This window comes from Pantoea sp. RCC30.1 (assembly GCF_058148845.1).
Genome location: NZ_JBXUHX010000001.1, coordinates 287,168 through 402,510 on the forward strand (window position 1 = coordinate 287,168; position 115,343 = coordinate 402,510).

The window sequence follows — 115,343 nt, forward strand, 5'->3', positions numbered from 1 at the left end:
GGTTATCGACAACGAAAGCGGAAACATAAGAAAGATTTTTAAGTACGCCTAACGGATGCGTTTTGCTGAATAGTACAGCAATAAAAAAAGCCCCTGCACAGCAGGGGCTTTTTATGTTTACCGCAGCGTTTCCGCTTAGCGAGTCAAATCGTTGAAGAACTTTTTGACGCCATCGAGAAAGCTTTTTGAATGCGGACTGTTCTTCTCGCTCATAGCGGACCCTGGCCTGCCGTCAGTCCGCTTTGTGCCAGAAGCAGACATTTACTCTCTCATCTAAACAGGCCGAAGGTTCCCGGCAGCGCTCAATATGTAACACCGGCTGGTGTCAACATGATGCTGATACGGCAGGTCTGACTGCCTTATTTACTGCGTTTTGTTCACCAAAACAGCTTATCCTGGATCACGCAGCCCATTAAAAATGCAGACTTTGGTTGCTTCAGTCTCCGTTGTAGGTAGACTGGTCTACATACTTACTGCATAAAGAGGCTGATCATGACATTTTTATCTGCAGGTTCTGAAACCGCCTACGAAAAACTGCTCAGTGCTGCGCGCGTGCTTTTTTACAACCACGGCATTAACGGCACGGGGATTGACGCCATTGTCAAAAGAGCAGGCGTTGCAAAAAAAAGCCTGTACAACAACTTTGCATCCAAAGACGAACTTGTGGCGACCTACCTCAGGGTACGCCATGAAGAATGGCTTTCTTTGTATAAAAGCCGGCTGAAATTGGCCATGACGCCCAGAGAGCGGGTGATGGCCGTTTTCTCTGCCTATGAAGACCATGCTGAATATGCATATGAGAACGGTTTTCGCGGCTGCGGCCTGCTGAACGCGGCGGCAGAACTTCCCTCCGGGGCGCCGGGCCGTCAGGCCGTTCGTGAACACAAAGAAGAAGTGGAAGCGATCTTGGCTGCGCATCTGACTGAGCTGATGAACGGAAAGTCTGAAAGCGCGCGCAGTATGGCTAGACATTTTGCCTTTCTGCTGGAAGGCAGCATTTCGCGGGCCGGACTGGAGGGTAACAGTGACTGCGTGACTCAGGCAGGCTGCATTGCCGAGCAAATGATGGAGGCGTACTGATGCTTTCTTCGGGACAACGCCTTGGCGGCATGGCGGCTGTGCTTATCGCTGCCGTTCTCTGGGGAACGACCGGCACAGCAGCGACTTACGCCCCTGGGCTGAGCCCGCTGGCCGTAGGGGCGGTTGCGATGGGGATAGGTGGCCTGCTGCAGGGGCTTATCGCTGCGGCAACCATAATCCGCCAGCGCGCTCTGATAATCTGCAACTGGCATTTCCTGCTGACCGGCGCAGTGGCGGTGGCGGTTTACCCTCTCGCTTTTTATGCTTCCATGCACAATGCCGGTGTTACGGTCGGCACGGTTATTTCCATCGGCTCTGCGCCGATCCTGTCCGCCCTGATTGAATGCCGCCTTGACGGTCTTCGCCTGACCAGGCAGTGGATGTGCGGAGCGGGCGTTGGTGTTGCGGGCATGGTGCTGCTCTGCCTGGCAGAAAGCAGCGGAAGCAGTACCTCAAATGATCACGCCATGACGGGGATCTTTCTGGGCCTGCTGGCCGGCTTCACTTATGCCTTTTACTCGTGGTCAGCGCGGCGGTTAATGCAGGCCGGCGTCGTCTCCCGCGCCGCGATGGGCGTCACCTTTGGCGCAGGCGGTCTTCTGCTTATGCCTGTGCTGCTGATGACGGGAGCGCCGCTCCTGACGGCATGGAACAACGCCGCCGTCGGTATTTATATGGCGCTGGTTCCGATGTTTCTGGGTTATGTCTGCTATGGCTACGGACTTGCGCGCATTCCGGCAAGTATGGCAACAACGATCACTCTGCTGGAGCCGGTTATAGCCGCGATGCTGGCGGTTGTGCTCGTCGGTGAAAGGCTGCCGCCTTCCGGATGGGCAGGCGTCGGTCTGATAGTTGCGTGTCTGGGGATAATCACCGTTCCGGCCGGAAAGTTACGTTTCAGTTTGTTCCGCAAACGAAAAGAAAATTTTGATATCGCAGAAAGGAAAGAATCATGAAAGATAAAGCGTCATTTGACTCATTTTCGGCTCTCGATATGCGTGCCGGTACCATCATCAGAGTTGAGGAGAGTAAAACCTCAAAGCCCACCTGGCGGATGACGATTGACCTGGGACCCGAACTGGGAACCCGGGTGTCATGCGGAGCGTATACTAACTACGAAGCCGGGGAACTGCAGGGAACGCAGGTAATCTGCATCGTTAATCTGGGCACCATGAAGATGGGACCGGAAAAGTCAGAGGTGCTGGTACTGGGCGTGTCTGATCGTTCAGGCGGGACGATCCCGCTGACCACAGAAAAGCGCGTCGGTAACGGTGAGTGCGTTTTCTGAAACCCGGCAGCTGTATCTCGCCGTGAGCTGCAAGGATATGCCACCGTTGTCCGTCAAGCTCAACGCGAGATAAAACCAGGCAGAGGCAAGAAAAGGATTCTGGTAGCTTTCAGCGAATCTGTCCGCATTTCGCTCATTGCGGACCTTGCAGCGCGTATGCCCGCTCTGTGCCAGAAGTGGACGTCTAGGCAGCAATCCAGTCGTTCCCATGGTTACGTGATGGAACAGATGACGAATAGTGTTTTTTTGGCTCTGCTGCGTCACCCACGGCTCCGTGGCTTTGAAGCCGCAGGCGCTGCAGGCCTTTGACTTGCAGCTCTGGCAGAAGAAGCGGGAGTGAGTGCAGTCAGGTGATGAACAGCAGTAGCGCTTTACCCCCATCGCCGTGGTGCCGCAGGCGAGTATGCGCTCAACGCAGAGGCGGGTCCATGGCGTGACGCGGTCACCGAATTTTTCGAGGAAACTATTCCAGCCGTCATCAACGGTGAAGAGCAACTTCGTGGGGCGTGGAATATATATGCCCCAGAGTATAAAACGAGGCTCAGGGCATGAAAACCATCGGTGACGCTCGCCCTGTAAGGGCGCTACGTTCAGCGTGTCGGATAGGATTATGTTTATGGAAAAAGGGCGCGTGGTCTGCGATGACTCTCCGCAGGCTGCTGCGCAGCGGCGAGAACCCGCGTATTACCGTATTCCTGAAAGACGTAAATCTGGTGCCCGTCTCGGCCTAAAAAAACGGGCTGCGGTAACATTTCCCTGCCGCAGCCCGGGTGGATTAAATCTCTATTACCTTCACGCCGGAACTGCGCGCCATTCGTACGCACTCTGCCGTGTCTTCTCCCCCAGGAAAAGCCAGCAGCACATCGGGGCGGCTGTCCTCCAGCATAAACAGATTGCGGCGGGTTTCCGCGTATTTACCGTGCAGCGCCCAGTTGGCCGGGTAGCGAATGACGTGCACGTCGGTACCGCGTGCCCAGGTTTCAATGGCGCCGCCGAGCGACTGATGCCCCCCATGGATCAGCACATTCATTGTCTGCGTGCTGGCATATAAATCCAGCACGCGGGTGAGGGTGTGGTTGTCGGCATAAAACCGACCTGCGCAGATTAAAACTCTCACTTTTCTGTACATTAAAGTTGCTTTCCTTGAAAAGATGCTTCGTCCACCTTGCGGCGGTTATTGTTTTTAAGCGTCCGGCGGCGTTTCGATAAAGCGCAGCGACTTATCGCCCAGGCGGTCAATCACCGGGTAGGCTACAGCCGCGATGTGGTGATGCACGCGGCGATAGTCCCGCAGCACTCGCTGGAAAATGTCGCCGGATTCCGCCCAGGCATTTTTGTCCTCTCGCAGTTTTTTGAAGTGCTCGCGGCTGGCGGAAGCCTCGAGTTGACGAATGGTTTCCTTGCGCTGCACCAACTGATGGGCAGCGGATAAATCTTCACGCATAAACGCGACGATGCCGAGGCGCAGGCTGGTGAGGATCTGTGCGTGCAGCAGACGGATATTGTGTAACTCAAAGTCGCTGAACAGTTCGGCCCGGCGAGCGCGGCGCGTAGCCAACTGGGTCAGGTTGCTGGAAAGAATGTCCCCCGCGTGCTCGAAGTTGATGATGAACATCAGGATCTCCTGGGCGCGATCGGCATCCGCGTCATTCAGCCCGTCATGGCTGATATCGGCCAAGTAAGCACGCACCGCCGCGCTGAGCAGATCCACTGACTGATCGAGCTGACGAATCTCATCGGCGGCCTGCTTTTCCTGGGTGACAAACAGCACCAGCAGGCGGTCCAGCATGATGGTCAGCATGTCGGCGGCGCGTAGCGATTCGCGGACTGAGTTAGACAGGCCGATGTAAGCCACTTCGAGGCCGGCATCGTCCAGATACATCGGCATCCCAGGATCGCCCACGCGCTCTTCTTCCGGAAACAGACGCTCGAGGAAACGAGCCATCGGTGCGGTCAGGCCGATAAACAGCAGCGCGAGCACGGCGCTAAACGCCGTGTGGAACCACACCACCAGCTGCGGTGTGCACAGCCCGGACTTCTGTGCAAGATCCTTCAGCAGCGGGAGCATTAACAGCGCGAGCGCACAGCCGACCAGGCGAACAATCAGGTTGCCCACCGGCAGACGGCGAGCCACGGCTGAGCCAGCATTTAGCACCGGCGGCAGCGCCCCGCCGATATTGGTCCCCATCACCAGGATCAATACTGTTTCCGGCCCCATCGTGCCGGTGACGGCAAGGGAAGCGATCAGCAAAATAATCGCCACGCTGGAGTGGCACAGCAGCGTCAGGATCGCGGCCACCAACAGGGCGATTAAGATATCTCCCTGCAGCCCCTGCATCACGGCGTGAAACACCGGCGTGACTTCGATTTCCGCCAGCGTGCCGCTCAGTAAATGCAGGGCAAGCAGCATCAGGCCGAGGCCAATCAGGGCGCAGCCCACGCTCTCAAAGTTGGAATGGTCGCGCAGCTTGAAGACCACAAACCCGGCCAGCAGCAGCAGCGGGATAGCCATTTCCATATTGAAGCTCATCAGCTGTACCACCAGCGTGGAGCCGATGTTAGCGCCGAGCATCACCGCCAGGGCAGGGGCAAGGCTCAGCGTCCCGGCGGCGGTAAACGACGTCGCCATCATGCTCACTGCGGTGCTGCTTTGCAGAACGCCGGTAATGCCAATACCGGCGAGCAGAGCCGTCCAGCGGCTGGTAAGGTGGCGTCCCATCCAGTTGCGCAGCGGCGTGCCGAAGCCGCGCTGTAGCGCAGTTGAAATCATATGGCTGCCCCAGAGCAGCAAAGCGATGGCACCAGCCAGGTTAATTAACAGAGTTGTTCCGGACATAATCAATTCCCCCTCTTCAGGGCGGGTGGTGTAACAAAACGCAGTAACCTGATCGAAAAACGATGTATGGCGCTGGCGAGGTTCAGTAACGCTTTCGCGTGTCGATAGTTGATTTCCCCTCCTGCGAACCAGGCCAGGGCGGTGACGCGAAGGGCGCGAGTTATTTTCATTAAAAATAAGACAACCAGTGCGATGGTCTTATTTTTAATCAGGAAAATCATGGAATGTTGCTTTTCCATAATGTTGTCCAGCTTGTGTTACTTGCCTGAAAGGTGCCGCCGAAGCGGCACCTTATTGCAGTTTTTAACGCAGCGTTAGTGCCACTGCTTGAAACGGCGCATGTAGAACGTTTTCATGCCCTGAGCCACGCAGCAGTAGGCGAGCAGGGTCGCTACCAGCCACGGGAAGTACTGCCATGGCAGCGCCTGCAGCCCAACCAACGGCCCGAGTGGAGAGAACGGTACGTAAATCCCAATCGCCATAATCAGCCCGGTCATCACCACCACCGGCCAGGCGGCGGTGCTCTGAATGAACGGAATTTTCTGGGTACGCAGCATCTGTACCACCAGCGTCTGTGACAACAGGCCTTCGACGAACCAGCCGGACTGGAACAAGGTCTGCATGTGCTCGCTGTTGGCGCTGAACACAAACCACATCAGCGCGAAGGTGGTCATGTCAAAAATGGACGACGTTGGGCCAATCCAGACCATGAATCGGCCGATGTTTTTGGCATCCCACTTGCGCGGTTTGCTCAGGAACTCTTTGTCCGTTTTGTCCCACGGCAGCGCGAGCTGGGAGATGTCGTACATCAGGTTTTGCAGCAGCAGTTGAATCGGAAGCATCGGCAGGAACGGGATGAATGCGCTGGCGACCAGCACCGAGAACACGTTGCCGAAGTTGGAGCTGGCGGTCATGTTCAGGTACTTCATGATGTTGCCAAAGGTCTCGCGGCCTTTGATCACGCCTTCTTCCAGCACCATGAGGCTCTTTTCCAGCAGGATGATATCGGCGGACTCCTTGGCGATATCGGTGCCGCTGTCGACCGAGATCCCGACGTCGGCATCGCGCAGGGCAGGGGCATCGTTAATCCCGTCGCCCAGGAAGCCTACGGTATGGCCGTTGGCCTGCAGCGCCTTCAGCACGCGAGATTTCTGCAGCGGCGTCAGCTTGGCAAACACGGTGCGTTCTTCCACCAGCTGCTGGAGGGAGGCGTCGTTCAGTTGCTCAATCTGCGGGCCGAGTAACGGCTCGCCTGGCTCCAGCCCGACCTGGCGGCAGATGCGGGTGGTAACGATGGGGTTATCGCCGGTCAGCACTTTCACCGCTACGCCAATGTCCATCAGAGCAGCAATCGCCGGGCCTGCGCTCTCCTTCGGCGGATCGAGGAATGTGAGGAAACCGCGGATAATCAGATCGTGCTCATCGTCGGTACCGTACTGTTTTTTCGCCTCGGCTTTAGGAATATCGCGAGTTGCCACCACCAGTACACGGAAGCCATCTTTGTTGTAGTCATTGGTCATTGCCAGCATGGCATCACGACGCTGATTATCCAGCGCGACAACCTTGCCGTTCTCTTCCATGTGGGTGGCAATGCTCAGCATCTCTTCTACGGCGCCTTTGCACACCAGTAGGTGATCGCTCTGGCTGTTCTTCACCACAATCGACAGGCGGCGGCGGACGAAATCAAACGGTATCTCATCGACTTTGCTGTAGCCCTGCGGTTTGACGAAGTTCGGCTCATTGTCGGAGAAGTAAATGACCGCCTGATCCATCAGGTTTTTGATGCCGCTTTGGTGGTAGCTGTTAAGCCAAGCCAGCCCCAGCACGGACTCGTTTTTCTGGCCGTTGGTGCCCACGTGATGTTCGAGGATGATCTTATCCTGCGTCAGCGTCCCGGTTTTGTCGGTGCACAGCACGTCCATTGCGCCCAAGTTCTGGATAGCGTTCAGGCGCTTCACAACCACTTTGCGCTTCGCCATAGCCACCGCGCCTTTGGCGAGGTTGGCGCTGACGATCATCGGCAGCATTTCCGGCGTCAGGCCCACCGCGACCGCCAGGGCAAACAGCAGGGCATCCCACCATTCGCCTTTCAGCAGGCCGTTAATCAGGAACACTACCGGCACCATCACCAGCATAAAGCGGATCAGCAGCCAGCTGACGCTGTTCACGCCGCGGTCGAAGGCCGTTTGCGCGCGGCTCCCGACAATTGCTTTAGCCAGCGAGCCAAAGTAGGTCCGTGGCCCGGTTGCGACCACCACAGCCTGCGCGGTGCCGCTAACCACGTTGGTACCCATAAAGCAGATGTTAGGGATATCTAGCAGGTTTTCGCTGTCGATTGCCTTATCGTGCGCGGACTTTTGCGCCACGTCGCCCAGGGTGTCGTATTTCTCAATCGGCAGCGCTTCACCGGTCAGCACGGCCTGGCTGATGAACAGGTCCCGGGACTCAATCAGGCGCACGTCTGCCGGGATCATGTCCCCCGCATAGAGCTGCACGATATCGCCCACGACCAGTTCGCGCATCGGGATTTCACGTGGAGTTCCTTTTTGCCCCGCATGTTCACGACGCACGACCGTGGCAGTGGTACGAACCATTGCTTTTAGCGCCTCGGCTGACTTCGCCGAGCGGTGTTCCTGCCAGAAACGGACCAGGCCGCTGAGCGCCACCATGGTGCCGATGATAATCACCGTCGTCAGGTCGCCGTCTTCGCCGTGGCTGGTGGGCAGCCAGTAATCAGTAAAGAAGCTGATCCCTGCGAGGATACCGAGCACGTAGATAAAGGGGTTGTTAAATGCCATCAGCAGCTGAATTAGCGCGTGAGGCGGCTTGTCATGGGCAACTTCGTTCAGGCCATCCCGCTCCAGCCGGGCGCTGGCGTTGGCTTCCTGCAGCCCTTCCCGGGTGGTGTTCAGGTTGACCAGGGTTTCTGCGATGCCGTTTTTGGCTTCCTGGGCGGCACGCATAGACAGCGTGCTTTTTTTATTACGGTTCTTGGTTTGTACAGTCATGGTGGTGCTCCTGTCGCCGGACGGCAGCAGGCTTTTTAAGGTAAGCGCCAGATTAAGGGCGGCCGAAAATAGCCCGATGCCGCATGAGCGATCGGTTTTAAATTAATTTCGCACAGGGTTTCTCGCTATTTATTTATTAAAAATAAACAGGTGAGAAATTTATAGTGTATTTTCTCGGGACGTGTTTATTCCTCCTGATAAATATGCCAGAAGGCATCAGCGAATAAACAGGTACCAACAGTGAAGTAACTCAGCGTGGCGCATGAAAGCGGGCTGCGGCATAGCGGCAGACACGCCCGACGGCGTAACGGCTGAATCAGGCTACGAAGGGTCGACTTTGTGGGTCTTCGCCATCAGAGAAGTTGCAACGACGCTCCAGCTGGCCGGTGACAGGACTGACACGCCAGTTGGTGATGCGTTGATTCAACTCAATGATTTTAGAACATAAAATTGAGTTTGACTGTTTTTTGCGTACGGACAATACCCGATCATGGGGCGGCCGGACACGCAGCGTTGATGTCACTGTTTTAACACCAGGAAAAAGGGTAGATTTGAAGTTCATAACACACCTCGGGACCGTGAAAACCCTGGTCGAGGTGGGACAACACGAGAGCATCAAGCTCCGGCGAGACACACCAAAACGAAGAAGTGATCACAATCGATTTCATGTTTACTTTCCCGAACCGCCATTAAGGCCATGTTCGGGCAGCTACTAAATTCAGTATCCATTAGTCTCTTATGTCAGGTTAGGAAAGGCCGCAACTTCGGCCTGTGAAATCTACCCATGGCTAATACTATTGTCAACCCGCCAGTGTAAATTAAATGTGTTCGTTTATATTTCAGTGAGGGAATATTGAGGGAAGGTGCGAATTCAGATAATAAGTGCAACGCGGCTTTGTTGAATAAATCGAACTTTTGGCCCTAGTTAGGATCAGATCACCATACTCCTGATCCTGTACCGGTATCACGTGGCAAAACAGGCTGATCCCATATTTACAGTACCAGCGTACCGCCCACAGGATGACATCGCGGGTAAAATGCCGGCCTTTGAAAAGGTTCATGACAGGTCCCTCTGACGAATTCATCACCAGAGCCTATCAGCTGCCGGATCTTTGCAACAGTGCCCTTAAAAGGTTGTCCCTTAAATCCGAAGGGTAAAATGGGCCGCTTTGTGCCAAAAGCGGAACTCAATGAAATTCGTAGAAGGTCAACTACCGCGTTGTTTCTCTAATCGAATAAAAGCGCCATCTAATGTAGCCGTCTTAGTCCAGCCGAGTTCCATATAAAATTTGGCCGCACGGCTGTTTTTATCTGTTTCCAGCCAGGCAACATCGTGATGTTTGAATAACTCCTGTTCGGCAATCTTTGTAAGTCTGCGACCGATGCCTCTGCCTTCGTAGGAAGGAAGGACAAAAAGCCCAAAGAGAGAGCCTCTCTCCGTTGAGATCATTGAAAAACCGACAACGTCATCATTATCATTTGTAGCAACCCATGCACAATGACCCTCTTTGATCATATTGCTCACAGTACTTTCGGTGATGCCCATTACCCGCATCTCTTCTCGACTCAGATGATTCTCAGTCACAGAAGTTCTGACAATAAAAATATTCTCAACATCAGATAATTGAGCTGGTCTTATTTTGATATCCATTAATCTTAAACCTTGTATGACAAAGATAAATTTTGAAGGTAAGGCAATCATATCCTCTTAACTGCCCCAAAACTTTAAGCGAAATCGCTGCTACGCAGCATGTCCGCTTTTCGCTCAAAACGGACGTCTCAGCAGCGCTAAACTTCAATGCCCGCATGCATTCTGTCAGCCTTAAAAGGAAGCCAAATGTGGCTAATTTATACCGATAACAGCGTACTCTGCGGGCATCCGCTATCTTCCTCGCATTGACCCCGTTTAAGTTTCGTGTAGAGTAAAAAGGCCTTTTGCCGGGGGAAGTTCTGATTCTTATCTGCCCGGCAGGCAATCGTGACCAGTACTGAAACCCTTTACAGCTGGTCTTCCTGGTTCCTTAAGGTGCATAAGCCCCCCGTAAAGGAGTTATAAAAAACCATCATGCGTATTACGCCACCATAAGTCGTCCCCCTCTCTGTCGCACTGAGTAACTTCAGTCGCGCACTCAAAAGCATCCCGTCTGCGGATGCGCTTTTTTGTACATAAATTTTGCCCTCACGGGCTGACTGTATTCAAAAACTGAGAAACTACTATGTTGCTGTCCTCGACGCGTAAGGACTGGCTGGGTAACGTCCGTGGTGACGTCCTCGCCGGTATTGTGGTCGCGCTCGCGCTTATTCCGGAAGCGATCGCCTTTTCTATCATCGCTGGCGTAGATCCGCAGGTTGGTCTCTACTCCGCGTTCTGTATCCCTATCGTCATGGCCTTCTTTGGTGGCCGACCGGCGATGATTTCCTCCTCCACCGGTGCGATGGCACTGCTGATGGTCACGCTTGTGAAAGACCACGGGCTGCAGTATCTGCTCGCCGCCTCCGTGCTTACCGGTCTGTTCCAGCTCGCGGCTGGTTATCTGAAGCTCGGCAGCCTGATGCGCTACGTGTCCCGTTCGGTGGTGACCGGCTTCGTGAATGCGCTGGCGATACTCATATTTATGGCGCAGTTGCCGGAACTCACCAACGTCACCTGGCACGTATATGCGCTCACGGCTGCCGGTCTTGGAATCATTTATCTCTTCCCGTATCTGAATAAAACCATTCCCTCTCCACTGGTCTGCATCATTGTGCTGACCGCGATTTCCATGTGGCTGCACCTCGACGTGCGCACCGTAGGCGACATGGGCAAGCTGCCGGACAGCCTGCCGGTATTCCTCATTCCGGACATCCCGCTTAACCTCGACACGCTGCTGATTATTCTGCCGTATTCCGCCGGGCTTGCCGTGGTGGGGCTGCTGGAGTCGATGATGACAGCAACGATCGTGGACGACATGACCGACACGCCGAGCGATAAAAACCGTGAATGCAAGGCGCAGGGTATTGCCAATATCTGTACCTCGTTTATCGGCGGTATGGCGGGCTGCGCCATGATTGGCCAGTCGGTGATCAACGTGAAGTCCGGCGGACGCGGGCGTCTTTCCACGCTCACGGCGGGTGTGGTGCTGCTGTTAATGGTGGTATTCCTGCGCCAGTGGGTATCACAGATACCGATGGCGGCCCTGGTTGCGGTGATGATTATGGTCTCAATAGGCACCTTCTCCTGGCGCTCCATCAGCAACCTGCGCTCCCATCCGCTCTCAACCAGTGTGGTAATGCTCGCAACCGTGGTGGTGGTGGTGGCCACGCATAATCTGGCATTTGGCGTGCTGACCGGCGTGCTGATTGCCGCGCTGAACTTCGCCACCAAGATCGCCCGCTTCATGGCTGTCTCCTCTGAGCTGAAGGGCGATACCCGTACCTACACAGTGACCGGTCAGGTTTTCTTTGCCTCGTCTGACCGGTTTACCAGCCATTTCGACTTCCGCGAGGCGCTGGAGCGCGTAGTGATCGACGTGACGCACGCCCACTTCTGGGATATTACGTCGGTCAGCGCGCTGGACCGTATCGTGATCAAGTTCCGCCGTGAAGGTACGGAGGTGGAAATCAGGGGCATGAACGACGCGACCCGCACTATCGTTGACCGCTTTGGCGTTCATGACAAACCCGAAGAAGTTGAAAAGCTGATGCGCGGCCATTAATTCACAGGAGAATTCAACATGAATAATACCGTTATTGCCTGCGTGGACGGCTCGCCGTCAACCCGCGCGGTTTGTGAGTATGCGGCCTGGGCGGCAGGTAAGCTGGACTTGCCGCTTGCTATGATGCATGTGCTGGAAAAAAATTCCCCTCCTGCCGTGTCCGACCTGACCGGCACCATCGGCATCGACAGCCGGGAGCAGCTGAATGAAGAGCTTGTCCGCATTGAGGGCGAGGGTGCGCTCAGCGGTTGAGGTCGGGACTGTAATAGCCAGCGGGGCATCGCCGGTGATTATGGGCGTGCTCATTGACCACCAGGTGACGCTGCGGCTGCAGGCGATGCTCTGTCTGATCTACATTGTAAGTGCCAGCCTGCTCGCAACCCGGATCAAAACAGATGAACCGCATACACTCCTCTAGTCTGGGCCGGCTCGTCTAAGGATTCTGAAACCAGTGAGTTCAGTAAAATTCATTTCTGAACATAGCCATGGATGATCCAGACACCCAGGACTTTTTGTAATATCCGGGTGTCCGCTTATCGCTCATAGCTGACCTTAAAGCACCAATAATTTCTGTAGATTTTCCATTCCACATAAACGGTGATATGTCAGCGCGCATGATGGCCATACTGGGCGAGATGGCCGCGGGACAGGAAGTCTACTCCATCGATGAGTCATTCCTGGACGTTACCGGGATTGGCAGACTTATCCCGCTTGAGACATTTGGCCAGCAGATGCGTGAGCGCATCCGGAGAGAAACCGGACTGATAATCGGCGTGGGTTTCGGACCGACCAAAACGCTGGCCAAACTGGCTAATCACGCGGCCAAGAAATGGGCGCAGACCCGGGGCGTCGTAGATCTGTCTGACGAAAGCCGGCAACGAAAACTTCTGCATCTGACTGACGTCAGTGATATCTGGGGTATTGGTCAGCGCATCAGTAAGCGGCTGAACCAGCTGGGGATCACCACGGCCCTGCAGCTCGCGGACAGCAATATCAGCATGATACGCAAGAACTTCGACGTCATTGTCGAGCGCACCGCGCGGGAACTTAACGGCGAGTCCTGCCTGGCACTGGAAGACGCACCGCCGCCTAAGCAGCAGATAGTGAACTCACGTTCTTTTGGCCAGCGCGTTACTCAACTGGAAGACATGCAGCAGGCAGTCGTACTGTATGCCACGCGTGCGGCGGAAAAACTCAGGGAGCAGAATTCACGCTGCCGCCATATAAGCGTCTCGATTGCCACCGGTCGTCACGGAGATGAACCGCAGTATTCAAATACGTCCTCACGCATATGCGATTATCCGACGAACGACACGCGGGACATTATCGAATCAGCACTTCGTGGGCTTAGCACTATCTGGAAGGAGGGTTACAGGTATGCGAAAGCCGGCGTCATGCTGGGTGATTTTTACCAGTCAGGCGTGGCGCAGTTTGACATGTTCAGTGAGCAGCAACCCCGTGCAAATGCAGACGCACTAATGGCCGCGCTGGACGCTATCAATCGATCCGGCAGAGGAAGGGTATTCTTTGCGGGACAGGGTGAGCATGACAGTGCATGGCAGATGAAGCGCGAAATGCTGTCGCCGCGCTACACAACCAGATTAAAAGACATACCAAAAATAAAGTAACCACGTTTTCGCAGTCTCTGCTTCGTGCACCCGACCGCGCAGGTGGTCTATAATTCCTGCCGCAATTAACTCAATAAAATGAAGATATGATGAAAACAGGACTGATTTCACTGGGTTTACTGGCAACCCTGCTTACCGGTTGCGATGCTGGCGCGCAGAGCCTTGAGTGGTATAAGGCGCACGATAAGGAACGTAACGCAAAAGTTGAAGAGTGCAAAAAAGCGTCCGACCCACGCAGCACCGAGGACTGCCGGAATGCGATAGATGCTTCTGTTCGCGCTGACGGCAATATTACAGAGAGTAAACCTAAAGAGTGGACTCCTGATGGTCCCAAGAGTTAGCTGAGAATGAGCCCGCCGTCAGGCGGTTTTTTATGCTCTTTCCCGCACAATTAGCATTGCACTAATAAATGGCAACATTTAACTTTAGCATCAGTTGGTCCTACTATATTTGCACATAAAGAACAGAGTTCTCATGTCATATAGCTGCTACTTTCTTCTCAATCGTCGGGAAATGGCGAACCTCAACTGCCCCGGTATTGGTACTTTTCCAGCCTTCTCAGGTCAAAAAGAAGGCCGGAACAATCCAGAAAAAACTAACGTACCTGATATAGGGCCGATTGTTCGTGGCCGCTATTTTATCGTTGAGCGGCCTACGGGAGGACGGTTGGGGCCGTTCAAAGAACGTTTGCTGAAAGATATCTACGGAACGGATCGCTCAACGTGGTTTGGGCTCTTTCGTGACGATGGGAAAATTGATGACTACACGTTTGTTCAGGGAGTTAAGCGTGGTAATTTCCGTCTGCACCCCATTGGGCCATTAGGGCTGAGTGAAGGCTGCATTACTCTTCAACACCCAATTCAGTTCAATTACATGCGTGACATGTTCCTGAAATCCGGCCCGACGTTGAACATTCCTGGTAGCCAGCTCAAAGCCTATGGAACGATAAAGGTATACTAACGATGCGCATTATTTTACTGGGTTTAGTGTTTGTTCTTTGTGCGATAGCATTCTCAAAGGCTATTGCTGTCATAGTGCCGGTTACATTCTTCTATGCCATCGCCGGTATTTTCAATATCAGTGGCGATGAAGCAACTATCGAATTTGTACTTACAGCCAATATCATTCTTTCTGTCATTATGTCTTTTGTACTGGTATGGGTGCTGAAAGGTTTGTTCAGAAAACGTTGAGCATGGCTGTATGAGTATCATTGATTAGAAAATTGACTCTGCTACCAGGATATTCAAGGAGTAGAGTGACGTCTTTGTTACCAAACACTCTCATTTACCTTCAAAGTGCTCCAGAGAAAGGGAGATTACGTTAAGAATTAATCGCTTAGAAGCGTCAGAGAAACACCTGGCACAAAAAACGAAGGTAGTGAGTGAAGAAAAGCGAAGAAGGGCAGTCAGAGTGGCGTGCGAAATCGCTTTTCAAATCTGTCCGGTAGACCTGCCTGTCGTGGACGAATCACTCAGGCAACTGCTATCAGGATATCAGTTATCGATCGAGCAGGTTTCAAAACTGGAATGGCTGGTCGCACAGCTAGATGAAGAATATTTTAACCTGCAGGATATTCAGAACGAAGATATGGAATTAAATTCCCAGGCTTTGCATTTTTTAGCCAGGCACGCGCAGTATCAGCTCTTGCTTGCGCCGGGAGAGAGGATTCAATTGAGTCAGCAACCGAAGCAATTATTGAAGCAGCCTCAGCCATTGAGGATGGATTGATTTTGAATGCAGTTTTTTCGGTTCTGTCAGAGATTTAATCGACAGCTATATCATGGTCCTGCAAGGTCCGCTCTTCGCTCACAGCGAACCTTGCAGCACGTATGTCCGCTTTGTGCCAGATATAGTCATTCGAACCCTGAGGGTTACACTTTTAAGTGATTCAGGGTATGCGCTTACTGGTTACGAATATTGTGCCAGAATCATGTGATCTGATGATTGCCGCTTTGCTTTCGAGCCAGTAAGTGCTCCACGTTCGCTAACGAATACTCAGGGCATGCAGATAAACTGCTGACTATATTTCTCTCGAAGGGCGTGGAATGCATACCAATCCCCGGTTAAAAGGAGTTGGTGATGACTGCTATAGATCTGTTTGCTGCTCATGTTGGTCTGGATTGGGCGGATAAAAAGCACGATGTCTGCGTTCAGTTTAAAAACGGTGAGCGCACATTCCATGTGATTAACCATACGCCGGAAGCGCTTGATAGCTGGCTCAATGAGTTGCACCAGAAGGTCAAAGGCAGGATCGCTATCGCCCTTGAACTGAAGAAAGGCCCGGTAGTATATGCTCTCCAGAAGTACCCCTTTATTACTGTCTTTCCCATACACGCGTTATCACTGGCCCGCTATCGGCAGACCTTCTGGCCAAGTGGTGCGAAGGATGATCCTCAGGATGCCGAGTTGGCGTTAGATCTGATGCTACGCTATCCCCAAAAGATTAAAGCCATCGAACCCGACAATGCTGATATCCGTTTACTTCTACAACTAGTCGAGCAGCGTAGGCTGCTGGTAGAAGACAAACGCCGCTTTGTTAATCGGCTCATTAACACGCTTAAGCAGTATTATCCTCAACCCCTGGAATGGTTCTCGCATCGGGACAGTTCATTGTTCTGTGAGCTCATAATCCGCTGGCCAAGCCTGCAACAGCTCAAACGTGCCCGGAGTGATACCGTCCGTCATTTTATGAACGCAAGAGGTGGTCCCGCTGTTGCGTATACAGAACAGCGGGTTACAAGCATTGCCAACGCGATTCCCCTGACCACTGATAAAAGTGTCATTGAGGCGAACGCGCTAATGGCAACAGCTCTTGCATCACAAATCAAACTTGTAGGTGAACTTATCAGAACCTACGACGAACGAATCGAATCGTTATTCGATACGCTTCCGGATGCAGAGCTGTTCAAATCACTACCGGGCATGGGGCCGTGTATGGGCCCACGTATGCTTGCCGCACTGGGTGATAACCGCGACCGCTTCAACAGCGCTGAGGAAATTCAAAACTACGCAGGTATTGCTCCGGTGACTGAACGGAGTGGCCAGAAATCCTGGGTTCACTGGCGATGGCAGTGTGCCAAGTTCGTCAGGCAAACCTTTGTCGAATGGGCTGCCAAGACGGTTAACTCATCATACTGGGCCAAGCTGTATTATCAGGGGATGCGAGAAAAAGGAAAATCTCATCAATCAGCGATCCGGGCTCTGGCATTCAAATGGATAAGGATTATTTACAGCTGCTGGAAGACCAGAACCCGTTATGACGAAGCGAAATATTTGCTGGCACTGGAAGCGCGAAAATCGCCCTTACTAATGCCGTAGAAAGCTTGTCGAATGTCTCAGGGCGTGAAGCGGACATTGAATCATCTTGATAAGTTAATAGGAGGACCTTAAACATCACGTTTGCTAAAGCTTTCACCCACGCTGCCGTTACTTTTAGCTATAGCCATCAGCAGTAATCACGGAATGACTTATGTTTAGGCCGGAGAGAACCCAACTATGAACGTCAATACATCTACCAGTGCTTATAGCTATGTACAGAATACATCTGGAAATGTTGTTAAACCTTCCAGCGCCCAACCTGTCATAGACAGCAGCGCTATGGCAGCGCAGTCAGCCTCTTCAAGCCAGTCTACGATCAGTGGGCAGGGACTGATGATGTCCCGTCTTTTTGGTAATGTAAGCTCGCTACCTGAGACCCAGATACAGCTTACCGCCAGTACACAAGACATGGATGCCTCTAATTTCCTGACAAAAAGCGATCTTAGTGCACTGTCAAATTTGTATGCACGGGCACAGGGTCAGGGAACCGACCTTCAATATGTTGATGATATTGCTCGCGATTTAGGGAGTTACAGAAAATTTGGCAGTGTTGAAGCAAACTTCAATGATGGCAATGTTTACGATAACAGCGGTCGCGTTCAAACAGTGTCCTTTACGGACAAAGATGCAGCAACGGCATCCCGTATTCTGAATAGCGGTAATCTTTCCAGCTCTGGCCTCGATCACGCTTTTCTGAAATTCGAACTCGACCCCGGTTATTCCTTCAGCCACGCTGCGAGTTTTGACTATCTGGAGTCCATTGTGAATGGCACTGGTAGCAACGTGACCTCTCCAGACCATAAGCAGACGTCTCAGTTCGCAACATACGTCAGCCAGGGGCAAAATAATTACGCGATAACGACTGCCTCTGAAGCCACACTTAAAATTGATGAACCGGATTCCATCAGCAAAGACGGCGTATTTACAGTCACTGAGACCGGCAAAAAGCATGGGTTCAGATTAGAAGGTAATGACGTAGTACAGGATAAGGACTTCAGCGTGGCTGACATGCAGTCCGGGAACGGGATCACTGCCACGACGTTACTGGATTACTTTGTGAGTCAAAATAAATCAGAAGAAAACAATTCAGATAAACCAGCCACGTTGTTCGATTATCTGTTCACATCTAAGTCAGCTAAAAAACAGTAATAATAAAACCTGATGCATCTTTTTGAGCAACAGTGAATTGCTAGGTTTAATCCAGACGCTTCTCTGCCATTACTACTCCAGGCACAACGTCCGCTCCTCGCTCATAGCGGACGTTCATCGCCTGCAACCACTACGCGTCTTTGATACACCCTCTTTGGTTGACATCAAACACAACCGCTCACCCTTTCCCCGCCGTGCGCGTGACATTCAGTCCGCTCCGGTGGTGCGTGCGGCTTCCGGTGTTGCCCACGCCTGCTCCGCTTTACGCCCGGCTGCTGTGGCGGTACGGTGCAGGTGAGGCCGTGCAACCATTAACTGAGGAGTAGATTATGCCGGGCTGGTGTGCAAACAGGCTGCGTGTTACCGGCCAGGCGGAAGGGGCTGAGGCCAGGTTCCTGTCAGAGGAGTCGACAGAGGCCGGGCGGGAGCTGGACCATTGGATGGTGCCGAATAAACTGCCAGCGCTCAGGCTGGTACGATGCGGTGCTTTTTGAGGAGGGGCGGGATTTGCAGGGGCTGGTAGAAAACGACTGAAATGACGCTACCGGCTTTAGCCGTTCAGGGCCTGTAGCACGGTGTCTCAGCATTGCTCTGCTGTCTGCTTAGTGGGTATGAGGTCGCCGGAGTAATCAACCTCCGGCAGACCGTGTTAACGGCATACGAATAATTACCTTGATGCCTTAGCTCCGCTCATCCCGGGAGAACCATCATGTCCTCCCTGATTCCCGCCGCTGCCACCCTGACCACCGACACCGCCAGGACCCGCATCGCCTCCGTTTCCGCCATTACCTGAACCGTCACCATTACCTCCGTTTCCGCCATTTCCTCCGTTTTCACCCCCATTACCGCCGTCGCCGCCATCTCCGTTACTGCCAGAACCAGCATTTCCACCGTCTCCCCCGTTTCCGTCACCGCCACCATCACCACCGTCGCCACCATCGCCGTCTGCCCATGCCGCAGTGCTGAATATTCCGGCTGCGAGAGAGGACGTTACAGTGAATACGACAATGAAAGGTCTCAGTAATGCTGAGGTCAGAATAATGAGGTATACAACTTTCATGAGAAGGTTTTTCATATCACCCCCCTGCGTTATGAATTATATGCCGCCGCCATCACCACCATCACCACCATCACCACCATCACCACCATCACCACCGGGTGAATTATTCCCGCTTCCTCCATTGCCACCATTCCCTCCATCTGCACCGTTTGTGCCTCCATCTCCGCCATCTCCGCCATTTGAGTTGGAGCCTGTGCCAGCATTACCGCCGTTACCGCCATTCCCTCCGTTTTCACCGGCACCACCGTCTCCGCCGTTTCCGCCATCAGAAATCAGTGACAAAGAATCAGGTGAAGGGGCCGGGTATGCCGCAGAGGCATAACCATAATGTGTAAAAACCACCATTAGCAGAGCGGAGCACCTTAAAAAAGTACGGCATCGTTTACAGATGTTGTGACTGATCATTGTTACCTCCATCACCGCCTGCACCTCCGGGGGCATTATCTGTTGACCCACCATCACCACCGTTTCCACCATTGGAGCTACCCTGTGTATTTTGATGATGTTTGTGGTGTTTGTGATGTGGTGCAGTCCCGGCGTTTGCACCGTTTGCACCGTTTCCACCATTTCCACCATTGCCACCTGAAGCAGAACCGTTACCGCCGTTACCTCCGTTCAGACAGTCAGTGCCAGCCATGCCGTCTTTACCATTTTCTCCGTCAGGCGAAGTGGCATTGCCATCCTGTCCGTTCTGACTTTCACAGGCAGACAACTGGATAGTGTTCTGCGGGAGTGTCTGACTGAATACCGGCAGGGAAAAAAGCAGCCCTGCAGATAGCGGAAAAAAAATCAGAGTGTTGTGCAGTTTTGACATAAAAGTTTCATCCTTTAATTAATGGCCGCCTTTATGAGGCGACCATATTTAGTTAGATTCTGCAGCCTGATTACGCACCGCCGCCGTCACCACCACCGTCACCACCATCACCGCCGCCATCACCGTCACCGGAACCATTGCCGTTAGCTGAGCCGTTGCCCGTGCCGTTACCATTACCGCTGTCGTTCCCGTTACCGCTGCCGCTGTTATTACCGCCATCGCCACCTGGACCACCGGGAGAATTGGCACCCGTACCACCGTTCCCGCCATTACCACCGTTAGCATCTGCGATAAGTAAGAAGGTATGTGCGGAGTGATCAGTCAACGGTTCGTTATGTAACGGTGCGGCGACAGAGAGTCGCGCCGCAGAGAGGACAAAAACACCTAAAGCAAAAGTTAATTTTTTATGTCTCATAATCCATCCTTAAAGGTAATAAATACATGAGATAATTGTTGGCTCATCCCGTAGCTAATGAGCTATTTAATTAAAGTTAAGTTAACTGACAAATAAAAACAAATGAGTGTAATAAAACGTTTTTCCTTGTTTTTAAATGTTTTTGATGGATTTTTAAGGAAGAAGAGGGAGATGTAAATTAATGGATAAGTGATTGATAGTTATTGCTGTCTGTAGTCAATAATTATCCTGCTAACAATTTACTATTTTTATATAAATATACATATTACATTTTTATTAAAGGCAATGTGCTTAGCAAAAAAAAGAAGGCGACAATCCTAAATGCAGAAAAAGAAAAACCAAATATTATTTTAGATAATAAATCTGAACTTTAAGTGTCATAGTGATGGAGCAACTGTTTAACCCCGTCTGATAGATTTTTCTGAACCTGTGAAATCCTGAAATTTCAGGAAGCGCTGCAATAACTAATGCAGGCACTACCTTAACAGGTAAAAAGATCTGCTGTATGCCGTGCGAGCCGGAAAATAATGGTGCTGTGAGAGCGTTCAGCGTGCAAGCGGTCTGGAGTATCTGCGGCAGTTTTTCAGACAACCGACTCCCGGACATGGCCCTCTTCGGCTCCCCGGCGTTGCCGGGTCGTTAGTCCTGCTGCGCTAACTGGCTTTGCCGGTAAGTTCCGCCGAACCCCTCCGGGTTTTGGACAGAGAGCCTGATGGCTGAGGTCAATGGCTGCAACCGGCTGTTGCCGGTGCGTTGACTACCCCTGTGTTTGTCATCGTTACACCGCAAGTCATTACTTTATCGACTACCTGGAGGCGTAACTCGCTGTTTTCGATCAGGGAGACAAGAATGTTTTGGCTTCATGGATTGTTAAGGGTCGATGCTGATTACGTGGAAGTAGAATTGTTCTACCTGCACATCAGAGTAGCCGGGAAAACCGAATCTTCACTCCTTCCGGAAACGATCATGCATTTATGCTGGAAAGCCCTATACCACAACAGCTCAACGCATGTGCAGCCATTAAATTCAGACGCGATAATGTCAGAGGATGCTGCTCATCCAGTCAGCAAAAGCACGCACGGCGGGAGAGAGAAAACGCTGATGTGGATAGAGCATCGTCACCGGCATCGAGGGTGGCTGCCAGTCCGCCAGAACCTCGACCAGTTTGCCTTGCTGCAGATTCTCCGAAATCACATTCTCAGCAAGCTGCGCCAGCCCAAAACCCTCAAGACACAGTTTGATATAGAGCCCCGTTTCGTTAACGGCTGCATTGCCTTCTACCGGAACGGACAGTGCCTGCGTGTCTCGTGTAAAACGCAGTTCATTGATCCGTCTTCCCGAAGCGGAAAAATAATGGATCGCCCGATGCTGTGACAACGCTTCCGGCGTCTCAGGAACGCCGTACTTCCTGAGATAGTCCGGCGAGGCGCAGGTCACCCAGCGAAACCGGCCAAGCGGACGGGCAACCAGCGTGGAGTCGGTTAATTCCCCGGTTCTGATAACGCAATCTACCCCTTCCTGAACCAGATCGACCTGCCGGTCGCTGACACCAATCATCAGGTAAATATCCGGATAAAGCCGGTAAAAGTCTTTCAGGTTGGGCATGACGATGAAATGGGCGATCCCACCAGGCATATCAACCCGCAGCCTTCCCTGGGGGCGTCTGACGGAATCAGTCAGGCTGGATTCACTATGTTCAATCAGCGACAGAATCTCCCGGCATTGCGCCAGATACTGCAGGCCTTCAGGCGTGAGGCTGACCCGTCTTGTCGTGCGGTTCAGAAGACGCACCTGCAGGTATCTCTCCAGGTTTTTTATCGTGCTGGTAACGGTGGAAGAGGGCAGTGACAGTGTTTCTGCCGCGCGTACAAAACTCCCGGCTTCAGCAACCCGCGTGAAAACCTGCATAGCCTGAATCCGATCCATCGTCCTGCTCCTGGGTAAAAGTAAGTCAGATTATTCGCGAATTATGAATTATGAAAACGCTTTAAGCATCTTTTTCAGGCTAATGGCGTGGCGTAACGTTTCCCCATTGATCAGGAAAGAGGCAAGTTAATGACCGATTACATCAGAAATATTGTTAACAATCAGAATGTCACTTCACAGGCTACGTTGATTCGTGGCGCGACGATACTGAGCATGGACGAGAACGTCGGTAACATTGAACACGGTGATATTCTTATCAACGGTTCCACTATTATCGCCGTGGGCCAGAACCTCAATGTGTCGGGTGCGCATGTCATTGATGCCACCAACATGATTGCCATGCCGGGAATGGTCGATTCTCATCGTCACGCATGGGAAGGACAGCTGCGTCACATTAATCCAAATGCCACCTGCCTGGATGACTACAGCAATGCCACACACTTCTCGTTCGCTAAATATTACCGGCCTGCCGATATCTATGTCGGCAACCTGCTGACGGCGCTGGGCGCTATTGACGCGGGTATCACCACGATGATTGATAATTCGCACAACAGCCGAACCGCAGCACATTCCGATGCCGCCGTCGAGGCCCTGCTTGATACCGGCATTCGCGCCGTTCATGCTTCCGGCGCACCGGTAGCCGGCGAATGGGATAAAGCGCACTGGCCGGGAAACTGGCAGCGTCTGCAGGATAAGTATTTCACCAACAACCCTGAAAGCCTGGTCACTCTCGCCGTCATGGCGCAGCTGGATACGGAATTGTGGGCCGAGGCCCGCAGACTGGGACTGTCGATTGTCACTGAGTTTTTTGGAGCTGAGATGGGGTCTGAACTTGCGTCACTGCATCAGCAGGGGCTGCTGGGTCCGGACAATATCTTCAATCACTGCACGGCATTGCCTGACAAAGGCTGGGAAATTCTGCGGGAGGCCGGTGTCCGGGTGAACGTCTGCCCGCGTTCAGATTCGCACTATGGCATTGAAAGTGGAATGTTCGCCATTGAGGCCGCGCAGCGTCATGGTATCAATCCTGGCCTGAGCGTTGATAACGAGACGTCATACAGCACCGACATGTTTATGGAGATGCGCGTGGCCTTTTACCTGCAGCGGGTGATGGGCATGCATCAGCAGCAGTGCTGCGATTCTGAACATGCGCTGAAAACGCTTCCGGCGGCGCAGCTCCTTAAAGCCGCGACTCTGGATGGCGCAGCCTGTGCAGGGCTGCAGGACAAAGTGGGCAGCCTGACGCCAGGCAAGCAGGCTGACCTGGTGCTGATTAACGCCAGTGATCTCAATCTTTACCCGTCCGGGAATGCCTTTGGCACGGTAGTGCATGCCGCCGAGCGCAGCAACATCGACACCGTCATGATCGGCGGACGCATCGTTAAACAGAACGGCAAGGTGCTGGGGGTAGACGGCGCGCAACTGCGTGCGGCGATTGATGAGTCGCGTGAGCACCTGTTTGCCGCCGCTGGCTTCCAGCCTGACATATTTGCTGACGCCTTCCTGCCGCTGGTGCAGGCAGACTGACCGGGATGAAAAGCATGATCTATTACGTAATCGCTTTTGCCGCAGGTCTGGGGATCACCCTACAGACGACCCTGAACAGCTAGCTGGCAAGGGGACTGGGCGGCGACCCGGTCACCGCAGCGCTGTTTTCCTTCACGGCGGGCGCGTTCAGTCTGGGGATGTACGCGCTGCTGCGGGGTGGGCTGATGACATCGTTAGCGGCGATCCCGTCGCAACCCCTCTGGAGTCTGACGGGCGGACTGATAGGCGCATGTGCCCTGTTCAGTTATGTCGTGCTCGCGCCAAAAATTGGATTTTCAGCTCTGCTCGGGCTGGCAATTGTCGGGCAATTACTTTCGTCGCAGATGATTGACCATTTTGGCTTGCTGGGCGCTGTGCGGCGTCCGGTTTCGTTACTCAGGCTGGGGGGAATGGTTGTCATGCTGATCGGACTTGCCGTGATGCTTTTCGGCGATCGGCTCTCTGCACGTTTTCTGCAGTAACTGCGTTATCCACTTTTCCCCTCGTGCAGTACGATCTTTTTTATCCGGAGGATTAACATGTTTTCAATTGCAGCTGATGTCAGGAATACGCTGGGAGAGTGCCCGCTGTGGTGTGAAAGAACCCGCAGGCTCTACTGGACTGACATCGAAGCCAGCGAGCTGCTTGCCCTGCAAGAAGGCAATGATGCTGTGATGCGATGGTCGCTGCCTGAACGCCCTGGCTCCTTTGCCCTGACTGAACAAAGTCACATCCTGCTGATGGGACTCGCGTCCAGGCTGGCGTTCTATGATCTCAACACCGGGCTATTTACCCCAGTGGCCGCTTCACCGGGAGATACCGGTACCCGCATAGGCGATGGACGGTGTGACCGTGCCGGTAATTTTGTCTTCGGGACGATGGATGACAGTTATCCCGTTAAAGTCATCGGGAAGTTTCACCGGCTTAACGCGGCGACGATGACTGTTGAGTCGCTCAAACTGCCCGTTGTCGCTATCCCCAACAGCATCTGTTTCAGCCCCGATGGTAGAACGCTCTATTACTGTGACTCGATGCAGGGTCGGATAATGTGCTGTGATTATCCCTCGCTACAGAACCAGCGCGTGTTCGCGAAAACCGAAGGCAACGGCGCGCCTGACGGCTCCTGCGTGGATGCGATGGGCTATCTATGGAACGCTGAATGGGGAGGGAATCGTGTTGTCCGTTACTGTCCGGATGGGTCCACAGACACGATTCTGTCATCCCCTGGTTTCCAGAGCACCTGTCCGACACTGGCCGGAGAAGGTTTTACCCGTCTCTATTGCACCACGGCTTCAGTGGGGCTTTCTGCGCCATCCATTTATGATGGTGCCTTGCTGAAAGCTAAGTCCGCAGTAAATGCGGGTATGCCTGAGAGCCGGTTTGAGGGACAGGTGTTTTAATGGCTCTGAAATCCCTTGCAGGCAGGTGGCTGCCAGGGAAGGGCGCTGCAGGATACCTTTTCTCTACCAGCCAGCCTTTACGTAATCCCCAATGAAAAGTTCGTACCGATATTAAAACTCACCACTTGAGGCTTGCACTCAAAACATCCCCGTTCCCTCATCGTCGCCTCAGAAAAAAGTCGCTCAACTCAACTCCGTTAACAACATGCTCGTCACACAAACCAAAACTGATGAACACTTTTCTGTGACAAATAACACAACCTGATTACATCTTCCGGCGGGGATGAATTTTAATCGTGATAATGGTTTTACTGAGTACATTATTGTTTTACAGAGTGCAACAAGACGCTTTGCGTATTACCCGTGAAGCGATGACAAAATTGTGAGGATCATCATGTCTGAAAAACAGCACATCACGACTTTCTCTGCCGATATTGAGCAGCAGACCGTTAAGAAGGTGGTCTGGCGCATTTTGCCCTTCCTGATTATTTGTTATCTGATTGCCATTATCGATCGCGGCAACATTGGTATGGCTTCGTTGCAGATGAACGAAGATCTGGGCTTATCGAAAGCGGTATTTGGTTTTGCGAGCAGTTTGTTCTTCGTTGGTTACTTCCTGTTCGAAGTCCCCAGCAACCTCGCCATGCAGAAAATTGGCGCAAAAATCTGGATCTCTCGCATCATGGTGTCGTGGGGCATTATCTCTGTCTGTACTGCTTTTGTTGAAAGTGCCAACACCCTCTATGTTCTGCGCTTTTTACTGGGTGCGGCGGAAGCTGGATTCTTCCCTGGTGTCATTCTTTATCTGACTTACTGGATCCCCGGTAAGTATCGTGCCCGTGTGATCGCGACCTTTATGGTGGCTATCCCGGCAGCAAACTTTGTTGGATCGCCGATTTCAGGTCTGATTTTGTCACTGGATGGCTGGTACGGCATGCGCGGCTGGCACTGGTTATTCATCCTGGAAGGTATTCCAGCGGTGATTCTGGGGATTGCAGCCTTCTTTTTACTGAGCAATCGCCCCTCAAATGCCAGTTGGTTGAATGAGGAACAAAAAGCGTGGCTGAACAGGACTCTTGAAGCTGAAAATGCGAAGAAGAAAGCGATTGGGCATATCTCTCTCTGGCAGTTACTGCGTCACAAACATATCTGGGTGATGGCGCTGATCTATGCGGGTGCGTCTGCGGCTGGTTCAACATTGAGCGTCTGGTCTCCGCAACTGCTTAAGTCGTTCGGTCTGGATAATCTGACAACTGGCCTGGTGAATGCGATTCCTTATGGTCTGGCATCGATTCTGATGATTGTCTGGGGAAAAAGTTCTGATCGCAGCGGCGAGCGTCGCTGGCACACCGCCTTAACGCTGTTCCTGATTGCTGGTGGACTGCTTTCTGCTTTTATCACCAACAGTCTGACCGGCAGCGTTGTGATCCTGTCGCTGGTATTAATCGGTGCCTACTCAATGAAAGGGCCTTTCTGGGCGCTGGCATCGGGATGGATGTCATCCACCACGGCGGCTGCAGGTCTGGCGGCTATCGGTGCGATGGCGAATCTGATTGGCGGGGGATTGATGGTCAACATTTACGGTATCATTAACCAGGCAACAGGTAGTCATACGCTGGCCATGGTGCCACTGGCTATTCTCTGTGGTATCGGGGGCATCGCCGTACTGGTCATGGGGCGCAAAAAAGAGTTATCCATAGAAGTTGAAAACAGCGCTTCGCCAGTCAGTAAATAATGCAAACCCCGCCTGCAGGCGCTGAGCTAAGTGTCTGCAGGTGAGACTTTGCAGCTTTCTTCCTGCCATCAGCATCGTTTTAATCCGGCTGGAGTAAAGATGCTGTCAGGTTACTTATCAGGCTAATGGCTCACATCTTATGATCCTGGCAAATTCTGCATCTACGCCCGGTTGCTCTGTCCCATAAGCAGTGAGAGGCCAGGAGCCGGCATTTGAGAAAAAGCGAGACGTTCAGAGATGAAGAGTCGTTCACGCTCGGCGCGTTGTGTTGTGATCTACCTTCAGGACTGAATGTATTGAATAATAACTATATATTTCATTCAGTAAATGATGAATCGCTTTTGGCTGGTCGTTGCCGCATAGCACCTGGCGGATATCCATTGATGCGTTTGAAAGCTCTGCTGAATGCTGCCTGTGAAGCATAGCCAAGTCGTAAAGCGACGGTGTCGATCGAGATTTTATCATGAATGATCCAGTGACCAGCGAGGCGCATTCGCACTTCCCTTGCATAGCGCAGGGGAGGTACTCCAATGATTGATGTAAAGCGTTCAGCAAAAACAGAACGTGACACATGCGACTGGGCAGCAAGCTCAGCAACAGACCACTCCCGACTCGTATCGCGATGAATGGCAAGAATCGCACGGGCAAGCCGTGGATCACGTAGCGCAGCGATAAGGCCAGCGGCATTCTCGCTGCCGTTTTCTATCCATCCACGCACGATCATGGCAGCAGCAACTTCTGCCAGGCGTGCCAGAATGCCTGCGAAGCCAGCGCGTCCGGAACAGATTTCAGATTTCATCGCGCCCAGAATGGGCACCAGCCCAGGATAGATCTGTTCATTTGCCTCAACCACTATGGCTTGCGGCATCAGTTTGGCCAGGCCCTGCATTCCACCGAGATCGAACGCCATACAGCCATAAAAGAGAACTGTGCTGGGTGTCGGATGCGAACTGGGGCAGGTATTAATGCCGCTGACGGCCTCGCCTAAAGGTGCAGAGCCCAGCGTGTCAATATGTTGAAAGGCACAGCCAACATCCGATATAAGCTGATGCTCCTCACCCTGGGGCATAAATACCATGCTGCCGGCTTTCAGTTCGTGAATTGCACCGTCGTTTGTGCGTAGCAGTGCAGTACCTACCGCAATGTAATGAAAATAGGCATGTCCCGGTCTGTTACTAAAGCCGATGCCAAATTCAGAGCCAGTCTGTAAACGACGATATTGCACGCCACGCAGGCGCATCTCCAGCAGCAGTTCACTGACGAGTTCGGATGACAGGACAAAATGTTTATTCATATACATGTCCGGAGTTTCGGGTAAAAAATCAGGATGTGGCATCATAGATCGTCCAGCTTCTCAGCTCTAGACTTGGAACTGAAATTTTTTCAGAAAGAGTATGTTATGAGAAATGAAGCAACAGAAGCTGTATCCGCTAGTCTGAATCGTTCAGAACCCAAAGAATCCGCATGGATGGCTGTTATTTCACTGACTATGGGTGTGTTTGGATTGCTGACTGCAGAGTATCTTCCTGCCAGCCTGTTGACACCCATGGCCGCCGATCTTGGTGTGACAGAAGCGCTTGCTGGTCAGGCTGTGACGGTAACGGCTGTGGTAGCCCTGTTTGCTGGTCTGATAGTTCCCCGTCTGACGCGTAATTATGATCGCCGAAGTGTCTTGCTTGGTTTTACTGTGCTTATGATTGCCTCCAACCTGCTTGTCGCACTTTCATCGAGTCTGGCAATTTTGTTAGTGATGCGGATTCTGCTGGGCATCGCGCTGGGAGGCTTCTGGAGTATGGCTGCAGCCGTAGCTATGCGGCTGGTCCCTGCAAAAAGTGTCCCGCGTGCTCTCTCTATTATTTTTAGCGGTATCGCCGTAGGCACCGTCATTTCTATTCCGCTGGGGAGTTACTTAGGAGGGCTTTATGGCTGGCGCAGTGCATTTATCGCTGCAACCGTTGTAGGCGTGCTGACACTAATTTTTCAGCTGTTTACGCTTCCTGGCATGGCTCCACGCAGAATGATGGTAACGGCGTCTGTCATTGATGTCCTTCGCCGCCCAGGCATTGCGATTGGAATGACAGGATGTGTTATTGCGCATACGGGTCAATATGCATTATTTACATACATTCGTCCGGCTCTTGAAAACATTGCTCATCTGGATTCAGACCATTTATCTTTAATACTGCTTGGATTCGGCATGGCTAATTTTATCGGCACGCTGCTGGCCGGGTGGCTGATGGAAAGAAGCCTGCGTCTTACCCTGATAGTGATGCCGGCACTTGTTGGTTTAGCGGCACTGAGTATGATTTTATTGCCACTGCAAGACAAAGGATTGATGTTGTTCGTGGCATTGTGGGAGATGGCTTTTGGTGGCGTACCCGTGGCGTGGTCAAACTGGGTAGCGCGTTCCGTTCCCGATCAGGCTGAAACGGCGGGGGGAATGGTAGTCGCAGCAGTACAGTCTTCAATTGCTGCTGGCGCTGCGTTAGGAGGCGTACTCTTTAGTTTCAGCGGTGTAACAGGTGTTTTCATCACCGCTGGGTGCATAATGTTTCTTGCCACGCTCGTTATTGGACTAAAAGTGAAGGTCGCGATGACCTGATCATTTCGAATATGAGCCCGTTTTAAATAAGGGCCAGCTGAATCCGATGGCTGGCCTGCACACTCAATGCGCTGACAGCCGACCTTAATCTCTTCATTGCCGGGATGCCTGTCATCAATCGTCACGATGTTGTGGCTGGCCTTTCTATTATCCAAAAGTCATTCTTTACAATTCATTCATTAAGCATTTTTTGATAAGAAAAGATGCTTTTGTCGGTTCACTCAGACCAGCAATGACTCGAAACCGTAAATTCTTATTTGGATGTTACCGATGATAATAGTGTTCTGTCTGGATCCTGATCCCTTTGAGTAATCTCGTGAGCCATCCGCATCTCCATCTTTATAAAGGAGAAATATTCGAAATATTGCTGTATGATGCAAAGCATTTAACCCGCTAGCTGGGTAAAATACGATTCACAACAGCGGATGAAGCGGATTATACTTGTTTACCCACTCAACTCTAAGGTAGCAACTCACGTGCAGGATACATACTACAACGACAAAAGGATAAATTCGTTGCTCCAGGATGAATTGAATGCGTTCTTTAAGGACTACAAAGGTATCATCTATGCATATGCTATTATGAATAAAAAAGACCCCTCACAGATGCAGATTATTAATAATAATCCAGAGTGGTTTGATGTTTATCTTGAAAGAAAATACCAGTTTATTGACCCCGTTATTATTCGTGGTCTGCGCTGCGTTGAAGACTATTCCTGGGAGAATAAAGTCATCTTGTCTGAAGGTTACAACCTGACGCGGATTTTCAATGAAAGTGTTCAGTATAACATTTACCAGGGACGGACATTTCCTCTGCATGACTATCTGAATAATCTGGTTTTGTTATCTGTTATCGGTCTGAAAGACTCTGATAACGATATTGAAAGTTATCGTCAAAAATTTATCAGCTTTCTTACTAAGTTGCATCAGAAGACGCTCAATCTATATAGTCAGCACCATCAAAAAAAGAATGTTTTTTTGTCACCACGTGAGCGACAAATTCTTAAGTGGGTCAGCGCCGGGAAAACATATGCCGAAGTTTCTATTATTTTGTCTATTGCGGAGCGCACCGTTAAATTCCACATGGGCAATGTAATGAAAAAGCTCGGTGTTAATAACGCCAGACATGCGGTAAAACTTGGCGCAGAACTCCAGTTGCTGGACAACTGAGCCAAATGCTTTGTTTAAAGATCGCGTAAATGCGGTAGCATCTCACGAAGCCAGTCGCTGGCTTTGTCCTTGACAATAATGTCTTCAACGATGCTTTCACTGGCAGGCATGAAAATATAGTAGATAACTTCTCCCTTTTCAGAAAGCCCTTTCTGGATAACTTCTATTTTCCAGTTCGCATGGCGAAATATAGCATACATACCGCGACTGACCACTGCATACATTCCCCGATATTTTCGCTTCATGCAAAACATAATCATTGCGAGAAATAAAACTTTACTGGCGGGCAAACCCTGCAGATTTGCAGAGTCACGTTTTTCTTTATCCAGAAAAAGGCGGCTGATTTCACAACAGGGAATGTCTGTGGGGAGGTTATTGATACCTGAAAAGTAATGATGGAAAATTTCGCTCATCATCGTCGGATCCGTTGAATCGATAAATCGTGCACCACATAGCAACTGCCCATCGTACATGCCCAGCAGGTAAGTTGTGTTTTTGTTGTCAAATCTATCCTTTTCCATGCCGTCAATGCATTCGACTTTCCAGTCAAGGCGTTCCTGAAAAGTTTTCCTTCTGAGACGATATAATTCGGTCGCTAATTCAACCGATAACTCATCATAATCATGCAAAAAAAAGTCAATAACAGAATTCATTCACTCAACCTTAATAATCACACGTCGGAACTATTACCCCTGCCCTTTAGGACAGCTTTTATTATTACGTTTAGTCCCTATAATAAGAAAAGTTCCTGACGATCAAGCACTCAAGATGCATAGGGGTCAGGAGGTCTAAGAAAGATGCAGCACCAGGGAAATCCACGCGAGATTATGTAGTATTTGAAGTCTCGGGTATAGAGTCCAAGAAGCATTCAAGCAATAACAATATTAAAATGCGGAAAAAATCAATTAAGTATCATTTGTTCATTGCCCCTTGTAGTGTAAAGGGGCAAAATTTCCTGTTCAGTTAGTTCACGTCAAATTGTAATATTCCGCACAAAGCGAGCCACATCATCGTTCATTTCATAGCTAAACACTAACCGCCTGCGTCAATGACAGGTGTGTTTGGGGTGACAGCAATACCCACGAATTTACCCGGTTTGGTTATCGTGATACCAAAGCCCGTGGGATGGAATCAGCCCTTCGCTATCTGCTCAGCCTGACACCTTTAAAGTTGGTAATCCCTTATCAGGGTAGCTTTTTTGCTTCTCACTTCTTTATAGACTGCCCCGGTGATCGGGAAACTGTAGCAGGAATATCGGATTAAGGGCAGAACGAAGACGATATAAAAGAGTAGGGCAGCCGTACCTATCCTGTAGCGAGGCTGCCTTACTGCGCAACCCCGAGTCAAAACGGCTTAAGACGATGTTAAAACCCAGAGTCACAAGCTCGTCTATACCGCTCTTTCACTTTTCAGCGGTTCCGCCAGCACGTTCAGAATGTTACTGACCGCTGCTGTGCCCATCTTCACATAAGAGCTATCGCTGACGCCGCCGATGTGTGGCGACAGAATCACCTTCTCAACACTCTGCCAGGTATGCGGAGCCGTCAGTGGTTCAGCAGGGAAGCTGTCCAGTGCTGCCCAGGCGACGGTGCCATTATTCAGCGCCGCTAACAGCGCATCCTCATCAATAAGACCCCCGCGTGCGGTGTTCACCAGAATGGCGCCTTTTTTAAACATTGCCAGTTTCTCTGTGTTAATCATCTGACGCGTTTGTTCAGTCAGCGGGCAGTGCAGCGAAATGACATCAGCCTGTTGCAGTAAGTCGTCAAGAGAAGAAGATTCACACTCATCAGGAAAAGTTCTGGCAAAGGGATCATAGGCGAGCACCTTCATGCCAAAAGCCCGTCCAATGCGGGCCACACGACCGCCAATTGCGCCCAGTCCTACCAGACCCAGCGTTCTGCCTTCCAGCTCCACCGACTTATGGGTGGATTTGTCCCAGTGTCCCTGACGCATACGCTGATCCAGCGTTATTACCGATTTAGCGCAGGCCAGAATCAGCGCCCAGGTATGCTCAGCCACGGCCGCTGCGTTGGCACCTGGCGCAGACTGCACACTGATATGACGTTCAGCCGCTGCCTTTTGATCAATAACGTCGATGCCGCTGCCGTGTTTGGAAATGACGCGCAGGGCAGGCGCGGCATCCATGATGCGGGCGTTAACTTTTCCATAACGGACGATAATCGCCACCGGATTATGCTGCTGGCAGAGCTGGAACAGGACGTTTTCATCGGGCTGTTTGCCAGCATAAACAACGTTGAACTCATGCAGCAGGCTTAACGCCTGCGGCGCCAGATCACCAGCCGTGACCAGAATGACGGAACGTGAGGGTGTCATTACAGCGTCTCCCCATCGGCCAGCATGCCAGCGGTATGCAAAGCTTTCTCTAACCACGGCGCGCGTAGATCTCCATCACGAATGGCGGCAATGCGGCCGATCTCGAAATCCAGTTTTTTCTGCGCCATTTCAATAAGCGAAGGAACCTCTTCACGCGGCAGAACCACCACGCCATCAATATCACCAATAACGAGGTCGCCTGGCTGAATGGCTGCACCCGCGACAGAAACAGGGAAATTAACGCGTCCCGCAACAGACTTGGTCGGGCCGCAGGGATTCAGACCTGCAGAAAAAACCGGGAAGCCGTTAGCGCTGAGTGAATCCGCGTCACGGACCGCGCCATCAATAATAATTCCGGCGATGCCGGAGGCGGCGGCCTGGGTGGCCATGATCTCACCGATCAGCGCACAGCTGATATCGCCTTTGCCATCGACCACAATCACATCGCCAGGTTTAGCAATCGCCAGCGCAACGTGGATAGCCAGGTTATCACCCGGTCGGACTTCAACGGTGATAGCAGGGCCGGCGACTTTCATCGTGGAGGAGACAGGTTTAACGCGACCGTGCAGCGTTCCACGACGCCCGGCAACATCAGCAAGTATTGCTGCCTGAAACTGAGCAGCCTGTTTTACGAGCTCTGGCGCGATACGGATAATGTCGCGATTGATGAAGGTATTCTCTGCATTTGGCATAGATCATTCCTCTTAAGTTTTACCAGGTACAATCATGTTGTACAATATAAAACAACTGTATCTATGTTAATTCAGATCGCACCAGTGTTAAGCGTTCATTTGTGATGTAAATACGATGTGAATCACAAATTGCGCGGTAAACTGCCTGCCGTCGCACACAGGAGGACGTACTGATGGGGAATGAAGGCGTAATTGCCGTAGAAAAAGCGCTGGCGCTGCTGGATTGTTTCAAACCTGGCGAGGAGTCGCTGACGCTTACTGCCCTGGCGCAGCTTTCGGGCTACCATAAAACGACGGTTTATCGCCTGATGAACTCACTTGAGCGCATGAACTATGTGATTCGCCGCGACAATGGCGTTTACACGCTGGGCCCCAGACTGCTTTATCTGGGCAAGCTCTATGAACAATCCTTTCATCTGGCCAGTATTGTTCAGCCTGAGCTTCATGCACTGGCGACCGCAACAGGCGAAAGCGCCTCATGGTATGTGATTGAAAACGAGCAACGGCTCTGTCTTTTCAGAGCCGAGCCTTCGGAAGGACTGCGTGAAACGCGCCTGCCGGGCACGTTTTTGCCGCTGGATAATTCTGCTATCGGACAGGTGCTTCGCTACTGGGGTCTGAGTGAACCTCTGTTTGACACTGCACCTGAGCTTCCGCTGTTCACGTCAGGTATGCGCGATCCGCATATCGCAGCCTTCTCAGTACCGGTGTTTGGCGAAAATGATAAACTGATCGCGGCGCTGGCACTGACCGGGCCGGCATCACGCCTGACGCAGTCAGCGCGTGACGGTGGGTTGGGCAAACTGATGAAAGAGGTGGCCAGCAGGCTCTCTGTAAAATCAGGCGCACACAAAGTAATGTGCGATAATTTCTATAAAATTTAGCGGTCAGCTTAACCCGCCTGCTGCAGGGCTTTTAACACAAGGATTTATTGGCCAGAGTTAAAAGCCTCGCTCTCTTCATGAAAAAACGCCCACTTTGCTGCCTCAACATGAATTTCCTTCATGTTCGTTGAAATTTAATCACTTTTTTTCAACTCATTGTTGAGGCATAAAGTAAGAATTGTTAATAACTTTGAGTCATATGAATACTTGTTAAGGGACAGCATCTCTGGATAACCCCTTAAAGAAACCATTCATATCAGCGACCAGGATACCCGATAGCGATGAACAACTTAGCCTTTACCCTTAAGCGCATTCGTTTCGACGAAAACTATAACCCTTCGAAAAATACGCGGGCGACGACTAACTTCGCTAATTTAGCGCGCGGCGAAAAGCGTCAGGAAAATCTGCATAATGCCCTGGCGATGATCGACAGCCGTTTTAATGCGCTGGCACACTGGGACAATCCAAAAAGCGATCGCTATTCTGTCGAACTTGAGATTATTTCTGCTGAGCTGAATCTTCGTCCCGAAAGTAATGACGAATTGTTCCCTGCGATTGAAATCTTAAAAACCCATATCGTGGATCATAAAACTGGTCAGCGCATTGAAGGGATTGTCGGCAACAACTTCTCATCCTACGTGCGTGATTATGATTTCAGCGTCGTGCTGACTGAGCACAATAAAGGCCAGACAGAATTCAGCCTGCCGGATGATTTTGGTCAGCTGCACGGCAACATTTTCAAAAGCTTTGTGAACTCAGCGGCCTATAAAGAGAGCTTCAGTAAATCTCCGGTTATCTGCCTGAGCGTATCGAGTAAAAATACCTACGTGCGCACCGGTAATCAGCATCCGGTACTGGGCATCGAATATCAGCAGGATGCGCCTTCCCTGACTGACTTTTACTTCGGTAAAATGGGCCTGAAAGTGCGTTTCTTTATGCCGCAGGGCAGCGTTGCGCCTCTGGCTTTCTATTTCCACGGTGATCTGCTCAGTGATTACACCAACCTTGAGCTGATCAGCACCATCAGTACGATGGAAACTTTCCAGAAGATCTATCGCCCTGAAATTTATAACGCGAATTCTGCAGCCGGACTGTGCTATCAGCCCACGCTGCAGCATCAGGATTATTCGTTAACCCGCATTGTTTACGATCGCGAAGAGCGCAGCCGACTTGCCGTCGAGCAGGGCAAGTTTACTGAGGCGCATTTCATAAAGCCTAATCAGACACTTCTCGCGCAATGGTCTGCTGAATTCGTTCTTTGATTAATTAAAAATAGAAGGTCACCTGCTATGAAAACCTTATTACCGACATCCACTGCTGGCAGCCTGCCTAAACCTTCCTGGATTGCGCAGCCAGAAGTGCTCTGGTCACCCTGGAAATTGCAGGATGACGAGTTAATTGATGGCAAAAGAGATGCGCTGCGTCTGTGTCTGGACGATCAGGTTCGGGCCGGTATTGATATCGTCAGTGATGGGGAGCAGACCCGTCAGCACTTCGTGACGACTTTTATTGAACATCTCAGCGGCGTGGATTTTGAAAAGCGCGAAGTGGTTCGCATCCGTAATCGTTACGACGCAAGCGTCCCGACCGTGGTGGGTGAAGTCTCACGTCAGAAGCCCGTGTTTGTTGAAGATGCGAAAATCCTGCGTAAGCTGACCGATCGTCCTATTAAGTGGGCGCTGCCGGGTCCGATGACCATGATCGATACCCTTTATGACAATCATTACAAAAGTCGCGAAAAGCTGGCCTGGGAATTCGCCAAAATCCTGAATCAGGAAGCCAAAGAGTTAGAAGCGGCCGGTGTGGATATCATTCAGTTTGATGAGCCAGCATTTAACGTCTTTTTCGATGAAGTCAATGACTGGGGTATCGCTGCGTTAGAGCGTGCTATTGAAGGTCTGAAGTGCGAAACCGCCGTACACATCTGCTATGGCTACGGCATTAAAGCGAATACCGACTGGAAGAAGACGCTGGGCACTGAGTGGCGTCAGTACGAAGAGGTGTTCCCGAAACTGCAGCGTTCGGCTATCGATATCGTTTCACTGGAGTGTCAGAACTCGCGCGTTCCGATGGACTTGATCGAGCTGATTCGCGGTAAAAAAGTCATGGTCGGTGCCATCGATGTGGCAACCCATGAGATTGAGACGCCTGAAGCAGTGGCTGAGACGCTGCGCAAAGCGCTGCAGTTTGTGGATGCTGAAAATCTCTATCCTTCAACCAACTGCGGGATGATCCCTCTGCCGCGTCAGGTTGCGAATGGCAAACTTCACGCGTTAAGTGCTGGCGCAGAGATTGTCCGCAGAGAGATTCTGGGGAAATAATCTTTTCCTGTTGCTGAGATTTATAACAATGCCGCTAACCGCATCGCATGGATACACCGTCGTCAGAAGGCGGTTTTTACTGTGATAGTGGCAGCGGACGTTAATTCAGCGTGCCTGTAAGGGCAAAAAGCACCTGATGGTGGCGACCATCCTTTGGAAGCTGAACGGCAGCGTGTGAATAAATTGTAAATTCATACGCCAGCCGATATAACAGATGGATAACCACTCATCACCGAGGCAATAATGGCGCTTTCGCACGAGTTAATCCTGATCTTCACCACCTATCTTGTCGCCACGGCCAGTCCCGGGCCGAGCAATATGGCTATTATGGGCACCGCGATGAAAAAGGGCCGAGGTGCCGCACTGGCGCTGGCTGCGGGTGTCGTGAGTGGGTCGATGATCTGGGCGCTGCTGGCCGCCTGCGGTGTGCTGACCGTGCTGGCAACCTTCGCACAGTTGCTGATCGCCTTAAAAATTGGCGGTGGCTTATATCTGCTCTGGCTGGCGTTTAAAGCGGGCAAATCTGCCTTACGCCGGACGGAAGACAGTGACTTTAACGCCAGCGATGAGCGGGTCGCTTATGGCAGGCTTTTCCGTCAGGGTATCCTGATGCATATCGGCAATCCCAAAGCGATTCTCACCTGGGTAGCCATTATGTCGTTTGCGCTCAAGCCGGAGGGAATGGCTTCAACGCTACCGATCATTATCTGCGGCTGTGCGGCCATTTGCGTCTTTGTGTTCGGCGGATATGCTCTGCTGTTTTCAACCGCTGTCATGGGCGCCTTTTACCGTCGTATTCGTCGCGGACTCGATGCACTTTTAGCCTGCTGCTTTGCGCTGGCAGGTCTGAAACTGGTATTCAGCCGTAGCTGATTACGGTCAGGGATGACTGATAATTACCCGCGGCTAAGTCAGAACCGTAAAATACCAGTCCATCCCGTACCCCAACCCACAAGGCGATAAAATGAAAGGCGGATGTCTGTGTGAAGCCGTGACTTTTGAAATCTCAGTCACCCCCGCCTTTTATTACCGCTGCCACTGTTCACTATGCAGAAAGCAGAGCGGAACCGGCTATAACCTGGCGACGGTGGTGAATGAGGCGGACTTTAGCTGGCTATCAGGTGCAAGCCGAATCGCTTCGTGGCGTAAACCCTCAGGTTATCGCAACGATTTTTGTTCCAGCTGTGGCTCTACCGTGCCTAACCTGTTGCGTGGCAAGCCCTATATCTGGATCCCGGTGGGTTTACTCACTGACTCTGCCGAAATGCAATGCATTGGGGATTACTGTACCGATGACGCCATGCCCTGGGATACAACCCGTTCAGATATAAATCATGCCGGGCCAGTCGGGTCGCTGAATACGCTTTTGACGAGCTTGATGCTCGTTGATTAATCGCACTGGTACTGGTCAGTAATTTTTAATGATAAGCCCCAGTATTCCGAACAGGTTTGAAAATCACGCGAAGAATGAAGCAAAAGTTTTGGAAGTCTGACCTGATCGTAAAGCTTCTTATGACGCTTTCGATTTTTCGGAGCAGTAAGGAGAATATATTTGAGCATATCCAGGGTCATATGCTCTCTGCTCATGTCCAGGCCTCCAACTCGTGGTGTGGATGAATAACATCTGCGAATATACCGAAACAGCGCCACTGGTACTTTTACATCCAGAAGAATAAATCCTGTGGCGCGAGCGAGACGTTCTTCAATACATTTTGTGTAATTCCCATCCATAACCCACTTTTCCTGACTTACCGCTTCAGCGTGCAAACGAATAAAATCAGCCGGTGTTCTGGGAATCCATTTACTTCCCGGAATATGGTGAAGTTGATCCAGATGAACGGCAGGTAAGGCTGTTTTGCGACAAATAGCATCAGCCAGGGTAGATTTCCCGCTGTTCGACGGCCCCATAATACAAATGCGTGGCCCAAGCGCGTCTAAAGAAAGTATATTAATCACAACTTTTCCTTTGAATTTTCCCTGTCTGGTTATGCTGTCCTGCTGGAGGTTCAACTTAAGGATTCTGAACGCATGATGAAGTAAAGTCCTGTCGTAATCGCTCCGATATTTAAACCTCAAATAAGTCGCCTCACTCACGGATTGAATATATTCCTGTAAAGATTAGTTACATCTTGCCGATTAATTACTCAACCAGACAAACCGTAGAGGGCATTATGGGGTTAATCAGTGGCATTACCACAGACGTGGCAAGAGGATATTCAACCACGCTCATCACACCAAATACAGTATCGGACAGCATTAAAGAGAGCCTTACCGCAAAAGAATTACCGGCCAGTGTGGTGGTAATTTCCCCGGAGGCAAGAGCACGGCTGTTACAAGCCCGCGATGAGCCCATTTCTGCAGAGCAGCAGGAAAAAAATCTGAAAGCACTGGCAGAGTCAAAGTCATCCGGTCAGGGGCCGTCCGTTAATCTCGGATATGCCTTATTCAATGATCTCAACACCAGCTCGGACGCCAGCTCATTTAGTCCACTGCTGAGTATGACGGCTGACAATACGCAGAGTGCGATGGATGACTTTGCTGCTGCCTTACATCAGGTGCTGGCTGAAGGGCAGGTGGGGCGTGGTCGGTACGATAACAGCGATACCGCAGAAGCCATGGCGCTTACCCTGACTCAGTCTAAGCTCCATAAACTGATTGAAAAATATGTCTCCGTAGATAACCAGAAACAGGCAACTGGCATCGCTGATCAGATGATAAACGTCAAAGTGGCTATTCGTAACAGTACGATGTTGTCGGGCGCTCAGGATACGCTGACATTAGCTATGCGTTATGGCACTCACGACATGCAGGATAGTGCTCGTGATTATCTCAAAAAGTTTGAAAGCGGCACCGCACGGCCTCAGGTTGAGCTGAGCGATATGATGAAAGCCATGAACCCGGGCGGTGATATGAACGCTGTATTCAGTGCCTTTGCGGCAATAATCCGTGCAACGCCGAATCCCGGCAATGCTGCACAACCGTCTATTGATGGTGCGTTGAAGCAGTTGGATATCTATCGCCAGCAGTGGCAGGCGTTCACTGAAAAATACGCTTCTTAATGTCCTGATGACCCTGCAGCTGGCCTGAGTTCGACGTCTGCAGGATCCACTCCTGAGAAACGGTCCCGGAACAAAAGCACAGATTACACATTTACAAATTTAAATGTGTAAATATAATGGCGCCTCTTAAACATCAGAGGACTTTTTGTTATGCCGTCACTTTTTACCCCCCTGAACCTGGGCGATCTCAAGCTTCGTAACCGCATTGTCCTGCCGCCGCTGACGCGCTGCCGCAGTGAACAGCCGGGCAACATTCCCGGCGATATGATGGTTGAGTATTACCGCCAGCGTGCCAGCGCGGGGCTGATGGTCACCGAAGGCACCCAGATTGAGCCTCGCGGGCAGGGCTATGCCTGGACGCCAGGGATCCACAGCGACGCGCAAATCGCTGGCTGGAAAAAGGTCACAGAGGCGGTACATCAGGAAGGTGCCACCCTTTTCTGCCAGCTCTGGCATGTAGGCCGTGTGTCACACAATGAACTTCAGCCGGGCAAGCAGGCACCGGTTGCGCCTTCTGCCATTGCGGCCGACAACGTACGGGTATTCATTGAAACCGGACCAGGCGAGGGGATGTTGACTGCACCCAGCGAGCCACGGGCGCTGACCACAGAGGAAGTTAAAGAGATCGTGGCGCTCTACCGACATGCAGCGGAAAATGCCAAAGCAGCCGGTTTCGATGGCGTTGAACTGCATTCCGCCAATGGTTATCTGATTAATCAGTTCATTTCTGAGCACACTAACTTCCGTATGGATGAATATGGTGGCTCAGTGGAGAATCGTCTGCGCTTCCTGCGTGAAGTCGTTGAGGCGGTCAGCTCGGTCTTTGGCAGCCATCGTGTGGGCGTCAGATTTGCGCCTCTGTTTTCGAGCACTGACGAAGAGCGAGTTTATCTCGGCCTGGTCGAAAGCGATCCACAGGCGACCTACATCCGCGCAGCAGAACTGCTGAATGAGCTGGAAGTCGGCTATCTCTCCATTGCCGAAGCGGACTGGGATAATAGCCCGGACATGCCAGAGAGTTTCCGCGTCGCATTGAGGGAAACATTCCGATCTCCGATCATCTATTCAGGCCGATACACGGCTGAAAAAGCGCAGCATATGCTGGAAAAAGGCTGGGGCGATCTGTTTGGTTTTGGCCGTTCGTTCATCGCCAATCCCGACCTGCCTGCGCGCATTAAATCTGGCTATCCGCTGAATGAGGTCGATAACGCCTCCCTGTATGGCGGCACTGAGAAAGGCTATACTGACTATCCTGTTTTTCTATCCTGATACTCTGTGAGGCGGCATGTCCCCCGAAAATGCCCTGAAGTTACTGTCCAATCCGACCCGAGTGGCAGTGCTGAAGTGGCTTAAAAATCCTGAAGAAGCGTTTGCGGGCTATACCCAGCTCTATCCCTTCGATCAGTATGGCGTCTGTGCCAGCCTCATACAGGATAAGGCGGGTTTATCACAGCCCGCCACGTCGTTATGCCTGAAAGCACTTCACAGTGCCGGGCTGGTCGAAGCCAGCAAAGTGGGAAAATGGACCTATTATCGCCGCGCCGAACCACGTATTCGTGAAATCACCGACGTGGTGACGCAATCGCTGCAGGCGCTTTAAAAGTGACAACGTTCAGGGTAATGTAGATGCCAGTTGCCTCCTTCCGGGGGCGACTCCTCACGAATTCATCAATTCAGGATTAGAAATGTTTATGTCAGTTCTGACTTTCACAACCGTCACCACCACCGCGCTCAGCGGCGACGTGGGCGACTCTGTGACTGGCACCTGACACAACAGATTCTCACTCCCCGCCGAACCGGACGGGGACCTGTTCTCCGTTCTTAAAAAACTGAATGGAGCCAGGTCATGATGACATCTGAAAGCGCACTTTTAATCATCGATATGCAGCAGGGCCTTTTTCATGGTCCAGCGGCACCTTTTGCCGCAGGCAGCATTCTGTCGAATATCAATCTGCTCATAACCAAAGCACGGCAGTCTCAAGTACCCGTCTTTTTTGCGCGGCACATCGGACCTGATAATTCCCCTTTTAATGAGCAAAGCCCGTTGACCCGCCTGATCCCGGAATTACAGGTCAGCCCGCAATCAGATGTCGTTGTCACAAAAAAATATCCCAGCTGTTTCAGGGATACCGGCCTGCAATTCCAGCTCAAGCAAAGAGGCATCAAACAACTGGTGATTGCCGGAATGAAAACGGAGTTCTGTGTTGATACTACCTGTCGGGCCTCACCGGAGCTGGGTTTTAACGTCGTGCTGATTTCCGATGCGCATACCACCGTCGATAATCCGCACCTCTCTGCGAAAAGTATTATTGACCATCATAATCAGACACTGGCGGGACCCTTTGTGGCACTGGCAACCGCCGCTGACTGGTGGTTCGGTTCTGCCCGTTAATCCCAACACTCTGGTTTTGCATCCTGCACGCGGCTTGACGAAGCTGCCCGCTTAACTTACAACTAAACCCGTCAGGGGAGTCTCGCCAGAGAGACTGAGAGGCTAATAGCGCATCGCGCGGCTTAGCGACCCTTAGAACCTGACCCAGTTGATACTGGCGTAGGAAGACGGGTATCGCATCAGATACTTGCCGCAGGGGCGCATTTGCGACGTCTCTGCCTTTTCCCTCCGTATCACGGGTCTTCGTTAACTTATAACGAGGCCAAAGTGAAATATCTCATCCTGAATCTCTCTCTTCCTCGCCGGTGGACACCATGAGCCGCTGGTCGGTGCTTGGCAGCGGCGTGGCCGGGCTGTGCGTCGCCACGCTGCTTGTGGAGCGGGGAGAAAGCGTCGAAATCATTACGCAGCCTGATTGTCGTGCCGCCTCGCACTGGGCGGGCGGCATGCTCGCGCCCTGGTGCGAAGCTGAAAGCGCGCCGCCACAGGTGATCGAATGGGGCCAGCACGCTGCGGGCTGGTGGGCGCAACGCGTCAATGGCGTGGAGCAGCAGGGCACGCTGGTGGTTGCGCCACCGCGTGACAGCCGCGAACTGACACGCTTCGCCAGCATGACTCAGCAGCATCAGTGGGTCGCGCCCGGAGAGATCGAACCGGCGCTGGAAAATCGCTTTGCGCGTGGGCTGTTTTTTGCGGCGGAAGCACATCTCGATCCCCGCCGCGCGATGCAGCAACTGCGCGACAAATTGCAACAGGCTGGCGTGCCCTTACACAGCGGTAAACCCACCGGCACCCTCATTGACTGCCGTGGCATTCACGCCGCGGATCAGCAGCCCGCACTGCGCGCTGTGCGGGGTGAAATGCTGATCCTGAAGACCCCCGATGTTCAACTCTCCCGTCCTGTCCGGCTGCTGCACCCACGCTTTCCCTGCTATCTGGTGCCGCGTGCAGACGGGCACTTCATGCTGGGTGCCACGATGGTCGAAAGCCACGACAGCAGCCCGATCAGTGCCAGAGCGATGATGGAGCTGCTCAGTGCCGCTTATAGTCTGCATCCGGCGCTGGCCGAAGCGCGGATCGTGGAGAGCGGCACCGGTCTGCGTCCCGCTTATCGACAGAACCTGCCTGAAGTCCGCTATGAAAAGGGTCGTTTCTCGCTCAACGGGCTTTACCGTCACGGCTTTTTGCTGGCTCCGATTATGGCTGAAAAACTCATGCTGCAACTTACTCAGGAGATAACTCATGCGAGTTCAACTTAATGGACACACGATTGAAACCGATGCAGACACGCTGGCAGAGCTAATGGCGGAGCAGCAGATTGACCCGCGCACCGTCGCGACCGCACTGAACGGAGAATTTGTGCCACGCAGCCGCTATGCCAGCCAGCCGCTTGAGGCGGGCAGCCAGCTGGAAATCCTGTCACCTATGCAGGGAGGTTAACCATGTTCTATCAATTCACGCCGCAATCACGCTTTCTGCTCGGTACCGCCGGATATCCCTCACCGGACATCCTGCATCAGTCGATCGACGCATCAGGTGCGGAGATCATTACCGTCAGCCTGCGCCGGGAAGGCAGTGAAGGCGGTGCTTTCCGCTCGCTGCTGCAACAGCTCAACAAACGCATTCTGCCCAATACCGCAGGCTGCCACACGGTGAAAGAGGCGGTGACGACGGCGCAGATGGCGCGTGAACTGTTCGACACGCCCTGGATCAAGCTGGAAGTCATCGGCCATGCCGACACGCTGCAACCCGATCCCTTTGCGCTGGTTGAAGCCGCGCGGATCCTCTGTGCTGATGGCTTCCAGGTCTTTCCTTACACCACCGAAGATCTGATTGTCGGTGAGAAACTGCTGGAAGCGGGTTGTAAAGTGCTGATGCCATGGGGCGCGCCGATTGGTTCCGGTCAGGGGCTGCGCAATATCGAAGGGCTACGTGCCATGCGTGCGTGGTTTAAAGATGTGCCACTGATTATTGATGCGGGCATTGGCGCACCCGGTCAGGCGGCTCAGGCGATGGAGATGGGTTTCGACGGCGTGCTGCTTAACACGGCGGTGGCAAAAGCGCGCGATCCGGTGCGGATGGCCGGTGCCTTTGCTGCTGCGATCCACGGCGGGCATGAGGCGTTTCAGGCGGGATTGATGGAGCAGCGCGACATGGCCTTTGCCTCCACGCCCATTTTTGGTCTGGCACAGTTCAGTTAAGGAGCGGCGATGGAGCGTTATCAGCGACAGACTATGTTGCCGGAGATTGGCGAAGCGGGGCAAGAGCGGCTGAGCGGGGCACATGTGCTGGTGGTGGGGGCGGGCGGGCTTAGCGCGTCGCTGCTACCGTTGCTGGCGGGCGCGGGCGTCGGGTTTATTCGTCTTTACGATGGCGATCGGGTTGAGTTGCACAACCTTCACCGGCAGACACTGTTTGGCATCGACGAGGTCGGTCAGCCCAAAGCAATCTGTGCTCAGCGCGCGCTGGCGCAGCGAAATCCTGACTGCCACGTTGAGGTACATCCATACTCGCTCAGCGCCAGTCAACTGCCGCTGGCGCTGGAGGGGATCGACCTGGTAGTGGATGCGGCGGATAACTTCGCCATTACTTATCAGCTCTCCGACGCGTGCTATCCGCGCGGTCTGCCACTGATCTGTGCCTCGGTGCTGGGACGCAAAGGCTATGTCGGCGGATTCTGTGGCGGCGCACCCGGCTATCGCGCGCTGTTCCCGCAGTTGCCCACGGCCTCGGGTAACTGCAACACGGCTGGCGTAATGGGACCCGCGGTGGCGACGCTGGGTGCCATGCAGGCGCAGATGGCGCTGAGTGTTTTGTTAAAACTGACGCCGTCGCCGCTCGGCTGCATGATCCACTGTGACTTTGTTGACTGGCACATCAGGCAGTTCCGCTTTGATAACGCACCTGAACCGGAAGCGCCGGGCACGCCGTTTATCGATCGGTCTATGCTGACGGAAGACGATTGCATAGTGGAGTTGCGCAGCGTGGAGGAGGCACCGTTTAGTGTGGACGGACGGGTGTTACGGATTCTGCCGCAGCAGATAGCGGCCTGGCAGCCGCCACTGGATCAGCGCGTGGTGCTGGTGTGCGCCAGTGGGATGCGCGCGGCTCAGGCGGCTGAGAACCTCGCCGCCCGTGGCGTTACGCGGCTGGCGCTGATGGCAGCCAACACGCTGTAAGGTGCCGGTTTAAATCACCTCGACCAGCTGGAAGGTCTCGAAGATCAGCTCCATTTCGCTGTGGAAATAGCCTGCACGCTCAAAGTAGCGCTGATGTTCCTGCCGCCAGTGGTCGAGGCTGAGATCGCCTTCACCCTCCAGCATCGCCATCTCTGGCGTCACGCGATCAAAGCGCGTCAGGAACAGCCCGGTGGTGCGGATCACGCAGACGGGCCGCTTTTCTCCGTTCAGAACAATGCTGTAACCGCCTGGCTGAGGCAATGCTTCCTGCTCCTGCCAGCTGCGTAACGAACCGCAGGAGGCCACCTTCTTTCCGGCAATAATTAGCGTCGCGAGTTCGCTGGCTAATTCCGGGGAATCACCAAATGCATCTGTAAATGCACCCGGATATTTGTCCTGTATCTGTTCAAGCGTCATCGGCATCCGCAATTCCTCAATGAATCAGGCGCCAGACTGGCGTAAAAACAGGCCAGCGACGCCGTTAAGATGATGTAGCAGCGGTGTAAATGCTGCTGATAGCGGTACAGCTTACCCGGCCTGCTCATGGGAAAACAGGCTTAATTATCAGGATATTGAGATTGCGTCTTTGCTGGATCGCAAAGGAGAGAGACAGTCTGACGCGGCCCGTTGCAGCCGCGCACAAAAACTAACCAATCAGAACGTTTGTCCAGTGCTCAATGTCGTCACCGCTGCTGAGCTCAGGCTGCACCAGGCCATTAACCATAAAGGTCGGTGAAACGTGAATACCGTTCTGGCGGGCATATTTGCAGTGCCATTTAATGGCGGTCTGCACATCAGGCTGATCAAATGCGGCGCTGGCATCCACGCCACTGTACTCTTTCAGGCGGGCCAGAATCTGATTCGGCGTGGCCTCGCGGTTAGGGCCGGTACAGTGATCGGTAAATTCAAACTCTTCACGATGATCGGCCACCGCCTGCATCACCTTCCTCGCCGCCTCTTTACTTTCGCAGGCGGCGGCAAGAATGTAGCGCACAATCAGCCCGGAATAGAGGTGCCATGGCTGAGATTGTAGCCGGATCTTCACGGTGATCTTATCTTCACTCGCGTGCGCCAGTAATGCGTCTAATTTATTGAATGTACGCACCGAAAAAGGACAGGTGGGCTCCAGAAAGACTTCGAAGATCGCCGGGCCGTGGCCCCAGACCAGTGCATTAGCATGCTGACTCATCAATTACTCCTTAATGATAAACGGAACGGGAAGGGTATTTACCCTGGCAAATCCTCTCTGCTTCAGCCAGTTAAGAATCAGCCGTAATTGTTACAAAAATCAGCAATCAGCCGCTGACCTGTGCGTAACAGGCGACAGGCAGGGTTATTAGTCGTTAGAATTATCAGCTTTGGCATTCTCAACAGCTGGCCCTGCATCGCCGCTAATGAGCAGCTATAGTTATCAGCAGAGTTTGCTCTCTCTAATTACGAAGCCATTTCTGCTACTTGCCTGCTGCCTGTCTGCCCTGAGCCGATTAGCGTTAAAAGAGGTTTATTTTGCATACCGATCTCACCTGGAAAACTCTCCATCGCGTTATCAACCAGACGATCTCTGACATGCTGGATGAGCAGCAGACTATTGATGTGTTGTCACTGCGCCTCCGGCTGCAAGAACTGGCTGAACAGGAGGAGGATGAGGTCATGGTGCTCTGTTACTGGCAGGCGAGCAAAATTCTGATGCGACTCCCCACCACCGTGACAGCCAGTCAGTTGATGATCGCCGCACGCCACGCTTTTCGTACGCCGATGGATCACGATCTGCTTTAAGTCGCACCAGCTGGCCTGACTGTCATCACCCCCGAATAATCTCACTAGCTGGCTATTTCATCATCATGAATGATCATTGCTGGCTATTGTTGAGCGTCACTTCTGCACTATTTCACATTCACACACGCCAGAAAATATATTCCCATTCTGGAGCCTATAAATATTTAAGGTAAAAATAAAGCACCGCAAAGGTGAATATATTATTTTATAAATGAAGCGAGCCGTCTGGTTAATCCTTTTCTTAAATTTCTGAAACTTGATCCAGAACACGAAAAGTGTTCGAGCTATTATTTTGGACCGTAACGAAACGAGTTGTTTATCTTTTATATAGCTGTGCAGCGCTACTATGGCGCCAACATAATAAACCTCGGGTTGTTGTGTTGGCGCATTTTTTAAAATGCATATCTATCCATCAGGTGGCTAACTCCAGCCACTTTGTATGTATTGAAAAGAGACAGGTTTGATGAATATCAGAAAACGTATTCTGCCAGTGGCACTGGCTGGCCTTATGATTTCCGGATCGGTATTAGCAACACCTGCGAATGGTCCATCACCGATTAATCCTAATCCGGGAGCAGCAGCCGGTACACAGGGTGCCGGTGGTGCAGTGAAATTTACCGGCGAAATTACCGATGTTTCCTGTGACGTTTCTACCGCAAGTAAAAACCAGAGCGTTGATTTAGGTAAGTGGGCGAAATCGTATTTCGAAAGCCGCAACGAAACTACGGAAACACCATTCACTATCTCAGTGAAAGATTGTCCTTCATCAGTTAAAACCGTTGCTGTGCTGTTTGATGGCGATAAAGATAGCGGTGACAACTCCCTGCTGAAAGTCACAAGTGGTGGTGCAACCGGCGTGGGAATTAAACTTTATGAAGCTGACCGCAGCACACCGATTTCGATTGGATCCGTTTCCAAAGCGGTCAACCTGGTAGCGGCTGACGAGGGCGGTTCTGCGGACTTAAATTTCTTTGCCGATTATAAAAGCGATGGTGCGCCAATTGATGTCGGTGCTGCTAACTCAGTCTCTAACTTTGTAATGATTTATAACTGATTAATAGCAGGGGCAACCCTGCTTCCCCTCTGAAATATCAATGGCATAAATATTTATGTTTAAGGTAATAAGACTTATTTCGTTCTTTTCCGCGTGCATACTGAGCATGGCTGCCCATGCGGGTGTTGTAATGGGAGGAACATGTATTATTTTTGTGGAAGGCAAAAAGGAGGCAACGCTTTCAGTCATCAACCAAGACAAAAATACGCCCTATCTGGTTGAATCCTGGATAGAGAACTCGGATCAAAATAATCATTCCCGGGTACCCTTTATTGTTACGCCACCGCTATTCCGGCTTGATGCGGAAAAAGAGAATTTGTTAAGGATTAATTATCTGGGGATGCCCCTGCCGAAAGATCGTGAATCGGTATTCTGGCTGAATGTGAAATCTATTTCACCGACGCCGCGCGAGAAAAGTAATCAGCTTCAGATCAATATTAAATCGAAGTTCAAGCTTTTCTATCGCCCAAAAGGATTGCCGGGTAATCCGGCCGATGCCTGGCAGCAACTCTCATTCCGCCATAAAGACAATCAGCTGATTGCGCATAACCCCACGCCTTACTTTGTCTCATTTTATTCGCTCAGTGTTAATCATCACGAGATAAAGGATCCTGGCATGATTGGCCCTGGTGAAGATCGTCACTGGCGCGTCGCTGATTCCGGCGCAGTGAGCTGGTCTGCAATTAACGACTATGGCGGCATTACCGAACAACGTACGCGCTAATGGGTGTTTGTAATTTATTTTGTTTTGAATCCGGGGACACCATCAGTGAAAGTCAATCAGCACGCTCAGTTGGGGAAGAGAAGGCAGACAAAACCACTTTATGCCTCTCTCTGGCTGGCAGGGATTGCGGGTTTTATGCTGATTTTGTTCTGCCCGCTGCGTGGTGCCCGCGCGGATGACTACTTTGACCCGGCGGCGCTGGAATTTTCATCCGATCAGCATAATGCCACCGATCTCCACTATTTTGCTCGTCAGGGAGGACAGCAACCCGGCACTTATCATGTCACGCTGTTGCTCAACAACAGAGTTATTGATAGCCGCGATGTCAGCTTCGTGCAGGGCAGAGCCGGGCTGGTTCCGCAACTGACGGTGGCGGAGCTGGCGGCGATGGGCGTGAACGTTAACGGTTTTTCCGCGTTCACTCATCTGAAGAAAGATGAGGCCATCGAAGAATTAGGCGATTTTATTCCTGCTGCATCAACTCACTTTGATTTCGCGCACCAGCAGCTAAACCTTTCGATTCCGCAGATCGCGCTGATGGTTAAAGATCGCGATTATGTCGATCCAGCGCGCTGGGATGAGGGTGTATCGGCTGCCTTTGTGAACTATACCCTTACCGGAACCAGTAGCCGGAATGAGAATCACCGCTGGAACTCGACGCTGCTCAGCCTGCGCAGTGGTGGCAACCTTGGCGCATGGCGGTTGCGTAATACCGCCACCTGGCGCTACGATCTTGTCAGCCACTGGCAATCACAGACTACTTATCTGGAGCGGGATCTCAAGGCGCTTAAAAGCCAGTTTCGGGTAGGGGATACTTATACCTCCGGCGACGTGTTTGACAGCGTGCAGTTTCGCGGTATGCAGATCATGTCTGATGACACGATGCTCCCCGAGAGTCAGCGTGGGTTTGCTCCGGTGATCCATGGTATTGCCCACAGCAATGCACGGATAACGGTGAGCCAGCATGGCTATATGATTTATGAAACCGTGGTCGCACCGGGTGCATTCGAGATCAAAGATCTTTATCCCACTGCGCAGAGCGGTGACCTTGACATCACTATTCATGAAAGCGATGGCTCGGTGCGCACTTTCACCCAGCCTTACTCTGCGGTGCCCTATATGCTTCGTCAGGGCCATCTGAAATACAGCGTCAGTGGCGGTCGTTATCACTATTCAGGCAGTAATAACCTGCGTTCGCCTGAGTTTGTGCAAACCACGCTCTTTTACGGATTGCCGCATGACTTTACCGCCTTTGGTGGCGTGCAACTCGCGCAGAACTATCACGCTGTGGCGGCGGGCCTGGGTAAAAGCCTGGGCGATTTTGGCTCGCTGGGGACCGATGTAACCGTAGCTAAAACCCGCTTGCCGCAGGGCCAGAGCAGCAGTGGTCAGTCAGTGCGCGCGCAGTATCAGAAAAATTTCGCCTCAACCAATACCACCTTCAGCATGGCAAGCTATCGCTACTCCTCCAGCGGCTTCTATGCTTTCAGCGAAGCGAATGCAATGACCAGCCCGGCAAGCTACGTCGCTAACAAGCGCAGTCGCTCGGAGATATCGATCTCTCAGGGTATCGTTGACTATGGCAGCCTCAGCGCCTCTGCCTATGTGCAGCGCTACTGGCGTTTAAATAGCGAAGATCGCACCCTGCATCTGGGCTTTTATAGCAATTACAAAGCCATTTCCTGGGGCGTCGCCTGGTTTTACACCGACTCGACCAGCGCCCGTAAAGCTGATCGCGCGGTCTCTTTTAATGTCTCCATTCCCTTCAGCGCGCTGCTGCCAGATAGCTCTGTTAGCTACAGCATGAATTCCAGCAATGATGGGGATGTCTCGCAGCAGGTCAGCCTCTCTGGCAGCGCGCTGCAGGACAATAACCTGCACTACAACCTGCAACAGGGCCACGACAGCCAGGGACAGAACGTGAACAGCAACGGCTCGCTGGACTATCGCGGCAGTCGCGGCAGCGTCAATGCCGGGGTCAGCCACGATCGGCACAGCACTCAGTTTAACTATGGTCTGTCGGGCGGCATCGTCGCGCATGCACACGGCATTACGCTGAGCCAGCCGCTGGGCGACACCTTCGCGATCGTGCGAGTGCCGGAGACGGCCGATGTGGGCATTCAGAGCAGCAACAATGTGGTCACCGATAGTCGCGGCTATGCGATTGTGCCCTCACTCTCGCCTTACCATGAAAATACCATCGAACTGGAAACTGACACGCTGCCCGACAACGTTGATGTTGAACTGGACGGACAAACGGCCATTCCGACACGCGGAGCGATTGTAATGGCCGACTATGCCACCCACGTGGGCAATCGGGTGCTGTTCACGCTTACCTGGCAGGATGACTTCCCCCCTTTCGGTGCGACGGGACAAATAGCGCTCGCCGAAGAGGAAAAAAACAGCAGCACCAGCGGTATCGTCGCTGAAAAAGGCGAACTCTATCTGAGCGGTGTACCCGCTCAGGGCGTCATCGAGGTGAAGTGGCAGGAAGATGGTGTGCAGAAAAGCTGCCGCGCGCCGTTCCGCCTGCCTGCCGCCAGCGGCACTAATCCGGTCAGACTGGTCTCTGCGGTTTGCCAGTAATCCAGAGGAATTTAAGATGAAATCAGTTCAGTGTTTATTGAAATGGGTCATGCTGACTATCCCGACCCTCTGCTGTTTACCAGCAATCGGGCAGGAGTCCTGTCAGGGCGTCAGCCAGGTGGTGGTACAGGTGCATAATGTAAACTATGTTCCGGGCGCAGCCGATGGCACCCCCATCTCGGCGCAGATGCCTCTGCAAAGCAGTAATGCTTTTACCTGTAATAAAAACAGCGGTGAGCAGGGCTATAACTACAAAGATATGGGGTTTGAGATTAACGCCGAAGAGTCCGGGTTACAGACTAATATTGCTGGCGGGCACAATACGCCGATATACCGTGTTCCAGGGGTAGAAAGCATCGGATTTGCTATTGGTTTCAAGGAGCCGTCTTATTGCGGCGGTGGCTTCTCTGATACCACCGGCAGGGGCAAAACCAGCGCGATCTGTAACTCCCAGATCAACCCACAGTTAAATTCCGCCCACGACATCACCCTTCAGTCCTATGTGGTGTTCTATAAAATCCCAGGCCAGCAATCGCCGCTTAATCCTGGCAATCAACCGGCCAATGTCGGTGAGGTGAATATTGGCAATGCCAGTTTAAAGGTGGGGGATAGTGCAGCCAGTAGTCAGCCGATCAATGATAAGCCGCAGATCTTCCTCTCCAGCTTTACCGTGCAATATGGCAGCTGTTCCGTTGTCACCTCTCAATCCATGATTAATGTGGAGATGGGAAAAGTGAGTAAGGCAGAGTTCAGCGGTATCGGTAGTCGGGCGGGAAGTGAAAAAGGTTTTCAGATTCAGGTGATGTGTGAACACAGCGCAGCGGTTAAAGTGGGCTTCTTTGGTATGGCCACTCAGGGCGATAAAGATGCCATCAGCCTGACGCCACAGAGCAACTCTGCTTCAGGCGTAGGCATCGCCCTCACTTATGGGCCAGGTCTGCAGGTCCCTGAAGGCCAGCGGGTCCCTCTGAATGTGCCGACCGATCAATTGCCGGTGCTGACTGCCGTCTCCTCACCTGATGAGGCAGCGTCGATGGCGTTTAACGCGCAATATATTCAGACAGAAGGACAGGTGATGGCGGGGAAAGCGGACAGCACCGTCACCTTTAATCTGGTCTATAACTAAGTCACCTGTGCATCACCGGGGTAAGCCTGGTGATGCACGCTCATGCTGATAAAAACACGCTTAGCCTCATCTCCTGCAGCAATCGTTAAAACCCGGCAACCCCAACCCACGGTTTCCCCCAATCTCTGTTAAAATTATTCCTCTGCGCCACTTTGCAGGATGCATGTTCGGGAGAAACTATGTTGTGGATTTGGAATGCCCTGATTGTTCTGGTCACCGTTATCGGTATGGAGATAACGGCTGCACTGGCGCACAAATATATTATGCATGGCTGGGGTTGGGGCTGGCATCTGTCACATCATGAACCGCATAAAGGCTGGTTTGAGGTTAACGACCTCTACGCCGTCGTCTTCGCCTGTCTGTCGATTTTACTTATCTATCTGGGCAGCACGGGTGTCTGGCCTTTGCAGTGGATCGGCGCAGGGATGACGCTCTACGGCCTGCTTTATTTTATTGTCCATGACGGTCTGGTCCATCAGCGCTGGCCATTCCGCTATGTTCCGCGCCGGGGCTATCTGCGCCGACTCTATATGGCGCACCGCATGCATCATGCGGTACGGGGCAAAGAGGATTGTGTGTCGTTTGGTTTCCTTTATGCGCCGCCACTGTCAAAATTGCAGGCGACGCTGCGGGAACGTCACGGTGTTAAACGGGGCGCTGCCAGAGGTAAGCAGGGCGTGGAGCGTGACGCGCCATCCGGGAAGTAACCGCCTGACCTGATGCTGCCACCAGCATTGCCAGTTTCTCTGGCGTGCTGGTGGACTGGCGTTTATCCCACGCCTGTGAACCCGCCTGAACCACCTTCATACCAATTTTACGATAGACCTGTTTTGCGGTCGCAATCGCCCACGCTGAGCGCAGCGGTAAACCCGGCAGGCCAGCCGATGCCGAATGGTAATAAGGCTCTGCCGTCTCTACCAGTCGACGGGCTACGCGGCTGAGCGCCTGCCGATTTTGCGGGTCGGCCAGCGTCTCTCGCGTCAGCCCCTCTTCAGTCAGCCACTCTGCGGGCAGATAACAGCGTCCCGCTTCCGCATCTTCAACGATATCTCGCGCAATGTTGGTCAACTGAAATGCCAGGCCGAGATCGCAGGCGCGATCCAGCGTGGCGTTGTCGCGCACGCCCATAATCTGCGCCATCATCAGGCCCACCACGCCCGCGACGTGATAGCAGTAGCGCAGCGTATCGTCCAGCGTCTGATAGCGTGTCTCCTTCACATCCATCGCAAATCCCGCCAGATGATCAAAAGCGTAAGCGGGCAAAATGTCGTGCGCCATCGCCACCTCCTGAAAGGCCGCAAAGGCAGGCTCATGCATCTGCGAACCGGCATAGGCCTGACGCGTTTTCATCTCCAGCTGCGCCAGGCGCTGTTCGGCGGATTGTAGCGATGGCGTATCGTTGCTGAATCCCAGCACCTGATCGTCGATCACATCATCACAATGACGGCACCAGGAGTAGAGCATAAGCACACTGCGTCGGGTTTTGGCATCAAACAGCTTCGATGCCGTGGCGAAGCTTTTCGAACCCACTTCCATGGTTTCTACGGCATGATCGAGCAGTGACGGACTATTCAAGCCAGATCCTCCAGCATCAATCCTGCGGTGGCTTTGGCCGACCCAATCACGCCGGGAATACCCGCGCCCGGATGGGTGCCAGCACCGACCAGGTAGAGATTATTGATATTCTTATCGCGGTTATGTGGCCGGAACCAGGCGCTTTGCGTCAGGATCGGCTCCACCGAGAATGCCGAACCCTGCCAGGCGTTCAGCTCATCGCGGAAATCAAACGGCGTGAAGATGCGGTGCGTCACCAGCTGGCTGCGCAGGCCCGGCATATAGTGCTGTTCCAGATAGTCAAAGATGCGATCGCGCAGACGCGGACCTTCAACGGCCCAGTCGATATCGGCGGTGCCGAGATGCGGGACGGGTGCCAGCACGTAATAACTGCCGCAGCCACTCGGTGCCAGTGATGGATCGGTCACGCAGGGCGCATGCAGATAAAGCGAGAAGTCCTCTGCCAGGGCGTCTTTATTAAAGATCTCATCAATTAACTCGCGGTAGCGCGGGCCAAAGCAAACTGTGTGGTGCGCCAGCTGATCGTGATGATGATTCAGGCCAAAATAGATCACGAATAGCGAATTGCTCATGCGCTTGTTCTGCAAGGATTTTCCCTGTGCCATAGAGGCCGGATGCTGGCTCAGTAGCTCGCGGTAGGTGTGAACCACATCCGCGTTAGAGGCGACCGCGCGCGTCGGGAATACCCGACCATCTTCCAGATGCACGGCGGTGATTTTATTTTTCTGCGTCTCCAGACGGGCAACGCTGGCATTCAGCTCCACTTCGCCGCCCAGATCCTCGAACAGTTTCACCATGCCCTGGACCAGTGCGCCTGTGCCGCCACGCGGGAACCAGACGCCCCATTCGCGTTCCAGCGCATGAATCAGGGTGTAGATTGATGAGGTAGCAAACGGATTTCCGCCCACCAGCAGCGAGTGGAAAGAGAAGGCCTGACGCAGATGCTCATCTTCAATGTAGCTCGCTACTTTGCTGTAGACGCTGCGCCACGCCTGCAGTTTTGCAAGCTGCGGTGCGGCACGCAGCATGTCGCGGAACGACAAAAACGGCACGGTGCCGAGCTTCAGATAACCTTCCGCAAACACCGCGCGGGAATAATCCAGGAAGCGACGATAGCCTTCAACGTCACGCGGATTAAACGCGGCAATCTGCGCTTCCAGCGCGGGCTGATCGTTGTCATAACTGAACACCTTGCCGGACTCCCAGCAGAGGCGATAAAACGGCTTAACCGGCATCAGCTCGACATAGTCAGAAAGCTTTTTGCCCGCCAGGGTGAACAGCTCTTCAATGGCGCTGGGATCGGTGATGACCGTCGGACCGGCATCAAAGGTGTAGCCCTGATCCTCATAAACATATGCCCGGCCGCCAGGTTTATCACGTCGTTCCAGCAGACGGGTTGGAATACCTGACGCCTGAAGGCGAATTGCCAGAGCCAGACCACCAAAGCCTGCGCCAATTACCGTAGTTCTATTCATTGCATCGCCTGTTGACGGTGAGGGGTCATAATAGCCTGTAACGCCGCCAGTACGGGAACCGGTGGCTTGCCGCTCAGGATACGCAGCCGATCAGGCAAAGTGAGTTTTCCCGCATAAAAACGGGCGATCAGACCTTCGGGAAGGCCGTAAAAACGTTGCATAACCTGCCAGCGCTGGTCAGCCGGACCGGCCAGAAACAGCATCCGGTTCAGCATGCGAAAGAAGCGCTGCTGCTGCCAGGCCTGTGAGGCAAATTGCTCAATAGTGGCGTGCAGGGTTTCAGAGGTAAATGTCTGCATCTGCGCCAGCCGGTCAGCCAGTGCGACCGCCAGGGGCAGTGAGTAACCGGTGGTGGGATGGAATAGCCCGGCACGCAGACCGCTGCAGGGTAAATCGCGTTTCTGCCAGAAGGCGGCAACGTCGCCGGTCAGCGTAATCGGTAACGCCCCTTGCTCTTCGCGCAGCAGCCGGTTGAGTTGCCAGCCCTGCTGCGCGGCATAGTCACGGATGTTCTGACGGGCGCGATCGCCTTCCAGCGTGGCGTTATCAATATAGTGGGTATCTTCAATCAGCAGCGTATCCGCTGAAAAGGGCAGGCTGTAGACAAAACGATAGCCTGCCTGCTGATCCACCGTGGCATCCATGATGATCGGTGCGGTGAGACCGTGTGGCGCACTGAGCTGCCACTCCTGCCCGACAAAAGACTGAAAGCCCATGCGCAGCGCGGCATCAGGCTGGTAGCCACGACCATCGATCACCGCATCCGTTTCCAGTACGCGACCATCCTCCAGCGTGACGAGGCGTGAGGCGATGCTCGCCACTCTGGCATTGAGCAGCAGATCTGGCGCAAATCGGTCGCGGATGACCTGCGCGAAGCGTTCTGCTGTCACGCAGAAATAGCCACTGTTCAGGCTGCGACGCCGTTGCGGAAAACGCACCTCGTAACCGGGCCAGTGATGAACCACCAGCGGGGAGATCCAGTGATGCTGCGTTTCAGTAAGGTCTTCCGCATGAAATGACCAGGTGTGATGCGCACCTGGCTCACTTTCGGCATCAATCAGCAGAATGCGCAGGGAAGGTCGCTGCTGGCGCAGCCGCAGGGCAATCAACCCGTTCGCCAGCCCCGCGCCCACCAGAATCAGATCATACCGTTGCATAATTTCTCCTGGTGATGACCGGATTACGGGTCAGCATCGCCTGTTCGACGATGTCCGCCGCCAGGGTTGTTCCGCCCGCCTGACGAAGGGCGGTGCGCAGCGTTTTCATCTGCTGAGCGTAGCGCTCATCAGCCAACAAGGTCTGGAGCTGGCGGGCCATCGAGTGACTGGTGGTAAAGCGTGATGCGCGACGTCCGATACCGTGCCAGACCACTCTGGCCGCGACACCCGGCTGATCAAAGGCCAGCGGGATCGCCAGCAGCGGCGTCAGATGGTTAATCGCATCCAGCACCGTATTCATGCCGCCGTGGGTAATCGCCAGATCGGCCTGCGCCAGCGCAGCGGCCTGGTCGGCAAAATCGACCACCTGAACATGGCTGGCCTGTGCCAGTTTCTCCGCCTGAAACGGTGTCAGGCGGCCGCAATGCGCCAGCAATAACTGCGCGTCGATCGCCTGACAGGCACGGACGATGGTTTTAAACAGGCCGTAGCGATGACCCTGCAGCGTACCGAGAGAGGCAAAAATACGCGGTCTGGCGCCATGCGGGAAATAGCATGGCTGCGACGCAGCCGATGACGATTCCGCAGCGCGCAGCGGGCCAACCGAGTGGAAATGATTGGGAAGTGCCTGGCGGGGGAAATCCAGTTCCGGGATCAGTTGGCTGATCTGTGCCAGCGGTGAAAAGCAGTAATGCAACTTTTCCCGTGGTGCTAATCCCATTGCATGGGCGTTGCGGGCGATCACCCGATCGTGACGACGCATCAGCCAGTCATAGATTTTTTCACTGGTGCGATAACGATCGCGCGCCTGGTCGCTGTTGCCATACTCAAACGGCATTACGGCCAACGGGAAATCCGCCTCACGGTTCAGCGGCAGCGCGCAGGCTACCGATACAAAAGGCAGGTTCAGCGACTCGGCCGCCAGTGCACCGGCAGGCTCCATCTGATCGACAATCACACCATCGATCGCCAGGGTGTTGAGCACCACCGGCAATTCGCGACAGAGCATATCGGTGCTGCGGGCCATCTCATTAATCAGTTTCAGCATTGACGGGCCCAGAGGATGCGCCGCCAGCTGCAGGGTATGCGCCAGACTACCGGCCGGATGGGAGGCTAAGCCCAGCGGGAAAAAGCCAATCCGCTTGTCGGTGAGTAGCGCGCTGACGTCCGTCTGCTGGATAAAAGTAATCTGGTGTCCGCGTGCGATTAAGGCCTGGCTAAGATGCGCAAGCGCCTGCACATGGCTGTAGAAGGGCGGTGCAATGACCGCGAAGTGGCTCATGCAGCATCCTTAACTGACGGCAGCGAGTTTTTTCTCAAACCAGGCCTGAACAAAATGATGAGTGGCATAACCGTCCTGGCAGGCCGAGAGCAGATGCTCACTGGCGCAGCGCAGGTGGTCGCGCAGTCGCGTTTCAACCGCCTGTGGACCGAGCAGATTTACCAGCGTCGATTTCCCATCATCCTGATGGGCATCTTTACCGGTATCGGCCATGCCGTCGGTGAGATCGTCCAGCAACTGGAAAGCCTGACCGAGATTCAGCGAAAACCGATGCAGCTGTTCGCGGGCTTCTTTCGGGGCTTCGGCCACAATAGAGGCCATCTGCATCGAGGCGCAGAACAGGGTGCTGGTTTTATAATGATTGGTCATCAGAATGGCGTCGGCGCTGCGTGGCTTGTCGCCTTCTGAGATATCTTTGAACTGCCCCTGGACCAGTCCCTGCATCCCGACCGCGTGGGATAACTCCGCGACCGCGTCTGCTCTGGCGGCGGCTGTTAAGCCCTCTGCCATTGCGACCAGGCCAAATGCTTTACTGAGCAGGGCTACTGCGGCCAGAATCGCCACATGTTCGCCATACTGGCAGTGAATGGTTGGACGTCCGCGGCGCAGCTGCGCATCATCCATGCAGGGCATGTCATCCAGAATCAGAGAGGCGGCGTGCACCATCTCAACCGCACAGGCGAGATCAAGCAGCCCTGCGGGTGTGGCGTTGCAGCCGAGATCGCGCGCGGCCAGCAGCAGCAGCAGCGGGCGAATACGCTTTCCCGGTGCCAGCGCACCGTCGCGCATTGCAGCGCCCACTAAGTCACGTTCACTTTCAACCGGTAAAAGCTGATCAAGCCGTTGCTCAATATCGTTCAACAGGCTGACTGCATCGCTGGGGTTGAAATTGACGTGTTGTTCTGCACAGACCGTCATCATGGCTGTCCTTATCTACAGAGGAAGTCACAGCAGGTCGAAATTCTTCGATGCCATCTTCAATAATCGTCCCCGACTGCCACAGCATAGTTGGCAGGTTTTCAAAGAACGGCGGGTAATTCCATTACAATTAAGCATAGTCCACAGTGTTAAAAATGTCGGCAAATTCAGCAGCATTCCGCGTTTTGCAGCCGGCCATTCTGCCTGAATCAGCCCAGTAATGCGCGCAGCTCTTTCATCACGCTGGCGACATCCTCATCAGATAGTGCGCCATCTTTAGCGAAGCGCACAATCCCTTCCTGATCAATGACCACGACGGACGCGCTTTCCGGCTGAAGATGCCAGCTGTGAGCCGTGACGCCGCTGCTGTCGATAATGAATTGCTGCCAGGGTGCCGCTTTTTTACTGGAGGCGATGCTGCGCACCACAAAAATGGCACTACCAGGCAGGGCATCGTCAGTATTGACGATGGTGGTGGTCTGGAATCGGTCGCGTGGCAGGCTGGCCTGCTGAATGGCTTTGATTAGGGGTTCGCTCTGATCTTTCGCAGAAAGACGGCCCGCCACATGAATCACCAGACGCACTTTTCCGGTCAGTGTCTGACTGTCCCAGCGCTGATAATTGATGTCGCCCTGATTCAGCATCATTTCGCCTTTATCAGCAACATAGACGGGTGGGACAGGCTGGCCTGTGGTCAGGGTGTGAGCAGTGGCAAAGCCGGAAAACAGCAGGGCAATCATCAATCCATAATGGCGCACAGGTTCCTCACTTCTTTTCTCAGTTTGCGTCAGGCGAGGCGAGCTCTCTCATCAGCAGGCAGAAGATTAGTACCACATTTATGTTTCAGATCAATAAAAGCATTTAAGAACTGGACTGAAAATACGGGTGAGGATTTGTTTACCGGAGGTGCTAAATGAGTACATCACTGATGACGTTACCTGAATTTGCCCGTTATATCGGGATAGCCACGCCAACGCTGGCGCGCGCCTTTTGCTGCCGGGGATCGCTGGCGGGTGTGCCGCTGCCACAGGCGCTGGATAATGCACCGCTGACGCAACGCCACTGGCTGCGCGACGATGTCTGTCAGTTTGATCATGCCTATAAACGGGTCCAGGCGATGCAGCAACGTAAAATACTCTAAGCGCGAAACACGCTAAACAAAGGAATAGCGCGGGAGTTTTCCCGCGCTTTCTTATGCAAAATTATCGGACTTCACCAGGAAGCAGACCAGATTGGCATCCCGATCGCCCACGATCTCAATGCTTGAATCCAGCCCACTGACGGCATCACCGCGACCCAACCGGTGATCGCCGATGCGAATAATCCCTTCAAGCACGGTAAGGTAAGCGACAAAACCCGGTATCGACGGCACGTCGAGCGTATGGTTGCGCTCCAGCAGCGTGTCGTAGATATAAACTTCCTGGCGCAGTTCCAGCGGGGCGTCAGACTCTTCCGGCCCGGCCAGTTCGGTCCAGCCATTTGTCATGATGCCCTGATCGCGCTCCAGCACCTGGGTCATTGCTTCACCGCCGGGCTGTGAGGGCCGGATAACGGCCTGCAACAGCTCCGCTTCATACAACGGCACCGACTCTTCGTACTGAACGCCATCACCTGCATTCACCACCATCACCCGCTTTGCGGAGAGCTGGGTACGCTCGCCGTTGCTATCCTGATGTTGCATCGAACCGCGCCAAAGATAAGTGAATACTTCTTCATCCTGATGCTCCTGCATCGGAATCCGGGCATCCAGTTTCAGCGACATCAGGTCAACACTGACCAGGGGGCTCAAGGTCTCACCAGGTCGCTGACGACGGACGGTAAAAGGACCGTACTCAAACAGTTGTTCAGGATTCGCTCGCACAATGTTCATGATTAGCTCTTAAAGAAAGTGTCTGATAACAACGATCATAGACTTCAGGCAGAGAATGAAAAGCCGGGATATTTGCCCGGCTTCGTCAGTTATTTTGATTAATGCACAATTTGCCGTGCTGGCAGCTTATTTACCCTGTTCGTCACTCTCACCCAGAAAGAAATACCAGAGTGGAATCGACAATAGTCCGGTGAAGACCGTGGAGTAGAGCAGGATCATCATCGCCTGGGTGATATACATGGTCAGCGACCAGTGACTGAAGGGGATCTGATACTGATCGATCACGCCGCCAATCATCGCATTGGCCATCACTGTAATGACAATCAGCGCCAGCACCGTCACGCTGCGCAGAAAATAGCGCATCTCTTTACGCTTACCGGCAAAGCGCGACTGAACGATAGCCAGCGGCGACTGTTTATCCGGCGCAATTTCTACCCGGACGACCGACGCACGCTGCGCGCTACGCCAGCGCTGAATATCCAACAGTATCAGTACCAGCAGGCTGACACCCATCACGGGCAGGGCATAGCCCAGCGCCAGCATCACGATCAGGCTGGTGCCCTGCGCATAGCGCGGCAGTGCCAGCCAGGCGGATAACAGCGTCTGCGATGGGCTGAGTTGAGGAACAGCCGGGCGGCGTATCCACCACATTCGGTAGCCCAGCACAATCATCGTGCAGAGACCAAAGCCGAACAGTGCCAGAATCAGCTGGTTAGGCAGGCCAAACAGCACGCCCATATGAGCATCCACGCCCCAGCGGGTCAGTTTCGCCACCATTGGGAAGCTGGCGAACTCAACACGATCGACCACGCTGAAATTAACCGGATTGATGGAAACTGCATCGACCTGGCTCGGCCAGCTGCGATCAATCTCTGAAACCGTCCATGCCTGTTCAGCGTTCTTAGGCTGGCGCAACTCCAGTTTCGTGGCGTGAAGTCCGGCCTGACGTGCAGCCGCCAGTGCCTGATCCCAGCTGGCATTCGGCTGGTTCAGGATCACCGGCGCCGCGGTTTTCGCTGGCATGGTCATCCCGGACATCGTCATCCCTTCCATCGCACCACGATGGTCAGCATGTGGGTCGGCGGCTTCGGCAGGCGCATTACCGTTCAATGCAGTATTGACCTGCGGCGTTGTCCAGCCGAAGTCGCTGCGCATTTTATCAATGTTGTTGCCCGCCCACTGTGACCAGGTCAGCCCGGTGACTGAGAAGAAGACAAGGCCGACGGCCAGTAGCAGACCCAGCGTAACGTGCCAGTGACGCATTGCCGCAAAGCCGCTGCGTACTTTCTTACGGGTGCGTGGCGGGCGGGTGCCGGCCCATAAAACTATCCCACCCAGCGCGGCGACCCACAGCCACGAAGCCGCCAGTTCGCTGTAGTTACGGCCAAAATCGCCCAGCAGCAAGCCGCGATGCAGCTTATCCAGCCACATGCGCAGCGGCAACACGCCGCTGGTGCCATACACCGTCATATCGCCTTTCACCTGCAGGGTGTAGGGATCGATAAACAGCGATCGCGACTCAGATGGACCCAACTGAGGCTCAGCAAATTGCACACGGGTCGTATCCTGCGGGCCCGGTGCGGGACGCACGGCGTAAATGCGTGCGGTTTCACCGGCCCGGGCACGAGCAGCGGCAATCTGGGCTGACAGCGGTTGTGCCACACCTTGCGCGTCAGTGGTCAGGGCATCGTGGTAAATCGCCTGTTCCAGCTGTGGCGTCAGAACATAAAGCGTACCGGTGAGGGCGGCGACGAAAATAAACGGCGCAATGAACAGGCCAATATAAAAATGCAGGCGGCGAAAAAGATTAAAAACGGTGCCGCCTGGTGCAGGGGACATTTCCCGATTAGAGGACATAGCATTCCACACTTTTGAAAAGACAAAGGCGATTTGGTGACGTTGTCACGTAATCGAATCAGTAAGCAGTGAGTGTGACGCAAAACAGGGTGGTGCCCGCGGTCGGTGAAGGCGCAATAATCGTCGCCATTGAGGCGAATGAATGGCAGAAGGCGGCAGGGCGCGGCTGATAAGGCTCATCCACCAGATAAACGGGATAAAAACCCAGAGCATCAGCGGCACATGCACCAGTAAATCGCAGTAGCCACAGGCAAAGCCCGAACCCATCATCATCCCGTGATCTGCCATCGACATCTCGCTGTGATGATCCATCATCGGCATCTCTGCGCTCATAGCCGAGGCATCCTGCAGTGTGGCGCGATGTTCAGCCAGATTCTTTGAGATCATGGGAGCAACAAACAACAGCAGCACGGCCAGTATCGCAATACCGGCAGTGAGTCGTTGTCTGATGGAGGATCTCTGCATTATTTCAACGGGCGCAAGGGGTCAGAATTCAGGGCGGCAGTGTAACGCGAAGGGAATAAAAGGGTTAAATAAAGTGGCATCTGTTCCGAAAAAATTCGCACTCTTTGAACATATTCACTTTAATTTCAGCATCATTTAACTTAGATGTTACCCACAGAACACATACAAATAACATTAATGATTCGGCTGCGTTTAAACCGAACCCATAAAGGACTGAGAATGAAAATTGTAATGCTGGATGGCAACACGCTGCCTCTATCCCTGCCGACCGGGCAGCAGAATGCTGACTGGGAGATTCGGCCCCAGACGTCGGTCAGTGACATCGTGTCAGCGCTTGCTGGGGCGACTGTCGCTATCACCAATAAGGTGCCGCTGCGAGCTGATACCCTGGAGCAGCTACCCGAACTGCGCTTTATCTGTGTTGCGGCGACCGGTTATGACTGTATTGACCTGGACGTCTGTCGGGAACGTGGCATCGTGGTCAGTAATGTTCCTGGCTACTCAACCCAGAGCGTTTCAGAGGCAGTAATCGCAGCGATTTTTGCCCTGTGCCGTCAGATGATGGCTTATGCCAGCAATACCCGCATCGACTGGCCGCAGGCTCAGCACTTCTGTCTGCATCGTCAGCCGATAGCGGACATTGGCGGCGCCACACTCGGTATCGCGGGCAGAGGTGATATCGGTCTGGCGGTCGGCAGGCTAGCCCAGGCCCTGGGTATGCAGGTGCAGTACGCCGAGCGTAAAGGCAGTGACAGAGTGCGTGAGGGTTATGTCAGCTTTGAGCAGATGCTGGCGACCAGCGATATTATTTCGCTGCATTGCCCATTGAGTGAAAGCACTCGTCAGATGATCGATCGTCAGGCGCTGGAGGAAATGAAACCGCATGCGCTGCTGATTAATACCGCTCGCGGCGGACTGGTTAACGAGGCCGATCTCGCCGACGCGTTAAAACAGGGTGTTATCGGGGGCGCGGCGCTGGATGTGCTGAGCAGCGAACCGCCCGCAATCGATAATCCGCTGCTGGCAAATCTGCCAAATCTGCTCCTGACACCGCACATTGCCTGGGCAAGTCGCAGCGGCGTGGATAATCTGGTAACGGGTGTGATGGCTAATATCTCGGCCTTCATTCAGGGCGAACCGGTTAATGTGGTGAGCTAAGCCTGGCGGAATAGTTTTAATGCCCGGCATGAGTTGATATTCAGAGCAACCTCGTAGAATTCAGGTAACGCGTTTTACAGGGTTTATTAATCAGGTTATTAGTTTCGTTATCTCCATCAGTGTTTTAAACGTTCGTGCGCTACAGGAATTAGCGCCTTTTACTGGCTGAATCAGCCGTTGTAAGCGCTTCAGGAACAGAAAGGATTCTGGCCAGTGAAAAAGAAGAACAGCACGCCCACGCCTCATGATGCGACATTCCGGCAATTTCTGACTCAGCCGGATATTGCCCGCGATTTCATGGTACTGCACCTGCCGCCAGAGTTGCGCGAACGCTGTGATCTCAGCACGCTGAAGCTGGAGTCGGGGTCGTTTGTGGAGGATGACCTTCGGCAGTACTTCAGCGACGTGCTTTACAGTCTTAAAACAACCGCTGGCGATGGATATATCCATGTACTTATTGAGCATCAGTCAGCACCTGACAAACATATGGCATTTCGGCTGATGCGTTATGCAGTGGCTGCTATGCAGCGCCATCTTGAAGCAGGGCATAAGAGATTGCCGCTGGTGATACCCATCCTGTTTTACACAGGCAGACGCACTCCCTATCCCTATTCGACCCGGTGGCTGGATGAATTCGACGCTCCGGTGCTGGCGGACAGGCTTTACAGTCACAGTTTTCCGCTGGTCGATGTCACGGTGATTCCTGACGATGAGATCATTCAACACCGCAGCATGGCGGCTCTGACCCTGCTGCAAAAGCACATCCGGCAGCGGGATATTGCAGAGCTGATGGACAGGCGGGTATCCATTTTGATGGCAGGCGATCACTCTTCATCACAGGTGATTTCGCTGGTACACTACATGGTTCAGGCAGGCGAAGCATCTGACGCCAAAGCCTTTGTACTGTAGCTGGCACGGCGTGTGCCCCAACACGAGAAGGCGCTTATGACTATTGCACAACAGCTTGAGCAGATAGGGCTTGAGAAAGGCATCGAACAGGGACGAAAAGAAGGTGTTCGTGGGGCGAGCCTGAGAATTGCCCGCACCATGCTGAAGAGTGGGATGGATCGCCATACCGTTATGCAGATGACCGGTCTGAATGAAGACGATCTGGCGCAGATTTCGCACTAAGAAATTTTTTGAGTGCTGATTATCGCTTAGGGCTCAAATCGCCAGCGCACTGCACTGAAAATATAACATCAGCTTCCGGAACCCTGGGAACCCCATCGCCTTTCATTAAGGCGTGCCTGTTATGTGCGCGCTCAAAATCAAAATATTGATCGACCCAGCTTGTCGGTCAGCAATTCCAGCACAGCGGTTCCGGCCAGCGAATTACCTGCACTATCCAGGCCGGGTGACCAGACGGCAATGCTCATTTCGCCAGGAATAATGGCAATAATCCCGCCACCCACACCTGACTTAGCCGGCATTCCGACACGCCATGCAAACTCGCCTGCGCCATCGTACATCCCGCTGGTAATCATCAGCGCGTTAATCTGCCGCGCCTGACGCGGTGTGATCATCTGGCTGCCATCCAGCGTTTTACCCTGATTTGCCAGATAGATAAACGTGCGGGCCAGCTCAATGCAATTCATCGACAGCGAGCAATAGTGGAAATAGGTCTGCATGACGCTGGTGACATCGTTATCGAAATTACCAAACGACTTCATCAGCCAGGCGATGGCGGCATTGCGGGCAGAGTGTTCAAACTCCGAGCGGGCAACGTGGCGATCATAATTGATATCGGGCTGCTGGCTCAGCTGGCGCACAATTTCCAGCATTCGCTGACGTGGGGCGGTCAGTCGGGTTTCAAGCAGATCGCAGATCACCAGCGCACCGGCATTAATAAACGGATTGCGCGGCTTGCCCTGTTCCAGCTCCAGCTGCACCAGCGAATTAAAGGGTTGGCCTGACGGCTCTTTACCGACCCGCTGCCAGATTTCGCTGTCCTCATAGCGGGTCAGCGCGACAGTCAGTGACAGCGCTTTGGAGATCGACTGAATCGAAAAGCGCGTCTCAGCATCACCTGCCTGAAAAAGCGTGCCGTCACGCAGGCAAACCGCAATCGCCAGGTTGTCGGCCGCCACATCCGCCAGCGCAGGAATATAGTCAGCCACCTTTCCCTGATGAACCAGCGGACGCACCTGGTCCAGGATCGCCTGCAGCAGAGCATTATTCAGTTCAGACACGCACCTTCTCCCGTCGATTCTCGCTGTCCGCATCCGCGGCCGGCGAATCATTAATTGTTAGCGGCTGGGCCGCAAGTTCAGCTGATAGATTTTGGCTGCGCTGCCAGCGGAGCCAGCAGCATCTGCAACAGGCTCAGCAGTACCAGCACGCCGAAGGGCAGTGTCCAGTTACCGCTCTGCTCATGAAGCATGCCAAAGAACAGCGGCCCGAGTGCCGCCAGCGCATAACCCACACACTGCGCCATGCCCGACAGTTGTGAGGCCTGGCGATGATTGGTGGCTCGCAGATTAAACAGCGAGAGGCAAAGCACCAGCGATGCGCCCGCGCCCAGTCCAGCCAGTGTCAGCCAGAGGGCGGCCCACTGCGGATTAAGCAGCAAACCCAGCATGCCGAGGAAAATACCCGATGAGGCAATAAATGCGGTGAACCGGGCATCTTTGACCCGTTTCAGCGCCATCATACAGCCCAGGTTAGCGACGATAGCTATCGCCTGATACCAGAATAGCAGCCAGCCCGCACTGGCCTGACTGAAGCCATTATCCTGAGCAAACACAGTAAACCAATCGATCAGGGTATAAAACGCCAGCGACTGCAGCGCCATAAACAGCGCAATCTGCCAGCCGCCCGTCGAGCGCCACGGATGACGATGGGCAACAGGCGCGTCGTCGGGCGCTAATGTTGACTGCCGCTGACGTAACAGCGGCAGCCAGGCAAGCAGCGCAACCAGCCCCGGCAGCGCCCAGACCACCAGCGAGAGTCGCCAGCCCGCCGTGGATAAATGGCTCAGCGGCACGGCAATGCCGGAAGCCAGACTGGCGGTAATCGACATGGTGGCGGCATACAGGCCAATATATTTGGCGGTGTGGGCGGTGAAATCGCGTTTAATCAGTGGCGGGAGCAGCACGTTGGCGGCGGCAATGCCTGCACTGAGCAGCAGTGTTCCGCCCCATAATGCCGCTTCAGCCGGCTGCCAGCGCAACAGCGAACCGGCCGTGATCAGGCACAGCGCGCCCCATAAACTGTGCTCCAGGCCGATGCGATTTCCCAGCCAGGCGGCGGGCGGAGCGAGCAGGGCAAACAGCATCAGGGGAATAAAATTAAACAGTCCCGCTTCACCGGCGCTGAGACCAAAGGTCTCGCGGATATCCTGCAGTACCGGACCCGCGACGGTAATTGGCGCACGAAGATTAGCCGCAGTGAGCAGCAGGACGAACAAAAAAAACGTGGCGCTGGAAAATGCAGCGAGAGGTTTAACTGGATCTTGTACAGGCATCATGGCAGGGATCATCACAGGCAGCATTGCTGCGGGGGCGTTGCTTGACGTTAACGCTTACGCATCAGAATTGATGTCTGGGCGCTACTTTACTGACCGGTTAGCGGAGTGTAAAGCCTTGTAATGCTATGAGATAGCGCAAATGCGATCTCGCAGCACTGTTGGCCGATTTACCGATCAGTGGAATTCAGGTTCAGGGAAGTGACCGCAGTCATTCTGGCTGGGATTGGTGCCGGGCTGGCAGGTCTGCTGACGGGTTTCGGCCGCCGGGACCGGTTTCTCAGCGTGCCATGGGGCACTGCAGGCACTGAGGAGAGAAACCAGAATCATCACACTGACAACGCGCATAGCCGCTCCTTATTAACCGTCATGAACAGGGCCACGTCGGTGATCAGCGGTTTGCAGGTCAGGGACGTCTTACCTGAGTGTGGTATCTAAGGGAATATTGTCAACTAAAACAGCGCAAACATCAGGGCGACAGGAAAACTCATCGGCCAGGTGGCACCCACCAGAAAGGCGCTCAGCAGTTTGATGCTCAGCTTATCTTTGGCGATGAAGAACGTGATCAGCGTAGCGACCAGTGCAACAACGGCATAGAAAATAAGCATACCCTGGTACAGTGTCATCGATATCTCCGCAGCGTCATTAAGGTTTTCGCTGCGCATGATGCGGATTTTTGTGATCCAGATCAAGAGGGGCGGCGTTTAGGATCTAAAGAAATCATGGTTTAAGCCCGTAATTCCGTCTCTGAACTGCACTATAACAGCAGGCGATTTCAGGCTGAAACGGGGTCGAAATAACGCAGAAAACCCCTGTGCGGCCGCCACAAACGCCCAGAGATCATGCCTGGCGAATGCTCCCGGATTAACCGTTCCCATGATGTGAAAAAAGCCCGCCAGCGTGGACGGGTACGTTATCGGCAGTGCATAACTAAAGGGTATGCGCTTTAACTCTGGTGGTATAACGCCATCACTTCCTCCAGGTCCGGATTACGTGGGTTGCCGCCGGTACAGACATCATCCAGTGCCGCCTGTGCCAGAGAAGGGATATCTACCTCTTTCAAGCCCACTTCACGCAGCGAGCGGGGAATACCTACATCGCGACAGAGCTGACGAACCGCGGCGACCGCCGCTTCCCGCGCCTGATCCAGTGACAATGACTCGACCTGTTTCACACCCATTGCGCGGGCAATGTCGCGATATTTATCGCCAGTGCACGAGGCATTCCACGCCATCACCTGCGGCAGCAAAATGGCATTTGCTACGCCGTGCGGAACATTGTAAAAGGCGCCCAGCGGGTGTGCCATGCCATGCACCAGACCAAGACCGACATTGGAGAAACCCATACCGGCCACATATTGTCCCAGCGCCATCTGCTCAACCGCCTCAACATTTCCTGCCACCGATTCGCGCAGTGACTGGCTGATAATCTCAATGGCTTTGAGGTGCAGCATATCGGTCAGAGCCCAGGCACCGCGTGTGATGTAGCCTTCAATGGCATGGGTTAAGGCATCAATACCCGTCGCAGCCTTCAGCGAAGCTGGCATGCTCGCCATCATCTCCGCATCAATAATTGCCACTTTCGGGATGTCATGAGGATCGACACAGACAAACTTACGGCGATTCTCTTCATCGGTAATGACGTAATTTATCGTCACTTCTGCGGCTGTGCCTGCGGTTGTCGGGATGGCGATGATCGGCACGCACGGATGGCGGGTGGGGCTGACGCCTTCCAGACTGCGGACATCTTCAAACTCAGGGTTATTAATAATAATGCCGATAGCCTTGCTGGTATCCTGTGGTGAACCGCCACCGATGGCGATCAGGTAGTCGGCTCCTGACTCTCTGAACACCGCAACACCCTGCTGCACAACCCGAATGGTAGGATTCGGCACCACCTCATCATACACCGCCCAGTCAAGCTGATGTTGCGCCAGCAGATCGGTCACCCGCTTCAGCGCACCCGCCGCGACCAGCGCTTTGTCAGTAACGATCAGTGCTTTTCGCATCCCGCGACGTTGCACCTCTTCCGGCAGATGGCGCAAAGCACCCGCACCAAACCAGGCGGTTTCATTGAGAATCATACGTTGGGTCATTAAAACATCCTCTGTTAACAAATGAATTTTTACCATCCGTGATCCCCGGTTCATGTTCTGCGCAGAACCTCTCACTTTCAGGTAAAGACATTTGATAAAAATCAATCAATTAGCAAAAATCACTGCGCCTGTACCAGCTTGTTTTCGTGCGGTATGTCTGAAATCAGACTACAGACCTGTTGATGGGTTTCTCACTGTCGTCAGTGGTATGTAACACTGCTTCATCAGCAAACACGTATGCCTATGAGGAAAAAAGACATGACCCGATTCGTAATGAATAAAAAGGATGATCTCGTCGACAGCGCGTTAGATGGCATGATTTACGCCAGCCCGTGGCGCAACCTGGTGCGGCTGCAGGTCGATCCGCGCATTCGCATCGTGATGCGCAAGGACTGGAACAAACAGCAGGTCGCGCTGATCTCCGGTGGCGGTTCAGGTCATGAACCGGCGCATGTTGGTTTTATCGGCAAAGGGATGCTGACGGCAGCCGTCTGTGGCGATGTGTTTGCCTCTCCCAGCGTGGACGCGGTTTATAACGCCATCATCAACATCACCGGTGAGGCGGGATGTCTGCTGATTGTCAAAAACTACACCGGCGATCGACTCAACTTTGGGCTGGCGGCTGAAAAAGCACGCAAAGCAGGATTCAGCGTCAATATGGTAATTGTCGGTGATGATGTTGCGTTGCCCGATAATCCTCAGCCACGCGGCGTAGCGGGCACGTTGCTGGTGCATAAAGTGGCGGGCTTCGTCGCAGAGAGGGGTGATGGCCTGGCAGCGGTGACCGAGGCAGCAGAGGCAGCCAGTCGTGCTATCGCTACCATGGGCGTTGCGCTCTCAAGCTGCCATCTGCCGGATGAACAGACCGGCCAGCGGGTGCCAGGTGGCAGCGTTGAAATGGGGCTGGGGATTCACGGCGAACCGGGTGTTGATGTAATGCAGACGCAAAACAGTCAGCAGATTGTGAAGCATCTGCTGGAGAAAGTGATGCCGCGCAACGACCAGCCACGCGCGCTGTTAGTCAATAATCTTGGCGGCATGTCCGCGCTGGAGATGAGTCTGGTCACGCGGGATCTGATTGAGTCGCCGCTCAGCCGGGGCAGTGATTATCTGATTGGCCCGGCTCCGCTGATGACCGCGCTGGACATGAAAGGCTTTTCCGTCACCTCCATGACACTGACACCGCTGTTCGAAGAGGCGATCTGCGCGCCGGTTGAGGTCACCGGCTGGGTTCAGGCGGTTAAGATCGCGCCACTGCAGCCGGTTAACGCGACAAAAGAGGCAACAGCGCATCCGGCTCAACCCTCAGATAACCCGACAGTAGCTGCGTTTGTTAACAGCATCTGTGAAACCCTGATCGCCAGCGAAAGCGAACTGAACAAACTGGATGCGCAGGTCGGTGATGGCGATACCGGTTCGACCTTTGCTGCTGGAGCACGCCAGATTCAGCGCGAATGTGCAGATAATCAGCTGCCGTTAAATGCCTTGCCCGATCTGCTCGCGGTGACGGGTGAGCGACTGGCGACGGTGATGGGCGGCTCCAGCGGCGTGCTGATGGCGATCTTTTTCACCGCTGCTGCGCAGCAGCTGGCCGAAGGGGATGCGCTGCCCGCGGCCCTGCAGCAGGGTCTGGAGAAGATGAAGCAATATGGCGGGGCACAACCAGGGGATCGCACGCTGATTGATGCGCTGCAACCGGCTATCGAGGCACTGGTGGCGGGTAAACCGCTGGCAGAGGCGGCTGATGCGGCACAGCAGGGCAGTGATGCAACCGCCAGTATGGGGAAAGCAAAAGCGGGCCGCTCATCTTATCTTAACAGTACTAACCTCAACGGCGTGTCTGATCCGGGTGCCGTCGCTGTCGCCAGAGTCTTTGCGGCATTAAAAAAACTTTAGTGCTGTCACGACGCTAAACGCGCCTGGAGAAAGGCCAGTAACTGGCGGTTTACTTCGCTGCGCTGACGGTGCTGCGGGTAAACCGCATTCAGGGAGAGCGGGGGCGGCAGATAGTTGTCCAGCACGGTCACCAGCTCACCGCGTTGCAGGGCTGTCTCAACAATAAAGGCGGGTAACAATACCAGTCCTAAGCCTGCCAGTGCGGCATCACGCAGGACCTCGCCATTGTTACTCACCATCGGGCCCTGCACCGCCAGCCACTTCGGTTTACCATTGACCTGCAATTCCCAGCCATTCTGACCTTCCCGTCCGTAGCGCAGACAGGCATGTTGCAGCAGGGCTTCTGGCTGCTGCGGGGTACCCGCACGTTCCAGATAGCGGGGGCTGCAGCAGATAACCCGCTTCAGCTCGCCGAGCGGACGGGCAATCAGCGTGGAATCAGCCAGGGTACCGATGCGAATCGCCATATCAACGCCTTCGCCAATCACATCGGCATAGCGGTCAGCCAGCTCAATATGAAACTGCAATGACGGCTGATGACTCAGAAATTCAGCGATCAGGGGAGAGAGGTGGCTCATGCCAAAGGACATCGGCAGATTGATCCGGAAGGTACCGCGCAGCGTCTGCTGCTGCTCTGACACCGCCAGTTCTGCTTCCTGAATCTCATCCAGAATGCGCTGAGCATGTTGCGCGAACAGTAAACCTGCATCCGTTACAGACAGTTTACGGGTATTACGGATCAGGAGTCGTACTCCTAATGACGCCTCCAGCGCGGCCATGCGGCGACTGACATACTGTTTCGATAACATCAGATGCTCAGCCGCTGCAGTAAAGTTGCCAGCATGCATCACGGCGACGTAAATCCGGAGATCTTCAATCTGCATAGTGTCCACTTATCGGTGACAGTGACGATGATAAAGGCGAAACTTCAGCCAGAGGAGTTAACTTATATCGGGTAATACGTCACAGGGCAACGCGTCAGGACTATCAGCCAGCGCGACGGAGATCATAGATTTGCCGTTTCCTTACCCCTGAACGGGCGGTCAGTCGGGTCAATCTCATTAAAGCCGTTATAGTAAACAGGCAGTGACGCAATCCATCCGGAACATAATCTCTTGATTAATCTGAAAAGGAGTGGCTGGTGAAAAAATTACTCTGTGCGACGGTGCTGGCCGTTTTGCCAATGACTACGCTGGCGGCGTCGGTGTTTACGCTGCAATCACAAGACTTCAGCGATAATGCGCTACTGGATAAAAAGTTTGCCGGTGCCAATAAAAGTAATCCTTCCTGTACCGGTGAGAATATCTCTCCCGAACTTAACTGGTCTGCGATTCCGGCAGGCACCCGCAGTCTGGCCCTGCTGATGACCGATCCGGTCGGGGCCAAAGGACTCGGCGTTACCCACATGGTGGCCTATAACATTCCCGCCAGCCGCTCGTCATTTGCGCAGGGAGCCCTGACAAATGGCAAGGACTACACCGGCGGAAAAAATACCCCAGGAACACTGCACTATTATGGCCCTTGTCCGCCGGCAGGCAGCGGTCTGCATCACTATAACTTTGTGCTGATCGCCACCGATTTGCCGGTGGGTCAGTTGAAAGCGGGGTTAACCCAGGCAGAGCTGGTTGCACAGTTGAAAGGCCATGCGCTGGGCGCGGCCAGCACAGTCGGCCGCTTTAGCAATGAATGACCTGCACGTTTGCAGAGACAGTGCTGAATAGCCTGCCTCTGCACGCAGCGGGTCAGTCGCCACTGAACATTTCGCGGATGCGCGACGCAATGTGATGGGTGTGCGTCTCCAGCGCGAAGTGGCCGCTATCCAGCATCTCAACCACCGCCTGTGGGTTATCACGCTGCCATGCCACGGCGCCCGGTGGAATAAAGAAAGGATCGTGCTTGCCCCAAATCACCAGCGTTAGCACCTGCTGCTGGCGAAAGAACGCCTGAAATTCCGGATATCGTTTCAGATTGCTGGCGTAATTGAGAAACAGTGCCTGCTGGATATCTTTGTTGCCGGGGCGCTCCATCAGCAGCGTATCCAGCGTATAGGTTTCAGGGGCGATCTGCTGCGGATCGCTCACTCCATGCAGATACTGCCACTTTACCCCTTCCGGCGTCAGGATGGCGTCTCGGATCACCTGACCATTTGCTTCGCTGGGATCGTCCCAGTAGGCGCGGACCGGCGCCCAGGCCTCTCCTAATCCCTCCAGATAGGCGTTACCGTTTTGTGATATTAGTCCGCTGACACGATCGGGATAAGCCAGCGCCAGTCGCAGACCGGCAGGTGCGCCATAGTCGAAAACATACATCGCATATCGCTCCAGCCCCAGTGCATCGACAAAGGCGGTCAGCGTCTGACCAAGCGCATCGAAGGTCCAGGAATAGTTGCGCTCATCAGTCACTTCAGTGAAGCCAAAGCCCGGCATATCGGGTGCGATGAGATGAAATTTATCGGCCAGAAGCGGGATCAGATCGCGGAACTGGTGTGAAGAGGTGGGAAAGCCATGCAACAGCAGCAGTACCGGCAGAGAAGGATCGCCTGCTTCGCGATAGAAAATATTGACGCCATCGGCCTGCTGGTAACGGTACGAAATAGATAGATTACGCATGCTGAACTCCTGTAACTGGTTAAATGATGTTTATGGGGTTACTGAGGGTCATTATGCAGCCAGAATGTAACCTGTCAAAGCAATTTATAACGGTTACAATAAGTGCTGTGTAACTACTCAAATCGTCCTCTGTCGGTTACAGTGGCATAGAAGATTTAACAAGGGAGGCAAGAACATGGCGGAAACGCAATCACACACCGCCCAGGGACCGTGGTTTCTGGCCGATCATCCGGCGCTGGATTTCATTAATACTTTTGCCATCGTGGAAGGCCAGCCGCACGACTTCTGGCAAACCGATCAGGATGTTGAAGCCTGGCTACATCAGGCAGGACTGGAACCAGACGCCCCGGCTCCGCAGTATGAACCGGGTGCGCTGTTGGAGGCGGCGCGTCAGTTACGTCAGATCATTCGTGACAATGTGCAGCAGCACAAAGCGGGAGAGGACGTTGATATTCAGACGTTGAACGCCTGGCTCGGTGAAGCGGCCAGCCATCTGCAAGTAACCGGGGAGCCAGGTGCCTTACAGATCAGGCGGGTCTATGCGGGGCACAGCGTGATGCAGCGGCTGGGACAGGTTGCGGAACAGGCTGCGATGTTGCTGGCGCAGGAGGACTTCAGCAGAGTCCGTGGCTGTGAACATCCCGCCTGTACACTGTGGTTTTACGATCGCACCAAAGCGCATCGTCGTCGCTGGTGCAGCATGGCGCTGTGTGGCAATCGGGCGAAAGTCGCGCGTTTCAGGGCAGTTAAATCAGGTGGGTAAACAGACCGTACGGCAGATAAAAAAACACCCTGCATAGCAGGGTGTCAGGGGACTTATTTCGCGGCTGTCGTGGCAGGCTTGTGCCGGTTACGCAGCTTGTCGATGAGGCGATGCGCTTCCGCTTTGGTCGCTACCGCAGGGGATGAACCGGTCAGCGGTTGACGGGCCGTTTCACGTACCGTCAGGATAGTCAGCAGGCCAATCACGCCCGCGCCCATCATGTAGTAAGCCGGCATCATATTGTTTTTAGTGGTATCCACCAGCCACGCGGTAATCAGCGGTGTCGTACCACCAAACAGCGAAACCGACAGGTTGAAGCCGATGGCCAGCGCACTGTAACGGATATCGGTGGTAAACAGCGCCGGCAGTGTCGAAGGCATGGTGCCGCTGAAGCAGGTGTGAAGCACACCCAGAATCATCAGGCCGCCAAAGACCGCCCACATATTACCGGACCCGATCAGCATAAAGCTCGGGATGGCGAGCAGGATCAGACCCACCGCACCAAAGGCAATCACCGGACGACGACCAATGCGGTCAGTCCAGCGACCCCACAGCAGCGTCAGCGGCATCATCACGAACATCGCCACCATCACCAGCAGCAGGCCACTTAACTCTGGCAGACCCAGCACGCCGGTCAGATAGCTCGGCATGTATGAGGTCAGCATGTAGTTAGAGACGTTAAACAGCAGCACCAGACCGATACATTTCATCATCGGCGCACGGTATTTGCTCAGCATCTGCATCAGCGTCAGACGCGGCTTGCTTTGCTCCAGCGCTTCCTGTTTTTCCATGTGCTGCTGGAATGCCGGGGTCTCTTCCAGCTTCAATCGCACATAGAGACCAAACAGGCCCAGCGGCGCGGCGATAAAGAACGGCACGCGCCAGCCCCAGGACATCATGGCTTCATTGGACATCACGGTCGTCATTACCGTCACCAGGCTGGCACCCATCAGATAACCGCCGATGGTACCAAACTCCAGGAAGCTGCCCATAAAGCCACGGCGTTTATCGGTCGAGTACTCTGCGATAAAGGTCGCGGCACCGCCGTATTCACCACCGGTCGAGAAGCCCTGAATCAGACGTGCCACCAGCAGCAGAATCGGTGCCATGATGCCTATTGAAGAGTAAGCCGGGATCAATCCGATACAGAACGTACCAATTGACATCATGATCATCGTCATCGCCAGTACTTTCTGTCGGCCGATGCGGTCACCCAACGGGCCAAACACCAGACCGCCAATCGGACGCACCAGGAAGGCCGCCGCGAACGTACCAAAGGTAGCGATCAGCTGCACTGCGTTGTTGGCATCCGGAAAGAAGACTTTGCCGATGATCACGGCGAGGTAGCTGTAGACGCCAAAGTCGAACCATTCCATTGCATTACCTAACGCCGCTGCGCCAACCGCACGCTTCAGCATGTCGTTATCGATCACGGTAATGTCGTCGACAGTCAGCTCTTTAGGCTTCCTGTTCCAGAAATGTTTCTTTGAGTGTTCAGACGATGAGTTTCTGGTGTCCATATTCTCCTCAGGTGCATCAATGAAGGAGTCTTATAGCTTTCGCAGCCGCAAACAATGTTCAGAAGAAACCGTGGAAATGAAAGCTATAAGAAGCCGAATAAGTTTTAAGTGAAGCGGCAGAAACCGCAGCCGCTAAACCATAGACTACCATTGTAAGTTTTTGCAAGTTTTCAGCCGAAATAACTGCATTTACTGACAAATCCAGCATGGTGAACTTATTCACGCCTGCTTACGTACCTGAACATTTGGTAATATCGCGTGGCTATTGCTCTGATCATCTCTGGATCTGATTTCCCCGGTGCTAATGCGCTACTTAAACAGTTTCAGATCGTCGATGCGATCCAGCGCCTGCAGTAATTGCTCCGTCCCGGTTGTCAGGCTGATGCGAATAAAATCGCGCCCCGCTGCGCCAAATCCGTAACCCGGTGCTACCAGCAGATGACACTGTGCCAGTAACAGGGCGGCGAACTGCTCCCCGGTGAAACCGGCTGGCGCTGCCAGCCAGAGGAAAAAGGTGCCCTGACGGGCGCGTACCGGCCAGTGCATCGCTGCCAGCCTGGCTAAAATCACTCTGCGCCGCTGGTGGTAATGCTCTGCCAGCAATGTGAGTTGTTCAGCGGGCAGTGATAACGCGGTGATGGCGGCATCCTGTAACGCGCCATAAACCGTACTGTAGCTATGAGTATGAAGTTTTTTAAATGCCGCTATCATCGAGGCGTTTCCCACCGCAAATCCCACCCGCCAGCCTGCCATGAGTGCGCTTTTTGACAACGTGTAGATTTCCACGCCCCAGGCTTTGCCATCGGGCTGTGCCAGCAGACTCAGCGGCTGTTCTCCCGACTCACTGCCCAGCGTGGCGTAGGCAAAGTCATGAATCAGCGGAATATGATGCTGGCGGGCGAACGCCAGCGCGTCACTGAACAGCGCGGGTGTCGCCAGTGCGCCGGTGGGATTATGGGGATAATTTAGCAGCAGCAGACCGGCGCGCGCCGCGATCTCGTCTGGCACCTCGGTGAAATCGGGCAGGAAAGCATTGCGCGCCTCCAGTGGAATGCCATAAAAATCGGCACCTGCCTGACGGGCCGCTGATCGGTAGAGCGGATAGCAGGGATCGGTAGAGATCAACACCTGACCCGGATTGAGCAGGGCGCGGGGAAAACCGTTGACCCCAATATGCGCGCCCTGGAACAGCGCCACTTCGGTTTCAGGATCGATCGTGACGCCGTAGTGACGCTGGTAAAAGGCGGCGATAGCACGACGAAGCGCGGGTTTGCCCCAGAACGAGGGATACTCATGGTTCTCCGGTTTCTCTGCCGCAGCCTGTAATGAAGTGATCACTGCGGAAGGCGTCGGCTGACGCGGACTGCCTGAAGAGAGATCGATCAGCGGTAACAGCGCATCATCCAGTTGTGATGCCTGCTTTTCCAGCATGCTGAAGAGGTTCTCTTCCAGCCCTGCGACCATCTCTGAAGCTGCAAACTCCGTCATATCTCTCCCGCAATAAACAGTGTTAATCGGGGAAGAATGACACAGCCGACATTAAATTCTTTAGCAGAAATAACGCTGTCCTTTGCAGGGATTCGAATATTCAGCGTGTGACTATCGTTAGCATAAATAAGCCAAAGTCGGGGCTGGGTTTTGCCTGTTCCTGTCTGCGATGGCTGTGATTAAATCGAGCGCTCTCACAATAATGAATCAGGGCAAACAATGCAGATCACATCCCGGGGAATAATTCTGGCACTGACCACCGCCAGCCTGTTTATTTCTGCCGCTCAGGCAGCCGACCAGAAGAAAATACGGATTGGATTTAATCCAGGGCCTTATAAAGAGCAGTTTGAAAAAGGCGTTGCGCCCTTATTAATCAGGCAGGGGTACACCCTGGAGTATAAAGATTTCAGTGATGGGATTCAGGTTAATGATGCCGTCCATCGCGGGACGATTGACGCCAATATCATGCAGCATCCCGTCTATCTGAAGTCGGTTAATGACCGGCTTGGCATCGATAACGTTGGCATTGTGCAGGTGCCGACCCCGCCAATGGGGCTCTACTCTGAGCGGGTGAAGACGCTGACTCAACCCGCGCCGGGCAGCACGGTCTCTGTGCCAAACCAGCCCTCAAATGAGTACCGGGCGGCGCTGTTACTCCAGAGCATCGGCTGGCTCAAAATCAGCCCCAATAGCGATGCTGCTACTTTTTCGCAGAAAAATATCACGGAAAACCCCTACAAAATCGTGCTCAAAGAGATGGATAACGCCCAGCAGGTGCGTGCACTCCCCGACGTTGACTATGGTGTCATTCAGGGCAATTTCGCAGTATCCAGTGGCATAAAACTCAATTCGGCACTGAAACTGGAAGCGGCAACCAGCCAGTTTATTAACGTGGTGACGGTCGCCGGTAAAAATAAGCAGGCTCAGTTCGCCCGTGACATTATTGCCGGCTATCACTCAGCAGAATTTAAAACGTACATCACCGGTAATGCGCAGTATGCGGGCTATCTGCTGCCAGATTATTTCAAATGAGCCAGGTAGCCATTGCGTTTAGCCATGTCAGCAAAACGTTTGCGCGTAACGGTGCAGAAGTGCAGGCGCTGAAAGAGATTAATCTGCGTATCAACCAGGGTGACATCTTTGGCGTGATCGGCACCAGTGGTGCCGGAAAAAGTACGCTGCTGCGCCTGATTAATCACCTGGAGACCCCCACATCCGGCTCGGTTGAGGTGCAGGGTGAAGTGTTACAAGGGATCAGCAAAAAGCGCTTAATTCAGGTTAAAAAGCAGATAGGCATGATCTTCCAGCACTTCAATTTGCTCAATGCCCGAACGGTGTTCCATAACGTCGCCATCCCACTGATTTTGCAGGGCCGGGATAAAGATTTTATCGCCACGCGTGTGGCGGAGCTGCTGGCGTTTGTTAACCTCAGCGACAAAGCCCACAGCTACCCGGACGAACTCTCCGGCGGTCAAAAACAGCGCGTCGGCATTGCCCGCGCGCTGGCGACCAATCCCGCGATTCTGTTGTGTGATGAGGCGACCTCCGCGCTGGATCCCCAGACCACGGTGCAGATTCTGCTGTTGTTACAGGAGATTAATCAGCGTTACGGCATCACCATTGTCCTGATCACCCATGAGATGTCGGTAGTGCAGAAGATCTGCAACCGGATGGCGGTGATGGAGCAGGGCTGTATCGTTGAACAGGGCGATGTCCTGTCGCTGTTTGCTGAACCGCAACAGTCGGTAAGCGCCAGCTTTGTGCAGTCCGTCATCCACGATCGCCTGCCGCAGCAAACCCTGGCGCTGTTAAGTGAGCATCCGGCAGTGGACGTGTTGCGGCTGGAGTTTGTCGGCAGTACGGCACAACAGCCGATCATCAATCGCCTGATCCGTGAACATGAGGTTGAAGTGAATATCCTGTTCGCCAGCATGACCGAAGTACAGCGTACCATTCTGGGTTTCATGATTGTGCAGATCAAAGGCGAGCCCGCCCGGCGCGAGGCAGCCATCCAGTTTCTCATCGCGACCGGAGTGAAAATCAGTGATGTCTGAACTCTTTGAAACGGCCGTTACCGGCGATCAGTTCCTGACGGCGATGCAGGACACGCTGATCATGGTGGCGCTGTCACTGGGCTTTGGTTCGCTGCTGGGCCTGCCGCTTGGCATTGTCCTGGTGATCTGCCGTCCGGGTGGGATACAGCCAAATCGGCTGGTACATCAGTTGCTGAACCCGATCGTAAATATCATCCGTTCACTGCCGTTTATTATTCTGCTGATCACTATTTTGCCGCTGACGCGCCTGCTGGTGAACACCACCATCGGTACGGCGGGGGCCATTGTGCCGCTGGTGATATTTATTGCGCCCTATATTTCACGGCTGGTAGAGAGTGCGCTGCTGGAGGTGGATGAGGGCATTCTGGAGTCAGCTAATGCGATGGGTGCCACCACACTGCAGATCATCTGGTATTTCATGATACCGGAGGCCGCCTCTTCGCTGGTGTTAGCTCTGACCACCGCCACTATCGGTCTGCTGGGTGCGACGGCAATGGCGGGCACGGTGGGCGGCGGTGGCATTGGCGACCTCGCCATTACTTATGGTTATCAGCGCTTTGATGCCTTTGCCACGATCTCGACTGCGCTGGTGCTGATTGTCATTGTCCAGCTACTGCAAACCCTGGGTACGCGCCTCTCGCGCCGTATCCGACGCGAGTGAGCCATGAAAAAGAATGATTTAGCTGTCATGCACTGGGGCACGTACCACGTCACCACCGAAGGGGGCACGCTGACCTCCGTCAGGCCGGTGGCGTGGGACCGAAATCCCTCTGCGATCGGGCAGTCGTTACCGGGCGCGGTGCAAAGCGAAACCCGGGTCAAAAATCCGGCTGTAAGGCTCGGTTATCTGCAAAACAGAAGCGCATCCCGCAATGGGCGCGGTAAAGAGCCGTTTGTGGAGGTGAGCTGGGATACTGCGTTGCAGTTGGTGGCGGATGAGATGGGTCGTGTAAAAACAGAGCACGGCAATGAGGCGATCTACGCGGGCTCTTATGGCTGGTCGAGTGCCGGACGTTTCCATCATGCCCAGAGCCAGCTTCATCGTTTTTTTAACCATTATGGCGGCTACACTGCCAGTACGAACACCTACAGCATTGCGGCCGGTGAACGCACTCTGCCGCACATCATCGGTAACCTCGATGAGTTACAACGTCACCATACCCACTGGCCGGTTCTGGCAGAGCATTGCGAACTGTTTGTGGCTATTGGGGGGTTGCCACTGCGCAATGCGCAGGTCAATGGCGGTGGGGCTAACGACCATGCGCTTTCTCATTGGTTAACCACGCTGCGGCAGAATGGCACCCGGTTTATCAACATCAGTCCGGTCAGAAACGATCTTGCTGGGGTGGCGGATGCGGAGTGGCTGGCGATACAGCCCGGCTCTGATACGGCGCTGTTACTGGCAATCGGACAGGTGTTAATTACTGAATCTCTCTATGACGCGCCCTTTATAGAACGGTACACGGTGGGCTTCGACCCCTATTCAGCATACCTGCTGGGTGAACGCGACGGGATAGTTAAAACGCCAGAATGGGCCGCACCAATTACCGGGCTGGCGGCCGAAGAGATCCGTGCGTTAGCACGGCAGATGGCGGCGCATAGAACGATGGTGAATATTGCCTGGTCAGTGCAGCGGGCTCGGCAGGGCGAGCAGGCTTTCTGGGCCACCGTTGCGACCACCGCTCTGTTGGGTCAGATCGGCACGCCCGGCGGCGGGCTGGGATTTGGTTACGCCTCAACCAATCTGGCCGGGGCCGCCCGGCGACAGTTTTCCGGGCCTCGTCTGCCCGCCGGTCATAATCCGGTGCAGCAGACGATTCCGGTGGCACGGATCGCCGACATGTTACTCAATCCCGGAGGGCACTATGAGTTTGATGGGCAACAGCGGGTCTATCCCGACATTCGGCTGGTCTACTGGGCGGGTGGCAATGTCTTTCATCACCATCAGGATATCAACAAGCTGATACGCGCCTGGCAGCGGCCGGACACCGTGATTGTCCATGAGCAGTTCTGGACGGCGCAGGCAAAATTTGCCGACATCGTGCTGCCTGCTACCACTTCCCTGGAGCGTGAAGATATCGGCAGCGCCAGCAACGACGGTTTTATCATCGCCATGCCGCAGCATCTGCCGCCGTTTGCAGCTGCAAAATCTGATTACGCAATTTTTGCCGCCCTGGCGCAGCGGCTCGGTTTTGCTGACACCTTTACGCAGGGACGTGATGAGCACCAATGGCTTCAGTCACTCTATGAAGAGTCCCTGCCACGCGCGGCAGCGCAGGGCATCGAACTGCCGCCATTTGAGGTGTTCTGGTCACAGGGAATGGTGGAGTATCCCGCGCCAGAGATGCCGCAGATCCTGCTAAAAGCGTTTCGTGATAACCCGGAGTCGGCTCCGCTCAGCACGCCGTCGGGAAAAATCGAGCTTTTTTCTCAGCAGGTGGCCGATTTCGGGTATGACGAAGCGCCTGGATTTGCCTGCTGGTATGCGCCGGAATACCAGGCGCAACAGCAGGAAAAGCAGCAGTGGCCGTTGCATCTGCTCTCCAGCCAGCCACGGACCCGGTTGCATAGTCAGTACGATCATGGACGGGTCAGCCGGGCCACCAAAATTGCCGGACGTGAGCCGCTCTGGATGCATCCTGAAGATGCTGCTGCGCGCGGCATTGGGGAGAACAGCATTGTAAAAGTTTTTAACGGGCGCGGCGCGCTGCTGGCCGGCGTGCATCTGACGCAGGATATCCTGCCAGGTGTCGTACAGATGTCGACCGGCGCCTGGTATGACCCGCTCGATCAGCAGGAGGGCCAGCCGCTGGATAAACATGGCAATCCCAATGTGCTGACCCAGGATTGCGGCAGTTCGCGACTCGGCCAGGGGTGTAGCGCGCAGACCTGTTTTGTCGAGATTGCGCTTTTTCAGCAGCCTTTACCTGAGATTACGGCATGGTTGCCCCCAGCATTTTTGGCGTGGAGCGCAGAGTAATCTGTGGGTTGACAGCCCGCGACATGGTGGGATATTCCCACCCGTCGCATATCCATAGCAGGATTAGTTAGTAGTTAAGGCATAAATGAAATGGCAGTGTAAGGCGATTCTATGCCAACAGAGTGTCAATCATGAGTGCGTTAACCACAGCAGAATTGCCGGTCATTGATTTCGCATTATTGTCAGGTAATCAACAGCAGCAGCAACAGGTGCTGGAAAAATTAAGCCAGGCCGCGCGTGATGTCGGTTTCTTTTATTTAATCAATCACGGCATTGAGCGTGAATTATTAGATGAGGTTCAGCACGTCGCGCGGAAATTTTTTGCCCTGCCACAGGCGGATAAATCCGCGGTGGCGATGGCTAACTCGCCTCATTTTCGCGGCTATAACCTGGCGGGCGTGGAAATAACCCGCAGCCAGCCCGACTATCGCGAGCAGTTTGATATTGGTGCGGAACGGGAAGCGCTGCCCGTTACCGCCGATTCACCCACCTGGCAACGGATGCAGGGGCCGAATCAGTGGCCTGAAGCCTTACCTGAACTGCAAACCGTGGTCACCCGCTGGCAGCAGCAGATGACGGCGGTGGCACTGGAGTTACTGCGCGCCTTTGCCGGGGCACTGAATTTGCCGCGCAACGCCTTCGATAACCTCTACGGCGACTATCCCAACGAACATATTAAACTGATCCGTTACCCGGGCCGCACCGAGGGCGAATCACGCCAGGGTGTTGGCGCGCATAAAGATTCAGGCTTCCTGACCATGTTATTGCAGGACGACCAGCCGGGCTTACAGGTTGAAGTGACACCTGACAACTGGATCGATGCGTCGCCGCTGCCGGGTGCCTTTGTGGTGAACATTGGTGAACTGCTGGAGCTGGCAACCAATGGTTACCTGCGCGCGACGGTGCATCGTGTGGTGTCGCCACCGCAGAGCAGCGAACGCTTATCTATCGCCTTTTTCCTTGGCGCGCAACTCGACGCCGTGGTGCCAATCTATCAACTGCCTCCTCAACTGGCTCAGCTGGCACAGGGACCGAGCAGCGATCCGCTTAACCCGCTGCTGCGCGAAGTGGGCTGGAACTACCTCAAGGGCCGGCTGCGTTCGCATCCGGAAGTCGCCCAGCGTTTCTATCCTGAACACAACACCCACTAATAACGATAAGAGATAAATGATGATGATTAAAAAGCGCTTTCTGGTTCTTGCCGGTCTTTCACTGCTGATTGCTCAAAGCTTACAGGCTGCACCGCTGCGCGTGGCGGCTGATCCGTTGCCGCATGCGGAAATCCTGGAGTATGTCAAAACCCTGGATCCAAAACTGGATATTAAAATTGTTGAGCTGAGCGGCGGCGTGAATGCCAATGAACTGCTGGCGTCGGGGGATGTGGATGCCAACTACTTCCAGCATCTGCCCTACTTAAAAGATCAGGAGAAAGCGCTGGGTAAAACCTTTGCGGTGGTTGCCAGCGTGCATATTGAGCCGCTGGGGATTTACTCGCGCAAGGTGAAATCGCTGGCGGCATTGCCAGAGGGGGCCAGCATTGCCGTGCCGAATAACACCACCAACCTGAGCCGTGCGCTGTGGCTGTTGCAGGACAAAGGGGTGATCAAACTCAACGCGCAGGGTGAAACGGGTTCGACGCTGGTGACGCCGAAAGATATCAGTGAAAACCCGAAGAAAATCAAGATCGTTGAGATTGAGTCGCCGCAGCTGCCACGCTCGCTGGATGATGTTGATGCCGCAATTATCAACGGCAACTACGCGCTGGAAGCAGGTCTGAACCCGGCGAAAGATGCGCTGGGTCTGGAGTCGGCGGCGCATAATCCTTACGCCAACCTGCTGGTAACGACGCCAGAACTGGCGAAAGATCCCCGCGTGTTACAGCTGGCGAAAGATCTGCGCTCGCCGCAGGTAGCGGAGTTTATCCGTAAAAATTATCAGGGCTCAGTGATTCCGGTCGCGGACCAGCAGCATGATTAAACTCAGTCATCTCAGCAAACAGTACCCTGGCGCCTCTGCGCCAGCGTTAGACGACATCTCACTTACCATCGAAGAGGGGACCATTTTTGGCATCCTGGGCCGGAGCGGAGCGGGCAAAAGTACACTATTGCGCTGTCTCAATCGGCTGGAGAGTCCCACAAGCGGCCTGATTGAAATCGACGGGCAGGATCTTGCCGCGATGAGCCTGGCGCAACTGCGTCAGCAGCGACAGCAGATGGGGATGATCTTCCAGCATTTCAATCTGCTGCATTCGCGCAACGTGCATGACAACGTCGATCTGGCGCTGGAGATTGCCGGTGTGCGAGCGGCTGAACGCCGTGAGCGGGTTGCATCGCTGCTGAAACTGGTGGGGCTGGCTTCCTTTGCAGCGGCCTGGCCATCGCAGCTATCTGGGGGACAGAAACAGCGCGTCGGCATCGCCCGCGCGCTCGCCGCCCGACCCCGTTATCTGCTGTGTGATGAGGCGACCAGCGCGCTGGATCCCGAAACCACCACCTCGATTCTCGATCTGCTAGCCGATATCCAGCAGCAGCTCAATATCACCATTGTATTAATCACTCATGAAATGGCGGTGGTAAAGCGGATTTGTGACGGGGCGGCGCTGCTTGAGAATGGCCAGCTGGTTGAGAGCGGGAGCCTGAGCCAGATCATGGGACGTGAAGAGGGACGCCTGCGCAAAATGCTGCTGAAGGATGGCGAAGCAGATCGGGCGTTTATCGAAAAATATCAGCGTGAGGCATTAACCCGATGCGTAGCATGAGTAGTGAGCGGTTCCAGGAACTGCTGCTGAATGCCACTGGCGAAACACTGTACATGGTGTTGCTGGCGGCACTTTTCACGGTCGCGATCGGGCTGCCGGTGGGTGTGCTGCTGTTTCTGACCCGGCCAAAAGGCATTCTGCCCAATCGCGCGATTTCACTGTTGCTGAATACGCTGGTAAATACCGGGCGCGCTTTGCCATTTGTGGTGCTGCTGATTGCCCTGATCCCCTTTACCCGCCTGCTGGTCGGCACCACGCTGGGCAGCACTGCCGCCATTGTGCCGATTACGCTGGGGGCATTTCCCTTCTTTGCCCGCATCGTGGAGAACGCGCTGGATGAGGTCGATCGCGGCCGCATAGAGGCGGTGGTATCAATGGGCGGCACCCTGTGGCATATCGTCAGTCGTGTGCTGCTACCGGAGGCGCTTCCCGCGTTGGTGGCGGGTGTAACCCTGACGATTGTGATGCTGATTGGCTTCTCGGCGATGGCAGGTGTGGTTGGCGGTGGCGGGCTGGGCGATCTGGCGATTCGCTACGGTTATCAGCGCTTCGATAACCAAATCATGGCGGCCACCATTGTGGTGCTGCTGGCGCTGGTAATGCTGATTCAGAAGCTCGGCGACCGGCTGGTGCGCTCGCTGGCTTATCGTCGATAAGGAGAAACGATGTTTCGCGTGATGTCGCCAAAAGGCTATCTGCAACGTCCAGGGCTGCGGGCCGACACAGGAGAAATTATCCGGCCGCTTGCCTCGCATATTCACATCCTCACCTCGCCGCGTGCCTGGCAGGCGGTGAATCCTGACATGAGCATAAGTCTTGAACAGGCGGGGATCCGCTGGCAACTCGACACCCTGACCGGTGAGTGTACCGATACGGCGATCGCTACCCTGCAAGAGCAGGTGCAGACGCATGGGGCTACCCTGATTCTGGCCGTCGGCGGCGGGAGGGTGCTGGACTGCGCCAAAGCGGTCAATGATGCGCTGCCGGATATCCGGCTGGTTAACTTCGCCACGCTGGCCGCCACCTGTGCCGCATGGTCTCCGCTGGCGATTATCTATGATGAGCTCGGCGGTCATCAGCGCAGCCAGCCACTGAATGCCATGCCGGAGCGGATTCTGGTGGACAGCGAGGTGATCGCCCGCAGCGAGGTACGCTATCTGCGAGCCGGGATCGTGGATGCGCTGGCCAAATGGTTTGAATTTGAGCCTTATCAGCGACAGACGCCGCACCAGTTGGCGCTGGATCTCAAAGTCGCCGCCGCCTGGCAGGCAGTGACAGTGCTGAAACGCTGGGGCGACACAGCGGTGGCCGATAACATCAGGCAGAAGGTCACCCCGGCACTGGAGAAAGTGATTGAAGCCAATATTGTGCTGGCGGGGCTGGCTAACAGTATTCAGGATGCGATGGCGACCCCCGGCTTTGCCCATATCATCCATGATCGCCTGACTCACCAGCCGGAGCTGCATCACTGGCTGCATGGTGAAAAGGTCGGCTTCAGCTTGCTGGTACAATCCTGGATTGAACAGCAGGGTAAGCAGGTGGAGCCTGAACTGCTGGCGCTGCTTCGCCGTTTCCACTCGCCTCTGACGCTGCCTGCGGCGATTAACGCTGACAGGGTGAGACAGATTGCGCAGCAGATCCATTTCCCCTCCGCCAGCCTGGCGCATCTTCCCTTTACGTTTGATCAGCATCTTCTGGAGCAGGCCTTGCTGGCCACGGCTACGTTTAAACAGTAAATGCGGTCAGCAAATTGAGCAGGCGTTGCTGCTTGCTAAGCTACCAATAGTAACTTACCTTTAGTAGCTTAATGGCTGACAAGGTAAGGTGACGACGATGCATGCATTAATAGTGACTTCCCACCCCAATCAGGACGCTCATACCCACCGCGTAGCGGACCAGCTGGCGCAGGGTATTATCGCGACAGGCCACCATACGGCTGAAAAGGCCGATCTGGCGGCTGAAGGATTTGATCCCCGTTTTACGCTTAGCGATCACCGACATTTTATCGGGCAGGGGGTGGCGACGCCTGATGTGCTGGCAGAACAGCAGCGGCTGGATCGTGCCGATGCGCTGGTGCTGGTTTATCCGGTTTACTGGTGGTCATTCCCGGCACAGCTCAAAGGCTGGATCGATCGGGTCTTCATCGCGGGCTGGGCCTTTGATGAGCAGGATGACCATATAGTGAAACGCCTCGGGCATCTTCCGGTGCACTTGATTGCGATTGGCGCGGCGGATACCCGAACCTTTCTGCGACGCGGCTATTTCGCCAGCATGCGGAATCAGATCGATCACGGCATCTTTGACTATTGCGGTGCACCGGTGGTGACCAGTGAACTGTTGCTTAGCGGCGATGAAGGTTATCCTGAGTCGCACTATCAGCTGGCGCAGCAACTGGGCCAGCATGTGTTCGCCCATCAGGAATAACATGACCGTTGAAAAAACACCCCGTAAGCGTCTGTCACGCGAAGCACGACGCAGGCAGTTGTCAGATGTCGCGTGGCAGATAATGCAAACCGAAGGCAGCGAGGCGCTGACCCTGGCCAGAGTCGGCGACGCGGCGGGGGTCAGTAAGCCGGTGGTTTATGACCATTTCACCACCCGTCATGGGCTACTGGCGGCATTGTATGACGATTTTGACTGCCGCCAGACCGAGCGAATGGAAGCGGCGATGAATGCCGCGCCGATGGCGATGCAACAAAAAGCGGAAGTGCTCGCGACCTGTTATGTTGACTGTGTGATGACAGAGGGGCGCGAAATTCCGGAGTTGCTGTCGGCGCTCAGCACTTCGCCGGAACTCGCCGTCGTCAAACGCCACTATCAGCTGGATTTTATCGCCCGCTGTCAGCGCTGGTTTGCGCCCTTCGCTGGCAGCCGCGGGATTCCCGAAGCAGGCATGTGGGGTGTACTGGGGGGCGCGGATGCCATCGCAGGCGCGGTGGCACGCGGCGATGTCACCAAACCGGAAGGAGAGCAGGCGATCACTGCTATGGTCGTGGCGCTGGTGGCAGGCAGCCGTGCGTCGGAATCGGATTAGCATAAAAAAGGCGGCCCTCAGGCCGCCGAATCATTCAACCACAACAGGCGTTGTGTAAGCAGTGGCAACGTACAATGATGATCGTCTAGCCTTTCACCCCGCCCGCGGTTAACCCGCTCACCAGCCAGCGCTGAGCCAGCAGGAACACCAGGGTAATCGGGATCGCGGAGAGCACTGCCGCGGCGGCGAAATCCCCCCATAAATAGTTCTGCGGATTGAGATACTGCTGCATCCCCACAGCCAGGGTGTAGCTGTTAACGTCGCGCAGCAGTAGCGACGCAACCGGCACTTCAGTGACCGCCGCGATAAACGCCAGAATAAACACTACCGCCAGAATCGGCACCGACAGCGGCAGCAGCACCAGCCGGAATGCCTGCCACGGCGTTGCGCCATCCAGCGCGGCGGCCTCTTCCAGTGATCCGTCAATCGTTTCGAAATAGCCTTTAATCGTCCAGACATGCAGCGCGATGCCGCCCATATAGGCGAAGATCACGCCACCATGGGTATTTAGCCCAATAAAGGGCAGATATTGACCCAGACGATCAAACAGCGCATAGAGCGCCACCAGCGACAGCACCGCCGGGAACATCTGGAAAATCAGCATCCCCTTCAGCAGGCTGGCACGACCGGTAAAGCGCATGCGGGCAAACGCATAGGCGCAGGTGGTCGAGAGCGCCACAATGCCCAGCGCACTGATGGCCGCAATCTTGATCGAGTTCCATAACCACAGCAGCACCGGGAAGGGGGGTGGTGTGACCCGACCATCCGCATGTTCCACGCTGAAACCCAGCGCCAGCCGCCAGTGCTCCCAGGAAATCTGATCCGGGATCAGGCTGCCGGTGGCGAAGTTACCGGCACGCAGGGAAATCGCGATCACCATCAGCAACGGGAAGAGAATCGCCGCGATAAATAGCAGCAGCAGCAGATGCGTGGTGAACAGACGCAGCCGTTGTGATTTGGGTTGTACCATAGCCATAACAACTCCTTAGTCGAACTTCATCCGCGAGGCTTTCAGGTTAATTACCGCCAGCGCACCCACCAGCAGGAAGATGAGCGTGGCAATCGCCGCTGCCAGACCAAAGTCCTGCCCGCCGCCGCCCTCAAAGGCGATACGCCAGGTGTAGTTCACCAGCAAATCGGTATAACCGGCTGGCGTGGTGGTGCCGAGACGATCCGGCCCGCCGTTGGTGAGTAACTGCACCAGCACAAAGTTATTAAAGTTGAAGGCAAAGCTGGCAATCATCAGTGGCATCAAAGGTTTCAGCAGCAGCGGCAGGGTAATCAGGAAGAAGTTCTGCAGCGGTCCCGCACCGTCCATCGCCGAGGCTTCATAAAGATCGTCCGGAATCGCTTTCAGCAGTCCCATGCAGAGGATCATCATGTAGGGATAGCCGAGCCAGGTATTCACGATAATCAGCATGGTGCGCGCCAGCGTCGGATCGCTGAACCAGGCGGGCTTCACGCCAAAGAGCGCGCTGAGCATCACGTTGATCTCACCAAAACTCTGGTTAAACAGCCCTTTGAAAATCAAAATTGAGATAAACGCCGGAACGGCATAAGGCAGAATCAGCATCACGCGATAAATTGCTTTGCCGCGAAGCGCCTCCCACTGCACCAGACAGGCCAGCACCATGCCTACGGCTACGGTCAGCACCACGGTGATCAGCGAGAAGAGCAGCGTCCAGCCAAATATCGCCAGGAACGGCTTCTGAATCCCTTCGTCGGTAAACACCCGCACAAAGTTTTTCCAGCCGGTATTCACGGTAAAACCAGGGCTTAACGTTTCGTTGTCCCACTTATTGTCCGCGTTCACGGCCTGATAGAAGCCTGTCTGCGGATTGGCGCGGTAATGTGTGCCGCTTTGCTGGTTAATCAACTCATCCTGCGCGCCTACCCGATAGAGTGGCTGGGTGCCGGAGAACTGACGCAGCGAACTCATCCGTAACTGACGCCCATCCGGCAGTTCAGCACGGATCTGGCTCAGCGCCTGACGGTTGGTGGTGATGACTCTTAAGGTCGCCCGTTCGCCAGCGGGTGGCGTCGCAGGGGCCATTTTCAGCGTCTGTTCCGGACCAAACTGAAACGGCGGCGAGACAAAGTCTGCTTTGCCATCGTTCAGCACCAGCTGCCAGCGATCGCCAGCTGGAAACAGTGAGAAACTAACCGCTTCTCCCGACTGGAAGGTGCGACCCAGCAGCACCTGCTGCGCCCGCTCAAAGGTGAGCTGGTTGGTGCTGCTGTAGTTGGTAAAGGCGATAGCGATGGTGCAGGCGAGGGGGAACAGCACAAACAGCGCCATTCCAGCCACGCCGGGATAGACATAACGCCACGCATAGGCGCGTCGATTTGCAAAAATCCACAGCCCGGTCGCACTGAGGATGAGCGTCAGCAGCGCAAACAGATATTCGCCCTGCGCATACATCAGCACCAGCAGATAGCCGACCAGCAGACAGCAGATCCCGATCAGAACGCTTTTTAGCAGCAGACTGCGCGTTTTCGGTTTTCCTGACATGATGCGGTTTTCCTTAACGGTCACTCAAGCCGGGGATGACCCCGGCATAGAAGTATTACTTCTTCAGACGGGCCTGGGCATCTTTCAATGCGGCGTCAACGCTTTGACGACCGCCCAGTGCATTCAGGGTAGCGGTGCGCATCGCGTACCAGAACGCCGCCATCTGCGGGATATTTGGCATGATGTCGCCCTGTTTAGCATTGCTCATGGTAGCGGCGATACGCGGATCCTTTTCCAGCGTCTGCTGGTAAGATTTCAGCGCCACGGCACCCAGCGGCTTGTCTTTGTTAACCGTTTCCAGTCCGGAATCGGTCAGCAGATAGTTCTCCAGGAACTCTTTCGCCAGCTCTTTGTTAGGACTGGCTGCGTTGATCCCGGCGCTCAGCACGCCGACAAAGGCTTTCGATGGTTTGCCGTTCAGTGTTGGCAGTTCAGTGACGCCGTAGTCGATGCCGCTCTTGTCGAGGTTGCCCCACGCCCACGGACCATTAATGGTCATGGCGGTTTCGCCTTTGTTAAAGGCAGCCTCAGCAATGGAGTAATCGGTGTCGGCATTCATCGTTTTGGCTTTAACCTGATCGACCAGGAACTGCATGCCCGCCTTCGCCCCAGCGTTATCGACGCCAACATCCTTCACGTCATAATGACCGTCGGTGAGCTTAAAGGCGTAAGCCCCGCCTGCGGCCAGCAGTGGCCAGGTGAAATAGGGCTCCTGCAGGTTAAACATGATGGCGCTTTTGCCTTTGGCGCGCAGTTGCTTGTCGAGTCCGGCAATCTCTTCCCAGGTTTTCGGCGGGTTCGGCAACAGTTTTTTGTTGTAAATCAGTGACAGCGACTCAACCGAAATCGGATAGCCAATCAGCTTGCCGTCGAAGCGTACCGCGTCCCATGTGAACGGGAAGATTTTCTCGCGGAAGCTGGCGTCCGGCGTCACCTCAGCCAGCAGGCCCGACTGCGCGTAGCCGCCAAAACGGTCATGTGCCCAGAAGATAATGTCCGGGCCATCGCCTGTCGCCGCGACCTGCGGATACTTCTCTTCCATTTTGTCAGGATGTTCGACCGTGACTTTAATGCCGGTCTCCTTCTCAAATTTCTTACCCACTTCGGCAAGGCCGTTGTAGCCCTTGTCACCGTTAATCCAGATGACCAGTTTACCTTCCTCAATTTTTGCCATCGCGCTTGCTGAAAAGAGCACAGCAGAAAGGGCAGAAAGGGCCAGAATTCTTGCTCCGGTTTTCATCGTCATAAATCCATCCTGTTAGCGGAAGTGGTGAATGCTCTGTCGGCATCATTGTGCGTATCCACACCGGCATCTCATCCTCCTCCGCTCTACGCCCCAGGAGCAATCGCTGTGATCGCGCTGGCAAAAAGCACCTGAAGCGGGCGCTTACGCGGCAAAAAATCCCTCGGGTCTGCGTTAGCGATCACAAAAAAGGCCGGCAGCGCGCGGGCCGGGGCGTCAGCCCGCATTTCTCCTCCTCCCGCCTCCTCCCCCAGTAGTTTGCGTTATGGCGGAGGATGTTACCGATTGTTTCCTCTCGCATAGTGAGCCCCGGAACCCGTCTGCCGCTGAGCAGACACGACTATGCAGCTAAGAGGGAAGGGATCATGGCGAGCGTTGTGTTACGCAATGTCACGAAAGCCTGGGGCGATACGGTGGTGTCGAAAGATATCGACCTCACCATTCGTGAAGGGGAATTTGTTGTTTTCGTCGGCCCATCAGGCTGTGGCAAATCGACGCTGCTGCGCATGATTGCCGGACTGGAAACCATCACCAGCGGCGAGCTGTTAATCGGCGACCAGCGGATGAATGAAGTGCCACCTGCTGAACGTGGCATCGGCATGGTGTTTCAGTCCTATGCGCTCTATCCCCATCTGTCGGTGGCCGAGAACATGTCTTTTGGCCTGAAGCTGGCCGGAGTGAAAAAAGCGGAGATCCATCAGCGCGTTAATCAGGTGGCAGAGATTCTGCAACTGGCGCACCTGCTCGATCGCCGGCCTAAAGCTCTTTCTGGCGGTCAGCGTCAGCGCGTGGCGATTGGCCGCACGCTGGTGGCGGAACCACGCGTCTTCCTGCTGGATGAGCCGCTGTCGAACCTCGATGCCGCGCTGCGCGTCCAGATGCGGATTGAGATCTCCCGTCTGCATAAGCGCCTGAAGCGCACCATGATTTATGTCACCCACGATCAGATCGAAGCGATGACGCTGGCTGACAAGATCGTGGTGCTGGATGCCGGATGCATTGCGCAGGTCGGCAAGCCGCTTGAACTCTACCACTATCCCGCTAACCGCTTTGTCGCCGGGTTTATCGGCTCACCCAAAATGAATTTCCTGCCGGTCAAAGTGACCGCCACTGCCATCGATCAGGTTCAGGTACGGCTGCCGAATCAGCAGCTGGTCTGGCTGCCGGTTGACAGCGCCGGGGTGCAGGTTGGCAGCAATATGTCACTGGGCATTCGCCCTGAACATCTGCTCTCCAGCGATATCGCCGACGTCACCCTGGAAGGGGAAGTACAGGTGGTGGAACAGCTGGGGCATGAAACACAGATCCACATCGAGATTCCCGCTATCCGTCAGAACCTGGTCTACCGCCAGGAGGACGTCGTGCTGGTAAAAGAGGGCGCCATCCTCGGTATTGGCCTGCCGCCCGAGCGTTGTCACCTGTTCCGTGAGGACGGGAGCGCGTGCCGCAGGCTGTATCAGGAGCCGGGTGTTTAGCCCTGCCAAAAACAATAAAAGCAATGACCTCAGGAGATAGAAAATGTTAACTCTGCGCAAACTCCCCATCGCCGTTGCCGTCGCGGTGGGAACCCTCTCCGCCCCGACGATGGCGGTTGATTTTACCGGTTACGCCCGTTCCGGCATCGGCTGGACCGGCAGCGGTGGCGAACAGCAATGTTTCCAGGCCACCGGTGCCCAAAGTAAGTACCGTCTGGGCAACGAATGCGAAACTTACGCCGAACTGAAATTAGGCCAGGAAGTGTGGAAAGAGGGCGACAAGAGCTTCTATTTCGACACCAACGTGGCTTACTCCGTGGCGCAGCAGAATGACTGGGAAGCCACATCACCCGCTTTCCGTGAAGCCAACGTCAAAGGTAAAAATCTGATCGACGCGCTGCCAGGCTCCACCATCTGGGCCGGTAAGCGTTTCTATCAGCGTCATGACGTTCACATGATCGACTTCTACTACTGGGATATCTCCGGTCCGGGTGCCGGTCTGGAAGATGTGGATCTGGGCTTCGGTAAGCTCTCGTTCGCCGCAACCCGTTCATCTGAAGCGGGCGGCTCTTACACCTTCTCCAGCGATCGTATCCGTGACTTCGCCACCAGCACCGCCAACGACGTGTTTGATGTGCGCCTGGCCGGGATGGAAACCAACCCGAATGGCGTGCTGGAACTGGGAGTCGATTATGGTCGTGCCAATGCCCGTGACGGCTACCGCATTGAAGATGGCGCGTCGAAAGATGGCTGGATGTTCACCGCTGAACATACCCAGAGCATGCTGAAAGGCTACAACAAATTTGTGCTGCAATACGCCACCGACGCGATGACTTCGCAGGGCAAAGGCGTGCCGCAGGGCACCAATATCAATAACAACGGCAATATGTACCGCGTTCTCGATCATGGCGCGATCTCCCTGGCGGAACGCTGGGACCTGATGTACGTCGCCATGTATCAGAACATCGATCTGGACAACAACCGTGGCACCGATTGGTACACCGTGGGTGTGCGCCCGATGTACAAATGGACGCCAATCATGAGCACCCTGCTGGAGCTGGGCTACGACAACGTCAAATCGCAACAGGCTAACGAGCGCAACGGCCAGTACAAAGTGACACTGGCGCAGCAGTGGCAGGCGGGTGACAGCATCTGGTCACGTCCGGCGCTGCGTCTGTTTGCGACCTATGCCAAATGGGATGAGAAGTGGGGCTACAGCAAAGATAACTCCGGCGATCTCACCTCCTTCGCCTCTGCGGACTCCACCGGCAACGGCATCCTGACCAATAGCCGTGGCAAAGACGACGAAGTGACCTTCGGCGCGCAGATGGAAATCTGGTGGTAAGCCAGAACCTTTTCTGACGGGCGCGGAGACGCGCCTGATGGATCTCTTTGGTCGCGGTGTGCCATTGCCTGGTTCACGCCGCGACCTGCAATAAGGTACGCATCATAATGAAAATGAAAAAACTGGCTGCACTCTGTCTGGGTGCGGTGTTACTGACAGGACACGCATTTCCCGCCCTGGCGGAGGTCAATCTGGTGCCGCAGGATCTCTCTTCTGCACCCGTCGTTGCACCTGAAACATTGCAACGCCTGAGCTGGCAGCCGCTGGCGGCCTCTCAGACGCAGACCACAAAACTCGCCAACAGCGGACAGACGCTGAATGCGCCACACATTGCCGGTCCGGTTGCGGCTTACAGTCTGCCCGCAAATATCGGCGAACTGACGCTGACGCTGAGCAGTGAAGTGGCGAATGGTCAGGTTTTCGCGCCGAACGTGCTGGTGCTTGATGAAAACCTGCGCCCTGCGGCCTGGTTCCCCAGCCGCTACTTTACCTATCAGAAGCCGGGCGTGATGGCGGCAGATCGGCTGGAAGGGGTGATGAAATTGACTCCGGCGCTGGGCCAGCAAAAAATCTACCTGCTGGTGTTCACCACCGACAGCGATCTTACCCAGACCACCATACTGCTCGATCCAGCTAAGGCCTACGCCCAGGGCACCGGCCATGCCGTGCCGGATATTCCCGATCCGGTCGCCAGCCACAGCCGCGAAGGCACGATCAAGCTGAAGATGCAGACCAGTTCCGGCTCCTCGATTCTTGTCGGGCCGCTGTTTGGTTCATCCGGCGCGAGTGCCGTCACCGTCGGCAATACTGCACCTGCGGTAGCGTACAGCGCAGCACCGGCTCCTGCTCCTGCTCCGGCCGCAGCCCCCGCGCCAAAAGCCCGTGCTGAACCGATCATGAGCGACACTGAGGGTTACTTTAACCAGAAGATCACCCAGGCGGTGAACAGCGGTAATATCGATAAGGCGCTGAAACTGCTGGATGAAGCCGAGCGGCTGGGTTCCACCTCTGCACGGCAGACCTTTATCAGTAGTGTTAAAGGCAAGGGGTGAAGCTGCCCCGACAATACTGATGTTGTTCCATCTGGTGCGCTGAGGCGCACCTTTTTTTGGCCTGGAAATCATGAATGTAATGGGTTTCGACCTTAACCGATCTTACTTAACGTTGCCGGTCAGGAGAACGTTGAGGGGTGAGAGTTGTAATGCTAAATAGGTTAGCTAACGGATTCTAAAACCCTGGAATAGTTCCAGGGGTTTTACTTTCTGAGTTCTGAACGTCAGTTCTTAATTCCGCACTGACCGCTTCCGTCGTGCCGTCAAATCGCGTAACAACGCTTCGGTTTCTGGATCGCTGAACAGCGTTTCCAGCGGCATGCTCAGCTTGCGTCGCCAGTTCGGATATTCATCGCTGGTGCCCGGAATATTGACCGGCGCGGTCATATCCAGCCAGTCCTCCGGTTGCAGTCCCAGCAGGGCGCTGTGACTGTCCGCCAGATAGCGCTGCATCGCCCGGTTTAATGCCTTACTCATGCCGGTGCGACGTGCATCGCGTCCGGCACGTTTCGGCAGCGCGCCGACCCGATGCAGACTGTTCAGCAGCGCCTGTTTCGCCCGGAGTCGATCCTGATACAGCCCGGCCAGCACCACTTTGTCCGGATAGAGACCGAGTTGCGCGCCGGTAGTCAGATCGTCACTTTGCCACCAGCCGCGCAGTGTCGGGAGATCGTGTGTGGTGGCAACGGCCATCGCCTGCCGTGGCCAGCTGGCGGGCGGTCTAAAACCGGCTTCTGAGGTCTGTTCAAACCAGAGCACTTTGTAGGAGTAGACCCCACCATCCCGCAGCTTATCGACAATCGCTTCCGGCACCGTCCCGAGATCTTCACCAATCACCATGCAGCGATGACGCTGGCTTTCCAGCGCCAGAATCGCCAGCAGATCGTCGATGGGATAGTGCACATAAGCCCCGTGCATCGCGCTTTCACCGGCCGGGATCCACCATAGCCGCATTAGTGCCATCACATGGTCAATACGCAGCGCGCCGCAGTGGCGCATATTGGCGCGCAGCAGGGCGATCCACGGCTCCCAGGCACGCTGCCGCATCACCTGCGGATCCATGGGCGGCAATCCCCAGTCCTGTCCACGCGGGCCGAGAATATCGGGCGGCGCACCGATGCTGGCGTCCATGCAGTAGAGATCGCGCTCGCTCCAGGTCTCTGCGCCACCCTGCGCGACGCCTACCGCCAGATCGCGGTATAGGCCAATCGGCATCTGCTGCTGCTGGCAGCTGTTCCAGCAGCTTTCAAACTGCTGTGCGGCCAGCCACTGCAGCCAGAGCCAGAAACGCACCTGATCCTGATGCTGTTTCAAAAATGTCTGCACCGCCGGGCTACCGGGATTCTGCAACGCCTCCGGCCACACCGGCCAGCCCCAGCGCCCGCTATCCTGTGCTATCTGATCGGCATGCAGCGCATCAAACAGCGCCTGATGCTGCAGGCTTTCTCCACCTTCACGAATAAATGCGGTAAACGCCTGCACCTCAGGATCGGCGGCGTCACGCTGGGTAAACTGCGGCCACGCCAGGCTCAGCGCCTGAATCTTCAACCGGGTTACCGTCGCATAATCGACCCACTCGGCCGCGCGTGCCTGCTCCAGCGTCTGCTGCGTTTCCGGCAGTTGCCACCAGGCCTGTGCGGCCGCGCTCAACTGGAAGTCAGTCACCGCGCCCACATCGATGTAAAGCACATTGAGCCAGCGCCGGGACGAAGGACTGTAAGGACTGGCACTCTCCGGGCTGGAAGGAAACAGTGCATGAATAGGGTTGAGGCCGATAAACGCGCCACCACGTGCGGCGACTTCCGGCAGCATACGGCGCAGATCGCCAAAGTCGCCAATGCCCCAGTTCTGCGCCGAGCGCAGGGTGTACAGCTGCACGCAGGCACCCCACAAGGATTCACCTGCCAGCAGTGCCGGGGGTTCATAACAGCGAGCCGGGGCGATAACCACCCGGCACGACCACTGCTGCGCGCCCTGTTGCAGCGTCAGTTGATGATAGCCTTCGGGCAGCGGCGGCAGATGCAGTGGCTGCGGGGGCTGGCAGCGACCCGAGCTAGTCTCTCCCGCCTCGCTGGTGAGATGCCAGTGGGCATCATCACTCAGCTGAGGCGACAGGCTCAGCAGATCGCCGCTGCGGAAAATCACCACCGGTGGCAGCGGCGTGTTCAGCGGATGCGGAGGCTGCATCACCGCCAGCAAACGCTGGCGGGTCAGGGTCGGAATCGCCTGTGGCTTGCCGTGAGCATTGATATACTCAGCGGCGATGCCCGCCAGGGAAAAAACATCCATAACCGGATCTGTTTTCATGGCGTTCCTTAGCGTTTCGCTTGCCAGATACGTTGCTGATAATCGCGGATTGCGCGATCGGAGCTGAACATGCCACAGCGTGCAGTATTAAGGATGGTGGCACGTGTCCATGCCTCCTGATCGCTCCACAGTAGTTCAACCTGCGCCTGCGCATCCAGGTAGGGCTGGAAGTCAGCCAGCACCAGATAAGGATCGCCGCCTTCCGGGCCAAGACTGTGCAGCATCGCGTCAAAAGCGTGGAGGTCACCCTGACTGAAGGTGCCATCTTCCAGAGCCTTTAACACCTGATTGAGCTGTGGATCTTTTTTGCGCCACTGATCCGGGGCATAGCCGCCCGCTTTTAACGCCACCACCTGTTCGACGGTATGCCCGAAGATAAAGATATTTTCGCTGCCGACCTGCTCGGCGATCTCGACGTTTGCCCCATCCAGTGTGCCGATGGTCAGTGCGCCATTGAGTGCCAGCTTCATGTTACCGGTGCCGGAGGCCTCTTTACCTGCGGTAGAAATCTGTTCAGAAAGGTCAGCGGCCGGAATCAGGCGCTCGGCGACGGAGACGTTGTAATCGGGAATAAACACCACCTTCAGGCGATCGCCGATGCGCGGATCCTGATTGATCACTTCGGCCACTTTGTTGATGGCGTAAATGATGTTTTTCGCCAGCGCATAGCCCGGCGCGGCTTTAGCACCAAACAGCACCACGCGCGGTGCGCGGTTCGCCTGCGGATCGGTGACCAGCGTCTGCCACAGCGCAATGATGTGCAGCAGGCTCAGATGCTGACGTTTGTATTCATGCAGGCGCTTAATCTGCACATCAAACAGTGCGGTGGGGTCGATCTCAATGCCGGTCCGGGTTTTGATCCAGCCGACCAGCGCCTGTTTGTTCTGCTGCTTGATGGCGCGATACTCCGCGCGGAACGCGGCGTCATCGGCAAAGGCTTCCAGTCCCTGCAGGGCATCGAGATCGTTCAGCCAGGGCTTGTTGAGCGTGCGGGTGATCAGCGCACTCAGCGCCGGGTTGCACTGATTAATCCAGCGGCGCGGCGTAATACCGTTGGTCACGTTATGGAATTTCTCCGGCCACATCTGGTGATATTCCGGGAAGAGATCCTGCACCACCAGTTTCGAGTGCAGCGCCGCCACACCATTGACCGCGAAGCCACTGGTCACGCACACGTTCGCCATCCGCAGCTGGTTATTGTGCACCAGCGCCAGTTTTGCCCACTTCGCTTCATCGTCCGGCCAGCGCGCCGTAACAGCTGTTTTCAACTGGGCATTCAGGGTATTGATGATCATCATGTGGCGCGGCAGCAGGCTGCGCACCAGCCGTACATCCCAGCACTCCAGCGCTTCCGGCATCAGGGTGTGGTTGGTGTAGGCAAAGGTGTTCTGGGTGATCTGCCAGGCGCGATCCCAGCTCAGCTGATGTTCATCCAGTAGCAGGCGCATCAGCTCCGGAATCGCCAGCGTTGGATGGGTGTCGTTAAGCTGGATTACTTCGTGATTGGCCAGGGTTTCAATGCTGCGTCCGGCCAGATGGTGGCGACGCAGAATGTCAGCCAGCGCGCAGGCACACTGGAAATATTGCTGCATCAGACGCAGCTTTTTACCGTTCTGGTGATTGTCATTCGGGTAGAGCACTTTGGTCAGTTTTTCTGCATCAATGCCCTGTTGCTCCGCCCGCAGAAAGTCGCCGTTGTTAAAGCGGCTGAGGTTAAATGGCTGAGCATGTTTCGCCTGCCACAAACGCAGTGGCTGGCTGATGCCATTCTCAAAACCGACCACCGGCAGATCCCAGGCTTCACCGATGAGCTCAAACGCCGGTTGCCACTGCGGCTGACCCGCATCCGTCACCACTTTACCGCCCAGTCCGACTCGCACGTTAAGCGCGGCGTTATGGTTAAACCACGGGTAGCGATCGCGCTGCCAGTCATCCGGACCTTCTACCTGCGCGCCCTGTTCAAAACGCTGGCGGAACAGACCGTACTGATAGTTCAGACCGTAGCCGATTGCAGGCTGACCCACATTGGCCATCGAATCCAGGAAACAGGCCGCCAGACGACCGAGGCCGCCGTTGCCCAGCGCCGGGTCGGTTTCGTTTTCCAGCACGTCGGTCAGTGAAATATTCCAGGCAGAGAGCGCGTCGTTAACCGCGTCATACCAGCCCAGGTTCAACAGGTTGTTGCCGGTCAGGCGACCGATCAGAAACTCCATCGACAGGTAGTTAACATGACGCAGTTCTGTCGGGGACGGGGGAGCAGGCTGTGCGGCAAGCATATCGGCCAGCGCACCGCTAAGTGCCTGCCACCACTGTGCATGGGTCATCTCCTGCGCGTCGCGCAGGCCAAAACGCTGCCACTGACGGGTCAGGGCAGCATTGAACTGAATCGGGTTAAATTCGGGCTGTGTCATGGTTAATGTCCTGTAAAAACAGAAAGTAGGTCAATGTGATGACAGTCTGCCCTTGCTGAAACTTACGCTCATCCTCCTGCAAAGAATTAGCGCAGGAGGATAGGGAGGGTGGAGAGGGTGAGGCAATTCCTAAATCGTTGAAGGAGTGTGATAGCGCACGCTTTTGTAAAGATTAGTTAATGGGTTTGCTTGCATTCATCAGACGAAATGCTGAACCTGTGTAAGGAATAATTACGAAGCGTAAAATAATGATGCGCTCGACGAATGGAGAAACGCGCGCCCATGTTAATACCCGCCAAACTCAGCCGCCCGGTCCGTCTTGAAGGCACCGTCATCCGTGAAAGATTGCTGCAAAAGCTTACCGCTGCCGGTAACTATCGGCTGGTGCTGGTCACCAGTCCGGCGGGCTACGGCAAAACTACACTGGTGTCGCAGTGGGCAGCGGGCAAAAGCGATCTGGGCTGGGTTTCTTTAGACGAGGGCGATAATCAGCCGGAGCGCTTTGCCGATTACCTGATCGCGGCACTGCAACAGGCCACCCTCGGCGGCTGTCCCCGCAGTGAACTGCTGGCGCAGAAGCGGCAATATGTCAATCTCAATACGCTGTTTTCTCAACTGTTTATCGAGCTGGTGGAGTGGCAGCAGCCGCTGTGGCTGATCGTTGATGACTACCATCTGATCACCAACCCGGTCATTCACGACGCAATGCGCTTTTTCCTGCGCCATCAGCCTGAAAATCTGACCCTGATTCTGATGTCACGTAACCTGCCGCAGCTCGGTATTGCTAACCTGCGGGTGCGTGAGCAACTGATTGAGTTGGGCAGCCAGCAGCTGGCTTTCACCCATCAGGAGGCGCGACAGTTTTTTGACTGCCGTCTGGCGGCGCCGCTTGAAAGCGAAGAGAGCAGCCGCCTCTGTGATGATGTGGCGGGCTGGGCGACGGCGCTGCAGCTGATCGTGCTGTCGGCGCGACAGGGAGCCAGTTCGGCTCAGCATTCTGCCCGGCGCCTCTCCGGAATTAACGCCAGCCATCTCGCCGACTATCTGGTGGAAGAGGTGCTGGATAACGTCGATCTGCCCACCCGCCATTTCTTACTGAAAACTGCATTGCTGCGATCAATGAACGATGAGTTGATCGCCTGCGTGACCCGTGAAGAGAACGGCCAGATGCGGCTGGAGGAGATTGAGCGCCAGGGTCTGTTTCTGCAGCGCATGGACGATTCCGGCTGCTGGTTCAGCTACCATCCGCTATTTGGCAACTTCCTGCGTCAGCGCTGTCAGTGGGAACTGGCGGCGGAGCTGCCTGCGCTGCATCGGGCTGCGGCCGAGAGCTGGATGGCGCAGGGTTTTCCGGGCGAGGCGATTCATCATGCGCTCGCCTCGGGCGACGCCACCATGCTGCGGGACGTGCTGCTGAAGCACGCCTGGACACTGTTTAATCAGAGCGAGCTGCCGCTGCTGGAGAACTCACTGAAAGCGCTGCCGTGGGAGATGATGCTGGAGAATCCGATGCTGGTGCTGCTGCAGGCCTGGCTGATGCAGACGCAGCATCGCTTCTCTGAAGTTGACAGTCTGCTGGCACGTTTTGAACAGGCCAGCCGCTGCGAAATTGATACCGCACTGCGCGGTGAGTTTAATGCGTTGCGCGCCCAGGTGGCGATCAACGATGGCGATACCGATGAAGCGGAGCGACTGGCGAAAGTGGCGCTAGACACCCTGCCAGCCAGTCGTCACTATAGCCGCATTGTGGCGACCTCGGTGCATGGCGAAGTGATGCACTGCAAAGGCGAGCTGGATGATTCGCTCAAGCTGATGCGGCAGACCGAACAGATGGCGCGTCGTGATGAGGTATGGCACTACGCGCTCTGGAGCATGATTCAGCAGAGCGAGATTCTGTTTGCGCAGGGCTTTTTGCAGGCCGCCTATGAGATTCAGAGCCGCGCCTTTGTGCTGGTGGAAGAGCAGCATCTGGCGCAGTTCCCGCTGCATGAGTTTCTGCTGCGCATTCGCGCTCAACTGCTGTGGGCCTGGGGCCGGCTGGAAGAGGCGGAGCAGGCGGCGCGGGAAGGCATCAAGGTGTTGAATGGTTACCTGCCGCAGCAACAGATTCAGTGTCTGGGGCTGCTGGTACAGTGCTCACTGGCACGCGGCAATATTGATAATGCCCGCAGCTACCTGAACCGGCTTGAAAACCTGCTGAACAACGGCAACTGGCACAGCGACTGGATTGCGAATGCCGATAAAGTCCGGGTGATCTACTGGCAGATGACCAGCGACAGCCAGAGCGCCCGCGACTGGATGCGGCAGACACCCAAACCCGCCTTCGCCAACAACCATTTTCTGCAGGGACAGTGGCGTAACATTGCCCGCGCGCAGATCCTGCTGGGTGACGTCAGCCAGGCGGAAGTGGTGCTGGAGGAGCTGAATGAAAATGCCCGCGCCCTGCGCCTGATGAGCGACTTAAACCGTAATCTGTTGCTGTTGAATCAGATCTACTGGCAGACCGACCGCAAGGCGGAGGCGCAGCGCGTACTGATCGAAGCGCTGAAACTGGCGCGCAGCACCGGCTTTATCAGCCATTTTGTGATCGAAGGCGAGATGATGGCGCAGCAACTGCGGCAACTGATTCAGCTCAATACTCTGAATGAGCTGGACAGCCACCGCGCCCGCCGCATCCTGCAGGAGATTAATAAATATCACCGTCACAAGTTCGCCCATTTCGATGAAGGCTTTGTCAGTCGGTTGCTTAACCATCCTGACGTGCCGGAGCTGATCCGAACCAGTCCCCTGACGCAGCGTGAATGGCAGGTGCTGGGGCTGATCTATTCAGGCTACAGCAACGACCAAATCGCCGGTGAGCTGGCAGTGGCTTCGACCACCATCAAAACCCATATCCGCAATCTCTATCAGAAGCTGGGCGTCACCCACCGCAGCGAAGCGATGAATCAGGTGCAGTCGCTGCTGAAAATGATGGGATATGTCTGACGACAGCTGTTTACAGCGCGGGCTTTAGCCCGCTTATGCTGAAAATGTAAAAGCGTAACGAGAAAATCACCCCCTTGAGCCAGCATGTGTTATCAAACCGCAGAAGGTTTAAGGGGAGTGTTCAGGCGGGCTTTCGGGCAGTACGCCAGCGGCAGACTTACCGGGTAAACGTCAGCGGTTTCTTATTATCGATATGTTCCTTCACTGACTTTTTCAGGTCCGGAAAAATGCTGCGATCGGGTCCCACATCCATTATTGCCGCCTCGTTAAATATCGTAAATGGTATATTTATTTGACTGAAAAGAAGATTTTTAAAATAAGCACGACGGCAAAATTTACTCGCTTCGCTTTATTTGTCGGCTCGTTTTAAATTTTTTTTGCGTTATTTATTAGAGTGTCTATGCTTATTTACTGAAGGGTGACTGACGGCTAAGTTATATTGTCGTCTGCCATTTTCGACGAAGTTAAAATTACTTACTGATTAAAGAGAGGTATTTATGACTGAACATCGCGGTGGTTCTGGTAACTTTGCAGAAAATCCTGAAAAAGCCTCTGAAGCGGGCAAAAAAGGTGGACAAAATAGCGGCGGAAACTTCGCTAACGATCGTGAAAAGGCGTCTGAAGCCGGTAAAAAAGGTGGCGAAAACAGCCATGGCGGCGGACGTAAGAACGATTGACGCAGTATAACGGTTGAAGGATACCTGCACCTGCGGAATCAACCCCCCTGGTTTCCGGATCTGCATTTATCCAGCCGTTAATACCGGCGTCGCAGGCCGGGCAGTATCAGACACTGCCCGGCCTGTTACTTATGTTTTTATGGCAACTGGCCGCGATAGGTTATTATTACATTATCTTAATACAATATATCCGCTCTACAGATTCCGCCTTTCTCCGCTTATTATTTTCATTCGCCTGATACCCTTTTTTCTCACAACCTCCATCTGCTGTTTCTGTGTGAAGTTACCCCCCCAGGGGATATTTGCCCGTCCCATTATTTTCATCCTTCTGAGAACGGCAGGCCGTCGTGGCATAAGTCAGCTTTCGCTTTATGCGGGGGAACTTTTATTCTGGCACGAGCATCGGCATCGGGCGACGTGACGTTATACGAGGATGCGCCGGTTTTTCCTGTCACGATGGGATTTATTGTTCTGCTTTTACTCAACCGTTCTGCTGCTTTACGGATGTCTCGCTATGCCCGCCTATCCCGTTAGATTAAAGGAGACGTCGTACGCTTCTCAGTAGAAGAGTTGTATGAAGCTGAGCGCTCGGCAGGCGTAAGAATTGTGAAGATGAGTTGATACGCCAGAAAGGTGTCTTGCATCTCTGAGACTGAAGGCGGCATAGGCGTTTATTTCCTGACCGTGACGACGTCCGGGCCGGTTTGCCCGCTTTACCGCCAGCGCCCGTGAAGAGGTTATCTGCGTCCCTGCAAAAGAGGCATAGACCTGCAATCACGGCGGGTTCACGCAGCGGGAATGCCTGCGGTGACCGTAATGCATAGGGCACTATGGACAGCTGCGCTACATACACTCAGGTCCGGCGCATAACAAGTATTTCCCTGAGTCATCCGGGTACTGGGTTATCTAATGCTAAAAGAGCCGGTCGCGTATTAAGCCAGACTGGAGTGGTGCCGGTTATCTCATCGCGGGCAACGTATGCAGCTCAGCATGCGGCATTTTAACTCACTGTTTTAAAAATTTAGCGTGGGTGTTTTGCTGCTTTTTTTGAACGACGGTACTCTTCAAGGTATGGCAGGACTTCCAGCACAAAAATACCCGTAAGCACAGCCACAATGTAGGCTGTTGGCAACGGATCTCTCCTTTGTTTCAGTTCAAAACGTGCTGGCTCGTCTCCGAAACCAAACAGCGCCAGAAACTGTGGCCAGTGTCGTGAAATCACCAGCAGCAGCGCCATAAGAGGAACCATTTCCAGAAAACTGTGCACATGCTGTTCAACCGGGGAGACCCGTCTTGCCGTAACGGCATAGCTGACATCCCACAGCGCAGTAGCTTCATGACAGAAAAACAGCACAATCATAAATCCAATAACCAGCGCATTCACATCCAGAAACAGTGCAGAAAGCAATGGAAGCCCCATCTCAAGAAACATCAGGATATGAATATAGGTTTCCTTGAGTCCGGTTGTCTTTTCAATATCCGTAGCCCGGTGACAAAGCCAGTCGGTGAAACCGGCAATAAGCCATACGGGAAGGACAAAGTAAAGCAGCAGCAACATCTGAGGATCGAAATTAAGCATTAAACTTGACCTGTATACCTGAAACAGTAAAGCATAGGATTCATGCAATGATGTGCAAGTATTTAAGAGAAAGAACCGGCGCTGCAGCATATTAATCACGGGCTGACAGGACAACATTATTCATCAGGAAGCAGGCTGACACTTTTTCTTGCAGGAAGAGATTTCGCCTGTAGTGATAACGTTGTAAGAAGTCAGGGGATTTACATATTCCGTTCCGCTTTTTTTAGCCTTCCGGAGCCGGTTACTACAGACATCAGTGCGCGAAGGAAGAACCCCGGAAGTAACCCTGTTGCAAACCGGACGCTTTCACTATTTTGATTAGTTTTAGGATTTTTCTATGTTTTAGTGAAATATTACGCGTTAAGTTAAATCAGGCCCGGGCACGTCTGTTATCCAGGAGATAGTCGGCCCGTTAAATAGTAGCATCAGGTAGTGGGGTTAACTAACTTTATCTATGCTGATGCCTTAACTGGCAGCGCAGTATAAAAAGAAGAAACGCGATAAAGCAGGCTATCGCCTCTATCCCTCCTGATGAGGTGACTGCATAAAAAGCCAGCACAGGATGCCAGCCATGTCGTTACGACGTCAGAGCCCATAGGCAGAAACCTGAGCAAAGCGGATGCCAGACTCGCGTGATGACACGCCTTACTGATCCCCGATATCCGGAAATGTGTGAAGGATAGTGTTAACAGAGAGTATGCCATTACCCGAACGTCACTCCATAAGCCGGCGCCATGCCTTCCCGGAACCGCATCCGAAAGGAGTGACAATGGTGCAACCGGTCATAACTATTCGCTTTTGACTTGCAAAAACCCTGCGTTAAAACCTCTTCATTCAATGCTATGAGTTAAAGGGCGTGAATCCCTTATTCAGGCATTCACGCCCTTTACTGTGTCAGCTTCAGGTCAGGGCTTTTTTGTCAGCAGGCGTCGGTGTCTCAGGGCGAATTCTGAACCAGATCGCGTACATCGCGGGCAGGAACACCAGCGTAATGATGGTACCGCCTAACGTGCCGCCAATCAGGGTATAAGCCAGGGTTCCCCAGAAGACTGAGTGCGTAAGCGGTATAAATGCCAGTATGGCGGCCATTGCCGTCAGTAAAACCGGACGGGCACGTTGTACCGTTGCCTCCACCACCGCATCAAAAGGCGCGAGGCCTTCCTGTTCATTATGGTGAATCTGGCCTATCAGGATCAGGGTGTTACGCATCAGGATACCCGACAGCGCAATCAGGCCAACCAGGGCATTAATGCCAAACGGCTGGTTAAACAGCAGTAACGTGGGCACCACACCAATCAGCCCCAGTGGAGCGGTAAGGAAAACCATCACCATCGCTGACATCGACCGTACCTGCAGAATGATAATCAGCAGCGTCACGGCAATCATTATCGGGAACAGCGGCGCCATCGCTTTCGTCGCTTTAACTGATTCCTCGATAGAGCCCGCCTGCTCAATACGGTATCCAGCCGGAAGTTTGTCGATTACCGGCTGCAGTTCTTTGAGCATGGCGGTGGAGACATCCGGTGGCTGCAGGTGCTCAGCGATATCGCCACGTACTGTAATTGTCGGGGTGCGATCGCGACGACGCAGAATCGGATCTTCCATGCGGACGCCGACTTCCCCTATCTGTGAAAGCGGAACACGCTGACCGGCAGAACCGACTAAGGTAAAGCCCGCTATTTTGGCCGGATCAAGCCGGATGTCACCCGCCGCGCGTCCCATAACCTGCACAGAGCGGATGTCTTCACGCACCGATGTGATCGGAACGCCTGAAAGCAGGAACTGAAGCTGCTGTGCAACAGCATTTGAGGTCAGACCCACGGCCTGCAGACGATCCTGATTGAGCGTGAAATGCAGCGTCGGCACCCGCGGGCCCCAGTCCGTATTGACGGTTCTCATCATCGGACTGGCTTGCATCACCGCCTCAACTTTGTCTGCAATAGCGCGCAGCGTGTTCGGATCCGGGCCCATAACGCGATAAGCCACCGGGTAGGGCGAGTAGGGACCAAACACCAGCTGTGTCACGCGGACGCGCGCTTCTGGTGCCAGTCCGTGAGCCGCCGCTTCGCGCAGCCGGAACTTCAGCGCCTCACGCGCCTCCTGGCTGTCCGTCAGCACCACAATTTTTGCAAACGAGGGGTCAGGGAGTTCGGGTGCCATGGCCAGATAAAAACGCGGTGACCCCTGGCCGATATAGGACGTGACGATATTTGCCTCTTTCTGCTTCTGAAGCCACGCTTCGATTTTTGCAGTCGTGGCGCTGGTCTCCTCGATTGAGGTGCCATAAGGCATCTGAACTTCTACCAGCACTTCCGGACGGTCTGAGGTTGGGAAAAACTGTTTTTTAACCAGCCCCATACCGAGAATAGCGACGGTAAAGATGGCAATAACCGATCCTGCTACCAGCCATTTTTTCGCGATAACGCGAGTCAGTACGCGCCGGAAGCGATTGTAATGACGGGTGTTGTAGATGGCAGCATGCCCACCCTCCACCGTTTTGATTTCTGGCAGCATTTTCACGCCCAGATAAGGCGTAAAGACCACCGCTACCACCCATGAGGCGATCAGGGCGATGCCCACAATCCAGAACATATTGCTGGTATATTCGCCAGCGGTGGACTGTGCAAACCCGTTGGGCATAAAGCCCACAGCCGTAACCAGCGTACCCGCCAGCATCGGCGCCGCCGTATGGCTCCAGGCATAGGCGGACGCTTTGATACGGTCGTAGCCTTCCTCCATTTTCACCACCATCATTTCTATGGCGATAATGGCGTCATCCACCAGCAAACCCAGTGCCAGGATCAGGGAACCCAGCGTGATGAGGTCAAAGTTCTTACCGGAAGCCTCCATCACGACAAAAACGACAGCCAGCGTCAGTGGCACGGCGGCGGCGACCACAACGCCCACCCGCCAGCCCATACTGACGAAGCAGACCACCATTACCACCAGCAGGGCGACAAAAAACTTGACCATGAACTCATCAACGGCGGAACTGATGTTGACGGACTGATCGGTAACCTTGGTCAGCGTCATGCCAAGTGGCATACCCTGATTGATTCTGGCCGTTTCCTCATCCAGCGCTTTACCGAGATCCAGACCGTTCCAGCCATCACGCATGATGATGCCCAGCAAAAGAGCCGGTTCTCCCTGGTTACGCACCATAAAGGTCGCTGGATCTTCGTAGCCTCGTTCAACCGTTGCCACGTCCGAGAGACGCAGCGTTCTGCCCTGGGCTACAACAGGCGTTTCGCGGATTTTCTCCAGTTTGTCGAAGGCACCATCAAGACGAATAAAGACCTGGGGTCCGCTGGTATCAATCGAACCGGCAGGGGTCAGAACGTTCTGACTGTTCAGTGCGGAAAAGATATCCTGCGGCGAGATACCGAGCGTGGCCAGCCGGTCATGAGAGAACGAGACAAAAATCCGCTCACTCTGCTCACCAATAATGTTGACCTTTTTTACGCCGGGCACATGCAGAAGCTGCTGGCGCAGCGATTCTGCATCCCGGGCCATTACGCGCTGTGGCTCCCCCTTAGCCTTAAGCGCAAAGAGCGCAAAGGTAACGTCAGAGAACTCATCGTTAATCATCGGTCCGATCACGCCCGCCGGCAGGCTTTTAGCTTCATCACCCAGCTTTTTACGTGCCTGATAGAATTCCTCCTGCACTTCTGACGGCGGCGTGCTGTCCTGCAGTGACAGCATGGTAAAAGCCAGACCGGGACGGGTGTAGGTCTCACTGCGGTCATACCACTTGAGCTCCTGCAGACGCTTTTCAAGTGGCTCGGCAACCTGATCCTGCATTTCCCGGGCGGTTGCACCCGGCCAGGCAGAGATAATGGTCATCTGCTTGACAGTAAACGGCGGATCTTCAGCCCGTCCGAGTTCGAAGAACGACAGAATACCGGCGACAGTAATCAGAATAATGAGGAACAGGGTGATTGAACGCTCGCGAACCGCAAGCGCGGAAAGGTTGAAACGCCCGCTGCTCATGGCTGACTCCCGGCAGCAGTAGCGCTGTTGGGTGGTGGCGCTATTCGCACTGCTTCTCCGTCATGCAGCAGATGTGCCCCCAGCGCGACTACCTGATCGCCCGGCCGAAGGCCACCGGTTACGCTGGCTGCATCGTCCCCCAGGCCGAGCACCTGGACAGATTGCCATGACACTTTGGCCGGCTTGCCTGAAATAGCCCAGACGCCAGCACCTTTGCCCGGGTCATAAATCGCTGCCAGTGGTACCTGTAATACCTGACCGGGCATTTTATCTTCTGCTATATGCAGCGTAACGGTGGAGCCGAGCGGCGCGCTGGCCAGCGCGCCTTCAAGCACATACCTTGCTTCAAAAGTCCGCGTTACAGGATCAGCCGCATCGGAAAGGAGACGCAGCCTGGCGGAAACAGACTGCTTTGCTGAACCGTACAGCGTGGCCTGCGCCTCGCTGCCAATTGCCGGCCGCAGCGTCTCGGGCAGTTGTACGATGGCTTCACGCTGGCCTGCTCTCGCCACCCTGACGACTGGCTGGCCTGCCGCAACGACCTGTCCGGGTTCGGCCAGCGTATCCATGACCACGCCGTCCGCATCCGCCAGCAGTACGGCGTAACCTGTTGCATTACGGGCGACATTGGCCTGAGCCTGAGCAGCGCTGAGTTCGGCCCTGGCCGAATCTGCGGCGGCTTTTATCTGGTCGTACGCCGACGCAGAAACAGCGCCTGCAGCGACCAGCCCGCGATAACGCGCCTCATCATCCGTTGCCTGTCTGGCGCGAGCCCGCGCAGCCGCAACGGCCTGTGCCTGCGCCTGCGCCTGGAGACTCAGGTCAACCGGATCCAGACGCATTAAGGGCTGTCCACGCTTAACGGTCTGGCCGGTATCGACCAGACGCTCAAGAATTTTGCCCTCTACCCGGAAGCCAAGGTCGCTTTGGGTGCGTGCCACAACAACGCCGGTGAACGCGCGGTAGGCATCGGCAGCACTCACCACGGTAGCAGCCCTGACCAGGGGAGGCTGAGTACGCGGATCGTCGGCGCCGGACGGGTCGCCGCAGGCCACCAGGGCCAGCGGCAACAGGCAGAGAGCAAGGGTGGCAGGTTTGAGCCTGAGCATAGGTTACCTTATTCATTAAGCATGACAGTGAACGCATTTTCAGACCAGTGACTATTAATGTCAATAGTCACAATTTCAGGATAAAACACGTTTCTGCTTCAGGCTGATGACAGCACCGCTGAGGAAGCCGTAAAGCAGAGGCTCATGGATCTGGTCATTCCTGAAACCGCACCGCGAGATAGTCAGATTGACAACTAGTGACTATTTGGTAATGTAGTCACAATTCTGGATTATCTCAGGGACTCTTAATGTTCTCCTTACGTACCCTCTCATTGATGGTCAGCTCCGGGCTGCTGGCCGGTTGCGCTGTCGGGCCAGATTATCACCGCCCTGACGTGCCCCTGCCGGATCGGTATCAGTCTGCCATGCAGCAGAGAAGCGCAACCCGCCCGGCTAACTTTGCCGTCTGGTGGGAAGGCTTCAATGACCCTCTGCTGAGTCGGCTGGTTTCGGATGCGCTGGCCCGGAATCTCGATATCGCTCAGGCATCTGCCCGCATGGCGCAGGCGCGTGCAGGTCTGGGCGCGGCAACAGCTGCGCTGCTGCCATCGGGTAATGTCAGCGGACAGGCTTCACGGGCTTATCAGTCGGTTGAAACCCCGCTGGGGCAGGTTCTCAGTTCGACGCCGGATTACAACCGCTACGGCAATGCTTATGAAACCAACCTTAATGCAGGCTGGGAGATTGACCTCTTCGGTGGCCTGAGGCGCGGCCGCCAGTCAGCACTGGCTGATTATCAGGCGTCAGAGGCGGGCGTAGCCGCCACCCGTCTTGCGGTTGCTGCCCAGACTGCCGATATCTATATCACCTTGCGCGGATTACAGGCCCGCCTGGCAATTGCTGACGCTCAGGTCAGAACCCGGCAGGAACTGCTGGAAAAAGTCCAGCTTCTGCACAGCAAAGGAGTGGCTCCCGAATATCAGGTCCGGCAGTCCGAAGGCGAACTGGCGCAGGTTCAGGCAACCGTGCCGGAGCTCCTTACAGGAATAGATGCTGCCATGAATGCACTGGACGTTATGCTCGGTACGCCAGCCGGTACGCATCGCACTGAGCTGACTTCAGCCGGGACCATTCCGCAGGCTCCGCTGATCACATCAACGGGTACGCCTGGCGACCTGCTGCGCCGGAGACCCGATATTATCGTGGCGGAGCGTCATCTCGCTGCCTCAAGTGCGCGTATCGGTGTCGCCATCAGCGAGTATTATCCGAAGTTCTCACTCAGTGCCTTACTCGGCAGCGCAACAGCTGTGTCGGGGGATAACCTCTTCTCCAGCGGTGCCAGCCAGTCGGCAGGCGTGCTGGGACTCCGCTGGCGGCTCTTTGATTTTGGCCGCATCAATGCTCAGATAGATCAGGCTAAGGGGCAGGAAGCGGAAGCGCTTGCTGCCTATCGTCTGTCTGTATTGCGTGCCACTGAAGATGTTGAAAATGCCTTCTCCGCGCTGGTTAATCGAGAAAATCAGACCGCAACCCTGGTCAAAGGTGAAGCATCCCTTGCCAGTGCCCGCCAGTCGTCTTTTGTCGCCTTCCGGCAGGGAACGGCAAGCCTGATAGACGTCCTTCACAATGATGAAACACTTTTACAGATTTCTGATGCCAGAGCACAGGCGCAGACAGAGTCTGCCCGCGCCGCCGTCGCGACATTCAGGGCGCTGGGAGGCGGCTGGCAGCCGTCAGAAACCGATAAAAAGGCGCTTTAAGAGCAGTAAACTTCGATGTGCCTCACTACACACCGGGTCAAAGGCATCGCTGATCTTGCACCGTTGAAAACATGACGAAATGGAACTGATGGCGGGGGACGGATGAAAAGGATCGGTATTCTGGATGTGGATGCGTTAACTGAAAAACTGGTACGGGGGCTGTTTCGTGCTGTTCCGGATTCACAGATATTTCTTTTTTGTGGAAACAACGAACGTGCGCGAAAACTTTCAGTAGATCTGCCCTGCTGGACGCTGGATAGTTACCAGGATGTCGTCGATGAAGCTGATGTCATTATTCTCGGCGGGGAAGATCATTATCTGAGGAAAATAGCGCCTCAGATACAGTTACGCTGCCCGCAAACCCTGATTTCTCTTGTACCGGCTATTTCCACTCAGAAGCTGCGTGATTTATTCAGACATACTGACTGTGTCAGGCTGATGCTCGCCTTCGCCGCTGAAATTAACCAATAGAGTGTGCTCCTGACGGCTGCCGATAATGATATTCAGGCCCTGTTTAACCGGCTAGGCCAGCTAACTGTGTTTACCGATGAAGCAGAATTTGATTTGGCTACGGCCAGCATGGGTATGAACAGCTGGTTCTACTTCCTCGCAGAAGGTTTGCAAAGCTGGTTTGTGCAGAAAGGGCTGACAGAGGATATAGCCCGACGGCTGGTCCTCAACGGCTTCAGGGACTTCGTGGAATATGCAGACTATAAGAATTCTGCGGGTCTGGATGAGCTGGGTAAAGAAATTGCACTATCTGGCCTTTATAAACTTGAGGGACTTGAAGTTCTTGCGCAGATGCAGGTTCTTGAACCGTGGCATAACGCCTCTGATACGGTTTTATCGATGATAAAAGAAAATAAGCTACCCTGAAAATGAATCAGGACAACTCATCATCTCCGCTGGCTGTATTACCTCTTAAAGATATCCGCATGCGTTCAGGTAAATAGCTGAGGGACAGCATGACATCATTCAGGGGGTGAATATCTTAATGGCGGTAAGCCTGTTAGAGATGTTCCCGTCTGCCTGATGAACTTTGCCCTGTACAGGCTGTGTAACGAATAACCTTCTCACCGAATCCACAAGATTAATGCTTTGCAGAGCAGAGAGTTCTTAATCGTGACTTTCAGTAATACCAACCGGTTCTTAAGCCTGTTTAACTATTTTTCTGCACCCGCAGCCAGTCTGGACAGAATGCCCTGCTGAACTCTGAGAGCAGAAGTCAGTAGGGCAGTTTCCGTTGTGCCCGCGATATGGGGAGTGAGAAGCGCATATTCTGATTCCTGTAATGGAGAATAAAAGGGCTCGCGCTCGGCTTCGAAGGTATCCAGGGCGACACCTGAAATCCATCCTGGATGCTGCTGCATAAAAGCTGCAAGGGCCGTCTCATCAATCAGTCCGCCTCGGGACATGTTGAGTAAATACGCCCCTTTTCTGATACAGGGAAGGACCGATGCGTTGAGCATATAATGCGTGTCAGAGTTCAAAGGCAGGTGAAGAGAGATCATGTCATTCCCGCTGAGCAAAGCAAGCAGGTCAACAGCCCTCATGACGCCAAGCTCATCCGCATCTTTATCCGTGAAGCGGGAACTACCCAGAACGGTAACCGGGCATTGAAAAGGTTTCAGCAGTGCAATCAGCGCCCTGGATATAGCACCACTGCCTGCCAGCCCAACAGAGATATCACCTAACGAGCGCGCAGGAGGCCGTGCTGACTTACTCCAGTGGCCTCTTCGCATCTGATCCTGATGCCAGTTA

General features: G+C 54.4%; 105 protein-coding genes, 6 pseudogenes and 1 riboswitch (1 of these 112 cut by a window edge). Of the genes and pseudogenes, 62 read left to right on the top strand and 49 right to left on the bottom strand.

The genetic code is table 11. The annotated features are described in order from the left end of the window. Nucleotides 1–135 precede the first annotated feature (135 nt). Nucleotides 136–222 (bottom strand): annotated as a pseudogene (locus tag AC2LB6_RS01370) (hypothetical protein); the annotation flags it as partial. A gap of 270 nt (nt 223–492) precedes the next feature. Here AC2LB6_RS01370 and AC2LB6_RS01375 point away from each other — a divergent pair. From AC2LB6_RS01375 to AC2LB6_RS01385, 3 genes are read left to right on the top strand one after another with little or no spacing between them, the layout of a single operon-like run. Then, entirely contained in the window at nt 493–1,080 is a 588-nt protein-coding gene (locus tag AC2LB6_RS01375; protein WP_490092099.1) for a TetR/AcrR family transcriptional regulator, read from the top strand. Then, nucleotides 1,080–2,036 carry a DMT family transporter gene (locus AC2LB6_RS01380; protein ID WP_490092100.1) on the top strand — a complete coding sequence of 319 codons (957 nt, stop codon included), beginning with the start codon at nt 1,080–1,082 and terminating at the stop codon, nt 2,034–2,036. Before AC2LB6_RS01375 ends, AC2LB6_RS01380 begins: the two co-directional genes overlap by 1 nt. After that, nucleotides 2,033–2,368, top strand: a complete 336-nt coding sequence (locus tag AC2LB6_RS01385; protein WP_490092101.1) for a protein secretion chaperonin CsaA — start codon at nt 2,033–2,035, stop codon at nt 2,366–2,368. Before AC2LB6_RS01380 ends, AC2LB6_RS01385 begins: the two co-directional genes overlap by 4 nt. Nucleotides 2,369–2,557: 189 nt before the next feature. On the opposite strand, the pseudogene AC2LB6_RS01390 reads toward AC2LB6_RS01385, so the two are convergent. The 7 genes and pseudogenes from AC2LB6_RS01390 to AC2LB6_RS01420 all read right to left on the bottom strand — a co-directional run. Continuing rightward, a pseudogene (locus tag AC2LB6_RS01390) lies at nt 2,558–2,887 on the bottom strand (transposase zinc-binding domain-containing protein); the annotation flags it as partial. A 256-nt stretch (nt 2,888–3,143) separates the two neighbouring features. Beyond that, the gene (locus tag AC2LB6_RS01395; RefSeq protein WP_490092102.1) at nt 3,144–3,497 is read right to left on the bottom strand and encodes a DUF2493 domain-containing protein; all 354 of its coding nucleotides are present in this window, start codon (nt 3,495–3,497) and stop codon (nt 3,144–3,146) included. A gap of 54 nt (nt 3,498–3,551) precedes the next feature. Then, the gene (locus AC2LB6_RS01400) at nt 3,552–5,204 is read right to left on the bottom strand and encodes a Na/Pi cotransporter family protein (protein ID WP_490092103.1); all 1,653 of its coding nucleotides are present in this window, start codon (nt 5,202–5,204) and stop codon (nt 3,552–3,554) included. Nucleotides 5,205–5,206: 2 nt separating this feature from the next. Beyond that, nucleotides 5,207–5,443: a hypothetical protein gene (locus AC2LB6_RS01405; protein WP_490092104.1), complete on the bottom strand. Its 237-nt coding sequence runs from the start codon at nt 5,441–5,443 to the stop codon at nt 5,207–5,209. Between the two features lie 75 nt (nt 5,444–5,518). Next, nucleotides 5,519–8,212 (bottom strand): magnesium-translocating P-type ATPase, encoded by a 2,694-nt coding sequence (gene mgtA, locus AC2LB6_RS01410; protein ID WP_490092105.1) that lies wholly within the window; start codon nt 8,210–8,212, stop codon nt 5,519–5,521. Nucleotides 8,213–9,192: 980 nt separating this feature from the next. Next, nucleotides 9,193–9,273, bottom strand: a pseudogene (locus tag AC2LB6_RS01415) (IS6 family transposase); the annotation flags it as partial. 146 nt (nt 9,274–9,419) lie between these two features. Then, entirely contained in the window at nt 9,420–9,863 is a 444-nt protein-coding gene (locus AC2LB6_RS01420; RefSeq protein ID WP_490092106.1) for a GNAT family N-acetyltransferase, read from the bottom strand. 565 nt (nt 9,864–10,428) lie between these two features. Between AC2LB6_RS01420 and AC2LB6_RS01425 the strand changes: the two genes are divergently transcribed. The 9 genes and pseudogenes from AC2LB6_RS01425 to AC2LB6_RS01465 all read left to right on the top strand — a co-directional run bounded on the left by AC2LB6_RS01425 (nt 10,429) and on the right by AC2LB6_RS01465 (nt 18,002). Beyond that, nucleotides 10,429–11,907, top strand: coding sequence for a SulP family inorganic anion transporter (locus AC2LB6_RS01425; RefSeq protein ID WP_490092107.1), 1,479 nt, complete (start codon nt 10,429–10,431; stop codon nt 11,905–11,907). A gap of 18 nt (nt 11,908–11,925) precedes the next feature. Further along, a pseudogene (locus AC2LB6_RS01430) lies at nt 11,926–12,141 on the top strand (universal stress protein); the annotation flags it as partial. Nucleotides 12,142–12,473: 332 nt separating this feature from the next. Then, nucleotides 12,474–13,535 (top strand): translesion error-prone DNA polymerase V subunit UmuC, encoded by a 1,062-nt coding sequence (gene umuC / locus AC2LB6_RS01435; protein ID WP_490092301.1) that lies wholly within the window; start codon nt 12,474–12,476, stop codon nt 13,533–13,535. Nucleotides 13,536–13,621: 86 nt separating this feature from the next. Then, on the top strand, nt 13,622–13,876 hold the full coding sequence (locus tag AC2LB6_RS01440; protein WP_490092108.1) for an EexN family lipoprotein: 255 nt from the start codon (nt 13,622–13,624) through the stop codon (nt 13,874–13,876). 172 nt (nt 13,877–14,048) lie between these two features. After that, entirely contained in the window at nt 14,049–14,495 is a 447-nt protein-coding gene (locus AC2LB6_RS01445; protein WP_490092109.1) for a DUF2778 domain-containing protein, read from the top strand. 2 nt (nt 14,496–14,497) lie between these two features. Continuing rightward, on the top strand, nt 14,498–14,725 hold the full coding sequence (locus AC2LB6_RS01450; RefSeq protein WP_490092110.1) for a hypothetical protein: 228 nt from the start codon (nt 14,498–14,500) through the stop codon (nt 14,723–14,725). 187 nt (nt 14,726–14,912) lie between these two features. Continuing rightward, the gene (locus AC2LB6_RS01455; protein WP_490092111.1) at nt 14,913–15,263 is read left to right on the top strand and encodes a hypothetical protein; all 351 of its coding nucleotides are present in this window, start codon (nt 14,913–14,915) and stop codon (nt 15,261–15,263) included. 351 nt (nt 15,264–15,614) lie between these two features. Then, nucleotides 15,615–16,853, top strand: coding sequence for an IS110 family RNA-guided transposase (locus AC2LB6_RS01460; RefSeq protein ID WP_490092112.1), 1,239 nt, complete (start codon nt 15,615–15,617; stop codon nt 16,851–16,853). 177 nt (nt 16,854–17,030) lie between these two features. Beyond that, complete coding sequence (locus tag AC2LB6_RS01465) at nt 17,031–18,002, top strand: hypothetical protein (RefSeq protein WP_490092113.1); 972 nt, start codon at nt 17,031–17,033, stop codon at nt 18,000–18,002. Between the two features lie 690 nt (nt 18,003–18,692). Here the strand turns inward: AC2LB6_RS01465 and AC2LB6_RS01470 are convergent. From AC2LB6_RS01470 to AC2LB6_RS01495, 6 genes are all read right to left on the bottom strand, one after another. Next, nucleotides 18,693–18,941 (bottom strand): hypothetical protein, encoded by a 249-nt coding sequence (locus AC2LB6_RS01470; RefSeq protein WP_490092114.1) that lies wholly within the window; start codon nt 18,939–18,941, stop codon nt 18,693–18,695. A gap of 150 nt (nt 18,942–19,091) precedes the next feature. Continuing rightward, nucleotides 19,092–19,328 carry a hypothetical protein gene (locus tag AC2LB6_RS01475; RefSeq protein ID WP_490092115.1) on the bottom strand — a complete coding sequence of 79 codons (237 nt, stop codon included), beginning with the start codon at nt 19,326–19,328 and terminating at the stop codon, nt 19,092–19,094. A 116-nt stretch (nt 19,329–19,444) separates the two neighbouring features. After that, nucleotides 19,445–19,876, bottom strand: coding sequence for a hypothetical protein (locus AC2LB6_RS01480; protein WP_490092116.1), 432 nt, complete (start codon nt 19,874–19,876; stop codon nt 19,445–19,447). 70 nt (nt 19,877–19,946) lie between these two features. Then, entirely contained in the window at nt 19,947–20,291 is a 345-nt protein-coding gene (locus AC2LB6_RS01485) for a hypothetical protein (RefSeq protein ID WP_490092117.1), read from the bottom strand. Nucleotides 20,292–20,636: 345 nt separating this feature from the next. After that, on the bottom strand, nt 20,637–20,882 hold the full coding sequence (locus AC2LB6_RS01490; RefSeq protein WP_490092118.1) for a hypothetical protein: 246 nt from the start codon (nt 20,880–20,882) through the stop codon (nt 20,637–20,639). A gap of 450 nt (nt 20,883–21,332) precedes the next feature. Continuing rightward, complete coding sequence (locus AC2LB6_RS01495; protein WP_490092119.1) at nt 21,333–22,217, bottom strand: LysR family transcriptional regulator; 885 nt, start codon at nt 22,215–22,217, stop codon at nt 21,333–21,335. A gap of 129 nt (nt 22,218–22,346) precedes the next feature. Between AC2LB6_RS01495 and AC2LB6_RS01500 the strand changes: the two genes are divergently transcribed. The 4 genes and pseudogenes from AC2LB6_RS01500 to AC2LB6_RS01515 all read left to right on the top strand — a co-directional run bounded on the left by AC2LB6_RS01500 (nt 22,347) and on the right by AC2LB6_RS01515 (nt 26,879). After that, nucleotides 22,347–23,744 carry an amidohydrolase family protein gene (locus AC2LB6_RS01500; protein WP_490092120.1) on the top strand — a complete coding sequence of 466 codons (1,398 nt, stop codon included), beginning with the start codon at nt 22,347–22,349 and terminating at the stop codon, nt 23,742–23,744. 14 nt (nt 23,745–23,758) lie between these two features. After that, nucleotides 23,759–24,226, top strand: a pseudogene (locus AC2LB6_RS01505) (DMT family transporter). 57 nt (nt 24,227–24,283) lie between these two features. After that, nucleotides 24,284–25,144, top strand: coding sequence for an SMP-30/gluconolactonase/LRE family protein (locus AC2LB6_RS01510; RefSeq protein WP_490092121.1), 861 nt, complete (start codon nt 24,284–24,286; stop codon nt 25,142–25,144). A gap of 394 nt (nt 25,145–25,538) precedes the next feature. Further along, complete coding sequence (locus AC2LB6_RS01515; RefSeq protein ID WP_490092122.1) at nt 25,539–26,879, top strand: MFS transporter; 1,341 nt, start codon at nt 25,539–25,541, stop codon at nt 26,877–26,879. A gap of 316 nt (nt 26,880–27,195) precedes the next feature. On the opposite strand, the gene AC2LB6_RS01520 is transcribed toward AC2LB6_RS01515, so the two are convergent. Continuing rightward, nucleotides 27,196–28,218 carry an AraC family transcriptional regulator gene (locus tag AC2LB6_RS01520; protein ID WP_490092123.1) on the bottom strand — a complete coding sequence of 341 codons (1,023 nt, stop codon included), beginning with the start codon at nt 28,216–28,218 and terminating at the stop codon, nt 27,196–27,198. Between the two features lie 60 nt (nt 28,219–28,278). Between AC2LB6_RS01520 and AC2LB6_RS01525 the strand changes: the two genes are divergently transcribed. After that, nucleotides 28,279–29,481, top strand: coding sequence for an MFS transporter (locus AC2LB6_RS01525; protein ID WP_490092124.1), 1,203 nt, complete (start codon nt 28,279–28,281; stop codon nt 29,479–29,481). A 515-nt stretch (nt 29,482–29,996) separates the two neighbouring features. Then, entirely contained in the window at nt 29,997–30,650 is a 654-nt protein-coding gene (locus AC2LB6_RS01530) for a helix-turn-helix transcriptional regulator (RefSeq protein WP_490092125.1), read from the top strand. A gap of 14 nt (nt 30,651–30,664) precedes the next feature. Here AC2LB6_RS01530 and AC2LB6_RS01535 read toward each other — a convergent pair whose 3' ends face one another. The 3 genes from AC2LB6_RS01535 to AC2LB6_RS01545 all read right to left on the bottom strand — a co-directional run bounded on the left by AC2LB6_RS01535 (nt 30,665) and on the right by AC2LB6_RS01545 (nt 33,679). Next, complete coding sequence (locus AC2LB6_RS01535; protein ID WP_490092126.1) at nt 30,665–31,303, bottom strand: acyl-homoserine-lactone synthase; 639 nt, start codon at nt 31,301–31,303, stop codon at nt 30,665–30,667. A 736-nt stretch (nt 31,304–32,039) separates the two neighbouring features. Then, on the bottom strand, nt 32,040–32,987 hold the full coding sequence (locus AC2LB6_RS01540) for a hydroxyacid dehydrogenase (RefSeq protein WP_490092127.1): 948 nt from the start codon (nt 32,985–32,987) through the stop codon (nt 32,040–32,042). Beyond that, nucleotides 32,987–33,679 carry an RraA family protein gene (locus tag AC2LB6_RS01545; RefSeq protein WP_490092128.1) on the bottom strand — a complete coding sequence of 231 codons (693 nt, stop codon included), beginning with the start codon at nt 33,677–33,679 and terminating at the stop codon, nt 32,987–32,989. The genes AC2LB6_RS01540 and AC2LB6_RS01545 overlap by 1 nt, the downstream gene beginning before the upstream one ends. A 173-nt stretch (nt 33,680–33,852) precedes the next feature. Between AC2LB6_RS01545 and AC2LB6_RS01550 the strand changes: the two genes are divergently transcribed. The 5 genes from AC2LB6_RS01550 to AC2LB6_RS01570 all read left to right on the top strand — a co-directional run bounded on the left by AC2LB6_RS01550 (nt 33,853) and on the right by AC2LB6_RS01570 (nt 38,277). Then, nucleotides 33,853–34,563, top strand: a complete 711-nt coding sequence (locus AC2LB6_RS01550; protein WP_490092129.1) for an IclR family transcriptional regulator — start codon at nt 33,853–33,855, stop codon at nt 34,561–34,563. Between the two features lie 281 nt (nt 34,564–34,844). Next, nucleotides 34,845–35,825, top strand: coding sequence for a DUF1852 domain-containing protein (locus AC2LB6_RS01555; RefSeq protein ID WP_490092130.1), 981 nt, complete (start codon nt 34,845–34,847; stop codon nt 35,823–35,825). Nucleotides 35,826–35,852: 27 nt separating this feature from the next. Continuing rightward, complete coding sequence (locus AC2LB6_RS01560; RefSeq protein WP_490092131.1) at nt 35,853–36,884, top strand: methionine synthase; 1,032 nt, start codon at nt 35,853–35,855, stop codon at nt 36,882–36,884. A 243-nt stretch (nt 36,885–37,127) separates the two neighbouring features. After that, on the top strand, nt 37,128–37,757 hold the full coding sequence (locus AC2LB6_RS01565; RefSeq protein ID WP_490092132.1) for a LysE family translocator: 630 nt from the start codon (nt 37,128–37,130) through the stop codon (nt 37,755–37,757). 91 nt (nt 37,758–37,848) lie between these two features. Beyond that, on the top strand, nt 37,849–38,277 hold the full coding sequence (locus AC2LB6_RS01570) for a GFA family protein (protein ID WP_490092133.1): 429 nt from the start codon (nt 37,849–37,851) through the stop codon (nt 38,275–38,277). Here the strand turns inward: AC2LB6_RS01570 and AC2LB6_RS01575 are convergent. Continuing rightward, nucleotides 38,274–38,840 carry a P-loop NTPase family protein gene (locus tag AC2LB6_RS01575; protein ID WP_490092134.1) on the bottom strand — a complete coding sequence of 189 codons (567 nt, stop codon included), beginning with the start codon at nt 38,838–38,840 and terminating at the stop codon, nt 38,274–38,276. The two genes, AC2LB6_RS01570 and AC2LB6_RS01575, sit on opposite strands and share 4 nt — an antisense overlap. Before the next feature lie 215 nt (nt 38,841–39,055). Here AC2LB6_RS01575 and AC2LB6_RS01580 point away from each other — a divergent pair, with 215 nt between their 5' ends. From AC2LB6_RS01580 to AC2LB6_RS01615, 8 genes are all read left to right on the top strand, one after another. After that, nucleotides 39,056–39,943: a hypothetical protein gene (locus AC2LB6_RS01580; RefSeq protein WP_490092135.1), complete on the top strand. Its 888-nt coding sequence runs from the start codon at nt 39,056–39,058 to the stop codon at nt 39,941–39,943. A gap of 150 nt (nt 39,944–40,093) precedes the next feature. Then, nucleotides 40,094–41,212 carry an alkene reductase gene (locus AC2LB6_RS01585; protein WP_490092136.1) on the top strand — a complete coding sequence of 373 codons (1,119 nt, stop codon included), beginning with the start codon at nt 40,094–40,096 and terminating at the stop codon, nt 41,210–41,212. A gap of 16 nt (nt 41,213–41,228) precedes the next feature. Then, on the top strand, nt 41,229–41,543 hold the full coding sequence (locus AC2LB6_RS01590) for an ArsR/SmtB family transcription factor (RefSeq protein ID WP_490092137.1): 315 nt from the start codon (nt 41,229–41,231) through the stop codon (nt 41,541–41,543). Nucleotides 41,544–41,789: 246 nt separating this feature from the next. After that, nucleotides 41,790–42,335 (top strand): cysteine hydrolase family protein, encoded by a 546-nt coding sequence (locus AC2LB6_RS01595; RefSeq protein ID WP_490092138.1) that lies wholly within the window; start codon nt 41,790–41,792, stop codon nt 42,333–42,335. Nucleotides 42,336–42,398: 63 nt separating this feature from the next. After that, nucleotides 42,399–42,518, top strand: a riboswitch (TPP riboswitch). Between the two features lie 131 nt (nt 42,519–42,649). Continuing rightward, complete coding sequence (locus AC2LB6_RS01600; RefSeq protein WP_490092139.1) at nt 42,650–43,594, top strand: FAD-dependent oxidoreductase; 945 nt, start codon at nt 42,650–42,652, stop codon at nt 43,592–43,594. Beyond that, a complete protein-coding gene (thiS, locus tag AC2LB6_RS01605; protein ID WP_090964665.1) occupies nt 43,578–43,775 on the top strand; it encodes a sulfur carrier protein ThiS in 198 nt (65 codons plus the stop codon). Before AC2LB6_RS01600 ends, thiS begins: the two co-directional genes overlap by 17 nt. Before the next feature lie 2 nt (nt 43,776–43,777). Beyond that, nucleotides 43,778–44,536 (top strand): thiazole synthase, encoded by a 759-nt coding sequence (locus tag AC2LB6_RS01610; RefSeq protein ID WP_490092140.1) that lies wholly within the window; start codon nt 43,778–43,780, stop codon nt 44,534–44,536. Nucleotides 44,537–44,545: 9 nt separating this feature from the next. Further along, nucleotides 44,546–45,514: a HesA/MoeB/ThiF family protein gene (locus AC2LB6_RS01615; protein WP_490092141.1), complete on the top strand. Its 969-nt coding sequence runs from the start codon at nt 44,546–44,548 to the stop codon at nt 45,512–45,514. Between the two features lie 9 nt (nt 45,515–45,523). On the opposite strand, the gene AC2LB6_RS01620 is transcribed toward AC2LB6_RS01615, so the two are convergent. Together AC2LB6_RS01620 and AC2LB6_RS01625 are read right to left on the bottom strand one after the other, a co-directional pair. Then, nucleotides 45,524–45,937 (bottom strand): ASCH domain-containing protein, encoded by a 414-nt coding sequence (locus tag AC2LB6_RS01620; protein WP_490092142.1) that lies wholly within the window; start codon nt 45,935–45,937, stop codon nt 45,524–45,526. Between the two features lie 223 nt (nt 45,938–46,160). Continuing rightward, nucleotides 46,161–46,703, bottom strand: coding sequence for a DsbA family protein (locus AC2LB6_RS01625; RefSeq protein WP_490092143.1), 543 nt, complete (start codon nt 46,701–46,703; stop codon nt 46,161–46,163). Between the two features lie 317 nt (nt 46,704–47,020). Between AC2LB6_RS01625 and AC2LB6_RS01630 the strand changes: the two genes are divergently transcribed. From AC2LB6_RS01630 to AC2LB6_RS01655, 6 genes are all read left to right on the top strand, one after another. Then, complete coding sequence (locus AC2LB6_RS01630; protein WP_490092144.1) at nt 47,021–47,290, top strand: hypothetical protein; 270 nt, start codon at nt 47,021–47,023, stop codon at nt 47,288–47,290. A gap of 463 nt (nt 47,291–47,753) precedes the next feature. Next, nucleotides 47,754–48,344 carry a fimbrial protein gene (locus AC2LB6_RS01635; protein WP_490092145.1) on the top strand — a complete coding sequence of 197 codons (591 nt, stop codon included), beginning with the start codon at nt 47,754–47,756 and terminating at the stop codon, nt 48,342–48,344. 55 nt (nt 48,345–48,399) lie between these two features. Beyond that, entirely contained in the window at nt 48,400–49,068 is a 669-nt protein-coding gene (locus AC2LB6_RS01640; protein ID WP_490092146.1) for a fimbrial biogenesis chaperone, read from the top strand. A gap of 135 nt (nt 49,069–49,203) precedes the next feature. After that, the gene (locus tag AC2LB6_RS01645) at nt 49,204–51,654 is read left to right on the top strand and encodes a fimbria/pilus outer membrane usher protein (RefSeq protein ID WP_490092147.1); all 2,451 of its coding nucleotides are present in this window, start codon (nt 49,204–49,206) and stop codon (nt 51,652–51,654) included. Between the two features lie 16 nt (nt 51,655–51,670). Continuing rightward, entirely contained in the window at nt 51,671–52,780 is a 1,110-nt protein-coding gene (locus AC2LB6_RS01650) for a fimbrial protein (protein WP_490092148.1), read from the top strand. A gap of 179 nt (nt 52,781–52,959) precedes the next feature. Then, nucleotides 52,960–53,487, top strand: coding sequence for a sterol desaturase family protein (locus AC2LB6_RS01655; protein WP_090964646.1), 528 nt, complete (start codon nt 52,960–52,962; stop codon nt 53,485–53,487). On the opposite strand, the gene crtB is transcribed toward AC2LB6_RS01655, so the two are convergent. The 6 genes from crtB to AC2LB6_RS01685 all read right to left on the bottom strand — a co-directional run bounded on the left by crtB (nt 53,426) and on the right by AC2LB6_RS01685 (nt 59,927). Beyond that, nucleotides 53,426–54,355, bottom strand: a complete 930-nt coding sequence (crtB, locus tag AC2LB6_RS01660; RefSeq protein ID WP_490092149.1) for a 15-cis-phytoene synthase CrtB — start codon at nt 54,353–54,355, stop codon at nt 53,426–53,428. The genes AC2LB6_RS01655 and crtB overlap by 62 nt on opposite strands. Continuing rightward, complete coding sequence (locus AC2LB6_RS01665; protein ID WP_490092150.1) at nt 54,352–55,830, bottom strand: phytoene desaturase; 1,479 nt, start codon at nt 55,828–55,830, stop codon at nt 54,352–54,354. Before AC2LB6_RS01665 ends, crtB begins: the two co-directional genes overlap by 4 nt. After that, nucleotides 55,827–56,987, bottom strand: a complete 1,161-nt coding sequence (gene crtY, locus AC2LB6_RS01670) for a lycopene beta-cyclase CrtY (RefSeq protein ID WP_490092151.1) — start codon at nt 56,985–56,987, stop codon at nt 55,827–55,829. Before crtY ends, AC2LB6_RS01665 begins: the two co-directional genes overlap by 4 nt. After that, nucleotides 56,974–58,269: a glycosyltransferase gene (locus tag AC2LB6_RS01675; protein WP_490092152.1), complete on the bottom strand. Its 1,296-nt coding sequence runs from the start codon at nt 58,267–58,269 to the stop codon at nt 56,974–56,976. The genes crtY and AC2LB6_RS01675 overlap by 14 nt, the downstream gene beginning before the upstream one ends. Before the next feature lie 9 nt (nt 58,270–58,278). Continuing rightward, a complete protein-coding gene (locus AC2LB6_RS01680) occupies nt 58,279–59,187 on the bottom strand; it encodes a polyprenyl synthetase family protein (RefSeq protein ID WP_490092302.1) in 909 nt (302 codons plus the stop codon). Between the two features lie 209 nt (nt 59,188–59,396). Next, nucleotides 59,397–59,927, bottom strand: coding sequence for a YtfJ family protein (locus AC2LB6_RS01685; protein WP_490092303.1), 531 nt, complete (start codon nt 59,925–59,927; stop codon nt 59,397–59,399). A gap of 173 nt (nt 59,928–60,100) precedes the next feature. Between AC2LB6_RS01685 and AC2LB6_RS01690 the strand changes: the two genes are divergently transcribed. After that, complete coding sequence (locus tag AC2LB6_RS01690; protein WP_490092153.1) at nt 60,101–60,328, top strand: hypothetical protein; 228 nt, start codon at nt 60,101–60,103, stop codon at nt 60,326–60,328. A 51-nt stretch (nt 60,329–60,379) separates the two neighbouring features. On the opposite strand, the gene AC2LB6_RS01695 is transcribed toward AC2LB6_RS01690, so the two are convergent. The 3 genes from AC2LB6_RS01695 to AC2LB6_RS01705 form a co-directional block, all read right to left on the bottom strand. Beyond that, the gene (locus AC2LB6_RS01695; protein ID WP_490092154.1) at nt 60,380–61,057 is read right to left on the bottom strand and encodes a pirin family protein; all 678 of its coding nucleotides are present in this window, start codon (nt 61,055–61,057) and stop codon (nt 60,380–60,382) included. A 126-nt stretch (nt 61,058–61,183) separates the two neighbouring features. Continuing rightward, complete coding sequence (locus AC2LB6_RS01700; protein WP_490092155.1) at nt 61,184–62,914, bottom strand: DUF2534 family protein; 1,731 nt, start codon at nt 62,912–62,914, stop codon at nt 61,184–61,186. 45 nt (nt 62,915–62,959) lie between these two features. Next, nucleotides 62,960–63,379 carry a DUF2946 domain-containing protein gene (locus AC2LB6_RS01705; RefSeq protein ID WP_490092156.1) on the bottom strand — a complete coding sequence of 140 codons (420 nt, stop codon included), beginning with the start codon at nt 63,377–63,379 and terminating at the stop codon, nt 62,960–62,962. A 219-nt stretch (nt 63,380–63,598) separates the two neighbouring features. Here AC2LB6_RS01705 and AC2LB6_RS01710 point away from each other — a divergent pair, with 219 nt between their 5' ends. Beyond that, complete coding sequence (locus AC2LB6_RS01710; protein WP_490092157.1) at nt 63,599–64,537, top strand: D-2-hydroxyacid dehydrogenase; 939 nt, start codon at nt 63,599–63,601, stop codon at nt 64,535–64,537. 213 nt (nt 64,538–64,750) lie between these two features. Next, nucleotides 64,751–65,668: pseudogene (locus AC2LB6_RS01715) on the top strand (Rpn family recombination-promoting nuclease/putative transposase). A 137-nt stretch (nt 65,669–65,805) separates the two neighbouring features. Here the strand turns inward: AC2LB6_RS01715 and glsB are convergent. The 5 genes from glsB to fucO form a co-directional block, all read right to left on the bottom strand. Beyond that, nucleotides 65,806–66,759 (bottom strand): glutaminase B, encoded by a 954-nt coding sequence (gene glsB, locus AC2LB6_RS01720; protein ID WP_490092158.1) that lies wholly within the window; start codon nt 66,757–66,759, stop codon nt 65,806–65,808. Between the two features lie 44 nt (nt 66,760–66,803). Further along, complete coding sequence (locus AC2LB6_RS01725) at nt 66,804–68,003, bottom strand: CynX/NimT family MFS transporter (protein WP_490092159.1); 1,200 nt, start codon at nt 68,001–68,003, stop codon at nt 66,804–66,806. 174 nt (nt 68,004–68,177) lie between these two features. Then, nucleotides 68,178–68,348, bottom strand: coding sequence for a YdgH/BhsA/McbA family protein (locus AC2LB6_RS01730; protein WP_165439248.1), 171 nt, complete (start codon nt 68,346–68,348; stop codon nt 68,178–68,180). Between the two features lie 104 nt (nt 68,349–68,452). Then, nucleotides 68,453–68,626, bottom strand: a complete 174-nt coding sequence (locus AC2LB6_RS01735) for a GhoT/OrtT family toxin (RefSeq protein WP_008924737.1) — start codon at nt 68,624–68,626, stop codon at nt 68,453–68,455. Between the two features lie 320 nt (nt 68,627–68,946). Next, nucleotides 68,947–70,095 carry a lactaldehyde reductase gene (gene fucO / locus AC2LB6_RS01740; RefSeq protein ID WP_490092160.1) on the bottom strand — a complete coding sequence of 383 codons (1,149 nt, stop codon included), beginning with the start codon at nt 70,093–70,095 and terminating at the stop codon, nt 68,947–68,949. Nucleotides 70,096–70,353: 258 nt separating this feature from the next. Between fucO and AC2LB6_RS01745 the strand changes: the two genes are divergently transcribed. Further along, nucleotides 70,354–71,991, top strand: a complete 1,638-nt coding sequence (locus AC2LB6_RS01745; protein WP_490092161.1) for a dihydroxyacetone kinase subunit DhaK — start codon at nt 70,354–70,356, stop codon at nt 71,989–71,991. Nucleotides 71,992–71,996: 5 nt separating this feature from the next. Here the strand turns inward: AC2LB6_RS01745 and AC2LB6_RS01750 are convergent, their stop codons facing one another. Beyond that, nucleotides 71,997–72,875, bottom strand: a complete 879-nt coding sequence (locus tag AC2LB6_RS01750) for a LysR family transcriptional regulator (RefSeq protein ID WP_490092162.1) — start codon at nt 72,873–72,875, stop codon at nt 71,997–71,999. A gap of 257 nt (nt 72,876–73,132) precedes the next feature. Here AC2LB6_RS01750 and AC2LB6_RS01755 point away from each other — a divergent pair, with 257 nt between their 5' ends. Next, on the top strand, nt 73,133–73,681 hold the full coding sequence (locus AC2LB6_RS01755) for a YbhB/YbcL family Raf kinase inhibitor-like protein (protein ID WP_090964613.1): 549 nt from the start codon (nt 73,133–73,135) through the stop codon (nt 73,679–73,681). Between the two features lie 52 nt (nt 73,682–73,733). On the opposite strand, the gene AC2LB6_RS01760 is transcribed toward AC2LB6_RS01755, so the two are convergent. Next, nucleotides 73,734–74,600, bottom strand: coding sequence for an alpha/beta fold hydrolase (locus AC2LB6_RS01760; RefSeq protein ID WP_490092163.1), 867 nt, complete (start codon nt 74,598–74,600; stop codon nt 73,734–73,736). Nucleotides 74,601–74,775: 175 nt separating this feature from the next. Between AC2LB6_RS01760 and AC2LB6_RS01765 the strand changes: the two genes are divergently transcribed. Then, nucleotides 74,776–75,363, top strand: a complete 588-nt coding sequence (locus tag AC2LB6_RS01765) for a CGNR zinc finger domain-containing protein (RefSeq protein WP_490092164.1) — start codon at nt 74,776–74,778, stop codon at nt 75,361–75,363. A 53-nt stretch (nt 75,364–75,416) separates the two neighbouring features. On the opposite strand, the gene proP is transcribed toward AC2LB6_RS01765, so the two are convergent. From proP to AC2LB6_RS01780, 3 genes are all read right to left on the bottom strand, one after another. Continuing rightward, complete coding sequence (proP, locus tag AC2LB6_RS01770) at nt 75,417–76,883, bottom strand: glycine betaine/L-proline transporter ProP (RefSeq protein ID WP_490092165.1); 1,467 nt, start codon at nt 76,881–76,883, stop codon at nt 75,417–75,419. Nucleotides 76,884–76,941: 58 nt separating this feature from the next. Then, entirely contained in the window at nt 76,942–77,106 is a 165-nt protein-coding gene (locus AC2LB6_RS01775) for a hypothetical protein (RefSeq protein WP_490092166.1), read from the bottom strand. Nucleotides 77,107–77,192: 86 nt separating this feature from the next. Next, nucleotides 77,193–78,371 (bottom strand): aminotransferase class I/II-fold pyridoxal phosphate-dependent enzyme, encoded by a 1,179-nt coding sequence (locus tag AC2LB6_RS01780; RefSeq protein ID WP_490092167.1) that lies wholly within the window; start codon nt 78,369–78,371, stop codon nt 77,193–77,195. A gap of 219 nt (nt 78,372–78,590) precedes the next feature. Here AC2LB6_RS01780 and AC2LB6_RS01785 point away from each other — a divergent pair, with 219 nt between their 5' ends. The 11 genes from AC2LB6_RS01785 (at nt 78,591) to AC2LB6_RS01835 (ending at nt 89,197) form a co-directional block, all read left to right on the top strand. Then, a complete protein-coding gene (locus AC2LB6_RS01785; RefSeq protein ID WP_490092168.1) occupies nt 78,591–79,403 on the top strand; it encodes a MetQ/NlpA family ABC transporter substrate-binding protein in 813 nt (270 codons plus the stop codon). Next, nucleotides 79,400–80,425 (top strand): methionine ABC transporter ATP-binding protein, encoded by a 1,026-nt coding sequence (locus AC2LB6_RS01790; RefSeq protein WP_490092169.1) that lies wholly within the window; start codon nt 79,400–79,402, stop codon nt 80,423–80,425. Before AC2LB6_RS01785 ends, AC2LB6_RS01790 begins: the two co-directional genes overlap by 4 nt. Beyond that, nucleotides 80,418–81,086, top strand: coding sequence for a methionine ABC transporter permease (locus tag AC2LB6_RS01795; protein ID WP_490092170.1), 669 nt, complete (start codon nt 80,418–80,420; stop codon nt 81,084–81,086). Before AC2LB6_RS01790 ends, AC2LB6_RS01795 begins: the two co-directional genes overlap by 8 nt. 3 nt (nt 81,087–81,089) lie before the next feature. Next, nucleotides 81,090–83,405, top strand: coding sequence for a molybdopterin-dependent oxidoreductase (locus AC2LB6_RS01800; RefSeq protein WP_490092171.1), 2,316 nt, complete (start codon nt 81,090–81,092; stop codon nt 83,403–83,405). Between the two features lie 131 nt (nt 83,406–83,536). Next, nucleotides 83,537–84,556: an isopenicillin N synthase family dioxygenase gene (locus tag AC2LB6_RS01805; protein ID WP_490092172.1), complete on the top strand. Its 1,020-nt coding sequence runs from the start codon at nt 83,537–83,539 to the stop codon at nt 84,554–84,556. A gap of 22 nt (nt 84,557–84,578) precedes the next feature. Next, a complete protein-coding gene (locus AC2LB6_RS01810; RefSeq protein WP_490092304.1) occupies nt 84,579–85,382 on the top strand; it encodes a MetQ/NlpA family ABC transporter substrate-binding protein in 804 nt (267 codons plus the stop codon). After that, entirely contained in the window at nt 85,375–86,163 is a 789-nt protein-coding gene (locus tag AC2LB6_RS01815) for a methionine ABC transporter ATP-binding protein (RefSeq protein ID WP_490092173.1), read from the top strand. The genes AC2LB6_RS01810 and AC2LB6_RS01815 overlap by 8 nt, the downstream gene beginning before the upstream one ends. Beyond that, on the top strand, nt 86,151–86,819 hold the full coding sequence (locus AC2LB6_RS01820; protein ID WP_022624728.1) for a methionine ABC transporter permease: 669 nt from the start codon (nt 86,151–86,153) through the stop codon (nt 86,817–86,819). The genes AC2LB6_RS01815 and AC2LB6_RS01820 overlap by 13 nt, the downstream gene beginning before the upstream one ends. Nucleotides 86,820–86,828: 9 nt before the next feature. Next, a complete protein-coding gene (locus tag AC2LB6_RS01825) occupies nt 86,829–87,899 on the top strand; it encodes an iron-containing alcohol dehydrogenase family protein (protein ID WP_490092174.1) in 1,071 nt (356 codons plus the stop codon). A 97-nt stretch (nt 87,900–87,996) separates the two neighbouring features. Further along, nucleotides 87,997–88,587, top strand: a complete 591-nt coding sequence (locus tag AC2LB6_RS01830; RefSeq protein ID WP_490092175.1) for an NAD(P)H-dependent oxidoreductase — start codon at nt 87,997–87,999, stop codon at nt 88,585–88,587. Between the two features lies 1 nt (nt 88,588). Then, on the top strand, nt 88,589–89,197 hold the full coding sequence (locus AC2LB6_RS01835) for a TetR/AcrR family transcriptional regulator (protein ID WP_490092176.1): 609 nt from the start codon (nt 88,589–88,591) through the stop codon (nt 89,195–89,197). An 85-nt stretch (nt 89,198–89,282) separates the two neighbouring features. Here the strand turns inward: AC2LB6_RS01835 and malG are convergent, their stop codons facing one another. Genes malG through malE form a run of 3 tightly spaced genes read right to left on the bottom strand, consistent with a single transcriptional unit; the run spans nt 89,283 to nt 92,955 of the window. Beyond that, nucleotides 89,283–90,173 (bottom strand): maltose ABC transporter permease MalG, encoded by an 891-nt coding sequence (gene malG / locus AC2LB6_RS01840; RefSeq protein WP_490092177.1) that lies wholly within the window; start codon nt 90,171–90,173, stop codon nt 89,283–89,285. Nucleotides 90,174–90,182: 9 nt separating this feature from the next. Then, the gene (malF, locus tag AC2LB6_RS01845) at nt 90,183–91,709 is read right to left on the bottom strand and encodes a maltose ABC transporter permease MalF (protein WP_490092178.1); all 1,527 of its coding nucleotides are present in this window, start codon (nt 91,707–91,709) and stop codon (nt 90,183–90,185) included. Nucleotides 91,710–91,764: 55 nt separating this feature from the next. Beyond that, nucleotides 91,765–92,955 (bottom strand): maltose/maltodextrin ABC transporter substrate-binding protein MalE, encoded by a 1,191-nt coding sequence (gene malE, locus AC2LB6_RS01850; RefSeq protein ID WP_490092179.1) that lies wholly within the window; start codon nt 92,953–92,955, stop codon nt 91,765–91,767. 362 nt (nt 92,956–93,317) lie between these two features. Here malE and malK point away from each other — a divergent pair, with 362 nt between their 5' ends. From malK to malM, 3 genes are all read left to right on the top strand, one after another. After that, entirely contained in the window at nt 93,318–94,427 is a 1,110-nt protein-coding gene (gene malK / locus AC2LB6_RS01855; protein WP_490092180.1) for a maltose/maltodextrin ABC transporter ATP-binding protein MalK, read from the top strand. A gap of 43 nt (nt 94,428–94,470) precedes the next feature. Beyond that, entirely contained in the window at nt 94,471–95,772 is a 1,302-nt protein-coding gene (locus tag AC2LB6_RS01860; protein WP_490092181.1) for a maltoporin, read from the top strand. A gap of 107 nt (nt 95,773–95,879) precedes the next feature. Then, nucleotides 95,880–96,824, top strand: a complete 945-nt coding sequence (malM, locus tag AC2LB6_RS01865; protein ID WP_490092182.1) for a maltose operon protein MalM — start codon at nt 95,880–95,882, stop codon at nt 96,822–96,824. Nucleotides 96,825–97,055: 231 nt separating this feature from the next. On the opposite strand, the gene malQ is transcribed toward malM, so the two are convergent. Together malQ and malP are read right to left on the bottom strand one after the other, a co-directional pair. Continuing rightward, complete coding sequence (gene malQ / locus AC2LB6_RS01870; RefSeq protein WP_490092183.1) at nt 97,056–99,131, bottom strand: 4-alpha-glucanotransferase; 2,076 nt, start codon at nt 99,129–99,131, stop codon at nt 97,056–97,058. An 8-nt stretch (nt 99,132–99,139) separates the two neighbouring features. Then, nucleotides 99,140–101,542 carry a maltodextrin phosphorylase gene (gene malP, locus AC2LB6_RS01875; protein WP_490092184.1) on the bottom strand — a complete coding sequence of 801 codons (2,403 nt, stop codon included), beginning with the start codon at nt 101,540–101,542 and terminating at the stop codon, nt 99,140–99,142. Between the two features lie 282 nt (nt 101,543–101,824). On the opposite strand from malP, the gene malT reads away from it, so the two are divergent. Continuing rightward, nucleotides 101,825–104,527 (top strand): HTH-type transcriptional regulator MalT, encoded by a 2,703-nt coding sequence (malT, locus tag AC2LB6_RS01880; protein ID WP_490092185.1) that lies wholly within the window; start codon nt 101,825–101,827, stop codon nt 104,525–104,527. 497 nt (nt 104,528–105,024) lie between these two features. Then, nucleotides 105,025–105,204, top strand: a complete 180-nt coding sequence (locus tag AC2LB6_RS01885; RefSeq protein WP_490092186.1) for a con-10 family general stress protein — start codon at nt 105,025–105,027, stop codon at nt 105,202–105,204. A 1,021-nt stretch (nt 105,205–106,225) separates the two neighbouring features. Here the strand turns inward: AC2LB6_RS01885 and AC2LB6_RS01890 are convergent. From AC2LB6_RS01890 to AC2LB6_RS01900, 3 genes are all read right to left on the bottom strand, one after another. Continuing rightward, nucleotides 106,226–106,783 (bottom strand): diguanylate cyclase, encoded by a 558-nt coding sequence (locus tag AC2LB6_RS01890; protein WP_490092187.1) that lies wholly within the window; start codon nt 106,781–106,783, stop codon nt 106,226–106,228. A gap of 900 nt (nt 106,784–107,683) precedes the next feature. Next, a complete protein-coding gene (locus AC2LB6_RS01895; RefSeq protein WP_490092188.1) occupies nt 107,684–110,773 on the bottom strand; it encodes an efflux RND transporter permease subunit in 3,090 nt (1,029 codons plus the stop codon). Further along, entirely contained in the window at nt 110,770–111,882 is a 1,113-nt protein-coding gene (locus AC2LB6_RS01900) for an efflux RND transporter periplasmic adaptor subunit (RefSeq protein ID WP_425012062.1), read from the bottom strand. Before AC2LB6_RS01900 ends, AC2LB6_RS01895 begins: the two co-directional genes overlap by 4 nt. Nucleotides 111,883–112,130: 248 nt before the next feature. On the opposite strand from AC2LB6_RS01900, the gene AC2LB6_RS01905 reads away from it, so the two are divergent. The 3 genes from AC2LB6_RS01905 (at nt 112,131) to AC2LB6_RS01915 (ending at nt 114,458) form a co-directional block, all read left to right on the top strand. Further along, complete coding sequence (locus AC2LB6_RS01905) at nt 112,131–113,582, top strand: efflux transporter outer membrane subunit (RefSeq protein ID WP_031592450.1); 1,452 nt, start codon at nt 112,131–112,133, stop codon at nt 113,580–113,582. A 102-nt stretch (nt 113,583–113,684) separates the two neighbouring features. Next, nucleotides 113,685–114,053, top strand: a complete 369-nt coding sequence (locus AC2LB6_RS01910; RefSeq protein WP_490092189.1) for an NAD(P)-binding domain-containing protein — start codon at nt 113,685–113,687, stop codon at nt 114,051–114,053. A gap of 3 nt (nt 114,054–114,056) precedes the next feature. After that, a complete protein-coding gene (locus tag AC2LB6_RS01915) occupies nt 114,057–114,458 on the top strand; it encodes a hypothetical protein (RefSeq protein WP_490092190.1) in 402 nt (133 codons plus the stop codon). Nucleotides 114,459–114,745: 287 nt separating this feature from the next. On the opposite strand, the gene AC2LB6_RS01920 is transcribed toward AC2LB6_RS01915, so the two are convergent. Continuing rightward, a protein-coding gene (locus AC2LB6_RS01920; RefSeq protein WP_109651131.1) for an NAD(P)-dependent oxidoreductase crosses the window boundary here: on the bottom strand, nt 114,746–115,343 show its 3' portion. Its footprint extends 449 nt past the window's final position; the window shows 598 of its 1,047 coding nt (coding positions 450–1,047); its start codon lies beyond the right edge, outside the window; it ends in the stop codon at nt 114,746–114,748.

Bases quoted from the DNA above. Each gene is read 5' to 3' on its own strand.
- AC2LB6_RS01375 (WP_490092099.1), top strand. From the start codon at position 493: ATGACATTTTTATCTGCAGGTTCTGAAACCGCCTACGAAAAACTGCTC.
- AC2LB6_RS01380 (WP_490092100.1), top strand. From the start codon at position 1,080: ATGCTTTCTTCGGGACAACGCCTTGGCGGCATGGCGGCTGTGCTTATC.
- AC2LB6_RS01385 (WP_490092101.1), top strand. From the start codon at position 2,033: ATGAAAGATAAAGCGTCATTTGACTCATTTTCGGCTCTCGATATGCGT.
- AC2LB6_RS01395 (WP_490092102.1), bottom strand. From the start codon at position 3,497: ATGTACAGAAAAGTGAGAGTTTTAATCTGCGCAGGTCGGTTTTATGCC.
- AC2LB6_RS01400 (WP_490092103.1), bottom strand. From the start codon at position 5,204: ATGTCCGGAACAACTCTGTTAATTAACCTGGCTGGTGCCATCGCTTTG.
- AC2LB6_RS01405 (WP_490092104.1), bottom strand. From the start codon at position 5,443: ATGGAAAAGCAACATTCCATGATTTTCCTGATTAAAAATAAGACCATC.
- mgtA (WP_490092105.1), bottom strand. From the start codon at position 8,212: ATGACTGTACAAACCAAGAACCGTAATAAAAAAAGCACGCTGTCTATG.
- AC2LB6_RS01420 (WP_490092106.1), bottom strand. From the start codon at position 9,863: ATGGATATCAAAATAAGACCAGCTCAATTATCTGATGTTGAGAATATT.
- AC2LB6_RS01425 (WP_490092107.1), top strand. From the start codon at position 10,429: ATGTTGCTGTCCTCGACGCGTAAGGACTGGCTGGGTAACGTCCGTGGT.
- AC2LB6_RS01440 (WP_490092108.1), top strand. From the start codon at position 13,622: ATGATGAAAACAGGACTGATTTCACTGGGTTTACTGGCAACCCTGCTT.
- AC2LB6_RS01445 (WP_490092109.1), top strand. From the start codon at position 14,049: ATGGCGAACCTCAACTGCCCCGGTATTGGTACTTTTCCAGCCTTCTCA.
- AC2LB6_RS01450 (WP_490092110.1), top strand. From the start codon at position 14,498: ATGCGCATTATTTTACTGGGTTTAGTGTTTGTTCTTTGTGCGATAGCA.
- AC2LB6_RS01460 (WP_490092112.1), top strand. From the start codon at position 15,615: ATGACTGCTATAGATCTGTTTGCTGCTCATGTTGGTCTGGATTGGGCG.
- AC2LB6_RS01465 (WP_490092113.1), top strand. From the start codon at position 17,031: ATGAACGTCAATACATCTACCAGTGCTTATAGCTATGTACAGAATACA.
- AC2LB6_RS01470 (WP_490092114.1), bottom strand. From the start codon at position 18,941: ATGGTGGCGACGGTGGTGATGGTGGCGGTGACGGAAACGGGGGAGACG.
- AC2LB6_RS01475 (WP_490092115.1), bottom strand. From the start codon at position 19,328: ATGGCGGAAACGGCGGAGACGGTGGTGCCGGTGAAAACGGAGGGAATG.
- AC2LB6_RS01480 (WP_490092116.1), bottom strand. From the start codon at position 19,876: ATGTCAAAACTGCACAACACTCTGATTTTTTTTCCGCTATCTGCAGGG.
- AC2LB6_RS01485 (WP_490092117.1), bottom strand. From the start codon at position 20,291: ATGAGACATAAAAAATTAACTTTTGCTTTAGGTGTTTTTGTCCTCTCT.
- AC2LB6_RS01495 (WP_490092119.1), bottom strand. From the start codon at position 22,217: ATGGATCGGATTCAGGCTATGCAGGTTTTCACGCGGGTTGCTGAAGCC.
- AC2LB6_RS01500 (WP_490092120.1), top strand. From the start codon at position 22,347: ATGACCGATTACATCAGAAATATTGTTAACAATCAGAATGTCACTTCA.
- AC2LB6_RS01510 (WP_490092121.1), top strand. From the start codon at position 24,284: ATGTTTTCAATTGCAGCTGATGTCAGGAATACGCTGGGAGAGTGCCCG.
- AC2LB6_RS01515 (WP_490092122.1), top strand. From the start codon at position 25,539: ATGTCTGAAAAACAGCACATCACGACTTTCTCTGCCGATATTGAGCAG.
- AC2LB6_RS01520 (WP_490092123.1), bottom strand. From the start codon at position 28,218: ATGATGCCACATCCTGATTTTTTACCCGAAACTCCGGACATGTATATG.
- AC2LB6_RS01525 (WP_490092124.1), top strand. From the start codon at position 28,279: ATGAGAAATGAAGCAACAGAAGCTGTATCCGCTAGTCTGAATCGTTCA.
- AC2LB6_RS01535 (WP_490092126.1), bottom strand. From the start codon at position 31,303: ATGAATTCTGTTATTGACTTTTTTTTGCATGATTATGATGAGTTATCG.
- AC2LB6_RS01540 (WP_490092127.1), bottom strand. From the start codon at position 32,987: ATGACACCCTCACGTTCCGTCATTCTGGTCACGGCTGGTGATCTGGCG.
- AC2LB6_RS01545 (WP_490092128.1), bottom strand. From the start codon at position 33,679: ATGCCAAATGCAGAGAATACCTTCATCAATCGCGACATTATCCGTATC.
- AC2LB6_RS01550 (WP_490092129.1), top strand. From the start codon at position 33,853: ATGGGGAATGAAGGCGTAATTGCCGTAGAAAAAGCGCTGGCGCTGCTG.
- AC2LB6_RS01555 (WP_490092130.1), top strand. From the start codon at position 34,845: ATGAACAACTTAGCCTTTACCCTTAAGCGCATTCGTTTCGACGAAAAC.
- AC2LB6_RS01560 (WP_490092131.1), top strand. From the start codon at position 35,853: ATGAAAACCTTATTACCGACATCCACTGCTGGCAGCCTGCCTAAACCT.
- AC2LB6_RS01565 (WP_490092132.1), top strand. From the start codon at position 37,128: ATGGCGCTTTCGCACGAGTTAATCCTGATCTTCACCACCTATCTTGTC.
- AC2LB6_RS01570 (WP_490092133.1), top strand. From the start codon at position 37,849: ATGAAAGGCGGATGTCTGTGTGAAGCCGTGACTTTTGAAATCTCAGTC.
- AC2LB6_RS01580 (WP_490092135.1), top strand. From the start codon at position 39,056: ATGGGGTTAATCAGTGGCATTACCACAGACGTGGCAAGAGGATATTCA.
- AC2LB6_RS01585 (WP_490092136.1), top strand. From the start codon at position 40,094: ATGCCGTCACTTTTTACCCCCCTGAACCTGGGCGATCTCAAGCTTCGT.
- AC2LB6_RS01590 (WP_490092137.1), top strand. From the start codon at position 41,229: ATGTCCCCCGAAAATGCCCTGAAGTTACTGTCCAATCCGACCCGAGTG.
- AC2LB6_RS01595 (WP_490092138.1), top strand. From the start codon at position 41,790: ATGATGACATCTGAAAGCGCACTTTTAATCATCGATATGCAGCAGGGC.
- AC2LB6_RS01600 (WP_490092139.1), top strand. From the start codon at position 42,650: ATGAGCCGCTGGTCGGTGCTTGGCAGCGGCGTGGCCGGGCTGTGCGTC.
- thiS (WP_090964665.1), top strand. From the start codon at position 43,578: ATGCGAGTTCAACTTAATGGACACACGATTGAAACCGATGCAGACACG.
- AC2LB6_RS01610 (WP_490092140.1), top strand. From the start codon at position 43,778: ATGTTCTATCAATTCACGCCGCAATCACGCTTTCTGCTCGGTACCGCC.
- AC2LB6_RS01615 (WP_490092141.1), top strand. From the start codon at position 44,546: ATGGAGCGTTATCAGCGACAGACTATGTTGCCGGAGATTGGCGAAGCG.
- AC2LB6_RS01620 (WP_490092142.1), bottom strand. From the start codon at position 45,937: ATGCCGATGACGCTTGAACAGATACAGGACAAATATCCGGGTGCATTT.
- AC2LB6_RS01625 (WP_490092143.1), bottom strand. From the start codon at position 46,703: ATGAGTCAGCATGCTAATGCACTGGTCTGGGGCCACGGCCCGGCGATC.
- AC2LB6_RS01635 (WP_490092145.1), top strand. From the start codon at position 47,754: ATGAATATCAGAAAACGTATTCTGCCAGTGGCACTGGCTGGCCTTATG.
- AC2LB6_RS01640 (WP_490092146.1), top strand. From the start codon at position 48,400: ATGTTTAAGGTAATAAGACTTATTTCGTTCTTTTCCGCGTGCATACTG.
- AC2LB6_RS01645 (WP_490092147.1), top strand. From the start codon at position 49,204: ATGCTGATTTTGTTCTGCCCGCTGCGTGGTGCCCGCGCGGATGACTAC.
- AC2LB6_RS01650 (WP_490092148.1), top strand. From the start codon at position 51,671: ATGAAATCAGTTCAGTGTTTATTGAAATGGGTCATGCTGACTATCCCG.
- AC2LB6_RS01655 (WP_090964646.1), top strand. From the start codon at position 52,960: ATGTTGTGGATTTGGAATGCCCTGATTGTTCTGGTCACCGTTATCGGT.
- AC2LB6_RS01665 (WP_490092150.1), bottom strand. From the start codon at position 55,830: ATGAATAGAACTACGGTAATTGGCGCAGGCTTTGGTGGTCTGGCTCTG.
- crtY (WP_490092151.1), bottom strand. From the start codon at position 56,987: ATGCAACGGTATGATCTGATTCTGGTGGGCGCGGGGCTGGCGAACGGG.
- AC2LB6_RS01675 (WP_490092152.1), bottom strand. From the start codon at position 58,269: ATGAGCCACTTCGCGGTCATTGCACCGCCCTTCTACAGCCATGTGCAG.
- AC2LB6_RS01680 (WP_490092302.1), bottom strand. From the start codon at position 59,187: ATGACGGTCTGTGCAGAACAACACGTCAATTTCAACCCCAGCGATGCA.
- AC2LB6_RS01685 (WP_490092303.1), bottom strand. From the start codon at position 59,927: ATGATTGCCCTGCTGTTTTCCGGCTTTGCCACTGCTCACACCCTGACC.
- AC2LB6_RS01690 (WP_490092153.1), top strand. From the start codon at position 60,101: ATGAGTACATCACTGATGACGTTACCTGAATTTGCCCGTTATATCGGG.
- AC2LB6_RS01695 (WP_490092154.1), bottom strand. From the start codon at position 61,057: ATGAACATTGTGCGAGCGAATCCTGAACAACTGTTTGAGTACGGTCCT.
- AC2LB6_RS01700 (WP_490092155.1), bottom strand. From the start codon at position 62,914: ATGTCCTCTAATCGGGAAATGTCCCCTGCACCAGGCGGCACCGTTTTT.
- AC2LB6_RS01705 (WP_490092156.1), bottom strand. From the start codon at position 63,379: ATGCAGAGATCCTCCATCAGACAACGACTCACTGCCGGTATTGCGATA.
- AC2LB6_RS01710 (WP_490092157.1), top strand. From the start codon at position 63,599: ATGAAAATTGTAATGCTGGATGGCAACACGCTGCCTCTATCCCTGCCG.
- glsB (WP_490092158.1), bottom strand. From the start codon at position 66,759: ATGCGGACAGCGAGAATCGACGGGAGAAGGTGCGTGTCTGAACTGAAT.
- AC2LB6_RS01725 (WP_490092159.1), bottom strand. From the start codon at position 68,003: ATGATGCCTGTACAAGATCCAGTTAAACCTCTCGCTGCATTTTCCAGC.
- AC2LB6_RS01730 (WP_165439248.1), bottom strand. From the start codon at position 68,348: ATGCGCGTTGTCAGTGTGATGATTCTGGTTTCTCTCCTCAGTGCCTGC.
- AC2LB6_RS01735 (WP_008924737.1), bottom strand. From the start codon at position 68,626: ATGACACTGTACCAGGGTATGCTTATTTTCTATGCCGTTGTTGCACTG.
- fucO (WP_490092160.1), bottom strand. From the start codon at position 70,095: ATGACCCAACGTATGATTCTCAATGAAACCGCCTGGTTTGGTGCGGGT.
- AC2LB6_RS01745 (WP_490092161.1), top strand. From the start codon at position 70,354: ATGACCCGATTCGTAATGAATAAAAAGGATGATCTCGTCGACAGCGCG.
- AC2LB6_RS01750 (WP_490092162.1), bottom strand. From the start codon at position 72,875: ATGCAGATTGAAGATCTCCGGATTTACGTCGCCGTGATGCATGCTGGC.
- AC2LB6_RS01760 (WP_490092163.1), bottom strand. From the start codon at position 74,600: ATGCGTAATCTATCTATTTCGTACCGTTACCAGCAGGCCGATGGCGTC.
- AC2LB6_RS01765 (WP_490092164.1), top strand. From the start codon at position 74,776: ATGGCGGAAACGCAATCACACACCGCCCAGGGACCGTGGTTTCTGGCC.
- proP (WP_490092165.1), bottom strand. From the start codon at position 76,883: ATGGACACCAGAAACTCATCGTCTGAACACTCAAAGAAACATTTCTGG.
- AC2LB6_RS01780 (WP_490092167.1), bottom strand. From the start codon at position 78,371: ATGACGGAGTTTGCAGCTTCAGAGATGGTCGCAGGGCTGGAAGAGAAC.
- AC2LB6_RS01785 (WP_490092168.1), top strand. From the start codon at position 78,591: ATGCAGATCACATCCCGGGGAATAATTCTGGCACTGACCACCGCCAGC.
- AC2LB6_RS01790 (WP_490092169.1), top strand. From the start codon at position 79,400: ATGAGCCAGGTAGCCATTGCGTTTAGCCATGTCAGCAAAACGTTTGCG.
- AC2LB6_RS01795 (WP_490092170.1), top strand. From the start codon at position 80,418: ATGTCTGAACTCTTTGAAACGGCCGTTACCGGCGATCAGTTCCTGACG.
- AC2LB6_RS01800 (WP_490092171.1), top strand. From the start codon at position 81,090: ATGAAAAAGAATGATTTAGCTGTCATGCACTGGGGCACGTACCACGTC.
- AC2LB6_RS01805 (WP_490092172.1), top strand. From the start codon at position 83,537: ATGAGTGCGTTAACCACAGCAGAATTGCCGGTCATTGATTTCGCATTA.
- AC2LB6_RS01810 (WP_490092304.1), top strand. From the start codon at position 84,579: ATGATTAAAAAGCGCTTTCTGGTTCTTGCCGGTCTTTCACTGCTGATT.
- AC2LB6_RS01815 (WP_490092173.1), top strand. From the start codon at position 85,375: ATGATTAAACTCAGTCATCTCAGCAAACAGTACCCTGGCGCCTCTGCG.
- AC2LB6_RS01820 (WP_022624728.1), top strand. From the start codon at position 86,151: ATGCGTAGCATGAGTAGTGAGCGGTTCCAGGAACTGCTGCTGAATGCC.
- AC2LB6_RS01825 (WP_490092174.1), top strand. From the start codon at position 86,829: ATGTTTCGCGTGATGTCGCCAAAAGGCTATCTGCAACGTCCAGGGCTG.
- AC2LB6_RS01830 (WP_490092175.1), top strand. From the start codon at position 87,997: ATGCATGCATTAATAGTGACTTCCCACCCCAATCAGGACGCTCATACC.
- AC2LB6_RS01835 (WP_490092176.1), top strand. From the start codon at position 88,589: ATGACCGTTGAAAAAACACCCCGTAAGCGTCTGTCACGCGAAGCACGA.
- malG (WP_490092177.1), bottom strand. From the start codon at position 90,173: ATGGCTATGGTACAACCCAAATCACAACGGCTGCGTCTGTTCACCACG.
- malF (WP_490092178.1), bottom strand. From the start codon at position 91,709: ATGTCAGGAAAACCGAAAACGCGCAGTCTGCTGCTAAAAAGCGTTCTG.
- malE (WP_490092179.1), bottom strand. From the start codon at position 92,955: ATGACGATGAAAACCGGAGCAAGAATTCTGGCCCTTTCTGCCCTTTCT.
- malK (WP_490092180.1), top strand. From the start codon at position 93,318: ATGGCGAGCGTTGTGTTACGCAATGTCACGAAAGCCTGGGGCGATACG.
- AC2LB6_RS01860 (WP_490092181.1), top strand. From the start codon at position 94,471: ATGTTAACTCTGCGCAAACTCCCCATCGCCGTTGCCGTCGCGGTGGGA.
- malM (WP_490092182.1), top strand. From the start codon at position 95,880: ATGAAAATGAAAAAACTGGCTGCACTCTGTCTGGGTGCGGTGTTACTG.
- malQ (WP_490092183.1), bottom strand. From the start codon at position 99,131: ATGAAAACAGATCCGGTTATGGATGTTTTTTCCCTGGCGGGCATCGCC.
- malP (WP_490092184.1), bottom strand. From the start codon at position 101,542: ATGACACAGCCCGAATTTAACCCGATTCAGTTCAATGCTGCCCTGACC.
- malT (WP_490092185.1), top strand. From the start codon at position 101,825: ATGTTAATACCCGCCAAACTCAGCCGCCCGGTCCGTCTTGAAGGCACC.
- AC2LB6_RS01885 (WP_490092186.1), top strand. From the start codon at position 105,025: ATGACTGAACATCGCGGTGGTTCTGGTAACTTTGCAGAAAATCCTGAA.
- AC2LB6_RS01890 (WP_490092187.1), bottom strand. From the start codon at position 106,783: ATGCTTAATTTCGATCCTCAGATGTTGCTGCTGCTTTACTTTGTCCTT.
- AC2LB6_RS01895 (WP_490092188.1), bottom strand. From the start codon at position 110,773: ATGAGCAGCGGGCGTTTCAACCTTTCCGCGCTTGCGGTTCGCGAGCGT.
- AC2LB6_RS01900 (WP_425012062.1), bottom strand. From the start codon at position 111,882: ATGCTCAGGCTCAAACCTGCCACCCTTGCTCTCTGCCTGTTGCCGCTG.
- AC2LB6_RS01905 (WP_031592450.1), top strand. From the start codon at position 112,131: ATGTTCTCCTTACGTACCCTCTCATTGATGGTCAGCTCCGGGCTGCTG.
- AC2LB6_RS01910 (WP_490092189.1), top strand. From the start codon at position 113,685: ATGAAAAGGATCGGTATTCTGGATGTGGATGCGTTAACTGAAAAACTG.